General features: G+C 62.4%; 106 protein-coding genes and 1 pseudogene (1 of these 107 cut by a window edge). 68 read left to right on the top strand and 39 right to left on the bottom strand.

Features of this window, described 5'->3' with window-relative positions:
• The 10 genes from GO615_RS05810 to GO615_RS05765 form a co-directional block, all read left to right on the top strand.
• Positions 1-283, top strand: partial view of a hypothetical protein gene (locus GO615_RS05810; protein ID WP_169126095.1) — the final stretch only. Its footprint begins 473 nt before the window's first position; only the last 283 of its 756 coding nucleotides appear in the window; its start codon lies beyond the left edge, outside the window; it ends in the stop codon at positions 281-283.
• 185 nt (positions 284-468) lie between these two features.
• Entirely contained in the window at positions 469-2,187 is a 1,719-nt protein-coding gene (locus tag GO615_RS05805; RefSeq protein WP_169126094.1) for a PRTRC system ParB family protein, read from the top strand.
• Between the two features lie 192 nt (positions 2,188-2,379).
• On the top strand, positions 2,380-2,604 hold the full coding sequence (locus tag GO615_RS05800) for a hypothetical protein (RefSeq protein WP_169126093.1): 225 nt from the start codon (positions 2,380-2,382) through the stop codon (positions 2,602-2,604).
• Between the two features lie 394 nt (positions 2,605-2,998).
• A complete protein-coding gene (locus GO615_RS05795; protein ID WP_169126092.1) occupies positions 2,999-3,484 on the top strand; it encodes a PRTRC system protein E in 486 nt (161 codons plus the stop codon).
• A 15-nt stretch (positions 3,485-3,499) separates the two neighbouring features.
• Positions 3,500-3,703, top strand: coding sequence for a PRTRC system protein C (locus GO615_RS05790; RefSeq protein WP_169126091.1), 204 nt, complete (start codon positions 3,500-3,502; stop codon positions 3,701-3,703).
• A 110-nt stretch (positions 3,704-3,813) separates the two neighbouring features.
• Positions 3,814-5,037, top strand: coding sequence for a PRTRC system protein F (locus tag GO615_RS05785; RefSeq protein ID WP_169126090.1), 1,224 nt, complete (start codon positions 3,814-3,816; stop codon positions 5,035-5,037).
• On the top strand, positions 4,970-5,695 hold the full coding sequence (locus GO615_RS05780) for a PRTRC system protein B (protein WP_169126089.1): 726 nt from the start codon (positions 4,970-4,972) through the stop codon (positions 5,693-5,695). Before GO615_RS05785 ends, GO615_RS05780 begins: the two co-directional genes overlap by 68 nt.
• Positions 5,688-6,371 (top strand): PRTRC system protein A, encoded by a 684-nt coding sequence (locus GO615_RS05775; RefSeq protein ID WP_169126088.1) that lies wholly within the window; start codon positions 5,688-5,690, stop codon positions 6,369-6,371. The genes GO615_RS05780 and GO615_RS05775 overlap by 8 nt, the downstream gene beginning before the upstream one ends.
• Positions 6,341-7,123, top strand: a complete 783-nt coding sequence (locus tag GO615_RS05770) for a PRTRC system ThiF family protein (protein ID WP_169126087.1) — start codon at positions 6,341-6,343, stop codon at positions 7,121-7,123. Before GO615_RS05775 ends, GO615_RS05770 begins: the two co-directional genes overlap by 31 nt.
• 106 nt (positions 7,124-7,229) lie before the next feature.
• Positions 7,230-7,445: an SPFH domain-containing protein gene (locus GO615_RS05765; RefSeq protein ID WP_169126086.1), complete on the top strand. Its 216-nt coding sequence runs from the start codon at positions 7,230-7,232 to the stop codon at positions 7,443-7,445.
• A 32-nt stretch (positions 7,446-7,477) separates the two neighbouring features.
• Here the strand turns inward: GO615_RS05765 and GO615_RS05760 are convergent.
• Positions 7,478-7,831 (bottom strand): annotated as a pseudogene (locus GO615_RS05760) (Tn3 family transposase); the annotation flags it as partial.
• Between the two features lie 25 nt (positions 7,832-7,856).
• On the opposite strand from GO615_RS05760, the gene GO615_RS05755 reads away from it, so the two are divergent.
• Entirely contained in the window at positions 7,857-8,174 is a 318-nt protein-coding gene (locus GO615_RS05755; protein WP_169126085.1) for a site-specific recombinase resolvase, read from the top strand.
• 100 nt (positions 8,175-8,274) lie between these two features.
• Here GO615_RS05755 and GO615_RS05750 read toward each other — a convergent pair whose 3' ends face one another.
• The 4 genes from GO615_RS05750 to GO615_RS05735 form a co-directional block, all read right to left on the bottom strand.
• The gene (locus GO615_RS05750) at positions 8,275-9,708 is read right to left on the bottom strand and encodes a hypothetical protein (RefSeq protein WP_169126084.1); all 1,434 of its coding nucleotides are present in this window, start codon (positions 9,706-9,708) and stop codon (positions 8,275-8,277) included.
• Between the two features lie 1,211 nt (positions 9,709-10,919).
• Positions 10,920-11,549, bottom strand: coding sequence for a hypothetical protein (locus tag GO615_RS05745; protein WP_169126083.1), 630 nt, complete (start codon positions 11,547-11,549; stop codon positions 10,920-10,922).
• Positions 11,550-11,605: 56 nt separating this feature from the next.
• On the bottom strand, positions 11,606-13,693 hold the full coding sequence (locus tag GO615_RS05740) for an ATP-dependent helicase (RefSeq protein ID WP_169126082.1): 2,088 nt from the start codon (positions 13,691-13,693) through the stop codon (positions 11,606-11,608).
• The gene (locus GO615_RS05735) at positions 13,690-14,622 is read right to left on the bottom strand and encodes a PD-(D/E)XK nuclease-like domain-containing protein (protein WP_169126081.1); all 933 of its coding nucleotides are present in this window, start codon (positions 14,620-14,622) and stop codon (positions 13,690-13,692) included. Before GO615_RS05735 ends, GO615_RS05740 begins: the two co-directional genes overlap by 4 nt.
• A gap of 187 nt (positions 14,623-14,809) precedes the next feature.
• Between GO615_RS05735 and GO615_RS05730 the strand changes: the two genes are divergently transcribed.
• The 4 genes from GO615_RS05730 to GO615_RS05715 all read left to right on the top strand — a co-directional run bounded on the left by GO615_RS05730 (position 14,810) and on the right by GO615_RS05715 (position 17,982).
• Positions 14,810-15,118, top strand: a complete 309-nt coding sequence (locus GO615_RS05730) for a hypothetical protein (RefSeq protein WP_169126080.1) — start codon at positions 14,810-14,812, stop codon at positions 15,116-15,118.
• A gap of 77 nt (positions 15,119-15,195) precedes the next feature.
• Complete coding sequence (locus GO615_RS05725) at positions 15,196-16,254, top strand: hypothetical protein (protein ID WP_169126079.1); 1,059 nt, start codon at positions 15,196-15,198, stop codon at positions 16,252-16,254.
• A 91-nt stretch (positions 16,255-16,345) separates the two neighbouring features.
• Positions 16,346-17,488, top strand: a complete 1,143-nt coding sequence (gene pilV / locus GO615_RS05720; RefSeq protein ID WP_169126130.1) for a shufflon system plasmid conjugative transfer pilus tip adhesin PilV — start codon at positions 16,346-16,348, stop codon at positions 17,486-17,488.
• 23 nt (positions 17,489-17,511) lie between these two features.
• Positions 17,512-17,982 carry a hypothetical protein gene (locus GO615_RS05715; protein ID WP_169126078.1) on the top strand — a complete coding sequence of 157 codons (471 nt, stop codon included), beginning with the start codon at positions 17,512-17,514 and terminating at the stop codon, positions 17,980-17,982.
• Positions 17,983-18,171: 189 nt separating this feature from the next.
• Here GO615_RS05715 and GO615_RS05710 read toward each other — a convergent pair whose 3' ends face one another.
• The 5 genes from GO615_RS05710 to GO615_RS05690 form a co-directional block, all read right to left on the bottom strand.
• Positions 18,172-20,313: a S8 family serine peptidase gene (locus tag GO615_RS05710; RefSeq protein ID WP_246262171.1), complete on the bottom strand. Its 2,142-nt coding sequence runs from the start codon at positions 20,311-20,313 to the stop codon at positions 18,172-18,174.
• Between the two features lie 76 nt (positions 20,314-20,389).
• Positions 20,390-22,471: an ATP-dependent DNA helicase DinG gene (gene dinG, locus GO615_RS05705; RefSeq protein WP_169126076.1), complete on the bottom strand. Its 2,082-nt coding sequence runs from the start codon at positions 22,469-22,471 to the stop codon at positions 20,390-20,392.
• Positions 22,471-22,713, bottom strand: coding sequence for a hypothetical protein (locus tag GO615_RS05700; RefSeq protein ID WP_169126075.1), 243 nt, complete (start codon positions 22,711-22,713; stop codon positions 22,471-22,473). The genes dinG and GO615_RS05700 overlap by 1 nt, the downstream gene beginning before the upstream one ends.
• 49 nt (positions 22,714-22,762) lie before the next feature.
• Entirely contained in the window at positions 22,763-24,556 is a 1,794-nt protein-coding gene (locus GO615_RS05695) for a UvrD-helicase domain-containing protein (protein ID WP_169126074.1), read from the bottom strand.
• 2 nt (positions 24,557-24,558) lie between these two features.
• Positions 24,559-25,308: a hypothetical protein gene (locus tag GO615_RS05690; protein ID WP_169126073.1), complete on the bottom strand. Its 750-nt coding sequence runs from the start codon at positions 25,306-25,308 to the stop codon at positions 24,559-24,561.
• An 883-nt stretch (positions 25,309-26,191) separates the two neighbouring features.
• Between GO615_RS05690 and GO615_RS05685 the strand changes: the two genes are divergently transcribed.
• From GO615_RS05685 to GO615_RS05620, 14 genes are all read left to right on the top strand, one after another.
• Complete coding sequence (locus GO615_RS05685; protein ID WP_169126072.1) at positions 26,192-26,332, top strand: hypothetical protein; 141 nt, start codon at positions 26,192-26,194, stop codon at positions 26,330-26,332.
• 568 nt (positions 26,333-26,900) lie between these two features.
• The gene (locus tag GO615_RS05680; RefSeq protein ID WP_169126071.1) at positions 26,901-27,170 is read left to right on the top strand and encodes a hypothetical protein; all 270 of its coding nucleotides are present in this window, start codon (positions 26,901-26,903) and stop codon (positions 27,168-27,170) included.
• A complete protein-coding gene (locus GO615_RS05675) occupies positions 27,170-27,700 on the top strand; it encodes a hypothetical protein (RefSeq protein WP_169126070.1) in 531 nt (176 codons plus the stop codon). Before GO615_RS05680 ends, GO615_RS05675 begins: the two co-directional genes overlap by 1 nt.
• 60 nt (positions 27,701-27,760) lie before the next feature.
• Entirely contained in the window at positions 27,761-28,690 is a 930-nt protein-coding gene (locus tag GO615_RS05670; RefSeq protein WP_169126069.1) for an AAA family ATPase, read from the top strand.
• A 13-nt stretch (positions 28,691-28,703) separates the two neighbouring features.
• Positions 28,704-29,393: a hypothetical protein gene (locus tag GO615_RS05665; RefSeq protein ID WP_169126068.1), complete on the top strand. Its 690-nt coding sequence runs from the start codon at positions 28,704-28,706 to the stop codon at positions 29,391-29,393.
• 43 nt (positions 29,394-29,436) lie between these two features.
• A complete protein-coding gene (locus GO615_RS05660) occupies positions 29,437-30,351 on the top strand; it encodes a hypothetical protein (protein WP_169126067.1) in 915 nt (304 codons plus the stop codon).
• Between the two features lie 18 nt (positions 30,352-30,369).
• Positions 30,370-30,924, top strand: a complete 555-nt coding sequence (gene ssb / locus GO615_RS05655) for a single-stranded DNA-binding protein (RefSeq protein WP_169126066.1) — start codon at positions 30,370-30,372, stop codon at positions 30,922-30,924.
• A 77-nt stretch (positions 30,925-31,001) separates the two neighbouring features.
• Complete coding sequence (locus GO615_RS05650; protein WP_169126065.1) at positions 31,002-31,220, top strand: hypothetical protein; 219 nt, start codon at positions 31,002-31,004, stop codon at positions 31,218-31,220.
• Between the two features lie 14 nt (positions 31,221-31,234).
• Complete coding sequence (locus tag GO615_RS05645) at positions 31,235-31,546, top strand: KTSC domain-containing protein (RefSeq protein ID WP_169126064.1); 312 nt, start codon at positions 31,235-31,237, stop codon at positions 31,544-31,546.
• A 319-nt stretch (positions 31,547-31,865) separates the two neighbouring features.
• Complete coding sequence (locus GO615_RS05640; protein ID WP_169126063.1) at positions 31,866-32,042, top strand: hypothetical protein; 177 nt, start codon at positions 31,866-31,868, stop codon at positions 32,040-32,042.
• A gap of 351 nt (positions 32,043-32,393) precedes the next feature.
• On the top strand, positions 32,394-35,261 hold the full coding sequence (locus GO615_RS05635; RefSeq protein ID WP_169126062.1) for an adenosylcobalamin-dependent ribonucleoside-diphosphate reductase: 2,868 nt from the start codon (positions 32,394-32,396) through the stop codon (positions 35,259-35,261).
• Positions 35,262-35,588: 327 nt separating this feature from the next.
• A complete protein-coding gene (locus tag GO615_RS05630; RefSeq protein WP_169126061.1) occupies positions 35,589-36,734 on the top strand; it encodes a DUF3150 domain-containing protein in 1,146 nt (381 codons plus the stop codon).
• A gap of 15 nt (positions 36,735-36,749) precedes the next feature.
• On the top strand, positions 36,750-38,537 hold the full coding sequence (locus GO615_RS05625; RefSeq protein ID WP_169126060.1) for a vWA domain-containing protein: 1,788 nt from the start codon (positions 36,750-36,752) through the stop codon (positions 38,535-38,537).
• Between the two features lie 318 nt (positions 38,538-38,855).
• Positions 38,856-40,037, top strand: coding sequence for a DUF7146 domain-containing protein (locus GO615_RS05620; RefSeq protein WP_169126059.1), 1,182 nt, complete (start codon positions 38,856-38,858; stop codon positions 40,035-40,037).
• Positions 40,038-40,164: 127 nt separating this feature from the next.
• Here the strand turns inward: GO615_RS05620 and GO615_RS05615 are convergent, their stop codons facing one another.
• A complete protein-coding gene (locus tag GO615_RS05615) occupies positions 40,165-40,914 on the bottom strand; it encodes a hypothetical protein (protein WP_169126058.1) in 750 nt (249 codons plus the stop codon).
• 56 nt (positions 40,915-40,970) lie between these two features.
• The gene (locus GO615_RS05610; protein WP_169126057.1) at positions 40,971-41,693 is read right to left on the bottom strand and encodes a LexA family transcriptional regulator; all 723 of its coding nucleotides are present in this window, start codon (positions 41,691-41,693) and stop codon (positions 40,971-40,973) included.
• Positions 41,694-41,918: 225 nt separating this feature from the next.
• Between GO615_RS05610 and GO615_RS05605 the strand changes: the two genes are divergently transcribed.
• The 32 genes from GO615_RS05605 (at position 41,919) to GO615_RS05450 (ending at position 73,544) form a co-directional block, all read left to right on the top strand.
• Entirely contained in the window at positions 41,919-42,215 is a 297-nt protein-coding gene (locus GO615_RS05605; RefSeq protein ID WP_169126056.1) for a flagellar transcriptional regulator FlhD, read from the top strand.
• Positions 42,215-42,862 carry a FlhC family transcriptional regulator gene (locus GO615_RS05600; protein WP_169126055.1) on the top strand — a complete coding sequence of 216 codons (648 nt, stop codon included), beginning with the start codon at positions 42,215-42,217 and terminating at the stop codon, positions 42,860-42,862. Before GO615_RS05605 ends, GO615_RS05600 begins: the two co-directional genes overlap by 1 nt.
• Positions 42,863-42,960: 98 nt before the next feature.
• The gene (mobH, locus tag GO615_RS05595) at positions 42,961-44,733 is read left to right on the top strand and encodes a MobH family relaxase (protein WP_169126054.1); all 1,773 of its coding nucleotides are present in this window, start codon (positions 42,961-42,963) and stop codon (positions 44,731-44,733) included.
• Entirely contained in the window at positions 44,730-46,607 is a 1,878-nt protein-coding gene (traD, locus tag GO615_RS05590) for a conjugative transfer system coupling protein TraD (RefSeq protein ID WP_169126053.1), read from the top strand. Before mobH ends, traD begins: the two co-directional genes overlap by 4 nt.
• Positions 46,607-47,179, top strand: coding sequence for a hypothetical protein (locus GO615_RS05585; RefSeq protein ID WP_169126052.1), 573 nt, complete (start codon positions 46,607-46,609; stop codon positions 47,177-47,179). Before traD ends, GO615_RS05585 begins: the two co-directional genes overlap by 1 nt.
• Positions 47,169-47,807 (top strand): IncC plasmid conjugative DNA transfer DtrJ family protein, encoded by a 639-nt coding sequence (locus tag GO615_RS05580; protein WP_169126051.1) that lies wholly within the window; start codon positions 47,169-47,171, stop codon positions 47,805-47,807. The genes GO615_RS05585 and GO615_RS05580 overlap by 11 nt, the downstream gene beginning before the upstream one ends.
• Positions 47,808-47,869: 62 nt before the next feature.
• Complete coding sequence (locus GO615_RS05575; protein ID WP_169126050.1) at positions 47,870-48,829, top strand: TadA family conjugal transfer-associated ATPase; 960 nt, start codon at positions 47,870-47,872, stop codon at positions 48,827-48,829.
• A 16-nt stretch (positions 48,830-48,845) separates the two neighbouring features.
• Positions 48,846-49,238: a TrbC/VirB2 family protein gene (locus tag GO615_RS05570; protein ID WP_169126049.1), complete on the top strand. Its 393-nt coding sequence runs from the start codon at positions 48,846-48,848 to the stop codon at positions 49,236-49,238.
• A 12-nt stretch (positions 49,239-49,250) separates the two neighbouring features.
• Entirely contained in the window at positions 49,251-49,562 is a 312-nt protein-coding gene (locus tag GO615_RS05565) for a VirB3 family type IV secretion system protein (RefSeq protein WP_169126048.1), read from the top strand.
• A 22-nt stretch (positions 49,563-49,584) separates the two neighbouring features.
• On the top strand, positions 49,585-52,080 hold the full coding sequence (locus GO615_RS05560; RefSeq protein ID WP_169126047.1) for a VirB4 family type IV secretion/conjugal transfer ATPase: 2,496 nt from the start codon (positions 49,585-49,587) through the stop codon (positions 52,078-52,080).
• Positions 52,073-52,825, top strand: coding sequence for a hypothetical protein (locus GO615_RS05555; protein ID WP_169126046.1), 753 nt, complete (start codon positions 52,073-52,075; stop codon positions 52,823-52,825). The genes GO615_RS05560 and GO615_RS05555 overlap by 8 nt, the downstream gene beginning before the upstream one ends.
• A 72-nt stretch (positions 52,826-52,897) precedes the next feature.
• Complete coding sequence (locus GO615_RS05550) at positions 52,898-54,328, top strand: type IV secretion system protein (protein WP_169126045.1); 1,431 nt, start codon at positions 52,898-52,900, stop codon at positions 54,326-54,328.
• Positions 54,328-54,579, top strand: a complete 252-nt coding sequence (locus tag GO615_RS05545; RefSeq protein ID WP_169126044.1) for a hypothetical protein — start codon at positions 54,328-54,330, stop codon at positions 54,577-54,579. The genes GO615_RS05550 and GO615_RS05545 overlap by 1 nt, the downstream gene beginning before the upstream one ends.
• Positions 54,580-54,708: 129 nt before the next feature.
• The gene (locus GO615_RS05540; protein WP_169126043.1) at positions 54,709-55,089 is read left to right on the top strand and encodes a hypothetical protein; all 381 of its coding nucleotides are present in this window, start codon (positions 54,709-54,711) and stop codon (positions 55,087-55,089) included.
• Positions 55,079-57,061, top strand: a complete 1,983-nt coding sequence (locus tag GO615_RS05535) for an AAA family ATPase (protein ID WP_169126042.1) — start codon at positions 55,079-55,081, stop codon at positions 57,059-57,061. Before GO615_RS05540 ends, GO615_RS05535 begins: the two co-directional genes overlap by 11 nt.
• 155 nt (positions 57,062-57,216) lie before the next feature.
• Positions 57,217-57,918 (top strand): VirB8 family type IV secretion system protein, encoded by a 702-nt coding sequence (locus GO615_RS05530; RefSeq protein WP_169126041.1) that lies wholly within the window; start codon positions 57,217-57,219, stop codon positions 57,916-57,918.
• Positions 57,915-58,733: a TrbG/VirB9 family P-type conjugative transfer protein gene (locus GO615_RS05525; RefSeq protein ID WP_169126040.1), complete on the top strand. Its 819-nt coding sequence runs from the start codon at positions 57,915-57,917 to the stop codon at positions 58,731-58,733. The genes GO615_RS05530 and GO615_RS05525 overlap by 4 nt, the downstream gene beginning before the upstream one ends.
• Complete coding sequence (locus tag GO615_RS05520) at positions 58,723-60,048, top strand: TraB/TrbI/VirB10 family type IV secretion system protein (RefSeq protein ID WP_169126039.1); 1,326 nt, start codon at positions 58,723-58,725, stop codon at positions 60,046-60,048. Before GO615_RS05525 ends, GO615_RS05520 begins: the two co-directional genes overlap by 11 nt.
• Before the next feature lie 42 nt (positions 60,049-60,090).
• Positions 60,091-61,209 carry a TrbG/VirB9 family P-type conjugative transfer protein gene (locus GO615_RS05515; protein ID WP_169126038.1) on the top strand — a complete coding sequence of 373 codons (1,119 nt, stop codon included), beginning with the start codon at positions 60,091-60,093 and terminating at the stop codon, positions 61,207-61,209.
• A 10-nt stretch (positions 61,210-61,219) separates the two neighbouring features.
• The gene (locus GO615_RS05510; protein ID WP_169126037.1) at positions 61,220-61,918 is read left to right on the top strand and encodes a toxin co-regulated pilus biosynthesis Q family protein; all 699 of its coding nucleotides are present in this window, start codon (positions 61,220-61,222) and stop codon (positions 61,916-61,918) included.
• 6 nt (positions 61,919-61,924) lie between these two features.
• Positions 61,925-63,544, top strand: a complete 1,620-nt coding sequence (gene pilN, locus GO615_RS05505; protein WP_169126036.1) for a PilN family type IVB pilus formation outer membrane protein — start codon at positions 61,925-61,927, stop codon at positions 63,542-63,544.
• 3 nt (positions 63,545-63,547) lie between these two features.
• Positions 63,548-64,867, top strand: a complete 1,320-nt coding sequence (gene pilO2 / locus GO615_RS05500) for a type 4b pilus protein PilO2 (protein ID WP_169126035.1) — start codon at positions 63,548-63,550, stop codon at positions 64,865-64,867.
• Between the two features lie 79 nt (positions 64,868-64,946).
• Positions 64,947-65,300 (top strand): type IV pilus biogenesis protein PilP, encoded by a 354-nt coding sequence (pilP, locus tag GO615_RS29175; RefSeq protein ID WP_169126034.1) that lies wholly within the window; start codon positions 64,947-64,949, stop codon positions 65,298-65,300.
• Positions 65,301-65,312: 12 nt separating this feature from the next.
• Entirely contained in the window at positions 65,313-67,226 is a 1,914-nt protein-coding gene (locus GO615_RS05490) for a GspE/PulE family protein (RefSeq protein WP_169126033.1), read from the top strand.
• Between the two features lie 5 nt (positions 67,227-67,231).
• Positions 67,232-68,308: a type II secretion system F family protein gene (locus GO615_RS05485; protein WP_169126032.1), complete on the top strand. Its 1,077-nt coding sequence runs from the start codon at positions 67,232-67,234 to the stop codon at positions 68,306-68,308.
• A 77-nt stretch (positions 68,309-68,385) separates the two neighbouring features.
• Positions 68,386-68,925, top strand: coding sequence for a type 4 pilus major pilin (locus GO615_RS05480; protein WP_169126031.1), 540 nt, complete (start codon positions 68,386-68,388; stop codon positions 68,923-68,925).
• An 80-nt stretch (positions 68,926-69,005) separates the two neighbouring features.
• A complete protein-coding gene (locus tag GO615_RS05475) occupies positions 69,006-69,977 on the top strand; it encodes an ATPase, T2SS/T4P/T4SS family (protein ID WP_169126030.1) in 972 nt (323 codons plus the stop codon).
• Between the two features lie 4 nt (positions 69,978-69,981).
• The gene (pilM, locus tag GO615_RS05470) at positions 69,982-70,461 is read left to right on the top strand and encodes a type IV pilus biogenesis protein PilM (protein ID WP_169126029.1); all 480 of its coding nucleotides are present in this window, start codon (positions 69,982-69,984) and stop codon (positions 70,459-70,461) included.
• 2 nt (positions 70,462-70,463) lie between these two features.
• Complete coding sequence (locus GO615_RS05465) at positions 70,464-70,985, top strand: DUF1643 domain-containing protein (protein WP_169126028.1); 522 nt, start codon at positions 70,464-70,466, stop codon at positions 70,983-70,985.
• A gap of 73 nt (positions 70,986-71,058) precedes the next feature.
• Positions 71,059-72,030 (top strand): recombination directionality factor, encoded by a 972-nt coding sequence (locus GO615_RS05460; RefSeq protein WP_169126027.1) that lies wholly within the window; start codon positions 71,059-71,061, stop codon positions 72,028-72,030.
• Positions 72,031-72,086: 56 nt separating this feature from the next.
• Entirely contained in the window at positions 72,087-73,241 is a 1,155-nt protein-coding gene (locus GO615_RS05455) for a type IV pilus twitching motility protein PilT (protein ID WP_169126026.1), read from the top strand.
• Between the two features lie 96 nt (positions 73,242-73,337).
• Complete coding sequence (locus tag GO615_RS05450) at positions 73,338-73,544, top strand: hypothetical protein (RefSeq protein WP_169126025.1); 207 nt, start codon at positions 73,338-73,340, stop codon at positions 73,542-73,544.
• On the opposite strand, the gene GO615_RS05445 is transcribed toward GO615_RS05450, so the two are convergent.
• From GO615_RS05445 to GO615_RS05435, 3 genes are all read right to left on the bottom strand, one after another.
• Complete coding sequence (locus GO615_RS05445) at positions 73,535-74,440, bottom strand: DNA-binding protein (RefSeq protein ID WP_169126024.1); 906 nt, start codon at positions 74,438-74,440, stop codon at positions 73,535-73,537. The genes GO615_RS05450 and GO615_RS05445 overlap by 10 nt on opposite strands.
• A gap of 16 nt (positions 74,441-74,456) precedes the next feature.
• Positions 74,457-74,867 (bottom strand): endonuclease domain-containing protein, encoded by a 411-nt coding sequence (locus tag GO615_RS05440; protein WP_169126023.1) that lies wholly within the window; start codon positions 74,865-74,867, stop codon positions 74,457-74,459.
• Between the two features lie 469 nt (positions 74,868-75,336).
• Entirely contained in the window at positions 75,337-76,446 is a 1,110-nt protein-coding gene (locus tag GO615_RS05435; RefSeq protein ID WP_169126022.1) for a DNA-binding protein, read from the bottom strand.
• Between the two features lie 189 nt (positions 76,447-76,635).
• Here GO615_RS05435 and GO615_RS05430 point away from each other — a divergent pair, with 189 nt between their 5' ends.
• On the top strand, positions 76,636-77,814 hold the full coding sequence (locus GO615_RS05430) for a tyrosine-type recombinase/integrase (RefSeq protein ID WP_169126021.1): 1,179 nt from the start codon (positions 76,636-76,638) through the stop codon (positions 77,812-77,814).
• Between the two features lie 280 nt (positions 77,815-78,094).
• Here GO615_RS05430 and GO615_RS05425 read toward each other — a convergent pair whose 3' ends face one another.
• The 5 genes from GO615_RS05425 to GO615_RS05405 form a co-directional block, all read right to left on the bottom strand.
• On the bottom strand, positions 78,095-78,805 hold the full coding sequence (locus GO615_RS05425) for a DUF6602 domain-containing protein (RefSeq protein ID WP_228218310.1): 711 nt from the start codon (positions 78,803-78,805) through the stop codon (positions 78,095-78,097).
• A 141-nt stretch (positions 78,806-78,946) separates the two neighbouring features.
• The gene (locus GO615_RS05420) at positions 78,947-79,852 is read right to left on the bottom strand and encodes a CBASS oligonucleotide cyclase (protein ID WP_169126019.1); all 906 of its coding nucleotides are present in this window, start codon (positions 79,850-79,852) and stop codon (positions 78,947-78,949) included.
• The gene (locus tag GO615_RS05415; RefSeq protein ID WP_169126018.1) at positions 79,852-80,352 is read right to left on the bottom strand and encodes an HORMA domain containing protein; all 501 of its coding nucleotides are present in this window, start codon (positions 80,350-80,352) and stop codon (positions 79,852-79,854) included. The genes GO615_RS05420 and GO615_RS05415 overlap by 1 nt, the downstream gene beginning before the upstream one ends.
• Entirely contained in the window at positions 80,349-80,825 is a 477-nt protein-coding gene (locus tag GO615_RS05410; RefSeq protein ID WP_169126017.1) for a CBASS system Cap8 protein, read from the bottom strand. Before GO615_RS05410 ends, GO615_RS05415 begins: the two co-directional genes overlap by 4 nt.
• On the bottom strand, positions 80,822-81,757 hold the full coding sequence (locus GO615_RS05405; RefSeq protein WP_169126016.1) for an AAA family ATPase: 936 nt from the start codon (positions 81,755-81,757) through the stop codon (positions 80,822-80,824). The genes GO615_RS05410 and GO615_RS05405 overlap by 4 nt, the downstream gene beginning before the upstream one ends.
• Before the next feature lie 197 nt (positions 81,758-81,954).
• Between GO615_RS05405 and GO615_RS05400 the strand changes: the two genes are divergently transcribed.
• The gene (locus GO615_RS05400) at positions 81,955-82,884 is read left to right on the top strand and encodes a WYL domain-containing protein (protein ID WP_246262164.1); all 930 of its coding nucleotides are present in this window, start codon (positions 81,955-81,957) and stop codon (positions 82,882-82,884) included.
• 365 nt (positions 82,885-83,249) lie between these two features.
• Here the strand turns inward: GO615_RS05400 and proA are convergent, their stop codons facing one another.
• The gene (gene proA, locus GO615_RS05395) at positions 83,250-89,882 is read right to left on the bottom strand and encodes an anti-phage protein ProA (protein WP_169126014.1); all 6,633 of its coding nucleotides are present in this window, start codon (positions 89,880-89,882) and stop codon (positions 83,250-83,252) included.
• 478 nt (positions 89,883-90,360) lie between these two features.
• Here proA and GO615_RS05390 point away from each other — a divergent pair, with 478 nt between their 5' ends.
• Both GO615_RS05390 and GO615_RS05385 read left to right on the top strand, forming a co-directional pair.
• Positions 90,361-91,482: a helix-turn-helix domain-containing protein gene (locus tag GO615_RS05390; RefSeq protein ID WP_169126013.1), complete on the top strand. Its 1,122-nt coding sequence runs from the start codon at positions 90,361-90,363 to the stop codon at positions 91,480-91,482.
• 13 nt (positions 91,483-91,495) lie between these two features.
• Positions 91,496-92,017: a hypothetical protein gene (locus GO615_RS05385; protein ID WP_169126012.1), complete on the top strand. Its 522-nt coding sequence runs from the start codon at positions 91,496-91,498 to the stop codon at positions 92,015-92,017.
• Between the two features lie 122 nt (positions 92,018-92,139).
• Here GO615_RS05385 and ribA read toward each other — a convergent pair whose 3' ends face one another.
• The 11 genes from ribA to GO615_RS05330 all read right to left on the bottom strand — a co-directional run bounded on the left by ribA (position 92,140) and on the right by GO615_RS05330 (position 104,388).
• Positions 92,140-92,844, bottom strand: coding sequence for a GTP cyclohydrolase II (gene ribA / locus GO615_RS05380; protein WP_169126011.1), 705 nt, complete (start codon positions 92,842-92,844; stop codon positions 92,140-92,142).
• Positions 92,845-92,855: 11 nt separating this feature from the next.
• The gene (gene nadC, locus GO615_RS05375) at positions 92,856-93,701 is read right to left on the bottom strand and encodes a carboxylating nicotinate-nucleotide diphosphorylase (RefSeq protein ID WP_169126010.1); all 846 of its coding nucleotides are present in this window, start codon (positions 93,699-93,701) and stop codon (positions 92,856-92,858) included.
• Positions 93,702-93,726: 25 nt separating this feature from the next.
• Positions 93,727-94,356 carry a YbhB/YbcL family Raf kinase inhibitor-like protein gene (locus GO615_RS05370; RefSeq protein WP_169126009.1) on the bottom strand — a complete coding sequence of 210 codons (630 nt, stop codon included), beginning with the start codon at positions 94,354-94,356 and terminating at the stop codon, positions 93,727-93,729.
• A gap of 81 nt (positions 94,357-94,437) precedes the next feature.
• Positions 94,438-94,980: a putative antibiotic biosynthesis monooxygenase gene (locus GO615_RS05365; protein ID WP_169126129.1), complete on the bottom strand. Its 543-nt coding sequence runs from the start codon at positions 94,978-94,980 to the stop codon at positions 94,438-94,440.
• A gap of 70 nt (positions 94,981-95,050) precedes the next feature.
• Positions 95,051-96,973, bottom strand: coding sequence for a TRAP transporter permease (locus GO615_RS05360; RefSeq protein ID WP_169126128.1), 1,923 nt, complete (start codon positions 96,971-96,973; stop codon positions 95,051-95,053).
• 238 nt (positions 96,974-97,211) lie between these two features.
• Positions 97,212-98,192 (bottom strand): TAXI family TRAP transporter solute-binding subunit, encoded by a 981-nt coding sequence (locus GO615_RS05355; RefSeq protein ID WP_169126008.1) that lies wholly within the window; start codon positions 98,190-98,192, stop codon positions 97,212-97,214.
• Positions 98,193-98,490: 298 nt separating this feature from the next.
• Positions 98,491-99,711, bottom strand: a complete 1,221-nt coding sequence (locus GO615_RS05350; protein ID WP_169126127.1) for a CaiB/BaiF CoA transferase family protein — start codon at positions 99,709-99,711, stop codon at positions 98,491-98,493.
• Positions 99,708-100,901, bottom strand: coding sequence for a CaiB/BaiF CoA transferase family protein (locus tag GO615_RS05345; RefSeq protein WP_169126007.1), 1,194 nt, complete (start codon positions 100,899-100,901; stop codon positions 99,708-99,710). Before GO615_RS05345 ends, GO615_RS05350 begins: the two co-directional genes overlap by 4 nt.
• A gap of 30 nt (positions 100,902-100,931) precedes the next feature.
• On the bottom strand, positions 100,932-102,515 hold the full coding sequence (locus tag GO615_RS05340; protein WP_169126006.1) for a UbiD family decarboxylase: 1,584 nt from the start codon (positions 102,513-102,515) through the stop codon (positions 100,932-100,934).
• Positions 102,516-102,571: 56 nt separating this feature from the next.
• Positions 102,572-103,207 (bottom strand): UbiX family flavin prenyltransferase, encoded by a 636-nt coding sequence (locus GO615_RS05335; RefSeq protein ID WP_281358694.1) that lies wholly within the window; start codon positions 103,205-103,207, stop codon positions 102,572-102,574.
• A gap of 392 nt (positions 103,208-103,599) precedes the next feature.
• Positions 103,600-104,388 (bottom strand): IclR family transcriptional regulator domain-containing protein, encoded by a 789-nt coding sequence (locus GO615_RS05330; protein WP_169126005.1) that lies wholly within the window; start codon positions 104,386-104,388, stop codon positions 103,600-103,602.
• Positions 104,389-104,616: 228 nt separating this feature from the next.
• Between GO615_RS05330 and idi the strand changes: the two genes are divergently transcribed.
• Genes idi through GO615_RS05315 form a run of 3 tightly spaced genes read left to right on the top strand, consistent with a single transcriptional unit; the run spans position 104,617 to position 106,730 of the window.
• On the top strand, positions 104,617-105,129 hold the full coding sequence (gene idi / locus GO615_RS05325) for an isopentenyl-diphosphate Delta-isomerase (RefSeq protein WP_169126004.1): 513 nt from the start codon (positions 104,617-104,619) through the stop codon (positions 105,127-105,129).
• A 26-nt stretch (positions 105,130-105,155) separates the two neighbouring features.
• Positions 105,156-106,241 (top strand): chorismate synthase, encoded by a 1,086-nt coding sequence (gene aroC / locus GO615_RS05320; protein WP_169126003.1) that lies wholly within the window; start codon positions 105,156-105,158, stop codon positions 106,239-106,241.
• 6 nt (positions 106,242-106,247) lie between these two features.
• A complete protein-coding gene (locus tag GO615_RS05315; protein WP_169126002.1) occupies positions 106,248-106,730 on the top strand; it encodes a pyridoxamine 5'-phosphate oxidase family protein in 483 nt (160 codons plus the stop codon).
• 515 nt (positions 106,731-107,245) lie between these two features.
• Here GO615_RS05315 and GO615_RS05310 read toward each other — a convergent pair.
• The 7 genes from GO615_RS05310 to GO615_RS05280 form a co-directional block, all read right to left on the bottom strand.
• Entirely contained in the window at positions 107,246-108,889 is a 1,644-nt protein-coding gene (locus GO615_RS05310) for an electron transfer flavoprotein-ubiquinone oxidoreductase (RefSeq protein WP_169126001.1), read from the bottom strand.
• A 21-nt stretch (positions 108,890-108,910) separates the two neighbouring features.
• Positions 108,911-110,269 carry a DHA2 family efflux MFS transporter permease subunit gene (locus tag GO615_RS05305; protein WP_169126000.1) on the bottom strand — a complete coding sequence of 453 codons (1,359 nt, stop codon included), beginning with the start codon at positions 110,267-110,269 and terminating at the stop codon, positions 108,911-108,913.
• 103 nt (positions 110,270-110,372) lie between these two features.
• The gene (locus GO615_RS05300) at positions 110,373-111,329 is read right to left on the bottom strand and encodes an electron transfer flavoprotein subunit alpha/FixB family protein (RefSeq protein WP_169125999.1); all 957 of its coding nucleotides are present in this window, start codon (positions 111,327-111,329) and stop codon (positions 110,373-110,375) included.
• Positions 111,330-111,331: 2 nt separating this feature from the next.
• The gene (locus GO615_RS05295; protein WP_169125998.1) at positions 111,332-112,093 is read right to left on the bottom strand and encodes an electron transfer flavoprotein subunit beta/FixA family protein; all 762 of its coding nucleotides are present in this window, start codon (positions 112,091-112,093) and stop codon (positions 111,332-111,334) included.
• Complete coding sequence (locus GO615_RS05290; RefSeq protein WP_211166968.1) at positions 112,090-112,590, bottom strand: PaaI family thioesterase; 501 nt, start codon at positions 112,588-112,590, stop codon at positions 112,090-112,092. The genes GO615_RS05295 and GO615_RS05290 overlap by 4 nt, the downstream gene beginning before the upstream one ends.
• Complete coding sequence (locus tag GO615_RS05285; RefSeq protein WP_169125997.1) at positions 112,556-113,257, bottom strand: ABC transporter ATP-binding protein; 702 nt, start codon at positions 113,255-113,257, stop codon at positions 112,556-112,558. The genes GO615_RS05290 and GO615_RS05285 overlap by 35 nt, the downstream gene beginning before the upstream one ends.
• Positions 113,250-113,641, bottom strand: a 392-nt coding sequence (locus GO615_RS05280) for an ABC transporter ATP-binding protein C-terminal domain-containing protein (protein ID WP_479686204.1), incomplete at its 5' end; no start/stop codon positions are given. The genes GO615_RS05280 and GO615_RS05285, both read right to left, overlap by 8 nt.

Genomic DNA, 113,641 nt, shown 5'->3' with positions numbered 1-113,641 from the left:
CCGTGGATCGGCGGCGTGGAAAGCACTCTACTTCTGCACGATGTCGGCGGTGTTCGCGCATCAGAAGCGATGCTGCGAGCACTTCACGTTCTTTGCGCACCCCTTCTTGTCGCAAGAGGACAATGCGCCCGATGACCCTGCGAAGCTCGCACAGGGCGCCCGAGACTTGCGGCGCTTCTATGCGGTGCACCTTGACGCCAAGGTGATTCGCACGGCTGCCGGGCCGACGGGCTACATGCGCGCACCAGTGCCGGATGCGATCTGGACAGCCTTTGCTCCTTGAGCGTCGGCGCGAGCCCTTGCGAAACACGTCGGGCACGCATATGATTCGTACATCTTCTGGCTCGCTTTTGAGCCGTCGACGGTAGCTGGTACCACCGTACAAGCCAGCCTTACACCAACCCGCGGGGTCATTCAGACCCCAGCCGGGGATTCTGGTGGCTCCGCATTTCATTTCCAGGAGCCACCATGCAAACCCAAACCACTCAGCAGTTCCCGACCCACGCTCGTCTGGGCGACCTTGTTCTTGGCCCGAACCCGCGCCGCGGCAAGAACCCGGCGAACGAGGACATGCGTGCCTCGATCCGTGTGAAAGGCGTCATCCAGCCCGTGCTGGTGCGTCCCCTCGGAGATGGGCGTCTCGAGCTCCGTGCCGGTTTTACCCGTTACGGATTAGCGAAGGACGAACTCGGCGAGGACTACCTTCTGCCGATCCACGTGCGCGAGATGGGAGACGAGGAGGCCGAAGAATTCAGCCTCATCGAGAACGTCCAGCGCGGGGGGATGAACCCGGCCGAAGAAGCTGAATCGGCAGCCCGCATCCTTGCGCGCGTCAGTGGCGACCGCGATGAGGCGGCCCGCCGCCTTGGCTGGAATCGGCCGACCCTGGAGAAGCGCCTCGGTCTGATGAACGCCGTCGATGCAGTGCGCGATGCCCTCGTGGACGAGAAGGTCAATCTCGGTCACGCGGAACTCCTCGCCGGACTCCCGAAGGACAAGCAGCCGGCGGTGCTGCAGATGCTTCTGGGCGCACCGAAGATGCCGACCGTTGCGGAGTTGAAGGACAAGATCGCGGCATTGGCACAGAAACTGGGCGATGCGATCTTCGACAAAGGCGACTGCGCCGGTTGTGCGAACAACTCAGGCAATCAGCAGGCGCTTTTCGGTGAGGCCATCGCGGACGGTCACTGCACCAACCGCGAGTGCTACACGGCCAGGACCGAAGCGGCCCTCGAAGGGATCAAGGAATCGCTCAAGGACGAATACCCGGAGATCCGGATCGTGCGTCCCGGCGAGAACTTCACCGTGATCAAGCTCGTTGCCGATGGTGACACGGGCGTGGGCGAGGAACAGGCCAAGCTCTGCAAGGCCTGCGGCAAGTTCGGCGCAGCCATCTCGGCGGTGCCCGGAAAGACCGGCAACGTTTATCGCGGACTCTGTTTCGACAAGGACTGCAATGGCGAGAAAGTGAAGGCCCGCCAGAAGCTCGCAGCCGATGCGGCCAAGGCGGCGCAGCAGGCGGAAGCGGAAGCCAAGTCGAAGGGTGCAAGCCCTGAGAAGGCGGCTGATGCGGGCAAGGCGGCTGCAAAGAAGGTCGCAGCCGAAAAGGCCCCCGCGGCGCAAGCGCAGGACTCCAGCCGGGTGAAGGAATACCGGACGAAGGTCTGGCGTCTCGCGTTGTGGCAGCAGTTGGTGCGCAATCCGCAACTGAACGACGAAGTTCTTCTCGCACTGGCGCTTTCGGGCAACGGTCGCAACATCAGCGGGAAGAAAGTCCAGTTGGTGTATGAGAAGCTCGCCGGCGAGAAGCGTTCGCCACTCGACATCGCGGAAGCGATGGACTTCACGGCAGCTCTCGAAGCGGATGGCCGCAAGCATCTGCGTACCGCGATCGCCGCGTCCGTGGCCGAAGGTGTCGAGGAGCATGCGTTGATCAAGCTCGTGAAGCGCTGCAATACCAGCCTCGCCGAGAGTTGGAAGCTCAACGACGAATACCTCAACTTGCTCACCAAGAGCGAGATCGAGGTCGTCACCGAGCAGATCGGCCTGAAGGCGCATCTCGAGGAGAAGGCCTACGCCAAGCTCTTCACCGGTAAGAAGGACGAGATCGTGAAGAAGGTACTCGCGGTCGAGAACTTCGACTACGCCGGCAAGATCCCGGTCAATCTGACCTGGGACAAGCAGTGATCGGGCAACCGCTCACTGCAACCGCAACGGACATGAACGGCAGCGATGCCGCTTCATGTCCTGCGCGGACACAGATCATGCCGTGAGGCATGTAACGCGCGGCGCCCGAAGGGGTGCTGCACAACTCAACCCTGCGAGGGCTCGTTCCCTCGCAAGGGGGATGGGTCTTCGCAATTTTCAAGGAGACCCAAAATGAGAATCCGATTCAACAAACGTGTCCGGGACTCCTTGGCAGAAGTGATGAAGTCGGTCGCCACCTACGGTAGCGTCGGCTTTACGTTACTGTTGGGCGAGGAGATGCTCAAGGCTGAAAGGGCTTGGGCATTCGTGGTCATCACTGTGTGGTATCTCTTCATGCAGGCGCTGGCGCACGTCATCCTCGCCTGTGAGGATGAGGACGACTCGAAAGGGGCGTGATGTCTCGTTCGTGTCATGTGTGCTAGTGGTCTGCGTGACCAGAAGGCCAAACAGAAGGAGAGCTGCACAATGTCGCTCTTGCAGGCAATTTTCACTTCAATGGGGCTGATTCTCGGGGCATCTGCATTGTGCACCGTGATTAGCGTCCGTTCTGCCAAAGAGGACCGTCGCGTGAAGGCGGTCGGACACTAACCAGAAGCAAGGAAGTCGCTTCCTGATACACCCCTCGGGTGTATTGGAAAGCGGGTTTCCAACGGCGCATTGATGCGTCGGAATCGGTAGCTGGATCCACCGGGCGCAAGCCAAAGCCAGCCTTTCAAAAAACCACCCCGCGGGGCTATCACGGCCCCGCTCCTGGGGTCGTGGTGTCTCCGCATTGTTCAGGAGATCCACCATGTTTTTCACCAGCATCCACAAGCTCCTCGAGAGTGCCGAAGCAGTCACCGTCATCATGGTTCCGGCTGACGAGGGTCGCGTTGCGATCACCGTTGCTCCCAAGATGAAGGAAAAGTCGGACCCGACGCTGGCCCGTCCCATCTCGCTCATCGGCACGCCCGAAGAATTGGATGCGGAGTTCGGACAGTTGATCGGACAGTTCCAGTCCGTGCGCAAGACGCTCGCCGAGCAGTTGGCGGCAGCGACGGCCGAAATGCAGGTAGCGGCGAAAGCCAAGGCCAGCACGAAGCCCGCAAGCACGGCAAAACCCGTTGCCCCGGCCACGCCGGCGGCCGTGTCGATCGCCGATCTGGAACCCGACGATGAATCGGGCGAAGGGGGCGACGACAACACGGGAACGGAGAGCGCAGCCGGTGGCACCACGCCCGCAGCTGCAGCGCCCGCGGCTCCCGCCGGCGGCCTTGATCTTGCCTCTCTGCTCTAAGGGGAGGTGACGATCATGGCCGTCCAGCAAGCCGTCCGCGTGTTCCGTTTCAACGGCATCGAGTTGCCCGACCCGGGCGCTCACATGAGCCCCGATCAGGTCCGCGATCTCTACAGCGCGAACTTCCCGGAACTGGCCACTGCGGCTGTCGAAGGCCCCACGGCCACCGGCGATCGCATGGCCTACGAGTTCCGTCGCGCCGTGGGCACGAAGGGGTAATCCATCATGCGTTCGCTCAGAGAACGGCTCGAAGCCGTTGCACGAGGCGAACAAGACGAAACGGGAGGGTTGAAGAACCCTCCCGTTGTCTTGTCCAAGGAGATGCATTTATGCGCAGCGACCTTGCAGAAGCTGGTCACCGCCTCCCGGCAGTCGTCACCGGCGAATCGACTCACCCCTCCCGCTCGGGCATTGCCGTTGATTGTCTGAGCATTCCGCGCGCAAGCGCGGTCAAGGCGGCGGTGGAAACCCTCGATGAAGCGGATCCCAAGTATGCGGGGCTCGCGCTGCATCTGTTCGACCTCGGGCTGCTGTCCGAGTTGGACAGGGAGGTCGCATCGATCCCGCAATTACTGGGGAGGGGCCTGACCCGTTGGATGACGCACTGCGTCGGGGAAACCTCGCAGGTGAACCGGATCAACGGGCGCATCGGGCTCACGCTCGATGGGGCGATGAATCACGACTACGGCAATACCACTGTGCCGGATGACGAGGACCCCACGTATCTCGTCCTATGGCACGAAGAGAACGATCGCATCCTGTGCGTGGGCGACGTCATGATGCAGCTCGAATCCATCCTGCCCGGTCTGGGGGAGACGATTTACGCTGCCATCGAAACGGCGTCCTACAAGACGGTTGGTGCTTTCACGCCCAACCGGGCGTTTTATGAAGCGCAGTGCCTGTACTGGCAAGGTGTGGAGACGGACGACGATCTGCGTGAGGAGTTCGAGCTCAATTATGGGGAAAGCTGGCGTGAGGAGATGGCCGATGAGGACATCTTCTGGCCCAGCGACTTTCGTAAGAGTTTCCCCGTCGCATGGGTGCTCAACCCATCGTCCCGCGTCTCTGAGCGCAAGCTAAAGAAGCTCGCCCGCCGGAATCCGCTGGCGTGGGTGCGCCGTCTGTGCACGCTGACGCTGACTATGCACCAACTGGTGCGCGACGGGGCATTGCTCGAGGGCACTCAGGAGTTTCTAGATGCCGAGTCCGTGTACTCCTCCGCGATCCTGCGGTGGAACACGGACGATTGTGTCGAACGCGTCGCAGACGATTTCATCCAGCGCGCCAACGATAGTTCCGACTGCTACACGGACATCGTGTCGGTGATGGAAGTCCCCATCGAAAAAGAAGCATTCCTGCGCTGGCAGCAACAGGTCAGCAAGGGGCTTCGCCTTTACCAACTGCTCGACGCGGCGCTTGCCGTCGTCGCCGAGCAAAACCAGGAGATCGAAAATCATGATCGAAATACAAGCGCAATCCGATGCGATGACGCTCGCGCCGTCGAGCGCGATCGTGCTGTATGCGCAGAAGAAGGCGAGCTCGTATGCGCCTAGCACCGCATGCTACGCGACCGTGCATGACGTGACGGTGCGTGAAGGGGTGCCGCAGTTGGGCGCCGGGATGGCGGTGTCGCGCGATGGATTGATGGCGCTCTTCCGGGGGCTCGATCCGCAGCGCACCGAAGTCGCCAGCCTCACCCCGACGCGCGTGCTGACTCAAGGTTCGCGCTGGATGGTGTGGTACTGCGCGCCGTCCAAGCGCCGCGTCTGGTTTCGGACCAGCGACGGCATTGGCGAGCAGAACGCGGAGGTGCCATTACCGGGCCTCGTGTTCGCCGTCGGTCCGTTGGGCTGGCATGTGTTCGCGCTGAAGTCGGGGCGCCGCCCTGGCGCATCGACCCGGCTCTTCCAGGTGCCGTTCTACAACGTCTGGCAGGGCGGAAAAATCTGCACGGGCAGCACGCGCACGCCGCAAGGCGACGCGCGGCGCGATCCGGCAGCATGGGAGCGCGCGTTCTTCGAGTCCGAGTTCACGCACTCGAACATCCACAACGCGCCGCTCGTCTCCTACAAAGGCGGCGCTGTCGCGTTCTGGAAGGCGTTGCTGCGGGGGAAGAAGTTCGAGACGTTCCCCAAGGACGTGCTCATCGATGGCGGCATGACGCTGGGCCAGTTCATCTCGGAACTCAACCGGGGCCTGCAAGATGAATGAGCGCGATCAACTCGTTCAGGCCCTCACCCCCACGGTGATGGTGCCGCGCTTCGAGGCCTTCGAGCCGCTCGACCGTCCCGGCCACCGCTTTCTGGTGGTGGCCGACGGGCTGTGGCTCGAGGTGCGCCGTTCGTGGCTGTACGCACGACAGCGCATCGCGCGCCAAGAAGCGGTCGCAATGCCCTATGGGGTGTTGGCGCCCGCGATCACCTTCCTGTGCCCACCGATTCCTGCCGCCATCGTGCAGAAATTCTCGGCGCTCGCGCGTCGGGAGTGCCCACGCGAAGCGGCGGGCTGGGTGGTGTGGAACGAGAACACGGGAGTATTCGTGTTCCGCGAAGTCGAGGCGATCACCGCCTCGGCGGGCCACATCCGCTATCACCGGCCGATGCTGGAAGCCGGCGAGCATCTCGTCATGGACTGGCATTCGCATGGTTCGGGACGGGCATTCTTTTCCGGTACGGACAACCGGGATGATCGCGGGGAAGTGAAGGTGAGCGGCGTCCTCGGATGCTGCGACCAGGAGCGGGTGGATATGGTCATCAGGCTATGTCTGCTCGGGACATTCATCAGACTGAACGCCCGCGTGTCGGGCGATCGCATCGTGTTCGACGAGGCCGTCGAGGACGCAAAAGGAGCGAATCCATGGAACACTTCATTCATCCCGGCCTGCTGAACAGACAGGTCAAAGTGGTGGTGGTCGGAGCCGGCGGCACGGGTTCTCAGGTCATCACCGGACTGGCGCAGCTGGATCGCGCCATGCGCTCGCTCGGGCATCCGGGTGGGCTGCACGTCACGGTGGTCGACGACGACACGGTGTCGGAGGCCAATGTCGGGCGGCAGATGTTCTGGCCGAGCGATGTGGGCTTGCCCAAGGCGGAGATTCTCGTGCATCGCATCAACCTCGCCATGGGGCTCAATTGGCGTGCTTCCGTCAGCAAGGTCGGCAGCCTCGACCTCAGCGGAGCGGACATCGTGGTTGGGTGTGTCGACAACCGCGCAGCGCGCAAGACGATCTATGAGACGACGCGAGCGGGGGCGTACTGGCTCGACATCGGCAACCGTGCCGAAGACGGTCAGTGCATCCTGGGGGAGATCCCGCAGAGGCATTCGCCTATCGAGCGGGATGACCGGCTGCCGACGGTGGCCGAGTTCTACCCGGAAGTCATCGACCCCGCGTTGGACGGAAAGGACGACACGCCGTCCTGCTCGCTCGCCGAAGCCCTCGAAAAACAGGGCTTGTTCGTCAATCGCGGCGTGTCACTCTATGCATTGAACCTACTGTGGCGGCTGTTTCGTCACGGCAGGCTCGATCACCATGGAGTGTTCATGAACCTCGCCACCGGTCGCACGGCACCCTTGGCGGTCGATCTGGCGACGTGGGAGCGCATGGGTGTGCTTCGCACACCGCAAAAGGAGGCCGCGTAGTTAGCGGTCCAAGGGAAATCGCCACAGGCGGTTTCCCGATGCGCCGAGAACATTTTCGGTGTATCGGGAAACCGCTTTTCTTTTGTACTCAGGGAGTCAAGCGGCCATGACCGAAGTCATCGAGATCAAGGACAAGGTAGAGGTCAAATCCGTTGATGATGTCTTAGTCATCATGCCGATCCCCCTCATAATTCGCGTCATCGAGGAGCGGGTCGAGGATGCGTATAACAAACTCGTTACTCCCACTGGACAGGTCAAGACTTGGGCACTGAATGCGCTGCGCAGTTCGGCGGAAGGGTTCAAGCTCGAGGAGCTTTACTAGGGGTCAGCTCACGAAACGGAAAAAATCGTACGCTAAGCCTCGCCAGGCATTCGTAGCGGCCGGAACTTGCCTTGCTCGACCTGCTTGTTCTGCCGCCAGATGTAGTCTCCGGTCAGATTGATGTGCTCCCAGCCCAGCGGCGAGAGGTGCGGTAACAGCTTCTCGTCGATATCTTTGCCCGAGTCGCGCAGCGCCTGGACTGCCCGTTCCAGGTAGACCGTGTTCCACAGGATGATGGCAGCCAGCACCAAGTTGAGGCTGCTGGCGCGGTAGCGCTGGTTCTCAAAGCTGCGGTCGCGGATTTCGCCGAGGCGGTTCAGGAACACCGCGCGGGCCAGTGCGTTCTTGGCCTCGCCCTTGTTCAGGCCAATCTGAACGCGGCGACGGGGTCCCGCTGGCGTCAATGAACCGGTGAAGGTCAGCGACCCGAAGCCGGCGACCTCACCGAACCACGATCCCACCCTGCTGCGCGCGCTCGGGCGCGGCCTCTACTGGCAGCACCTGCTGGACGCAGGCATCGTCGCTGACACGGCAGAGATCGCGGCGCGGGAGGGACTCCATCGGGTGACGGTCAATGACACGCTGTGTTTCGCCCAGCTCGCACCTAGCATTCTGGCGGCGGCACTCGATGGGTGCCTGCGGCGAACATTCTCTCTGGAAAAGTTGCAGCGATATAGTATCCCCATGGATTGGGACGCGCAGCATCGACTGATGATGCAGCCTTCCTGAAAACCTGCGCCAACGGGAGCAATCGGAACGTGACGTCCTGCCACTGAGCACTCCCTTCGGAGTGCGATTGCAGCATCTCCGGAGCAAGTAGTGGCGCGCCCTATCTCAACCAACGTCTGGCTCCAGCTAAGAGCCCGATGGAGGCGACTAGCAAGGCTATTACCGGCGGTTCATCAACGGAATTAAGCGGCGTATTAGTGATGAAAGCCACATCCTCGTACCCCGGTTGAACGATGACATCGACAAATCGCAATGGAGAATTAATGGATCCGATTATGTCGAAGAATGCCAACTCGCCCTCGAAGACCGCACTGCCCTTGCCAATCTCGTTGAGAAATATCCGATCCGCACTGATACGAGGGTCCTCACTGAATGGAGTTGTCTCATAGCTGAGATTTAACGTCGATTCCGTAGTCGCAATCCACTCACCGACGCCAGGGATAACAATGTCTCGCGTAAGCGTGACTTCGAGCGCATAGCGATCGGTTCCGACAAAACCACTACCGTTGAAGAACCCGAGCGACCCAATTGTAAATGTGCTGGGTGGAACTGCACCGCTTCCCGCGAAGCTTGTCCCTGAGAAATTGATGCTATAGCCTGCTGTGTTGATTGTAGTCCCGCCGCCGGAAAATGAGCCTGTCGTGGTGAAGGTGGTTTGCGCCAATGGTGTTGTTAGAGCTGTGACGTAAGTATTCTTGACATCTGTAGTCTGACTGATGTCCTGAGCAACAGTGCTCGCAAATGCTTTTGTGGCTGACGCCAAAGCGGATGCTTGGCTGGCCATTTGATTAAATTCCTCTGAGGCCAGCACCAGCGCCCCGGCCGCTTGCGTTGCTGCAATGATAAGGAAATTTGTTGCTGGATCGATCGAAGGTGAAAGGTCGGCGACTAAGTTAAACAGTGCCTCGGCCCGCGCCTCTGCAACGCTGCTGGCATCAGTCATCCTATTTGCGAACGCTTCCAGAAGAGCCGCATTCGAATCCGCCAATGATTTGATGGACGTGAGTTCAGCGAGCGTAGTATTTAACTCCATGGCGGCTTGTTCTGCAGCAGTTCGAATGCTCGGATCCACTGCGACGCCGACGTAGATAGCAATCGGCGGGACGACAGGATTGACATCGTACGCGCCGACTGCCTGATTGAACGCGGACTGGTAGCTGTCTAATGCAGTTTGTTGCGCCGAGAGATCGAATGCACTGATCGCTTGTGCAATTTCTTGGACAGTGTCCGCTTCGCTAACCGTATATATTGTTTTGACATTTTGTATGAAATTGTAAGCTTCTATCGCAATTGCAGTAGTTTGCGCGACGACTTGTTGCCTAGAGGTGAGACTGCTACTTGTCGATAGAGTTTTGAGACCTTCTGCAACGTAGGCTTGCTGCAAGGATGTGAGTTGTCCCAAGGTACTAGTGGTATTGAACGTCCCAATTTCAAATAGCGGTGCTGGGTCAAACAGTAACTCTGCTCTCGCCGTAGGCGCGAAAGTAGCTGCCCCACCGAGGACTATGGCGACTACAAATGCACGCATGATCATTGCCCCTCTATCAAAGCAAAGCACAGAGTACGGAGACCGTGATTCTCGAGTCCTCGAATGCTTTGGAACTACGATTCGAATAGTTGCTGCCTCGCCTCGGGGGCCGCTACGCGTTCCCCCCGTGTCGTACACTGGGCCTGAGCATTAACTGCGCCACCTGTTGTTTTTGCTTCTAATTCATTTGCGTAGAGCCCGCGGCAACGTCACCCGACTCCACGCACTGGCTACCTTGTAAGAATTTCCGACGCGTCCATGCTGGTCATGGCGAACGCCTTGCCATCTTCGGCCCCAACTTGTGGATGCAGCCATTGATGGGGTGCTGCCCGGACGGCTCTCCTGGCCTCGCTACAAGACAGGCAACCCGGTCTCCTGGTAGCCAAAGCGAGAGCGCACCCAGTCCGGGTAAATCAGCCGCAGCAGCCTTGTCGCTTTCCATGCTCCTGGACGGGGGCGCATGCACGGCTTTCGAACTGATGATGCGACGCGGTGACAACCCTTATCAGCCCGAGGCTCAGGGCCTCGATTGCGTCAGGATCGCAATCGGCTTCGGCAGCCGCAAAGTCGTCGAATACATGCGAAAGAACGGAATCTCGTAGTGCAGCACTCAGTGGTTGCTCGATCCATTGCGAGGGGGCAACGTGCAAGCACCGACGACCGCCCCGCGCTTGCCACCCGACCTACCGCTCAAACCTGCGGGGGCAACCCGTTGAAAAATATAGGGCGGCTACGAAAGTCGCCTTTCGCAGAAACAGAGAACGGAGAGCAGAGAGGCAGGAAAACGCCCTAAACGAGGGTGCCGCGGCGGTAGCCGCCTATCGCACGACTTCGGCAACCCGCGCTAACACTCGCGTTTCCAGCAGACGTGAAAAAGGCCCGAGCAACGTCTGGCCTTTGGAAAGTGGTGGTGCGGAGGAGGGGCGAAGTCCCGACCTTTACGCCAGATGTGCCGCTCTGCCCCCCCCTTTCTGACGTCTGCCGCCACCCGGTGAGGGCGAATGGCTTTTCAACGACTGAAAGCTGTCCTTCGCGTCACGAGCAATCAGATGGCGGCTCGCGGTCGCTATGCAGAGATTTACATAGCGCCCCTCCTGCATGTCATGCCTCGCAGGCGCAGCCTTGCACTGCTGCTAGGTGAAAGCCGTCGCGCGCCTTAGCGTACGATTTCTTCCGTTTCGTGAGCTGACCCCTACTAGGATTCGCGCGTCCGGTGATCAGCCGCCCCCCTCGCGTGCGCATTCAACGCGGTAGACCTCATTCCACTTCTTGTTTTGCATCATGTCGCTGTTAACGAACGCCAGACGTATATGATCAACGTCGAGCGCCGAACCTACCGACTGCGCCCGTTCGATCGTCGCCTCGGCCCGTTCATCCAGAACGCCATAGCCAACGGCAATGGCAAAACGACTTGTCCCGAGTGCCAGCGCGGCATCGCAGAGCGTCTGGCCCGTTAGACCCGTGTCATAGATCGGCCGGCCGTAACGACCGATGTCGCGGCTGTTGAACACGACCAAACTGTGTGAACCCGGTAGCGCGTCGAACACGACGGCCGGCGCCACCGTCCCGGCAGAGAACGGAACCCACCGATTTTCGGAGAAGGTCATCATCCTTCCTCTGTCAGTCGTAGCGCCCACGAAGATGGCGCCGGGCTGCCCTACATCCGCGGCGCGGATCCGAGCATGCGCCGTGGCAACCTCCCATTGGATTACTGTTTCGCCTACGTAGTAATCGCCTTTTTCGATCGTCAGGCTGTGCGCGTGGGCGGCGGGGATCGAAAGCGCCGCAAGGAGCGTGGCAAGAAAGGATCGCATGTCGCGGACTCTATGCATGATGAGAGTCTCCATCTTCGCCGAGTTCGTCCTGACAAGCACGTCGCCAAAAGACCGATTTGTCGACGTTTCTACGCAGGAACTGACAGCCCGGCGAAATAGCGTTGAAGCACGGGCGACAACATGGAGGTAGCTTCCAGCACGGCGGGGGCGAATTCACGAGAGGAGCTCAATGCGCTGCCGATTCGTTCCGCCCGCATGAGGTTGGCTTCGTATAGGAAGCGTGACGCCCGCATGGCCCCGCCGGCTGGATGCCCGTCCTGTTCATTGCGCGTCCAGGCTACGAAGTCACGGTCGAATGGACAGGCCAACACGAGTTGCTCGCGCGCCCGAGTCGCCCCAACATAAAAGAGGCGCCGCTCATCCTCAATGTCCGCATCGGACGCAGGGAACACCCCCTCGGCAAGCTCGGGCAAGATGACGCACGGCCATTCCAGCCCCTTGCTGCGGTGGATGCTGGTGATCAGCACGCCCGCATCCACATCGGCCGCTTCGCGCGGGTGGTTGATCTCGCAGAACGTCTCGTGCAGGGAGCGGGCGCTGTGGCCGTGGGCGTAGCGAACGACCGATCGCACCATGCGCAGTCGTGCCTCGCGGTAATCGTGGCTCGCGCCCGACTTGGCAATCCAGCCGAGCAGGCCTGTCATGCGGATCGCGTCGCGCAGGAGCGCCTCGGCATCGGCGTCAGGAGGGGAGTCATAGGCGCACTCGAGCATAGCGAGCATCTGAGCGCGCACCCCGGTCAGGGCGTAGCCCTTGGTGGAGCAGGAGTCGACCAGGTAGCGGCGCACGAGCGCCGGCGTCACGGCCGGATGCTGCGCAAGCTGCTCGGTGAGTGCGGACAACTCTTCCCGGCGCAGGTAGAGTGATGGCACCGAAAAGGCCGAACGCAACAGGGCCGCGCGCTGTGCGCCTGTCCAGTGCGTCGGAAAGCGGCCCTTGGCGGCGGCGAGGATCAGCGGTAGATGCAGGCTTTGCACCTCGGGCCACTCGACAAAATGTGGGGCACCGACGATCTGGAACGGGATCCCCTTTTCGCGCAGGGCAATCTCGATCGGCACAGCACTGGCGAACTGGCGCACCAGTACGGTGACCTCCTCGTGGCGCCGCCCCTCGGCAACCCAACGCTGCACCTCCTCTGCGACAATCGTGCCACTCGTGCCACCTTCCGGGTGCATGCGCACCGCGATTTGCGTATTCGGGCACGATGGGGCCGAGATGCACAGTTTGTCGGTGCGAGCGTGGTTGTGCGCGATCACCGAGTTGGCGAGCATCGACAGGGCGTGTCCGTAACGGAAAGTGCGCGTGAGCGCATACCGGCGCGTGTCCGGAAATTCGCGCTCAAAAAGGCTCACCATGTAGTCCGGCCGCGCGCCGCGCCAGGTGTAAATGGTCTGGTCCTCGTCGCCCACCGCCATTACCTGTGCGCGCTCGCCGGCGAGCAGACGCACCAGCGCCATGCCCGCGTCGTTGATGTCCTGGAATTCATCGATCACGATGTGATCGAAGCGATGGGCTAGCGCGCGCCGGATGCGGGAATCGACGCGCGCGGCGCGAACCGGATCGCTCACGAGATCGCCGAATAGACGCACCCGTCGCTGGGCCCGGAAGTGCTCAAACACCGGATAGGCCGACAAATGCAGGGCCGACACGGATCCCTTGAGATTGGCCGGAAGCTGCTCGCCGTCGTAGAGCGCGCCCTTGAGTACATCCATCGCGCCGAGAAGTTCGTCGACGGCCTCGCTAGTGATGTCGATGCGTTGGCTGGCCTCGCGGCGTAGATTGACGAACTCAAGCACTTCGCGCCCGAGCGGTGCCGCCTGGGCCTCATCGAGCAGATACGCCGAAGCGAGCAGGCCTGCACGTTCAAGCTGCCGGCACAGCGACTGACCGTACGCGTGGAAGGTCATGACCTGTGGGTTGGGCAGATGAGGCATGCGCTGCGCGAGCCGGGCAGTGAATTCCTCGGCCGCGGCGACGTTGAACATCAACACCAACACCCGATCGAAGGCGCAGCCGTTCTCGACCAGGTAGGCGACGCGCTCGACAAGCGTCTGGCTCTTGCCCGAGCCGGCGACGGCGCCGACGAGGGCGTGCCCGCCGGGGTGATGAATTACGGCCGACTGTTCGGAGGAAGGGGAGAAGGGAAAGCGGCTCATGCTAGATCGTCATCGAGATCGGGTTCGAGAGTGGCCCAGCGCGGCAACTCGACCACCGAACAGGCGTTCTGATAGCCGTGCCAATCGCCGGTCTCCTGCAGCCGCTTGAACGCTGCCGCACCGCGGCGCAGCTTGCGCTCCCCATTGGCCAGAATCGACTGGCCGGCGGTCTGCAGCCACACGCCATGCGGCGGCTTGTCTTCGACGAAGCCGAATACGAACGGCAGGCGGCGACCGAAGTAGGCAGCGACTCCCCGCACATACAAGGCCGCTTGCAGGTCGTACTCCATCTGCACAATCTGACGAATCGCTTTGTGCGGGCGGGCGTCATCGATGCCCTTGAGATCGAAAATCACGTTCGGATGCAGCGCATCGGCACGGATGCGCAGATTGACCCCGAGTTCCTCGTCGTACCAGAAGATCGACTTCTCGGTTTCCGACGCGCGCAGCATCGCCCAAAGCGGGATCTCGTCGTAGGCCTTCACCGCATCACGCATCCCATTGGCGGTGTCCATCTCCGACTTGTTGAGGATCGTAAAGCCGGCGTGCTGCGCCTGAAACTCATCCCATACCTTGCCTTGGCGACGCCCCGGAAAGGCGATGAACTCCTTGGCGAACCGATCGGGTTCGAGGACGGCCGCATGGTAGGCCGAGTACGGGTTGAGCGAGTCGCCATCGTCCTTGGTGAGATAGGCGAGGTAATGCGCCGGCGAACGCAAGAGCTTGAGCATCCCTGAGTGAGACAGGTAGTTTCGGCAGGCGTGGTAATCCTCGTTGCTGATCTCGACCGCATAACAACCGGGGGTTGCTCCCGGCGTGACCGCGATCGCGCCCTTGGGCGGCTCGAAGACGGGGGCCGGCAGGATCGTCTGCTGCGTCTCGCCGACTTGGATGTCGGCATCATTGAAGAGATCGCGAGCGGCATTCATGGTCGGGTTCCTTGTTGGTGGCTTGTATCCAAGTTACCGGGAGAGCCCTCTCATTCAAGCCCCCAAACGCTGCAGGGCGGGTAATTGGTGCGTGAACCTGTCATTTGCGTGCGCAAATTGCCTTGAAGTCAGGAGTACATTCAATTCATCTCTTGAATCGGCTCTCGAAGCCCGTAGATTGGGTTCCATGCAAACCAACATCCCGATTGCCGCGGCGGCGGCCAACGACATCGCATGGCACTGCGTGCTGCCGCGTAGCGACGTCCCGGACCTTTTTCACGCAATCTTTCGAGCCGCAAACCTGCCGGGCCACGATGAACTGGATGCGGGCGTATGGCGCCAGTACGACGAGCTCGACCATCTCATCCATGAAGTGCGGGGTTTGAGCGGGGTAGTGTCGGCCCACGCCCATCCGCTCACGCGAGCCCTCATGGAGCAAGCCTTTGATCTCTTCCCCGAGGCATTCGGTCTGCGCGCGGCACTCAATGCCGCGTAGAAAAAAGCACCCATCATCAGAGAAATCACTTATCCACAGATTCTGTGTATAGCGCTGTGGATAACACGGAGCCCGACATGAGCAACACGGAAAAAATGAACGATCAAAACTGGAGCAGGGCGCCGATCGAAGCCATCGCCGCGCTGCGCTGCGCCAGCGCGGTAGACACCCTTTGCTGGGTGCGAGATCGTCTGAACGCCGGCGAGGACGGGGAGCTCGTAAGACTGATCTACCAGCGCGAGCAGGACCTGGCCGGCCGTATCGAAGCTGCCGTGCGGAACTCGATCGAGCATCAGGTCTATCGCATGGGGCGCTCGAACTACCACTCGCACCTGTTCTCGCTCCCGGTCTTGATCGAATGCGATGCCGAGGTGCCCCACGACGCGCTCGATCTGACGGCCGTGCTGCCGCTGCTCATGCGTGCGCTGCGCGATAACGGACTCGCTGGGCGCAACGGAATGCTGCTCAACCACATCGTTGAGCATTCCCGGCTCGCGCACCTTGGGCCAAGCGATCTGTATGGGCTTGGGCGAGAGATGTTCATGTGCTCGATGGCCGCCTCGAGCGGCCAGGCTCGCGGACAGGGTGGGCGCCTGCGGGCGCTGAGCCAGGCATCCGAACCGCAATCCCACGAACGCCCGGGGGGCGGCACGATGATCAGCGGTCATTTGGTCGGATGCGTCTACAGCACGCGGGCGGCAGACACGCATCTTGAGTCCATGCGTTGTGATTCACTGTTGCCGCGGCTGCGCGCAATTCTTGAATTCGCGTTGTCAGGCCCGATGCCGGTGCGCGTCCGACTCGGCGCACCGCAGCCCATGTGCGCCGCCCTCGCATCCGCGCGCCAGATGCATCTGCAGACCCTCGTCGACGACATGCTTGCCTCCGAACGGGCGTCGGATGACCACTTGAGCGCGCACATTGCGATCGACATCGAGGCGGCGCACGTTGGCGAGCGATTCCTGCAGTTCGAGTTGCGCCGGGGCGACTTGCCAATGGTCGCTCTTGGTGCGTCCCTGTCGATGCATGAGGGGCCGGCCCTCGACGACATCATTCGGACGCTCAAGAACCAAGTGACCGAATATGGGCTTGCAGAACTCGAAGTCGAGTACGCACAGAACAGAACACTGCACTAAATGGTGGGGAAACCGGCCTTTTAACGAGGCCACTTTTCCGTTGGGGCGTTCTATCCTGATTCTTGGGTTGAAACGACGACGGAATAGCGGTATGCGTACACGCAAGCAGCAACGAGGCATCACGCTTCTTGAGATCCTGGCCAGTCTGGGTGTCATGAGTCTGCTGGCTGCGGGCCTCACGACGATCACGCTGTCGTCCGTGGAGGACAGCAAGAGCCAACAAGCGGCGCTCTATCAGTCGCAACTGACGCGGGCGATCAAGAACTGGCTCGGAAATCCGGTCAATCGCAATGCGGTGGCCGCGACCGCCACGACGACCACGCCCGTAAAGGTGACCACCGCGCAGCTCGCGCAGTGGCTGCCCCCCGGGTTTGGTGCGGCGAACTCGTATCGGCAGACGCCATGCGTGATGGTCTACTTCAACTCGGGCGCTGACCGGATCGATGCGGCCATCACCACCGAGGGGGGCGACGCGATCGACGACGCCCAGCTCGGCTATGTCGTCACGCATGCCGGCGAGGGCGCGGGCGCCGTGTATGCCCTCGCGCCAACCATCGCGCGCGGACCCTACAACAGTTGGGCGACGGCGCTGGCGAACTACACCACCGCGGTGGCCACCCGCCGCTGTTCGGGTACGCCCGCCACGGCAGGACGGCTGATCTCACTCCTCTCGATGGATCGCAACGGCACCAATGTCTTGGGTGGGGCAGGTGAGTGGCTCGCGCGCAACGCGATCGCCGGCCGCCCCGACTTGAACCGCATGAACACGTCGGTCGACATGAACGGCAACGACGTGGCGAATGCCCGCGACCTCAATGCGACGCGTTGGGTTGCATCCGCCGGTGGAGTCCTGGCCAACAACGACGTCATGACGGTCAACGGCAACCTGTATGCGCCGAACGGCAATATGGCGGCGCGAGACGGCTTCCTGACGGGACTGACGCTGCCGACCGGGCGCGTGGCCCGCCTTTCGCAAGGCGTGTATCACTCGGATGTGGTGCCCAATGGTACGCCGGTGAACAAACAGTCATGCCCGTCCGGCTCCCCCCAGCTTCACGCGTCTGCCGTGTCGATGAGTACGAACCCTCCGATGCCGTTCTTCGCCACGTCCATCGTCGATGTGTCTGGGGTCGGCTGGCAATGGCGGCCGATGCTGTTTCTCTACACGCAGTCGGGTTGGATCGCTGGCGATCCGAATTACACGAGCCTGAATATCTCGATCAAGTGCTCATAACCTGGGAATAGGGTGAAAAGAACATGAAGAAGAACCTGTTGTACTTGGTGCTTGTGGCCGCATCGGGTTTCGCGAACGCCGGCACCACTGCGGAAACACTTTCGGCGCAGTACACGACGGCCGTGAGCGGTGTCTCGGGACAAATTTCGGCCGCGAAAACCGCGGCGGGAACCTGCGATCTCACCGGCTGCGGTTATGTTCGGGGGTTGCCGTATATGCCCACTCCGCCGAGCACCGACGGAGCGAAACTCGCACACATGCTCGGTTTGGCCGATCACTGGCCGAGTTATGTCGCGTGTGCCGACTACGCCGGAGATGAGCGCCTGCTCGTCTTGTTCGCGCAGTACGACACCGGAAATGTCAAGTATGTGAATGCAGGTGATACGTATATCATCTTCAGACCCGATGGAGCATATAAGTCTGGAGCCTATGTCAGAAGCTGCTCGGGGAAGAGCATCTTCACGTTATTGGGTGAGGGCAAAGCCTTCTACTGAGCACGCCGCGCCCCTGAACAAAATCCACAAGGCCGCGCAGTCCGTTCGGTGGGCTGCGCGGCCTTTCTTCGTGGGGTCGCAGTGGGTAGCCGGTGACGCTACACGTAGTGCGACCAGCACGCTGCGACGCCTGAAAGAGTGATGGGGCGGCGCCCCTTGCGGAACGCACGCCCCATCGTGTGAAACAGCTCAGAATCGGGTGCGGTACCCGAGCGCGACCATGTTCTCGGCGTCGGCCTGGGCATTGTGGCCGGGATCGACCGTACGGCTGAGATTGATCTGCACGACAGCGGTCTTGCCAACGTGGGTTGCCAGCGCGAACTCGATGCTGCGCTCGCGCCCGCTGGGGGCAAGCTCCGAACTAAACGCCGTACGCAGCACCTTGCCGTCGATCGTGCGGCCAGTCGGTACGCTCAGGTGCGCGACGCCTGAATCGACACGCAGCGGCGAGCTCCCAACCAATGCGGCATGCAGGCCCTCCGTTTCGTAAGTCGCTCCGATCGCGAACTGGCTAGCCCGGATGTTCGTCACGCTGTCGATCAGCCCGGCACCGCCGACATTGGACATCGCACCGCTTTCATACCGGGCGAACATCGTCGCGCCGGGGAGCGGCAGGATGTCGAGGCCAATCGTCTGGCTCACGAACGGCGTGCCGTCGCGGAACTGCAGTGCGCCAGTCGCTTTCGTGCCGAGCATCGCCTCGCGCTCGATAAGGCTTGCGATGCCCGCCGAAAGTCGCATCCAGTCCGCAGGCACATAGCGCAGGGTGACTTCGGTCCGCGTCGCCGACTGATCGCCGCCGTCCAGACCTGACACGGTATTGTTTGCGCGCCACACATCGAAACCGAAGGTCAGGTGCTCGATGCCCGATGCGACTTCGCCTGAAACGCCGGACACTGCGAGGTAGTCGCTCGCGATGGCGCCATTGCCGTTGTAGGAGAGCAGATGCAGCGAAGTGAGCCCGTCGGGCATGGCTGCCGGATTGCTCTCGCCGAAGCCGAAGCGATAGCCCGTGACCTTAGTGTCGCCAGTCTGGAAACTCATCGCCGCCGCGGCCGAGCCGTCGGCATTCATGCGCACGAAGCTCTCCTGCGAGTTACCGAACTCGTCGCTGACGCGCTGATACTCGGTGTGCCCCCGGAGCATGCTGGACCCGAGTCCGCCGAAGCGGGCAAGCGCCGTTTGCGCGGGCGCCATGCGCAGCGTGACCAGGTAGTCGCGGCCGTAGGCGTCGAACGACGCCACGGGAAGACGACTCAGGCCGTCAAAGGCGTCGCCGAAGGCCATCGATGCGGCGAGGCCCGTGCGGGCAACAGGCACGGAGGGGCCGGCCACCTCGTCGGATAGCGCCATCGACAGGGTGCCGACGGGGTTGAGCGCCGCCACTGGATCGAGGATGCCACGGCCCATGTAGAACGCACCGCAGTTCATGGTGCCGCTGCCTCCGCACGTGTTCTGCGAGTACAACGGGTCGGAGCGGCGGGCCGTGTCGAGGATGATCGAGGCGGTCTGGGGTGCGGTCAGGTGCGGCCATTTCGAGATGATGCTCGCTGCAACACCCGAGGCAACGGCCGCAGCCGGCGAAGTGCCGTCGACCTGGCGATAGGTGCTGTCGCCCGTGCCGTGGGCTGCGCCGATCGTCGTGCCGGGCGCGAGCACGAAACGCTCTTGCAGAAGGGTATTGCCGCCGGGGTAGTCGCTGTCTGTGTCGCGCGCCGTTTCGGCTTCATTCAGCCGGCCGACGACCAGCATGCGATTGCGGATGTCGGCAAGGTCCGTGCGGCTCTCGAAGAAGAATGCGCTCGGGACACGGACGTCGGTGATGTTGAGGCCGCCGTTGCCCGCAGCATTCACCCACAGCGAATCGTAGGTGACGATCGACTGATAGGGGGCAATCGCGTCCGGATGCGATACCTGCCAGCCGGAGTTGCTCGAATTGATGACGCGCGCCCCATTTTGCGCCGCGTAGGACACCCCGTTAGCCAGGGTCAGGACGCTTCCGCCGGCCACGTCCATTCCCTTGACGATCATCAGCTTGGCATTGCCGCTATAGCCCTGGGTCTTGCCGGCGACGATCGAGGCCATCGCGGTGCCGTGGAACTGGCTATCGGCATCATTGACGTTGGAGCTGCCGTCGATAGCGTTGTAGGTGGAACTCACCACGCCGCCCGAAAATTCGTTATGGGTGAGTCGCGCCCCCGAGTCGACCACGGCGACGGTAACACTCGCCCCCCCGCTGATCGTAATGCGATCCGGATTGGTCGATTGCGATGGCGGCGGGGGGCTCGGATCAAGGATGCGACGGATCGCAGGCGAACTACCTCCGCCCATGCAACCCGCCAACAGCGCGGAGAGAATTGCCACATAGACGGGGGTGAGACGAAAGTGATGCATTATGAATCTCCTTCTAAGCAACTCTCCGGAACTCCGGCAATCCGGCAATCAGCTGGCGCCCATAGCCCTTTGAGACAATCCGACTATCGAGGATCGTGATTCGACCGCGATCCTCTTCCTTACGAATCAATCTTCCCACCCACTGGACCAGAATCAAGCTGGCATTTGGGAGGAATATCTGCGAAAACGGATTCCCGCCACGGCTCTCGATCCATTCCGAAATCGCTTCCTCGAGGGGCGAGTCGGGAGGGGCAAAGGGCAGCTTGGCGATGATGACGTGCTCGCACAGGCGACCGGGCAGATCGAGGCCCTCGCCAAGTCCGGACAATCCAAAGAGAATGCTGCGCGACCCGGAAGATACCCGATCAATATGCTCGGCGAGAAGCGCGGGGCGCGATTTCGTGCCTTGCATCAGCACATCGACCTGAATTGGCCGGGGCAGCGCCTTGTAGACGTCCTCCATCTGGCGGCGCGAGGCGAAGAGCATCAGAGCCCCGGCATCGACCCGCTCAAGAATCGACGGCAGCACCTGAATGATCTCTTGTGTGTGAGCGGCCGCATTCTTCGGATCGGCCTTCATGCGCGGGATATGCAGCTCGCCCTGCTCGGGGTAGTTGAAGGGCGAGGTCACCGCGACGGCCATCACTTCGGGAAGCGTCGACAAGCCCGTATCGCGTAGAAACGAGTTGAAGTTGCCCAAGGTGCGAATCGTCGCCGAGGCGAGCACCACCGACGCGGCCTGTGTCCAGACGTGACGATACAGGGTGCGCGCCGCCGAGATCGGCGACAGATTCACCACGTAGTCGCGGCCCTCGTCCCGACGCTCGACCCAGCGTGCGGTGGGCTCGCCGTCCCCGTCCTCCGCGCAGAAATCGGTCCAGAACTCGGCGAGCGCGTCGATCCGGCCAACAAGGGGGCTCAGGTCGCGCAACACCACTTCGCCGCTGGTCGCGGAGATACGCCCCTTTTCAAGCGCTTCGGCGAACGCCTCGGTGATCATCGTCGCGGATTCATGAAACTCGTCGGCGTGGGTGCAGATGCGGCGCGCAAGCTCCGCGCTGCCGGGGTCGAGTTGCCCGAACGGATAGCGCAGCACGCCCTTTTCCGAGAAGGCCTCGCTTCGCTTGAGCGCGGTGGCGAAGTCCTGCATGGCATTCACGAGGGCTTTGGCGCAATCGCTCAACGCATTGACGGTAATGGGGTCCGGCAGCATCGCCGACACGCGCCCAAGCAGGCTCGGCGCACGCTCGATCCACTTTGTCGCCGAAACCAGGTGCGCGTTCTGCGCGAAGCGCGAGATCGCCACTTTGGGGAGATGGTGCGCCTCATCAAAGACTATGATCGCGTCCTTGAGCTCGGGCAGCATGTGGCTGTTCGAGGCAAGGCAACTCAGTACATAGTCATGGTTGGCCACGATCACGTCGGCCTTGAGCATTGCCGCCCGCGAGATCTGGAACGGGCATTCGTGGTAGGCAGGGCAGCGGCGTCCCGTGCAGCCGGGCGAGTCGGTGCTGATGCGTGCCCATAGGTCGTCGGGCACCGCATCGCTCAGCGCATCCCGATCGCCGCTCCAAGCCTTGTCCACGAGCTTGGCGCGCATGTCGCGCAGCATCGTGATCTCGCGCTCTTCGGGTCGGCGGTCCCATACCGCATCACCGAACAGCCCTTCCTGCTCGGCATCCCCGGCCAAGGCGTGAAGCCGCGACGTGCAAACGTAGCGGCGCCGGCCCTTGCTGAGATGGGTGGTGACCGGGCGGCCCAGCAAGGCCACCATAGCCGGTACGTCGCGAGTCGCCAACTGCTCCTGCAGCGCCACCGTGCCGGTGCTGACGATCACCTTCTTGTCGAGCTGCTTGGCCAGCGCCAGCGCCGGAACGAGGTAGCCCACGGTTTTGCCGACGCCGGTGCGACCCTCGACCACGACGATGTTCTGGCCGGCAACTTGCTCGTCTTCCTTGAGCCGCGCCCGGCCGAGCGCATTGGAGATCGCCGCGATCATTTCACGCTGCCCGACGCGCGGCTTGAAGCCGGGCAATTCGGTACTCACGCGCGAGTAGAAGGCGCGTACGGCCGATTTCATGTCCTCGGTGAGCATCAGGGGTTCCCGTCGACTGGCTGCCACGCATAGCGGCGCGGATCGTGATTGTCGGGAACAACCTTCTCGGCCACCGCGAACTCGTAGCGCAGCGCGGGAGCATCGGCGGGCACGGCAAAGAAGTGCCGCTCGGGCTGGTAGTCGAAGCTCTCGCCCACATCGCACAACACGACGACGGGCTGATCGCCGAGGACGGTTTGCGCGCAGACGTGCACGCCGGGGAAGTCGAGTCGTTGTTCCATGAGAACCAATTTCCCATGGATGCCTCGCAGTTCAACCCCCCAAATGACTTCACGCCGCCACCCCGAGATCGGTATTGATGCCGGTCTCGACAACGAAGGGCGAGATGGTTTCGGTGATGATGGACGAGATCATCAGCCAGTTCTTGGCGCGCGTCATGGCGACGTACATCAGGCGGCGTTCCTCCTCGAAATCCGACGCCTTGGGGCTCGGGATCGTGGAGGCTTCGGCGGCAATGATCCACACCTTGTCGAACTCGAGACCCTTGGAACCGTGCATGGTGTGCAACTGCACGCCCTTGGGCTTGCCCTTGGCGTCATTGGAGGCACTCGTGAGCGCATTGACGCGCATCGAGAGGTTGCCCCGCAGCCGGCATAGTGTCTCGCCCGCCGACCGCACGTCGTCGGCCTGCTCCTCCGAGTCCTCAAAGGACGCGAACCAGTCGGCCACCGCGCGGATCACCATGTTGTACCGGCCCGCCTCGACATTGCGCCGCCATGCCGGCACGCGCGAGGCGAAATCAGCGATGATCTTCGCCTCCTCAGGCATGAATTTGTCGTAGTCGATCGTGACGGTGCCGTGACGGAACGCGCCGAAGTCCTGCACCTGGTCATGCAAATGCTTGAGCGCAAGCCGTGCCGCCGCGCCCTTCACGGACATCGAGAGGGCGTGCTCGATCGCCCCGTCAAACCCGGACGTGGAGCTGCTGTCGAGCGAGGCAAGCAGGGCGAGAAGGACATTCTGCGGGGCGCGGGACCAGAAGGATTCCTTCGGCGGTCGGTAGCACTGGATGCCCCATCGTTGCAGGTACTTTTCCACGCGGTCGAGATGTCGCCGGTTGCGACACAGCACCGCCCAGGAGCCGTCGCGGACGGTTTTCGTAAATAGCGGATGCGCGCCCTCGGGCAGTGCCTTGGCATCTTCCTCGATGTGGGCGACGCAGGCCTCGGCCTCGAATTCGCGATTGGCGTGGCGCGACACCCGCACAGCGCCGCCTGGGCCGCGCGCAGCAACGAGCGACTTGTCGATGCGGGCGGAGTTGTTCTGGATCACGAGGTCGGCAGCGCCAAGCACCTCGGCGTGGCAGCGGTAGTTGAGGCCAAGGGTGATGTGTTCGCCCTTGGTGGCGTCCAGAAATTGCTGCATGCCGCCATACCCCAACGCGCCACGCCAGCCGTAGATACTTTGGTCGTCGTCGCCCACGACCGTCACATTGGTGCCCGCCTTGGCGTGCTCGAGCGCCCACTGCAGTTGAATCTCGTCGGTATCCTGAAACTCGTCGATGAGCAGGAACTTGGCGGGGTAGGGCTTGATCTCCCCTGTCCGCATCAGACGCACCGAATCGCGGATCACGTCGTACAGGTCGCACACGCGGTGCTTGGCAAGAAGCTCGGCATAGGCGCGGTACAGATCGCTTTCCTGTGCCGCGTTGGTGCCAAGCGACCCCTTCGCTTTCTCGATGATGCCGGTGGCTTCGTCCCAAGCCATGCCGGGGGCAGCAAGGGCCATCGCGCGCTTGACGAACATGATCTGCTCGCCGGGGCCTGCGACTTTGCCCAAGCGGTTGTGATTGCGTAGCTGCCGGATGCACAGGGAATGGAAGGTGCCGATGCGGCATGCGGCGTTAAACAGGGTTTCGCCGATTTCCTCAGTGACGCGATGCGTCAGTTCGCCTGCGGATTCGCGGGTGAAGGTCACCGCCACGATCCGGCTACGTTGGTGGCGCTTGAGGAGGGCGCCGATCTTGGTGGTGATGACGCGGGTTTTGCCCGAGCCGGGACATGCGACGACCAGGCAATGGCCATCGCACTCCACGACTCGGCGTTGCTCCGCGTTGAGCTGCACGGTCAGGCGGCGACCGCTTCGCCTTCCCGCTCGGTGGCCTCTTCCTCGGCTGCGACATCCTCGACGCCCTCGGAGCGGATGCCCTCGGAAGCCGCCGTTTGCGCTTCGGCCTGGGACAGCTCGGCTGCGGTGGGGCCGGTGGCCTTATCGCCGCCGGCGGCGTCGGCCGCGGCTGCGGCGCGTTGCGCCTCGCGAACCTTGGTCTGCATGTAGATGCGCATCTTGCGAACCATCGACACGATCTGGCCAAGCTGGTGCTTCATTTCCATCTCGGCGGTGGACTTGGCCTTGTCGGTGATCTCGCCTTCAAGCCACAGGGTATTGACCATGACGAGATACTCGTCAGCCATCTCCAGAACCTTCAGGAATTTGTTCTGCGCCGGGACGATCACGAAGGCGGTGATGTCGCGTTTGTCGGCCAGCGGGTACGAGGCAAGGTCGGTGATCCCCGCTTCCGCAGCAACTGCCTTCATGGCATTGACCTTCTTGCCGCACTCTTCGCCGATCTTGGTGATGCGGTCGTAGATGCTGCGTTCGGCCTCGGAAACGCCTTCGCCTTTGACCAGAATGCGGCCGAAGATCGAGATGAAGTAGACGTTGCGACCAAGCTGGTCGTACTGGCGCGCGAAGTAGTGACGCACCGTCGGCGTCATGAACTTCGGGTTCTTCGTGAGCATTGCGCCCGCGAAGTTGCGCCGCCAGTCCTTCTTGGCTGCGGCCAGCAGATCGTCGGTTTGCGTGGCGTCAGTCATGGTGTCGCTCTCCTTGCACAGAATTTGGAGGCTTCAGCATGGAACAGGTCGCAAAAAAAAGTGCGCAAGCAAAAGGCCGATAAACCGTCGTTTAACCGCAGCGGCAGGGAATAGCGTGGCGAATCAAAATGTCGTATGCGAGGTGTTGACAGTGACAAATCGACAGGCATACCATGCATTCAACCTCGGCATGACGGGGTTCCAGTAGCTGGAACTGGCACCATTTCGAGCCTTTCAAGATGTGGCTGTGACGGCAGCCCACCCCCGAAAAAAGCTGTTCCGTAAAAGCGCGCTGCTCCCCATCGTGAGCGAGTGGCGCGAATCCCGAAAAGGCCGCGCATCATCAGGCGGCTTCTCCATCCGGTTCCACCTAGACCTGATCGATAAGTCGCTTTCTTGCGTCGTGCGATTGTCGCCGACCAAACGCTCCCTTGCGGAGCCTTGCTGCCAGCTATGGCAGCCTTTCACCAAGAGTGCATTGCGCACTCGCCATCGCAGCCCTCGCGCTGCTGTCCCAAGCACAACTCCGTTGTGCGACCTCCTCGAGCATTGCGCTCGAATATTCGACTGAGCATGTCATTAGACCGCCTGCACCCAGACGCATCTGCGTCGTGGATTCGCTCTCCTTGGTGAGATGCGTTTGGTGCGCCGCGCGGCAGCGTGCTTCGTGATCCCTGCGTTCGCTCATCGCGACGCTTCCCGTACGGAAGCGAAAGGGGAAAAAGTGATGCTTCACAACCGTCTTGATCCTGCTCGGCAGGCTTCACCAGGTTTGGAAGCATCCAGCCCCCTGCGCTCGGCGCAGGGGCCGTTTTATCAACCCGCGGGGTTTCACAACCCCGCAGGGGCTTGTGGGACTCCGCAGCATCTCAAGGAGTCCATCATGAAAACCGCGCTTGTCGTTGCAGCCCTCGTCGCCGTGGTGCAAATGGGTCTTGGCGCTCTCGCAGCATCCGAAACCCAGGAGCAGGTGAGCCGTATCACTACGAGCCGCCTCGCCGCAATCGACGCGGCCACCGAGTAAGCAAAACCGTCCCCCCCGCCTTGTGCGGGGGGCCGAATCCGGCACCTTGATCTGATCAGGGTGTCCATCGCGCAATCTCGCGCATGAGATGCTCAGCGAGCATCGACCAAGACCGTCCGCGCCAGAAGCGGGACGGCATTCCCCTCTCAGCAGGGGTTCGCTTGGGCAGGTTGTAAGACCCCGTGTCGTAACACGACACCGAGGGCAGCATGCCTCGTGATCCCTGCGTCCGCTTCGGCGGCTCTTCCAGGATGGAAGTGAAGGGGGCAAGACGGGTGTAGCGGAACCAATCCCGACGCTGCTGGGCAGCGTTCAATCGGTTCGGCAAAGCCGGCCCCCCCAGCGCTAGGCGCGGGGGGGCAATTTTTTATGTGCAACCGGAAAGCGCATTTCCCCTGTCCTGCGCGGACACGGAAAGTGCGTTTCTTCGTGCAATGCGAGCTGGCGCAGCACGATGGCACTTCGCCTCAATCCAGCCTTTCACAAAGCCCGGCCAGCAATGGTCAGGCGTCAATGTTCATCAACCCACGGGGGTCCGCTCCCGTTGGGGGCGTCCTCCCGAAATTCCATGAAGGAGGACGTCATGGGCATTCTCTATGACATCGGTCAATGGCGCGAAGCCAAGCCGATCGAACGGGATGCGACCATTCGCGGCCCGAACAAGCATCAAACCATCATCTGGTCCTTGCACGACAAGCCGGGCGAGGTGGGGGTCATCACCAAGATCGAAGGCGGGCGCTTCCTCGAGTTCCGTGTCGAGAAGGGCAAATCCTTCGGGACGGTCCAAGGTCAGGTGAAGCGGCGTTACACCCTTGAGCGCCGCAAGGGGGGGCAGTGATGGCCTTCCTTGTCGAAAACCTGCCCGAACGGGTGCGCCACGCGACGCTGGAATTAGGTCTCGTGACGAGCGACAAGGATCGGGTGCCTCGGCGCCTGGCCGAGTTGCTCACGCTCCCCCTGTTCGACATGGACGGTTCGCCCAATCACGAGACGGCCATCCTCACCGATGCGGCGCCTCCCGTGATCGAAGCGGTCGACTTCGCTCAACTCGAACACGCCGAAGCCCCTGAGAAGCCCGAATGGACGATGGAGGGCATCCTCCAACTTCATTCGGTGCTGCTTGAAGAGTCGCTGCGCGCCCTCGCGGCCCGTGGCAACGGCGAGCAGAAGCGTGAAATTCTGGAGTGGATCTTCGATCCCGATCTGGTCGGGACGGTGGTCCGCAACGGACATGAGGTGCCGGTCTACACCTGGCAGGTGCCTTGGACCTTCACCTTCTGCTGCAAGCTCGAAGGTATGGATCCCGCGAACATCCGGGATCACGTTCTGCGCCGCATGCCTGCGGCCGCACGGAAATTCTTTCATTAATCCCACGGGGGTCTCGCGCCCCGGTGGGGTGCGGACTCCCTCAATTCACTGGAGCAAACCATGAATCACGAGGACGTTCGCAATCTGTGCGCGCAGCAAGGCATCGTTGCATTACCGGAAGGGGCTGCCCCTTACGTGCCCCAGGAAAATCCCGGTTATGTGTTCCGCAAGGAGCTCGTGAGCGAGATGATCGTCTTCTGGCTCTCGGGCGAGAAGGCGATGAAACTCACCGGCCCGGCGGGCTGCGGCAAGACGTCGCTGGTCGAGCAGTTCCACGCGGCGCTGCGCTACCCGCTGCTGATGCCGAACACCAACTCGCGTACCGAAGCCGATGACCTCATCGGTAAGGTGACGGCGGGTGCGGCTGGTTGGGGCTACGTCCCGGGGCCGCTGCACATCGCGGCGGAGAACGCGTGCTCGATCTTCATCGACGAGTACAACGTGATGTCGGCCGGGGCCATTACGTCGCTCAACCGGGCGGCCGAAGGCAACTCGATCGATATTCCCGAGACGGGGGAGCGCATCATCTTCCAACCGGGGTTCAGGCTGTTCGCAGCCGCCAACCCCAACGACAAGGCGCTGGGCTTTTTCGGGCGCAACCCGGAGGATGCTTCCAACCGGGAGCGCTTCTGGACCGTGGAGTTCGGGTATCCGGACGCCTCCGATGAGCAGCCGCTCATCGAGAAGGAGTTGCAGGCGGTCTTCGACGACGACACGGCAGCAACATTCGCCGCGTCGATGCTCGAGGTGGCCGGTCGGGTTCGTCGGCAGTACATGGGCGAAAACGATGGCGCCGACGCACTGGAAGTCACCATGAGCACGCGCACCTTGGTGCGTTGGGCGAAGGCGACCGCAACATTCGCCAGTGTGATCGGGCAGGGGGCCGGAAAGAATCCCTTCCGCATGGGGCTAGAGCGCGCGCTCACCAACGCATCGCCGCGTGAGTCGCGTGAGGCTATCCACGAGATCCTCGCCGATGTCATGAAGTGAGCGGAGGTGAGTCATGGCGACCTTCCGCATGCGGGTCTTCCGTTACACCGACGGGAGCTCGGACAAGGTGTGGGCGATCTGCCGGGACAACTCGCGGGTGCTGGTCTTCTACGGCAAGTATTCGCAGAGAGTCCTCAACGGTGGCCCCATCAAGGCCAAGGCGCGGGATCTCGATGAAGAGGTGTCGCGCCGGATCTCGGAGCAGTTGGTGCAAGGCTATGACGAGGAGGGCGAGTACGACGTCGAGGACAAGAAGATTGTCTGGACGCCGCACTCCTCCGCTCAACCAGCCAACCCCAACCGCTTCGCGCCGACGGCCTACGTTTCGGTGCAGGTGGAGCAAATCGCAGTCGTACGCGATGCGCTTCAGGGCGTGTTCGAGATTCAGGCGCAGGAGGACAGGCTGATCATCGGCCTGCCCAACGGCACTTCCCTCGAATGCCTCTCCAACGTGACGAGCGGGACTCTCGCCGCCTACGTCGACAACGGCGCCTTCGGGCGTCTGGCGGTTCTGGCGGCGGGGGAAGCCCTCCGAAACCCTGTGTTCGATCAGGACGACAAGCAGCGCAGTCGCATGTGGCTGCATGAAAACCCGGAGCAGTTTGCCGACATCCCGAACCTGCGTGAGCTGGCAGCCGATCTTCGGCTGATGGCCCCGCCGGTGAAGGTGAAGGCGGACGCGGTACGCGCCGCGCTCTGGTAATTCCAACACACGATGGGCGGCGTCGCCGCCCGAAGGACGTCTCATGAGTTACGGAAATCAAGGCATTTCCGGCATCGACACCGTAGGCATGGCTCTCGGTGCGACCGTTGGGGCGGTGCTTGTGGGCACGGTGGTCCTGCTCGCATTCACCGCAAAGTGGGCTGTTCATCCGGTTATCCGGTGGGCAAGCAACAAGTGGGGTGAGCAACAAGTCCGCTCGCCGCTGACGGCCCAGCAACTGGCTCCTCGGTCCGCCGCAGAGCCAGTCACAATGCCCGAGCAAGGCCTGGGGCCCGCCAACCGCATCCAGACGATGGATCTGCGAAATGGTGGCGCCATCCTCCATATCCGCTACTTCGGCGACGAGGTACGCGCGCATGTGGTGATGCGGGAGTCGGCGCTGGTTGCACAGCACGGCAAACGCATCGACCTGCCCCCTGCCACGTTGGCTGGGTCGAGCATCAAGGCAGTCGAGGCGCAGTTCGCGGCACTCGCGCAGCAACTCGTGGAATCGGCTGCAGATGCGCAGCAAATACCACAGGAAGGGGCTATTTCAAGCACTGGAATCGGCAACGAGTCCGTGCAAGATAGTCCTGCAACACCGGCCGAGCAGAGTAGCGCCGAACCGGAGCTTCCGAAAGTGGCTCCGCGCAAGGCTTCGCCGATGCGAGTGCCGAAAGGTGGGTTGGTGAGCTATCGCGGCGTGCTTCGGCGCGCGGGGATGGAGCGCCGAACGGGAGTACCAAATCCGTACGACTGCTACTGCGTGACGATCGCCGACGAGGCGCTCGGACACGATCAACAGTTGTGGGGCACCGACCTGGAGCGAGCAGTCGAAGAATCCGGGGCGGAAATCGGGGATGCCGTGCGTGTCGCGCTGGTTGGCGAAACACCCGTGCATCACAGGGGACGGACTACTCACAAGAAAATCTGGTCCGTTCAGAAATTAGCTGCGTAAGCAGAAGGAGCTACAACAATGGCATCGCTCAACAAGGTCATCCTGATCGGCAATTGCGGCAAAGATCCCGAGGTGCGCTACGCACCGAGCGGCGACGCAATCGCTACCATCACGCTGGCTACCACGGAAACGTGGAAAGACAAGCAAAGCGGCGAAAAGCGCGAACAGACCGAATGGCACCGCGTTGTGTTCTTCGGGCGGCTCGCGGAAATCGTCGGGCAGTACGTCAAGAAGGGTTCGCAACTGTACGTCGAAGGACGTCTGCAGACCCGCAAGTGGCAGGACAAGGACGGGCAGGACCGCTACACGACCGAGATCCGCGCCGACGAGATGAAAATGCTCGGCGTCCGGAATGCAGGTCAGGATGGCGATCAGTCGCCTCAGCAGCGGCCGCAGCAGTCGGCACCGCATCAACGCCAGCAGCCGGCACCGCAGCAACGCCAGCAGCCGGCACCTGCCGGTGGCGGGGGTGGTGGTTTCGGCGATTTCGACGATGACGACATCCCGTTCACGACCATGCAACTTGAATATGACCCACTGTTCAAAAAGCACCGCAAGGCGCTGCCCAACTAAGTCGTAATTGACCAGCCCGCAGGGTTCCATGCCCTGCGGGGGCATGGGCTCCTGCATCACCCGGAGGAACATGCAAAATGGCAACGACGATTGAAAGCGCGGAAGAACTAGCGAGCGCCATCAAGGCGGCGCAGGTCGATACCGGCGCGTTCTACCACCCCTTCACCTCGCTCCGCGCGGAGCAGGTGGAAGTGGGCTGGGATGGTGCGAACTTCGTGCTGCGCACCGAGGAAGGGCCGCGGGCGTATGGCGAGGAAGTGATCGCCGGCATCCTGCCGCTCATCACGGTTCACTGAGCGAGGGTGCGATCATGGTCACGATGAAGGATGTGACATCCTCGAACGTCGCACAGATCGGCTACGACTCCACGGCAATGCAGTTGTTCGTGCGATTTCGTAGCGGCGCGCTGTACCGTTACGACGGTGTGGTGTTGTCGGCCTGGGTCGCCTTCAAGTCAGCCTCAAGCATCGGGCAGCACTTGAACAAGACGATCAAGCCGAACTATCCGGCTACGCTAATCGAAGACGGCATTCCGGACTCACCGGTGGCCGCTGCGATGCGGACGGTCAGCAACGTGCTCGCGTTCGTGCGCGACGCGTGCCGACGCCCGGCGCTCTTTTGATCCACGAAAGCCCTGTCCGTGTGCGGACAGGGCGCTTTCCCAAGCCACAAAGTGGTTTCGGAAAGCGGGAAATCTGCTATAAACTCAGCATAGTTTCGTGCCGCAGCATTGCGCTCGGCATCCGGTGCGCAAGCACCCGTGCGCCGCAAGGTGCGTGTAGGGTACGTCAAACCCGGCCACAAAAAGGCAGCCCTGCTGCCGCTTGAGCGACCGCTGTCGCAAGAGCAAACCGCCTCCCTGGCGGCGGACACCCCTCCAATGGTGCTTCATTGAGGCCTCATTGGCGGGGTGTCCCCGGTTCCATCCAAGGAGAGCGAAAATGTTTGCAAATCTCAATCAGGTCACCGCTATCTACGATCGTCTCGTTTCCGCCTACGGGCTGAATGAGGGAGCGGCTATTCACAAGGCACTGGTGTCGGGCGAAATCACGCCCGAAATCCGTCGCAAAGTGCGTGCCGTGGCCACCACGATCAATACGTCGGTGACGCTTCACTGACAAATGCCCCGCGCTCGGCCGAAAGGCGGTCGCGGGGCGCTTCGCTCGTGTCAGGGCTCTTGTTCTTGTCTGCTCAGGACAACGACAAGAACCTTGTTTTGCGTCGCACGCTTGGGAAGCATGCGCAAACCGTAGCTGGGATACACGGATCGCTTCGGCGATGAATCCAGCCTTTCAACAACCCGTCGCGGGAGCATCAGCCCGCTTCGGGGTCTGAACTGCTCCTGGTCGGGTATTCATTTTTTTCACTCAGCCCTTCTCGGGGCCCACCCAAGCGCGTGCGGCCTCCTATGGGGGGATTTCGCTCCGCTTCGGTGGGCCCCGCGTCGGGCAATACCAGGAGAGCGAATCATGGGCAACATCCATCAACTACCGGCGATTTTCGAGTCGCAGCCGATCAGCATCGAAGTGTTGATCGAAAAGTACGCCAAGGGCAACGAACGCACGACCGACGATGTTCGTCGCCGTGTTGCCGTCGCCCTTGCCGCCAACGAGCCCAGCCCGCAGCATTGGGCGGAGGTTTTCATGGAGGCGATGCAAAACGGGTTCATCCCCGCTGGACGCATCAACTCCGCGGCGGGCACCGGCCTTGCGGCAACGCTCATCAACTGCTTCGTGCAGCCGGTGGGCGATTCGGTGTCCGGTGACGATGAGGACGCCCCCGGCATCTACACCGCGCTTGCACAGGCGGCCGAGACGATGCGCCGGGGCGGGGGAGTCGGGTATGACTTCTCCAGGATCCGCCCGGCGGGTGCGCTCGTCAAAGGGACAGCGAGTCGTGCAAGCGGCCCCCTGTCGTACATGCGCGTGTTCGACCGTTCGTGCGAAACCGTGGAGTCGGCCGGCGCGCGCCGTGGCGCCCAGATGGGCATGCTGCGTTGCGACCACCCCGACATCGAAGCCTTCATCCATGCCAAGGACGGGGGCGACCTCGCCAACTTCAATCTTTCCGTGTCCGTGACGGACGCCTTTATGCAGGCAGTCGAAGCGGGCGGGACGTGGGAATTGGTGCACGCTGCTGAACCTGCCGCGGATCTGCGTGCGGCCGGTGCGTATCAGCGTGAGGATGGGAAGTGGGTCTATCGCACGGTCGAGGCGCGCACGCTCTTCGATCTCATCATGCGTTCGACCTACGACCACGCGGAGCCGGGCATCATCTTCATGGACCGGGCCAATCAGTTGAACAACCTCGGGTACGTGGAAATCTTCGAGGCCACCAATCCGTGTGCCGAGCAGTTCCTCCCTCCATACGGCTGCTGCGACTTGGGGGCAATCAACCTCACGCCGTTCGTGGACCGTCCGTTCGCGAGGGACGCGCGTTTCAACTTCGCGCGTTTCCGCGCGGTCATCCCGCCGGCGGTGCGCATGCTGGACAATGTGCTGGATTTGACGCAATGGCCTTTGCCGGAGCAGAAAGGGGAAGCACAGACAAAGCGCCGCATCGGTCTTGGCTTCACGGGACTTGGTAGCGCGCTGATGATGTTGGGCATCGGTTACGAAACGGTCGAGGCTCGCCAACTGGCGGCCAAGATCGCGGAAGTGATGCGCGACACCGCCTACGAGGCTTCGGTCGAGCTCGCCATCGAGCGGGGGGCGTTCCCTCTGTTCGATGCCGCGGAGTATTTGGCCGCCCCGCACTTCGCGTCGACCCTGCCCAAGCAGTTGCAGGCGCGGATTCGCAAGCACGGCATTCGCAACTCGCATCTGCTGTCGATCGCGCCCACGGGTACGATCTCGCTCGCCTTCGCCGACAATGCCTCCAACGGCATCGAGCCGCCCTTCGCCTGGTCGTACCAGCGGAGAAAGCGGATGGCGGACGGCTCGCACCAGGTGTACGACGTCGAGGATCATGCCTACCGGCTCTACCGTCATCTCGGCGGAAACCCGGAAGACCTCAAGGCGCGCTTCAAGACGGCGCTCGAGATCAGCGCGCAGGATCATCTGCGCATGGTCGAGGCGGTTGCCCCGTACATCGACGCCGCCGTTTCCAAGACGGTCAACGTCGCAGAAGATTATCCGTTCGCAGACTTCGCGTCGCTCTACATGGACGCGTGGAAAGCTGGTCTGAAAGGGCTGGCCACCTATCGCCCGAACTCGGTCACGGGTGCGGTGCTTACGGTGTCCGCAACGGACAAGAAGAATGAGCCGACGCTCCCGAACGATCTGGTCGCTGACCCTGATCGCCGGGTGACGCTCGACAAAGCCCCTGTTCCGGCGCTCGCAAGTCTGCGCTGGCCCGGTCGCCCCGACATGCCGGATGGCAATCTGGCATGGACCTACCTACTGAAGCACCCGCACGGTTCGTTTGCGGTTTTCGTGGGTGAGGCGGAGGAGGGCGGCAAGGCAATGCCCTTTGAAGTTTGGGTGAACGGGAGCGAGCAGCCGCGTGGCCTCGGTGCGGTCGCCAAGACGCTCTCGATGGATATGCGCTCGGCCGACCGCGGGTGGTTGCGCATGAAGCTCGATTCGCTCGCGAAAGCGAACGATGACATGGGTTTCGAGCTGCCATTGCCGCCGGATGGAACGCCTCGTAGGGTGCCCTCTGTGGTGGCAGCATTCGCCACGGTGGTGCGCTACCGCCTCGACAAGCTCGGCGTGTTCGAGCAAGACGGTGTGTCGCCCATGGTCGATGCACTCATCAGCCGCAAGGAGCCTAAATCAGGACCCGAAGGAACGATGAGTTGGACCGTGGACGTCTGCAATCCTGCTACGGGCGATGATTTCGTCCTCGGCGTTAAAGAACTGCAGATGCCCAATGGGTCGCGTCGGCCGTATTCGATGTGGCTCAGTGGCAACTATCCGCGCGTCCTCGATGGGCTGTCCAAGCTACTGTCGCTCGATATGCGCGTTGTGGACCTTGCCTGGATCGGCGAGAAGTTACGTAAGCTGCTGGACCACCCGGAACCGATGGGCGACTTCATGGCATTCGTCCCGGGCCAGGGCAAGCAAAAGGTGTATCCGTCGACCGTCGCCTACATCGCGCATCTCGTGCTGCATCGGTACGTGCAGTTGGGGCTACTCGATGAGGATGCGCGGCCGCTCGCCGACATGGGAGCGTTTGCGCGGGTCGAAACCCCGGCCTACCGTGCCGTACAGGAGTCCACCGCAGGCATCATCGCGGGCAAGCGTTGCGGGGCATGCGGGGCCGATGCCGTCATTCGTGACGGCGGGGGATGCACGCGATGCACGGCGTGTGGCGAAATCGGCAGCTGCGGTTAAGCCGCCGACGCCAAAAGCTGCGAAGTTGCAGCGACCGCTCTGGTACGGCCCCTTCGCGGGGTTGTACCGGGGCACCTTTTCTCTTCGAGAGATGATGGCGATGACCCTCGACGGGGCTATCGCCATCCTTTTTCGGCGCGCGGCCTGTTGCATGACAGGCAAGTTCGTGGGAGGATTTCGGTAACTTCACGTCCCTTGCGGACGCCAAGCCCGCGGAACTCGTTTCCGCCTTTCACAAAGGGTGCGCCCGCACCCGCCAATCTGTGTTCCCACCTGGGGTATCTCGCCCCGGATGGGCGTGATGCCCCCTTTTCATTTGGAGGCATCATGAGCAACACGACCACTCCCGAAGTCACACTCGGCAACGTCATCGTCTTCTCGCTCGACGCCATCTCCCTGTGGAGCGGCCGCCGGCGACTGAAGCGCGAGGACATCCGTGCGACCGACTCGGAAATACCGCCGAAGGATGTCGCCTCCCTCGGGTCGAAGAAGGTCATCGATCCGGAGGAAATCAGCGACTTCGAGGCACTCAAAAAGGAAGCGCACCGCGAGTGCGCGAAGATCGGTGTGCGATTCCTGGGCGGTTATGCCGTCCCGGAAGGCGAAGCCAGCGGCCTGGCCACGGCACTCGATGACATCGCTGCGCGCTTCACGAAGCGCAAGGCGGACTTCCTGTCGGACTACGACAAGATGGTCAACGACTGGATTGCCGCGCATCCGGGCTGGAGCAGCATGCTCCAGGAGGCCGCGCTCAATCGTCAGGATGTCGATGGCCGCCTGCAGTTCGGCTACTCGGCGTTCCGCGTCAGTACGGCAGCCTCCGACGACAACGCCAACGACCCGCTCGCCAAGGGGTTGAACAGCGAGATCGGCGGGCTGGCAAGCCAGTTGTATGCGGAAATCTCCCAAGCCGCCGGTGTGGTGATGGAAAAGAGTCTTCTCGGACGCGATCGCGTCACGCAGAAGATCCTCAGCCCCGTCCGCACCATCCGCAAGAAGCTCTTCGGCCTGTCGTTCCTCGACAAGCGGGTCACTCCGCTCATCGACACGATCGACCACATCCTCGAGAGGCTGCCCCCCGCGGGGCATATCGAAGGGATGGAGCTCACCGCGCTGCACGGACTCATCTTCATCCTGTCCGACGTGACGCGCATGCAGGAACATGGAGACCTCATCCTGAACGGCAAAACCGTACAGGAAGCCACTGAGGAATCCATCCCCGCCCTCGCCGAACCGGAAGAGGTGGAGGAAGAAGTCGCAGCAGAACCCGCACAGCCCGACACCGCGACCTCCACGGCGCAGGACGATCTGTTCGGCACAGCAGTGACGCAACCCACGGTCCAGACCGACACCTCGCCTATGGCAACTGCCCCGGTTCCGGGCGTCGTGCCTGGCATGGGTGCTGGAATGGCTCACGCCCACTATGCGGTGCGCAAGTTCATGGCACCGCCCCCGGTGCAGCGCCGCGTCTAATTCAGGAGAAAGACCATGAAGGACGCCCTCGCAACGGGGGCGCTCCCGATCTACGCCAAGATGCTCGCAGACGCTTGCGACGTCGAGGTGGTGATCGGGACGCAAACCCGCGCCTACACGAATGGCCGAGTGATCTATCTGCCCCCGCTGCCGGGCGATAACAAGCTCGCCAAGAAGCTCGCCTACGGCATGATCATGCACGAGGCAGGGCATATCGAAGAGACGCAGTTCAGCGCGTTTCAGCAAAACAAGGCTCTGCAAGCAATGGCAGGACGCCTCGAAGACGTGCGGATGGAAGCGAAGCAAATCCGCAAGTTCCCGGGTGGTCGCCGCCGCCTCGCGGAGATGGTCGAGGGTCTGGTGGAGTCGGGGTATTTCAGCCCGGTCCCGCCCGACTGCACGGCCAATCGGGCAATGTCCGCGTACATCCTTTGCCGCTTACGCGCCGATCTCCTCGGTCAGAAAGCGTGCGAGGAGATCGCTCAGATCGCGGAGGCGCGTTGCAAGGAGTTGCTGCCGGAATCGGTACTGACTCGACTGCGTGTGCTGATGTATCGCGTCACCGCCTGCAAAGACACCAACGACACGGTGGTGCTTGCCGGCGAAATCATCAAGATGATGGAGGAAGAAGCAAAAGATCCTCCGCCACCCAGCAACGATCCTGACGCCGGGGATGACTCGACCGATGGCGACGACGACCAGAACGCCGGGGATGACTCGACCGATGGCGGCGACGACCAGAACGCCGGGGATGACTCGACCGATGGCGGCGACGACCAGAACGCCGGGGATGACTCGACCGATGGCGACGACGACCAGAACGCCGGGGATGACTCGACCGATGGCGACGACGACCAGAACGCCGGGGGTGACTCGACCGACGGTGCGTCAGGGAATGGGCATGGTGATTCGGACAAGTTCGATAACCTGCGCAAGATCTTGTCCGGTGAAGACGGTGACGGCATTTCCGACATCGGCGATCTGGTCAAGGATGCCCTCAACGCACAGTCCGATGCGTGCGGCACCACGTCCGTTTCGATGCCGGAACATGCCAAACCGGTCGGCATACCGAGCCAGGCCTCGACGGCTTTGGTCACGGTGCGCGATCACACGCGGGCATTGAAGCGCAAGCTCTACAACCTGCTGGAAGCGGAAGCGGAAAGCACGGTGCAGTATGGGCGGAAAGGGCGACTCTCCTCACGGCGCATCTCACGTGTGGCGGTTGGGGATTCGCGGGTGTTCGAGCGCATCGAAGTCGGGATCACTCTCGATACGGCAGTCATGGTGCTGCTCGACCGCTCGATCTCGATGTCCTCGGGCATCGACAAGGCATCCAAGGTCACCCTGGCCTTGGCGAGCGCGCTCGATGGCCTGCATGGCGTCGAGTCGGCCGCGGCGGCGTTCCCGCACTACGTGCATGGCTCCAGCGACGTCCTGCAGTTGAAGGACTTCGATGAACCCATGCGCGAGGTGGCGGGGCGCTTCCTCAACGTGGGTGTGTGCGGTTGCACGCCGATGGCCGAGGCGCTGATGTGGTGCGGCTACCAGCTCTTGAGTCGCAAGGAGGAGCGCAAGATCCTGTTCGTGGTCACCGACGGTGATCCGGATGTGCTCGAACGTGCCGACTACGTGCTCAAGGCGCTCAGGGACGCAAATGTGGAAACGCTGGCGTTGGGCATTGGTGCCAATACCGCGAAGCTGCCTCAGCTGTTCCCGACGCATCGCATCATCGGCTCCGTCGACGAGATGACTCGCGCGGTTTTCGACATGATGAGCAAGCAGCTTCTGCGCGAAGCGGCATAGCCAAGAGTCGGAGGGAGAACATCCCCTCCGGCGCCTTGTTCGCCGCCTGGAAACAGGCGGCTTTTCCTCGGGGGCGGCAGAGGCCTCCGGCGAAAAGCCGTTCGGCGAACCTCCTTTCTGCCGCAGTCCTTGCGACTGCACCAGACCGCTGACCTTGGTCAGCCTTTCACCAACACCGGCGCATCCCGCGTCTGTGGCTCTCACCGTCCTGAACGGACAAAGCACGTAACCCACTCCGCGGCGGCAGCCCACCCAAGCCCTCCGCATGTCGGAGGTCTTCGGTGGGCTCCGTCGTGGAGTACAACCGAGGAGGAAATTATGAAATTCGGGCCAAGTGCCCGCGAGCTGGCCAACGGCCACTGGCGGGAAATACTCGTCGCTGCTGGAATCGACGAAGACGTACTGGACGGCGAACACCATCCTTGCCCACTCTGCGGCGGAACCGATCGGTTCCGCTTCGATGACAAGGATGGTCGCGGAACGTACTTCTGCAACGGCTGCGGCGCCGGCGACGGCTTCCAGTTGTTGATGAAGTACCAATGCACGAGCAGCTTCGTCGAGGCGGCGCGATTTGTTGAGGGCTATTTCAAGGGGCAATCCACCCCAATTGCTGCACCGGCCAAACCGGTACAGCAAAGCAGCGCTCAAGACGATCGCAAACGCATCGCACGCAAACTGCAGAAGGCGTGGGCCGAGTCTCTGCCCCTAACCGCCGGCGATCCGGTGTATCGCTACCTGACCGAAACCCGCAAATTACCCATCGAGGGCCTGACGAATTGCCTCCGGCTACATCCTGGCATGGGCTACTTCGAGAAGGTGAAAGTGGGAGACGGTAAGGTTGGATACAAGAAGCGTGGGACTCACCCGGTAATGCTCGCCAAGGCCACGGCCCCAACCGCGCAGCCGGTCGGCCTGCATCGCTCATATCTCACGCAAGATGGGAAGAAAGCGCCTTACGCGAAGACCAAGAAGTCGATGAAGGGACTTGGCCTGCACGGCGCCGCTATTCGCTTGTACCCGGTCACGGGCGCTGTGATGGGGGTGGCCGAAGGGATCGAGACCAGCATCGCGGGTCGTGCGCTGACGGGCGTGCCTACGTGGGCAACGATCTCATCCACCATCATGGAGGGATTCGAGCCGCCGGCCGAAGTGAAGTTGTTGGTCATCTTCGTCGACAACGACCATCCGGACGAAAAGGGACGACGCGCGGGGTTTTACGCTGCGCAAGTCCTGAAAGAGCGACTGGAAGCCCGTGGCATCCAGGTCATCCTCGTGGTACCGACCACGGTCGGAACCGACATGGACGATGTATGGCAGGTCCGCACGGCTGCCCTCACGGATCAGTCGCCCCGAGTCAATCTGTATGCAGGTACGGCCTGCATGCGAGCGGCTCAAACAATCGCCGCACGGATTGAACGACAGGGGGTTCGCTCCACCGTTCGCTCCTATGCGCCGACGGACGGCGAAACGCTGCCACACCCGCAACGTCACGCCGCCTGACCGATTGCCGCGACCTTCCCGAGTTTGGGGAGGCGCGGCATTTTTTTTCGGTAACTATCGCCAAACGCAGAAGAAGAAGCCAGTTCCGGGAAATGACGATGTGGATTGCACAATCCACGCGAGTCAGTCAGGCAGCGGTCGACATCATCGGCCCAAGGTCCTGGGGTCGCTGCTTGCGATGGTAGGCGGTTGTGATCGTGGGGAGCGGGGATCGATCATTCGGTTGCGCGATCACGAAATTCCACCCGGTCGCAGGCGCGTAAAGGATGACCGCATTGGTGCCGTGCCGCTCGCGAGCTGCTTCATCGAGCTTCGGGTCGCGCAGCACCCGCTGCAGGGCCGGCCCGAGCATATAGCGAATCTGCCGCCAACCCTCGTGGGCCTCGAGGTGGTTGGCCCGAGCGCAGAACTGATCAAGTGCGTGCGCCATCAGGCGCGTCGGCCCGAACCCTGGCACGTGGTAGATGAGATCGAGGCGGTCGGCAAGCGTGAACTCCGTGACGTGCTCAAGTCGTCGCGGTTTCTCCCAGGCCGCGGATCGGTTCTCGATGCGAATGTGCGCATCGGCGAACTGAACGGACAAGGCACTCGCCCACGGTGTCAGTTCGGGAAGACCGCTGCGGCGGTGCATGAGTTTGCGGACCTGCCCACGCGAGACCGTGAGATGCAAATTGTTCCCGGCTCGGTCGTCCCCAAAGATAGCGCGTTCGATCAACAGATGGTGGAGCGCCCCCAACTCGGCCGCTACGTCACGATGCTCAATCGCATAGGGCACATCGATGCGCAACACACCTTGTCGCTGCACGCCATTGGCAAACGACACTTCAAAGCGCTCGGGCTGCTCGGTTGCCCTGGTAAATACGGTCAGTTCGTTCATCGACTATCTCCTGATGAGACGTAGTGTGTCGTATCAGGAGTCAAACGCAAGTGGGCTCAACGGTTCACGAGAAGTCTGGCCACCACCAGACCATGCAGGGCCATGCCGACATTCAAATCAAGAGCGCCGTGGTATGGGGGCAGTTGATCGGCGGTCACCTCGTGCGCTGGATAGCGGACATCGCCCGTCATGAGGCGCAATCTGTCCGAATGCGGCACTCGTGCGATACGCCGCACCACGAACGTGCCGCGTAACGACAAGACATATTCGCCATCGAGCGACACACTCGCCATGGGTACGTACGCCACCATGTCACCGTGCCGCACGTATGGCTCCATCTCGTTGGATTCGATCCGCAGCAAATAGAGCGTCGATTCCGCGGGGTAGTTGGGAGGGAGCGGCGGCACGACGGTTGTGCGTGACAAGCGCTCGTGATTTCGCACCGCCTCGAGAAGCGCAGCACAAACGAGGGAACTGTCGGCGCCGGGAATTTGCGCCATCGCTGGACAGGTTGACAGCGCTCCTCTGGGCATGCGTTTGCCGTCGTCGAGAAGCGTATCGACCGACACTCCGAAATAGTCTGCGATGTCGCCAAAACGCCACGGGTCCGGCGCGGTAGCTCCGATGAGCCACTTGCCCGCGGAGCTTGTGGAAACGCCAAACTCGCGTGAAACGAACCGGGTACGCCCGAGACCCGAAGCGGGTGCGCCTTTCTGATCCAACAACTGATTGAAATTGGTGGCAAACCGCTGCCGAAACAGTTCGGCTTGTCGACTCATGATGCTATCACCTTCGATGTAGAGATGCTGCGTGGCAACATGATCAATTCATAAAACGGCACTTTTACTATGCTACACCGCGAAATCTTGAGGTGTCGCTAAGTGGCGCATTCGTTGACAAAAATCAGTTGCAAAAAAATGTATTCGTTGAATAATTGCGCACATCGTGACAAAGTTTCTCTCAGTGTGAGAAATACCAACCGACCCGTCTGACGCAGGCCTGCCATGACCGTTACCACGAAGAACATCCATGATCTCAATCACCAGTACCTCCTGGCGATGAAGGAGCACGCCTTGCGTGACATTGCGGATGCAAGCCAACGCTTCGGGGTTACGGTCGAATTTGCCCAGACCGTCACGGACATGACACAGCAGGAGTTGAAGACAGCCGCGCAGACCGGAAACCTGATCTTCCGTTCCTGCCTCACGCCCAACGATCTGGGCAACCTGATTCGCGCCGACGACACACTGCGCAATGTTCTGGGTGTACTGGCAGCCTCGCGGGCGGTGGAGGCGGCATAATGGGACGCACTGATCAGAGGACCGAACCGGTCAAACGCAATCAGGCCATCATGTACGCTGCCAAACTCGCCGAACTGGGCGCGCGCCCACCGACGATCGCGGGGCTGCTGCCTTACCTGCCGGAGACCATGATCAAGGACATCTTCGCGGAAGTCAGGGGGGAGCGGTCGCGGAGAGGACCGACGCCTTACAAGACGAGCGCCCACTTTTCCTCCCCGCGGAATCGGATTCAGGCAACGCTAGCTCTAGTGTTATTTGTCGAGTACCGCAATACGGGTATTCACGATATCGATGCGATCATAGCGACCTTTGAGCGTTACTGCCAATTGTTCGGTGCCCAAACAGAGCAGAAGGGGCTTTCCTTCGATCGCTTGGTCAAACTGATCAGCAACTACTTGCACGGCGGGGGCATCACCCTCGAAAAATGCCCCGGATGCGGGATGCTGCACATCCACGACGTGCATGAATTGCTGACGGCACGCGACTGCCCCTTGCGCAAGTTGGTGCCCGAATTCAACACCCCGTACCTATACAAGCGCGCCGCGCGCACGCCGCAATCCGATAAGGCGCCCGCACCGCAACCGCACACTGCGCCGCTGTGGGCAGAACGCTCAGACTCCCCGCGAGCCCCACAGCGGCTCAACTGAGAAAAAAGGCGGCCGCGGGCCGCTTTTTGCATTAAACGCGGGGAAATCGCGCTTTTGGCGAAGTGCTCCGATTGTTGGGACGCGCCACAATCGGGACCATGCTGAACAAACTTCTGTCCACCATCGGTCTTGCTGCCAAACCGCAGCAGGCATCTTCGCCCGCCGCGCCGGAGCGACCCTCGGTGCGCGTTGGGGCGCCCATCTACCCGCCGGTCGACCGCGGCGTCGCGTTCCTCGATGCGGAGGAGTTGATTGCCTCGCAGTCAGAATTGATCAGCCGGTTGCGTTTGGCAGCAGGATGCGACGACACGACCTTTGAGCGCCTCTACGGCAGCGTGATTCGCAACGTGGCCGATGCCATCAACCTGCTGCCTGCCACTGAATCCGGCACGCACAATGGGGCAGGGGGGCTTTTCCGCCTGTCTCTCGAGATCGCATTCTTTGCCTTCCAGGCCTCCGAAGCGACGATCTTTGCCGCGCGCGCCGGCGTCGAACAACGCCGCGAACTCGAGCCCCGGTGGCGCTACGCCACCTTTCTGGCGGGATTGTGCAGCGAGCTCTATCGCCCGATCACGCAGATGCTGGTCAGTACGCCGGACGGAAAATTGTGGCCCGCCTATCAAGTTGGCCTCGGCGACTGGCTGCGCGAACAGGGCACCGACCACTTTCTAGTCCGCTGGCTCACGGCCGCCCCCGGCACACAGCGTCCCGGCCAAGGGGCAACGTCTTACCTGGCGCACCGCATCATCCCGGCTACGAGCCTGCAGTATCTGCACGAAGGGTCCATCGAGATCGCACCGACGCTATTTGACTGCATTGCAGGCGTACGGGCAGGACAGTTCGAAGTGAGCCCACTGCAGAAGATTGTCTCGTCCGTGCGCGACAAGGTAATTGCCCGGGACGAGGCCCTCAAGCCACAGCGCTACGGCAAGCTGCGCGTAGGCACGCACCTCGAACCGCATCTGCTTGATGCCATGCGCCGGCTGGCGACAAACGGGACGTGGGTCATCAACGCGAAGAAAGCACGCCTGTGGTATTCGCAAGAAGGCCTGTTCCTCGTCTGGAAAACGGCGGCGAAAGAGATCATCGAGTTGCTGCAGAAGGACGGCACAACAGGCGTGCCGCAGGACCCGCAGACTCTGGTCGAACTGCTGACCAATGCGCAGGTCTTCGAGGTCGATGGCGCCGGCAGCCCCTATGTGATGATCCGGCCGCCGGAATCGGCAAACGATCTCATCGCGGTGAAATTCGCCAATCCGCTGGCCCTGCTCGGGGCACTCGCAGACGAACCCGAGCCAGTGGCGTCCGTGCTTGGCAATGCCGCTCCGGTCTCGGCCCCCGCTACCACGGCGGCCGCGCCTTCCGTGCCGGCCACAACAGACGCACCCGCTACGACTTCACCGCCCCCCGTGCCTCCAGCTGCCTCTGCACCCGCCGCAGCACAAGCAGCCACGAGCGACGCGCCACCGACGCCAGCACAGGCAGCCGTCAAACCGCCGGCGCCCACCGCAGCGCCGAATCGCAACGACGAGCGCGATGTCGGCGCGAACGTGCCCGATGCGCTAGGCAAGGCCGTCACGCCCTTGTGCCGGGACGTAATCGGGGCGCTCATCGACGACATGCGCTCGCAAGGCCAAAAGGTGCAGGCTGGCAAACACCCCCTTGGTTTCGCGATCGGCATCGAGCAGGTGGCCGGGTATGGCGTCGATGCAACCCGGTTCGTTGAGGAAGTCAGCCGTCTTGGCTGGCTCGTGCCGCACCCCGATAAACCATCTCGTAAGTTCCACGAAGCGCAGCTGGGCAACAAGCTCGTGCGCGCCATCGTGATCAAACTTCCAATCGCGACCGACCTCGGTCTCACCACGCCATGACGCTCGCTCTACAACGCCTAGACAATCCGTTGCGCCCCGCGTACGAGGGGATCGCAGCGGTCTGCTGGACAATCGCCGCAGGCTTGATGTTCGGCATCGTCATGCTGACCTCACTGCCGCGCTCGGCGCTTGCAATCATGGGGCTTATTTCAATCGTCATGGCCACATGGCGATGGCGGCAGGCGTTAAAGCGTTGGGATTACAAGATCGACCTGATCGGCAAGCCATTTGCGTACCTGCGCGCGATGATGCTGGTGCGGCTGATGAAGGCTCGCCCGGATGAACTGTGGCTTGGCTTTGGCTTCAACTGGTCGCGCGTCCACGCGCAACGTGCGGTCGAGATGCGCAAGCACGCAGAGGAGGATGTCTTGCCGCCGATGTGGTTCCGCAAACTGCGCGGCGCAGCCAAGCTCCTGCAGCCTGTGGGCAAGGCGTGGATTCACGCGATCGGCGGCAAGGAGGAGCAGGTGTATGTGCCGCTGACCTCCATCCAAGGGAACACCTTGATCCTGGGTACCACGGGTAGCGGAAAGACCCGCCTGTTCGAGGTTCTCGTCACCCAGGCCATCCTGCGCAACGAGGTCGTGATCGTGATCGACCCGAAAGGCGACAAGGAACTGCGCGACATCATGCAGCGTGCCTGCCAGCTTGCGAACCGACCCAATGCGTTCATCGAGTTTCGGCCCGCCTTCCCGGCAACGTCGATTCGTATCGACCCGCTCGCCAACTGGAGCAACGTCACTGAAGTTGCATCGCGGATCGCTACCCTCATGCCCTCGGAAGGCGGCGGCGACAGCTTCGTGCAGATGGCGTGGAAGGCCGTGCATGTCGTGTCAGAAGGCTTGGTGTATATCGATCAGCGGCCAACCCTCATGAAACTGCGACGCTACATCGAAGGCGGCGCCGAGAAGCTCATGGAGGAGATGCTCCGCACCTTCTTCACCCGCAATGTGGCGCGATGGGAAACGCTCGTCTCGCCCATCATTCAACGTGCCCGTGAGGGCAAGCTGCCAACCAAGATGCAGGGCAGCGCCGAGCTGCTCGCCTACATCCATTTCTACAAGAACGAGATTGCCGAATCACAACGGGAAGCGGCCATTGACGGCCTGCTGGCGATGGTCGAACACAACCGGGATCACCTCGGCAAAATTCTCGCATCGCTGATCCCTTTGCTCGTGCAGCTCACCGCAGGGGAGATCGGCAAGATCCTGTCGCCCGACCCCACCGATCTCAACGACACGCGTCCGATCTTCAACTCGTCGAAGGTGATCGAGGGCAACCATGTCCTGTACCTCGGCCTAGATAGCCTGAGTAACCAAACAGTGGGCTCGGCCATCGGCTCGATCCTCCTGTCCGATCTGGCAGCCGTGGCCGGCGCCAGGTACAACTACGAATCAGCGCCGCGCACGATCCAGTTGCTCGTCGACGAAGCCAACGAGTCGGCCAATGCGAGCCTGCTATCCCTGCTCAACAAGGCCAGAGGAGCGGGCTTCGTCCTCACGGTGGCAACTCAAACTCTGCCCGATTTTATCGCGCGGCTTGGCAACGAAGCGAAAGCGCGCCAAGTCTTGGGCAACTGCAACAACCTCATCGCGCTCCGAACGATCGACCGGCAGACGCAGGATTTCGTCTGCGAGACATTCGGCACGACGCGCATCCAGACCGTCTCACGCAGTCTCGGACTCGGGTCCGAAACGGAATCGACCGGCATCGACTATCGCACCACGGCAACGCAATCGCTCGGCGAGGAAGAGGTCGATATGTTCGCGCCGGAACTTCTCGGGATGCTGCAGAACCTGCATTACGTCGCCAAATTGGCGGGAGGGCGAATCGTCAAGGGGCGTCTGCCAAAGCTCACCTACGGGGGTGCCTGATGCTTCCAGGGGAGCAGTACGAGATTTCATCACGCCAACTGATTTCGGCGGCGCACTCGCTGCAGCATGCGGTCGCGCAAACCAATCGCACGAAGCTGCTGAAGGCCATCACGCAACAGGCGAACCCCTATCTTGACGCGTTGAATCTGCGCCTGGCAGCGCTCGTCACGCACGAGTACCCGGACGCGCTCGGCGGCTCGCTTCTCGCCAATGCGATTGCCGACGCAGCCGACGCGTATGCGCGCAAGGCTGAGAACGGCGGTCGACTTGAGGATAGCGAGTATGCCTACGTCGCGGCGCTCCTGCATCGGAGCAGTGCGATTGCTGACTTCTCGGTCCACGGTATCAAGCGCAGCGGCTCCGAGTTATGGCGCCCCTTCCCGACCACGCTTTTCGAGTGGCTCGAATCGCGTCAGTTCTCCACGCTCATCTTTACCCGCAAGATCACCTCGCAAGCGGCCAGACATGCAGCCCTCGTGTTCCTGAGTGGGCACTTGCTGACTTTCGACCGCGCGGCCCTCGTCGCGGACCTTCTGCCTCACAACCCGGATTGCGCCTGCCATGTGGATTAAGCACGCCTTCTTCTGGTTCGTCGCCGCCTTCGTGGTGTTCCTCGTTGTGCCGATGTTTTCGAATCCCCAATCGCAATGGGAGAACGCCAAGACCGAGTTGCGTATGATCACCTCGGCCTTTGGCCAGCACGATGCCCGCGATGTGGCCGCCGACGCCAAAGCCGCGTACGTGGCGATGTTCGTCGATACCGGATTCATCGACACGACACGGCGGGCCTATGTCACCGAGAAGGACCGCCGCGAATCGACGATGCCGTTGGCAGGCGGCGTAGGGGCGACCGTGGCGCTCACGAACAACTATATCGAGACGCTCGGTGCCATGGTCTATGTTGTGGTGTTGCGCCTGCGCATGCTGATGGGCTGGATTCCGTTCGTGCTGCCATTCCTGGTTGGTCTTGTCGGGGAAGGGTACGCGCGGCGCAAGATCAAGTTCAGCGAGTTCGGCGAGTATGGCGCGACGGTCTTTGCCGGCGCGGTCCATCTGGGCGTGGTCCTGCTCATGCTGCCCGTTTTCTACACCCTCGCACCCTTCCCGGTGACACCGCTGTTCATCCCCGGTTGGATCTTGTTCGCCAGCTTCCCGATCGTGATCGCAATTGCCAATGCCAACCAGATTCTGCCGCGGTAAATGAGGGGATATCGGCCTTTTAACGACGAGAAATCCGATCGCATGCGTTGGAGAATCAGCGCATGGATCATCTTGCCGCCGCTGCTGCCCTACGCGCACTAACACACGCCCTTTCGCCGGTCCGTGCGTACCTCGACGACCCGCTCACGCAGGAAATCGAGATCAACGGACCCAATGATGTATGGGTGGAGCGTGCGGGGGTTCAGTCGAAAGTCGATGTGCGCATCAGCACGACCGAGCTTGAGACAGCAATAGGCGTGCTGGCCCGCCTGTCGAACAAGGACGCGAAGGCTGGCACCGCTGACGGGATCATCGACGCACGAATGGAGGGCTTTCGGGTGGCGGCAGCGCTGCCGCCCACGTCCGTGCATGGTCCGTCGATGTGCATCCGAAAGCACAACCCGGTGCACCTGTCGCTTGCCGATTACGTGAAGGCGGGCGCACTCAACGAAGAGTGGGCCGAACGCCTGCGCGACATGATCCGGTCGCACAAGAACGTGCTCGTGGCGGGCGGCACCAGCAGCGGCAAGACCACGTTCGTCAATGCGCTCTTGGCCGAGATCCCTCAAGAGGAGCGCATCCTCACTATCGAGGACACCCCGGAACTGAAAGTGCTGTCGCCGAATTGGGTATCGCTCGAATCGAACACCCAGGCCGGCATCTCGACCCGCGACCTCGTGCGTCTCGCGCTGCGCTACCGCCCAGATCGCGTGATCGTGGGGGAAGTGCGCGGCGGCGAGGCATTCGACCTGCTCGACGCGGCCAACACCGGTCACGACGGGGTGATCGCCACGCTGCACGCCAGTTCCAGTTTCGATGCGCTGTCGCGCTTCGAAACCCTGATTCTGCGCGCCGGCATCGACTGGCCGCACCGCGCGATCTGCGCGCAAATCGCCCGAACCATTGATTACGTGGTGTTCATGGCCCGACGCAACGGCGTGCGGAGGCTTCAGGAGGTGCTGGAAGTACAGGATTTCGAGAACGAGCGCTATGTGACCAACATGCTTTTTGATGCCAACTGAAAGGAGCGAATCCACCATGAAAGATCAACTCGTCAATCTCCAAGCCAAGGCGCATGCACGCGCGCTCATGGCGGCTCGCCTGCCCGCTACCCGCACAGCCATGCAGCTGTGCCTGATGGTGTGCGTAGGGCTCATGCTCTCGGCCGTCGCCATGGATGCGATGGCTGCAGGCGCCATGCCATGGGAAGGCCCATTGTGTGCGGTAGCAAACTCGATGAAGTCGACGGTCGCGCGCGCAGCGGCGGTCATCGCCATCGTGATCTGCGGCCTGGCGATGGCCTTCGGCGAAATGAACGGCATCTTCAAGACCCTCATGGGACTGATCGCCGGCGCCTCGATGGCCTTGCTCGCAACCCAATGGCTGAGCTTCCTGGGCGGCGGCTCGTCGGTCTGCGCGACGGTCGCCTAAGGGGTTTGCCACATGGATCGCCGTGTCACCCCCATCCACCAGTCACTCCTCGAGGTCAAGACGGTCGCAGGAGTGGAGTCACGCATGGCGATCCTCAATGGCACCTTCGCGGCCGCATTCACGCTCGGTCTTAACAACCCGTGGATGCTGCCGGTGGCCGTCGTGACGCACATTTTCTTGCGATGGCTCACCCGCAAGGATCCACACATCATCAAGATCTATTCGCAGTACCGCATCTTGGGCTCGGTCTACGACCCGTGGCCGAAGCGCAAACAGAGAACGAACATGCGCCCGAAAGGTTTCGGGCAGGGCTTACTGTATTGAGACCGAGCAGGATTGCATATCAATGTTGAACCTTCGCAAACTCGTCAAGAGCTACGATGACTCAGCCCGAGCGTATGCCGAGCTCGTGCCATGGATGGCGCTCGTCGAGCCCAGCATCGTGTTGAACAAGGACGGAAGCCTGCTCGCGTGCTTCGAGTTTGATGGCGTCGATGTCGAAGGCTGCGAAGGTTACGAGGTCGATGCCGTGAGCGCCGCAGCCGAACACGCCATGCGGATCACCTGTGATGAGCGCATTTCATTGTGGTGGACACTCGACCGCCGCCGCACCCAGCTCTACCCCGATGCGCAGTTTGAGAACCACACGTCGGCACTGGTCAACGACTGGTGGAAGGAACAATTCCTGACCGCCGGACAGTTCCGTAATCGGCACTTCCTTTCCGTGCTCTACACCCCACCGGGCGGCATTGAGGGCATTTTCGAGAAGCTCGCTCATTACACCAAGGTCGAAGGTCTGAATTTCGGCGCCGCGGTCAGCGAAACGATCAAGAGTTCGCTCTTCGGACGTGCCGCGTTTCGGTATGAACACCGGCAGTTGGTCACCTACATCAACGAGTTTCAGGGACGCCTGCAGTCGTTCAGTCGCACACTGAGCGAGTCCGGTTTCCGGCTGCTCGAAGAAGAGGACCTGCTGGGCTTCCTGCATCGCCGCGCGAGCCCCGCTTCCACCGCAGAGCGCATTCGTCTACCCGACACTCCGGCATATCTCGACTCCTACCTGACGGCCAATTTGCTTGTCGAGCGCGGCGACACGATCGCGTTCCGCGGCACCACGGACAGGCACGCAGCAGCCGTATCGATCAAGGGGTGGCCCAAGCGGGGCACAATGCCGGGCGTGATCGACGGTTTGCTTGCCATGCCATTCGAGCTGACCGTATCCCAAGTGATGCGAATCTCGAGCCTGGAAAAGACGCGTAAGTACATCCAGGACGTAGAGCGGCACAACCGGAATATGAGCAAGCCGCTGAAGGCGGTCATCACCGAGGCATTCACGCACCAAGAAAGCCAACAGATGGACATTGGCCGCGTGGCGATGGCCGAAGATGCCTCGGCAGCACTCACGAGCCTTTCCACTGATTCGCGCATCTTCGGGCACTACAACTTCACCGTGTTTGCGTTCGGAGACAGCGAGCGGGATGCCGACGCGATGGCGCGCGAGATTCAAGGTTATCTCGACCGCATCGAGTTCGTATCCGTACGCGAAACCATGCACCTGATGAGTTGCTACGCGGGCTCGATGCCAGGACAAGCAGGGGCGTTGGTGCGGTGGCATTTCGTATCCACCGGCAACCTCGCGGACCTCGCGCCGGTGCGGGGCTTGGGCGTGGGCGACCCGTACAACCGCCACTTCACCGACCAATACTCGACACCTGATCGACCGCTGCCGTCCCTGACGGCACTGCCCACAGAATTCGCCACCCCGTACTACTTCAACTTCCATCAGTCGGATCTCGCGCACACCCTCGTCGTGGGCCCGAGCCGCAAGGGCAAATCGACCTTCGTAAACTTCCTGATCTCCCAGCACCAGAAGTACGCGCCATGCCACACCTTCATCTTCGATAAGGACTACTCGTGCCGAATCCCCACGATTCTGCAGGGCGGGACGCACGTCGACTTGGCCGGCGAACATGGCGGCAAGGTCGCGCTGAATCCGCTCAAGGTGGTGGGCGACGCTAACAATTGGGCATGGCTGACCAAGTGGTTAGAACTTCTGATTACGTCACGGGGTTACGCAATCACCGCCGAGGACGATATCTCCATCGGCGCTGCGATCAAGAATCTGGCGGGCCTGCCCGAATCTCAGTGGCAACTGCTCACCTTGTGCACGCTGCTGCCATCGCACCTTCACGAACAACTGCGTCGGTGGGTTGGAGAAGGGCCGCTCGCACGCTTCTTCGACAACGAGGAGGATACGTTCAGTCTCGGCGCATTCACCTGCATGGAGATGGGCCGTCTGTTCGATGAACCCATCGTGGCGCGCGCCTTCATCGAATACGCCTTCTTCCGTATTGCCAGAGCGCTCGATGGGCGCCCCGCGCTGATTTATGTCGAAGAGGCGTGGTTCATGCTCGAGGATGATCGGTTCGCCTCGGGGCTGAACAACTGGCTGCGGACCCTCGCCAAGAAAAACGCCTGGGTCGTCATGGCGACGCAATCCCTCGACGAACTGGCCCGTAGCGATGTGTTCGTGCCGATTCTCGAGAACATGCCCAACCGCATCTATCTACCCAATCCCGAGATCGTGGCCAACCGCGAGCTGTACTCGGACAAGTTCGGGCTCAACGAAGAGCAGATGCGTCGTATCCAGTACGCGCGCCCCAAACTGCACTACTACATCACGACACCGCTGCTCTCACGCATGGTCGAGGTCAGCCTCCCACCGCACATCCTCGCCGTGGTGCGATCGGACGCGAAGGCGCAGAAGGTCTTCAATCGGCACCAAGCATCGAATGATCCGGACTGGATGGTCAACTATCTCGAGGAAATGGCAAATGGTTAAGCGCACTCTCCTTGCCACAGTATTTGTGGCCAGCGCCCTGCTGCACTCGCCGGCGCACGCGGGGGCCGCGGCAGGCGGCGCAACCGAAGTGACGCAGATACTCAACAACATCCAACTGTTGATGCAGAGCGTCACGCAGGAAATGCAGTACGCGACCGATGTGGAACACCTCGTCGTCAACACGTTGCAGCAAGTTCCCGGCTCGGATACCTCGCTGCTCGCGGACGTCGCCAAGGCATCCAATCTCCTCTCCAGTGCTCAAGGCGCAACGCGCTCTTTGGAGTCACTCAAGACGGACCTGGGTTCGCTCGAAACCCATGCCCAACGCCGCTACGACCGATTCATCGCCTCGGGGCTCACGTGGAGTGACTACGTGGCCCGTGAGAAAGAAATTGCGGCACAGGATCGCCGCCGCGCCAAAGCGGTGACCCAAGCGGAGGAGGCTGCCATGCAACGCGTCAAAGAGACGTGGGGCAGCTATCAGCGCTATCAACGCGAGATCACGACCTCACAAGGCGAGCATCAGTCGATGCGCATTCTCAACGGTCAGATGAACGCGCTCATCGGCACCATGAACACCGTGCTCGATCTCTCGACCGTACGCTCCAACGTCGAAACGGAAAAGAATTTCAAGCAATCGCTCCGTGAGGCGGAGGAGATGGAGCAAAAGGCGAAGTTGCGTGATGACCGCGTGCGGCACCATGACTACGCCATCGAGCAGTTGAAGCGTCTCAAGAGCATGTAAGGGGAACCCTACTTCATCATGGCTGCGCCTCCTCCCCCCCCCGCTTACGACCCGGCCGTCCTGGTCGGCTCGATGATTTCGGCGGTCACCGACTCGCTTACGAGCCTTTCCTTTGCCGCGGAAGGGCAATTCCTGCTCGGGGCCCTGACGCTGATCGCATTGGTCTTGCTCGGCATCAAGCACATGCTGGCGCAGGAGACCTTTGCCGATACGGTAGGCGGCTTCGTCTCGCTCGCGTTGATCTGGGGCCTCGCGAGCTGGATCATCGGCACGGGTTACGGGAAGGCCGATTTCATCACGGGGCTCAACTCGGGTTTCGATATGATTGCCGCGAAGATTCTGCACGGCATGACCTTTACCGAGTCGCTCGGCGGCATGCTCCACTCGGCCGTCAGCTTGTTCGAGGGCGACCTCACCGCGACCGATGCGTCTGCCTGGGACACCATTGCAGCCCTTCCCGCGACCCTCGCGACCTTGCTTTTCAAGATCTTCTCGGCGCTCTTCATCATCGTGGCGGCGCTGCTGTACGCCGGGCAGTACCTGGTCACGCAGTTCATGATCTACATCGGCGGCATCATGGCGCCGATCATGGTGCCATGGATCGTCTTCCGCCCGACGCAGTTCCTGTTTGAAGGGTGGCTGAAGTTCATGATCGTGGCCGGCATGCAAAAAGTGGTCGGCGCACTGCTGCTCATGGCGAGTGCCGGGATCATCACGAAGGCCAACGCGCTCGCCGAGAGCGCGGGCCGCGAAGCCGCGCCCAGCTTCTACATCTACGCCGTGGTGATGCTGGTGTTGGGCATCATGGCGTACCTGATGGCTCAAGCGACCGGGATCGCACATGCCTTGATGTCGGGCGGCGTGAACATTGGAAAATTCACCCCTCCCTCCAAGATGACTGCGGGCGGTGCCGCAAACGCAGGCTCCAGCTCGATGCAGAAGACCGGCGGTGCCGCCATGACTGGCGGGGCGGCCGTTGCAGGTGGCCTCGCGGGCGCGGCCAGCGCGGGGCGGACCGCTGCCTCCGCCGGCTCAGGCCCCCTCCAGACGGCCAGGTCCACGATGAGCGGGTTTGGTGCCGGCGCCAAGGCAGCCTTGAGTTCAGGCGGCGTCAGCACAGGTTCTGCCGTCAGCGCAGCGGCCGCAGGCAGAACACCGGCGGGTGGGCGCGGCGCGACGCGCAATCCGATCAAAGCCCTCCGAGCAGGAAGCGCAGCTGGGGAGGCCGCAGCGGGGAAGGGGGGTGGCGGATCAGGCCCCTCCGGATCGGCAACCTCGTTGCCGGCTAACCAACAGCGGGCAGCCAACGCGGCGAAGGCGGCACTCAGCACGGGCCGCACGTCCATGTCGACGGCGTCCGGGCAATGGCGAGCAGCCGGCGGCAACGGCGGGGTAAGCTATCGCGCGTCGGGTTCGGGCGCGAAGCCCACCGGCGTTTCCCCCGGTTATAGGAGCGCGTACAAGGCGGCGCTTCGCGGCCAAGGCCCGAAGGGGAGTGCGTGATGAGTCGCTGGCGTGCAATGACCGACGCGGAACTGCTCGAGCTGCAATCGGCGGGTAACGAACGGCGAGCCCTTCCAGGCGCGGACCGACCGGGTTATCCCACCCCGGGTGCGGCACAGGTTTCCGTTGCCGGGGCGCTGTATTGGGCGATCCGCATCTTCTGGCAGGACCGACCGCTGATCCTCGCGGGCGGAATCGTCTTGCTGCTCTGGCAGATCGGGCGCCTGTTGCTCCTTGCCGCCAAAGGCTGACGCAGACAACACGCACACGACCGTCGTCATCGAATGCCGCCTCTTGAACGGGCGGCATTTTCGTTTGGAGGGTTGCAACCAAGGCGCTTTCCCGTACCCTGAAAGCGTAAGACAACAGGAATCGCAGTCATGATGCATAGACCTATCGCCGAGCGCGCCTTGATCGGAGTATTTGCCGTTGCGGCCATGTGCTCGATCTACCTCGCCGCGTACTGGACGGCTCCCCATGTGGTGTGGAGCAGCGAACACAACGGCGAACTGGAAGTAAAGGACATCTGCGCCAAGGCACCGGGATGCAAGGCGGCGCGCATGGACATCGGCTTTTCCGGCGAAGCGCGGCGGCCGGTCTATGTCGCGCATTTGAAGCTGCGTCAAGGCACGAAACCGATTGCCGTCACGAGCGCCGTCCGTGAGGCAATGCTGGCCGCGATCACGCAACAGTCGATCCCATTCCGGTGGCTGCTCGATGCGCGCAGCGTCGCCGTGGAGGTGACATACCATGATGACTAAGCAATACGTTCTCGACCGCGTTGAGGCTATGTTGCGCGGGATCACCTACTGGATGTTCATCGTGTCGCTCATCCTGATGGGGGTGCAGGGCATCGGCTACTTTTTCGGCGGCACGGGCAGCTTCTACGCTCTGGCCGGCATCGGGATCGCCATCAGCGCGGCCGCCATGATGCTCTTCGCAGCCTTCTGCCTGCTGCGCTATCGCACCCTCTTTGCGCTACCTGGGCTCTCGCTGGTCGCCATTCTCGCGTTCGCGCCGATCATCACCACTGGGGGGCAATGGCAGTGGTTCATCCCGAACCTGATCTTCGGCGTACTGCTGACCATCGTCGCCATCGGCCAGCGGTGGCTCGCCCCGGAAGTCGAACAGGTACGCCAGCGCGTACCCACCGTTGGCGGTTCGGAGCAGGCGACGGAGGAACGTCGGCCAACGTACAAGTTTCCGGCAGTACGTCCGAAAGTCACGTTCTACAACGTGACCGGCATGGCCGAGGTCAAGGAGCGCCTGTTCGAGGCGGGGCAGGAGATCGTCCAGGCGCAAAGGCTTCTCGGACAAGAGAACTTCACCCCCCGGAACGGCATCCTCCTGTTCGGTGAGCCGGGCAACGGCAAGACCTTGTTCGCCGAAGCCTTGGCGGGCGAACTCGGGTTGCCGCTGATCTCCGTGACGTTCGGTGATGTGGCCAGTTCCTGGGTCAACCAGACCACCGAACAGGTCATGCGGGCGTTCAAGGATGCGCGCGCACAATCGCCGTGCGTGCTGTTCCTCGACGAGATCGACTCGCTCATCAAGGACCGCAATGCGGCCATGTCGGGCGGTACCGAGGAGTCGGCCAAGACAACGAACGCCATCCTCACGGAGCTCGTGAAGGCCCGCGAGTCGATGATTGTGGTCATCGCCGCCACCAATTTCCTGGCGAAGCTCGATCAGGCCGCGATCCGGGAAGGGCGCTTCGACTTCAAGGTGGAGATCACCCCGCCCGACGAGCCGGCGCGTGCGGCCATCATCGGCAACACCCTGGCCAAGCACCGCGAACTCACGCTCGATGCAGACGCCCTCAGTATGGCGGCTCGCCGCTGGTCAGGTTTCAGCGTGGCAAGACTGCGCACCGTGGCCGACGAGGCCGCTCGCGCTGCCGTCAAAGCGCAGCGAAGCACCATCGAGTATGTGCATCTACAAGAGGCTTTGCGCACCATTCAAGGCCGCAAGGGCGTACTGCCAGAAAACACCCCCACGGTCGATGAATTGATCATGATGCCCAGCCAGAAGCAGCGGCTTCTCGGTATCGCGGCGCGTATGCGCGACATCGAGCACATCGAGGAGTTGGGAGGCACCGTGCCCGCCGGCGTGCTGTTCTGGGGGCCGCCCGGAACCGGCAAGACTCTCACCGCTCGTGCGCTCGCCAAAAGTTCAGGATGGGCGTTCGTGTCCGCATCCGGCAATGAGTTGCTCGGAAACCCCGACCGCATCGAAGAGTTGGCACGGGAAGCCCGCGACATCCGGCCGTGTATCGTGTTTCTGGACGAGGCCGACGATGTACTCGCCGATCGCCGTTACGCACCGCACAGCGCGAGCGTGACGAACCGCCTGCTCACTGCGATCGACGGGGCAGGGGGCAAGACGCATGACGTGGTGTGGATCGCCGCGACGAATCATCCGGAGAACATGGATGCCGCCGCCCTGCGTGGGGGTCGCTTCACCGAGAAGGTGGAGTTCACGCTACCTGACCGGACTGTTATCGCAGACTTCGTGTGCAATTGGATGAGCAAGTCGAGGGCGCGATTCGAGGCCAATGTGACGCCCTCTGCTGCAGCCGAACTGCTCGAAGGGCTGTCCATCGCGAACATTGCGGCCGTACTGCAGCAAGCCGCAGACCTGATGGTAGAACGCCGCGTCGTGAACGGACACGAAGGCCATGCGACGCTGGACGACCTCCTGCGTGCGCGCACCAGCGTGGTAGGAACGCTCTAGCCGCCACCCTGATCGGCATCTCAAGGCTCGGCGTCTGCCGGGCCTTTTTTTTGCCGGGGTTGTGCGCAAACACGCGTTTATCGGCCTTTTATCGAACCGACTTCGCACATGGGGTGTGGCTAAATCGTCGGCAACCTAGTCCACGTGCCCACGTCATGTTCAAACGTTCAACATCGCCAAAACCCAAGACCATCCAGGATATCGGGAACGTTCCGCCCACTGCCTACGACCGCGCCAAGGCCGAGTGGGCTGAAACCGTTGGGGGCGCGTCCGTCAATCAAGGACGCCTGTTCGTTCTCGCCGCTTGCAGCATCGTCGCAATGGTGGCGATGGCCTTCGCGTTGGCCGGACTCTCGCCGCTCAAGAGCGTCGTGCCGTATTCGATTCACGTCGACAAGGTCACTGGCGAGACACGTGCGGTCGGCATCACTGCGACAACGTTCTCGCCCGACGAGAAGCAGAAGCGGTTCTTCCTCGCCAAATGGGTCAAGCAGATGCTCACCTGGGATGCATTCACAACCGAACGGGATTTGAGCGAAGCGTACGGGATGGTGCGCGGCAAGGCCATCGAGGAGTTCCGCGACTATCTGGCCAAGACGCAACCGATCGCAAAGCTGCGGAAAGACACCACCCTCACCAGGACTGTGCAACCGAGCACGATCCAGTTCTTGGCGGAGAACATCGCCATGGTTCGGGTTGTGACGCAGACCCGCTCAGCCACGGACACGGTGCCAACTCAGCGCTACGCCGTGCTTGTGCATTTCGCGATCGAACCGCCGCAGAGCGAAGCGGAAATTCTCCGCAATCCGATTGGCATGTTCGTCACCCATTTCAATATCTCCGAGGAAGCGATATGAGTCGCGTAGCGAAATCCCTTGCGGTTGCCAGCGCACTGCTGGCAATTCTGCCCGTCAGCACGGTACAGGCGGAAGTGCGCCCGGTTGCCATGCCCGGCGACACGAAGTTGGTGAATTTCGTCTACGACGCCAAGAATACCTACACGCTCCTTACTCGCCCGATGTCGATCACGGACATCCAGTTGCATCAGGACGAACAAGTGGTGGCCATGGCGATCGGCGACACCGCGCAGTGGATCGTCAGCGAAGCACCGGGACACGTTTTCATCAAGCCAATGTTCCCCGGCTTGGTGACGAATGGGACGCTGGTCACGAACAAGCGAACGTATCAATTGACGCTGCGTTCGAGCCCGGAAGACGGCAAGTTCTACGCTCAGGTGTCATGGGAACACCCGGATCTGGTCGTGCTGCAAGCCAAGCAGCAGCAGGCGAGGATGAATGCGGTCGAGACGGCCCGCAGCAACGAGGAGCGGCGCCTTGCCGCCACCGTGGTGACGCCGGGGGTGTCGGTCGAAAAACTCAATTTCGATTACGACATCGAGGGCGACGCCGATTTCAAACCCAAGCAAGTGTTCGATGACGGGAAGTTCACTTGGATTCGGCTCCCCGATAGTCAAGAGATGCCCGCCTTGTTCCTGATCGGGAAGGACGGGCAGCACGAACTGCTGAACTTCACGATGCGCGATCAGTACATGGTCGTTCATCGCCTCACCAGCAAACTCCTGCTGAAACTCGGCGAAGAAGAGATCACCGTCGAGAACCGTCGCATGCGCAAGAGCTTCTTCTCGTTCGGAGGCGCCTGGAATGGCAACTAACCGGCCTCCATCCGTCGAGGAGAGCCTGGCCGATCCGGTGCAGCCCAAGATCGGGTCGCGGCTGGCAAAAAATCTCCACATCATCATTCCAGGCGTCCTCGTGGCGCTGCTCGCGCTCGTTCTGTTCACCGATGCGGCCGAGCAGGATGCCGCATCCGGACCCAAATCGCTCGCTGACCAGGCTGCCGCGGAGATCAACGAAACCTCGCGCCTTGATGCCGCAGGCGAACAGGCCGCGATCGAGGCCGAACTGAACCGTCAGCGCACGGCCCCCATCCCGCTGCCGGATAACGGTTTGCCCCCCGTTCCCGCAGTGCCGGCCTCGCTCGGCTCCGCGCCCGCACTGCCGCAGGCGCCATCCGCAACGCCGCGCATTGATGAAGACGCGCGTGCGGCGGAGCTTGCGCGCCAGAAGCGGGAAGAAGAGATCCGGAGCGCCGGTCTGCTGGCTCTCGGCGGGGGAGGTGGTACCGCGGCCAGAGCCGGGGCGTCGGGCACGGGCGAAGCGACCAACCCCGCGGACGTCATTCGGCAGCGCCTTGAGGCGCAAAGCGGGAAAGCCAAGCAGATGCAGGAAGAACTGCTGGGCTCCTTGCGCAAGGTCTCGACCAGCCAAGGCGCGAGCGCGGCACGGCCACGGTCCGCGGGCGGAGGGGGCGACGATAACGCTTCCTGGCTCGAGGACCTGAGTAACGGGGCCGGTCAACGCGACGTGATCACGCTCGATCCTCCGGGGCCGAAACCCGTCGTTCATCAAGGGGCCGTCATCCCCGCCGTACTGATCACCGAGCTCAACAGTGATCTACCGGGGCAGCTCACGGCGATGGTGACGATGGACATCTACGACACGGTACGCGGCGACGAGATGCTCATCCCCAAGGGCTCGAAGTTGGTCGGCAGCTACAACAATTCGCTCACGGCAGGGCAGGAGCGGGTCATGGCGGCCTTTACCCGCATCATTCGCCCGGATGGTTCATCGATCGACCTGCGTGCGATGCAAGCGGCGGATCAAATGGGGCAATCCGGGTTGGCCGATGAAGTGGATAACCACTTCGTCAAGATGTTCTCGACCTCCTTCCTGATTGCAGGTCTCGCATATCTGTTCGAGACGAACAACCAACCCGACACGGTGGTGGTGACCGGCCAAAGCACCAATGGTCAGGGCCTCGGCTCCGAGGCCGGGAAGATCCTCGTCGACGTGTCGCGGCAAGTGCTGGATCGCTACAAGGTCATTCCTCCGACCATCCACATCCGCAAGGGCCACAAGTTCAATGTGGTGGTCAATCGGGACATGGCAATCCCCGCTTACAACTGACAAACAGCGCAAAACCGGCCTTTTAAGAGCAAGAAATTAGCGGTGCGCTTCGTCAAAATTGATTGCATGGAATTGACCTCGTTTATGCGAACCGAACTTAAAACCCTCGCTTTCTGCCTCGCTCTGACGGCCGCTGTGCCGCAGGTAGCAACGGCTGCGACCGAGAACGGCAGCAACGCTCCTTTCGATTTCTCATACCGAGTCGCGGGCGCAAGCGCACTGCGGCCGACCATCGTTTTCAACGACAACCGCGACACCTACATCGAGCTCGACGCCGACGTAACCATCAGCGTGCCAGGCGGTGCGTACTCGTTCCGCCAAGGTCCGTACTACGTCGTGCGCGGTATTCCCGCGGAGATCGTGCTACGGGGCAAGCGCGAGCAAGTCGCAATCACCTACGAGCCACATGTGCCGACCGTGCCAGTTCAGGTAGCTCCCGCGATCTCAGCCAGCGCCGCCCAGCCGCTGGCAATTGGCTCTTCGACAACGCCGGCGATTGAGAAGGCAGCTGAAACCGCCACCCCACGCGCTCAGAAGCAGTCGCCCGTGACCGAGGCGGCACCGGTCGAGACGCCGGCGCCGGCGTGCGCACCCAAAGCGATTCAAAGCGAATCGAGCGTGCTGGTGGCCTTTGCCGCGGGGAACGCCCGCTTGTCCTCCGAAACGGAAGCAACGTTGCTCCGCGAGGCCCGCGCCCGCAACGGGCTGCTCAAGGAAGTCCATGTGCGCATGCCGGAAACCATTGGCACCTCCGCGCTCGGACGCAAGCGGCAGGATTACTTGGCCGATCTTCTCGTTTCCACCGGCATCCCGCGGTCGTTCGTGAGCAATCAGTACGGAGCCGCCTATGGCGGCGATTCCGAGATCGTCTTCGTGAATGGCACGGACAAACCCTGCGCCAAGCGGCCTCCGGTAGTTCGGATGCAGGACGGTTTGCTCACGGTCATTTCGCACGACGCCGACATCGCAACGCTGCTCAATGAGATCGGCGAAAAAATGGGGATCGCAGTGCGCGTTGAAGGTGAGGCGAAGGAAATCAGTGTTGGCGTCGCTGTCGCCGCCGAACGCCCATCCAACGCTCTGGCCCGAGTGGGCGCCGCCATCGGCGACAAAGCGACCATCGTGCTGCGCGACAACGAACTTGTATTGCGATTCAACTGAGGCCCCCGCTATGAAAAAAGTCGTTCTCGCACTGATTGCCGCTGGCTTGGCGCAAGGCGCTACCGCCGGCTTTGTCGATCAGTCTTCGAGCAATCCTTTCGCTGATAACCCTCAAATGCGCGTCATCGGCGCTGAGCGTTTCGAGAATCTTCCGGGGTTTGCCCGCGACGTCCCGCTGCACGAAGCGCTCAGTCAAATCGTGCCGCGCAACTACACGGTGCGCTCGCGCGGCCTCGAGTCCATCCAGGCCTCCATCGTGAGTTGGCAGGGGGGCAGGGCATGGAATCGAGTGTTGAAGGACGTGCTCGATCAGGTGCCCGAACTGCAGGTGGAAATCGACACGGCCAGCAAGATCGTGACGTTCAGCCCGCGCACGGCCGGCACGACCATGGCCGCTACCTCCACGCAGCCTAACGGTGACGCCGCTACTGCAATGCCAGTCACCGCACCCGATCCGCAGTGGCAGGTCACACACGCCGACAACACCGTGCGCAGGGTGCTGGAACGCTGGTCTGCACAAGCCGGCTGGCAGTTGGTTTGGGAGCTACCGGTCGATTACCCGATTGAGGCCGAAGCGTCCATCACGAGCCAATTTGAGGTGGCCGTCGAGACGCTGACGAAATCCCTGCAAAGCGCTGACGTTCCCCCGAAGGCAATCATTTACCGCGGCAATCGCGTTCTGCGTGTCGTCGCGCGTGGCACGGAGTAATCGCACATGATGAAAAGGACAACTCTCGCACTGGCCCTTGCCTCCACTCTGAGCGGTTGCGCTGGTCTGGCCACGCAAGTGGAAGACTCATCGAGTCAAATCGAACAGCAGAATACCCGTCTGAGCAAGGATGTCGGGCGCGTCACGAATGTGGCACGTCCTGCAGAGCCGGTCGTCATCGAGAACGGGTTCTACGTCGGCGGGCGCCAGAGCGTGAAGGTCGTCGAAGAACCCCGTCTGCCGGCTGCCTTCGGGATGGAAACCTGGTTCGACGCCGAGGTGGCTGATCTGCGCGAGTTCGCCGAGCAGATCACCCGCCGCACGAACATCCCAACCTCGGTCATGCCCGACGCCTTCGAGGCATGGGTTGATCAGGAGACCAAGAAGAACTCGATCAATCCGACGCAAGCCACAGGCGCCATGCCTGGGCTGCCGCCGGTTCCCGGCAGCTTTGGTGCGCTGACTGGCTCCGCAAGCGAGAAATCGGTGCGCCCCATCAAGTTCACGTACACCAAAGGGTCGCTCAAGGGCCTGCTCGACATGGCCGCGTCGCGGTACGGGGTCGCATGGCGCTACAGCAAGGGCGAAATTCAGTTCTTTGCGTACGACACCAAGACCTTCAACATCCGGGCGGTGCCGGGCAATTCCGCGATCGCTGCGACCGTGAGCTCGTCTGGGCAGGGCAGCAACGGCAATAGCAGTCCGGCCGGCTCGAACAAGCAAAGCACCAGCGTCACGTCAGATCTGAGTGTCTGGACGGCAATCAATGAAGCTGTCACGGCCATGCTGTCGAGCAAGGGCAAAGCGGTCGTTTCTCCCGCTACGGGGTCGCTAACCGTCACCGATACGCCCGAGGTGCTCAAGCGCGTCGAAAGCTTCGTGGAATCGCAGAACGCGATGCTCTCGAAGCAAGTCCTCATCACCGTTCAGGTCCTCCAGGTACAGCGCAACAAAAGCGATGACTACTCGATTCAGTGGGACATCGTATATCAGGACCTTTTCCGCAAATACGGCCTGAAAAACGCTGTCACACCGGCGCAGGGCGCCTCCTCGCTCTCGCTCGGCATTATCTCCGCCAATAGCAATTGGAACGGCACGACCGCGGTTATCAATGCACTGTCCGAACAGGGCACGGTGAATCTCGAAACCACCGCCTCGGTCGTGGCGCTGAACAATCAGCCGGCCCCGATTCAAACCGGCAAGTCGGTCACGTATGTGGCGAGCTCCTCCACCACCGTGACACCCGACGTTGGCGCGACCACCGAAATCACCCCGGGGTCGGTCAATACCGGCTTCTCGATGCACGTTCTGCCTTCGATTCAGGCCGACGGCACGCTGTTCCTGCAGTTCAGCGCTGAGCTGTCGAGTCTGCGCGAACTGCGACAGATCACCAGCGGCAATACGCTCATCGAGGCCCCGGACATCGACGCCAAGTCCTTCCTGCAGCGTGTGAAGATGAAATCGGGTGAAACGCTCGTGCTCTCTGGCTTCGAGCAGACCGATGGAAACGTCGAGTACAACGGCGTCGGCCATGCGAAGAACCCGCTCCTCGGCGGCGGCATGAAGGCCGCGCGCAACAAGGATTCGATGGTCATCCTGGTCACCCCGATCGTGGTGGGGAGCTAAGGCATGTACGCGACCCCGATCACCACCGTCCAGATCGGCAAGCACGCGTGGGTGAGCGGACTCACGTGGGTCCCGCTCACGAAGCAGCGCGATCTCGTCGGCGATGCCAAGGTGCAGATGGCGAAGTTCGGCGGCACCGCTTTCGTGGTGCGCCACAGCGCCGGGGTGGCTCAGGTCGGCATCGCAGGTACGGACGGCGACATTCCTCGGGGTGCCCTGACGTTGGCCGGCGCGGTGGCGGACACCGTAGCGATGCGGGATTTCCCGCTGAACGGTCGTCGTCAGCGGCTGCAGGACTGGATTGGCCTGTTTGAAGTCGCCCAGAACCAATGGTTTCTGATCGCTGTGCGCGACGGCGCGATCGTGCCCAATTGCGACCGCATCGGGACCTACCACGAAGCCTACGATCTGCTCGAGCAGACCTACAGCGTCGGCGGATGGACCGCCGTCCTTGGGTCGCCCAGCATTGAGGAGGATGCGCAAGCCAGCTACCACAACTTCATTCCGGTGGCAGTCGAGGAAGTGCTCGGCATGCGCAACAACCACTTGCCGAAGGCTGGGCGTTACACCCTGCGCGCGCCGTCCAACCCCAAGGCAAAACTGCTTGCAGTGGCGATTGCTGGCTTGGCGCTGGTCGCTGCGGGAACCGGATATTTCCTCTACCAGCAGTATCTGGATCAGAAAGCCGCGGAAGAGTTGGCCGCGCTGCAGGCCGAAATGGCGAACACGTCGCAAGTGGCCGGCGCTAAGGTTCAGATCGCAATCCCGCACGGATGGGTGAACGTACCGACGCCAAGCAGCCTCATCGCAGCATGCATGGCCGATCTTGAGATTCCGGCAGCTCCCGGGTCATGGGATCTGGCGAGCTATGTCTGCGAGCCGACCGGCTCGACGGTGCGCTTGTCGCGTCACGACCACACGAACGTCGGCTACCTCAAGGCGCTATTGCCCGAGGCCGTCGTGGCAGCCGATCAAAACTCGGCGACGTGGACGCGCACATTCCAGACGCTCGACTCGCAGGACGAGTCGTTGAGTCTCTGGGCCGAGATGGAAACGCCCATTTTCACCCGCATACAGACCGCGAACATCTCGATCTCCGTGGGCGCTCCGACCCCGCCACCGCCGCCACCGATCCCGCAGGATCAGGCCGACAAGGTTGAGATTCTGCCGGCCGATTGGGTGGAGCGTACCGTGCAAGTGGGACCCACGCCGCTGATGCCGGAAACCATCCGCGAAATGTTCGACTTCCCGGGCGTGCGCCTGACCAAGATCACCGCCCGCGAGGGGCAATGGACTTACGAGGGAACCATCTATGCGAAATAAATGCATTGTTCTGGCTGCTGCGCTGTGCGCGGCAGTTTCCGCACACGCCGGCAACTACACCGCGCGCGAACTGCTCGAGGTGCAATCGGAAACGGCTTACCTGAAAGCGAAAACTGATCTCGCCAAGGCACGCAATGATCTGGCTTCCGCACAGGGGAGCAGCCCGAACGAAAAGGGCGCCCCGCAGATTGTCGGAATCATGCGCTTCGGCGGTGACATCAGCGCGCGGTTGCGCCTGGCCGATGGCGCACCCATCGAAGTGAAGCAGGGCGACCGACTGCCCGATGGCAGCGTAGTGAGCGAGATCCGCGCCAATGGCGTACGCATCAAGAAACAGGGTGACACGAAGGAGTTGGCATTCGTGTCGGGCGAACAGGCCGCCGCTCCCTCGACCGGCCAGATGCCGCAAATCCCCGCTTACGGCCTCAAATAAGGAGTTGAAACCATGAGTGGGTTCTTCGACGCTCTACGCAGACAAATTGCGCCATCGACCGGGGTAGGCGAAACGTCGGCACCGGCCAAGCGTGCGATCGGGTCGCGCGTGACGCCCCCTACTCATGGTCGTACCGCGAGTGGGCAGGTTAACGAGATCGTATTGGCGAACGGCCCGGTAACCGCGCGCGTTGGCAGTCATGGCGCGCGGCTCGATAGCGATGCCCCATCGCGAGTCGACACCCACGGCGTGAACAAGGTGCTGAGCATGGAGTCTGCGCCCGATGACCACTCGAGCGCTTCGACCGCGACCTCAACAGGCAGCACGGGATCACCGTTGGCTATCCGGCAGCACAATCCCCTACGAGACTCCGACGTGGATCTCGAGGTGAATGTCGATCTTTCCCGTGTCGAGATCCTGTCGCTTTCCGGGGTCTTCGAGGCGAACTCCGAACAACGCAAGCTCGTCTGCCTACTCTCGGACGGCCGATTGCTCGTGGCAGCCGGGAAGGAACGCTACTCGGCACATGTGCTCAGTTACATCGCTTTGCTTGAGCGCCATGGACAGCGCTACAACCCTGTGCAAACGCGCCCGGCAAATATCGCCTCACTCTACGAACAAGTCGGCGGCAACAGTTCCCACGCCAACAAGTCGACGTTGAACACGAAGGCGAAAGCTACGGCGCATCAGATCATCGCGGATGCATCGGCTGCCCGCGCGTCCGATATTCATCTTGAGAAGTTGCACGATCACGCAACGCTCAAGTTCCGCGTCGACGGCGAACTCGAGAGCGTGACCGAGTATCAGCCGGACGTCGGGATGGCGCTCATTCGCACCTTCTATCAGGTACTGGCTGACATCGGCGCTGACACCTTCAAGGAAAACATGCGCCTCGACGCCCGAATCGGCCGCGGGCAGCATCTTCCCCCAGGTCTGGATGGCATCCGAATCGCCACCACGCCGACCGCTGCTGGTAGCAAGATGGTCATGCGCTTGCTTTACTCGATGGTCGACGATTCCTTCGACCTCGGCGAATTGGGCATGGCGCGTGCCCACACCGAGAGCTTCGACGCCCTCAAGGATCTGCCCATTGGTCTGAACATCATTTCAGGGCCGACCGGATCGGGAAAGTCGACCACGCTGCAACGGACCTTGCGCGGTTTCATTGATCAGACGCAGGGCACCAAGCACGTCATTACCGTCGAGGACCCGCCCGAATATCCGATTCCTGGAGCGGTGCAGACCCCGGTGGCGAACGCCCACACCCAAGCGCAACGGGCAGAGGTATTTACGGCTGCCATCGGCTCGGCCATGCGCCTCGATCCGGATGTCATCATGATCGGGGAAGTCCGCGATCTGCCATCCGCCGATTTGGCTCTACGCGCTGCAACCACCGGTCATCAAGTCTGGACGACCCTACATGCGAACAATGCGCTCAACATCATTGATCGCTTGATCAATATGGGCATGGACAAGGACATGCTGCTCGATCACACCGTCCTGACCGGACTCGTGTCGCAGCGCCTGATCCGCAAGCTGTGTCCGAAGTGCAAAGCGCCGTTGCACGACAAGGTGGGTCAATACGACCCGCGCCAGGTGGCGCAACTGAAGCATACCTTCGGCTCCTCGTTCGGCGATCTGTTCGTGACAGGCTCCGGGTGCGAATGCTGCCGCGGCGGCACCGCCGGCCGTACCGTAGTCGCCGAGGTCATCCGCCCGACCGCAGAACTGTGCGCCCTCCTGCAAGCAGGCAAGCGCGTCGAGGCGCGTGGGCACTGGCTCAAAGAGATGGGCGGCGAGTCCTTCATGCAACACGCCATCCACAAGATCCGTGAGGGGATTGTCGATCCGTTCGCCGCTTGGAAGATGCTCGGTCCAATCGTGGCCGACTCGGACGCTTACGCCCCGCTGACCACAAAGGCTTGATTCACATGAACCTCAACGTCACGTTCGCAAAGTTGCAGTTCGGCGCAGCAAACCGACTGCGGGCGTACGGAAAGATCGCGACCATGCTCGATAATGGCGTGGGCATCGACCAGATCCTCAAGGAACTCTACGACATCGAGTCGGACGAGGGGCGCAAGAAAGGGGAGGCGATGGCGATCGTCTACCAGGAGTGGCGCAACGTCATCCACAGCGGTGGTCGCTTTGCTGACGCCATCGATGGTTGGGTCCCGGTGACCGAACGCATGATTTTGCTTGCGGGCGAAAGTTCGGGTGAGTTGCCCAAGGCCCTGCGCTCAGTCATTCGGGTGGTGAAAGCCTCCAACGAGATTCGGAGTGCCGTAATCGGCGGCTTGCTCTATCCGGCAATTCTGCTCGCTGCCACCTTGGCATACCTCTTCTTGTTTGGAACGCGTGTGATCCCCGAGTTCACGCGCATCCTTGACGTGAACAAATGGGGAAAGCTGGCCTACTCGCTCTATCAACTGAGCGAGTTCGTGATCGCCTATGGCGCATGGCTCATCGTCGGAATCGTGGCGATGATCGCCATCGTGATCGCCTCGCTCCCGCGGTGGCGCGGCAGCGTGCGCGTGACCTTTGACAAGCTGCCGCCATACTCGCTGTACCGGCTCGTCGTGGGGTCCGGATTCATGCTTGCGCTGGCATCGATGCTCAGCTCGTCAGGACGCATTCAGGACGCACTCAAGACCATGCTGGCGAACTCCTCGCCCTACCTTGCGGAGCGCATCGACGCCTTTTTGTTCGGGTTGAACTCCGGACTGGATGCGGGTGAAGCCATGCGCACGTCGGGATACGACTTCCCATCGCGTGAGCTAGTCAGCGACCTCGGTATCTATGCGCGCCACAGCGGCGATTTCTCCGAAGCGATCAACAAGGTCGCCAACGAATGGATGGAGACAGGCCTCGATGCCGTTCGCGCTCAAATGAAAGTCCTCTCTGGATTAGCGCTCGGCATCATTGCCGGGACATTGATGTGGATCGTCGGCGGATTCTTTGCGATCCAGCAGGAAATCGCCGCCATGAGCCGTTCCATGGGGGGCTAAGCCATGAACCTCACCTAGCCCCTTCGATTGCCCCGTTTTTTTAGATTCAAACCTCGTCATCCATCAGGAGCTACACGATGAAAAAACCCGTCACCCTCGCCAAGAACTATCGTTTCCACAAACAGGCCGGCGCGTCGCTGCTCGAAATCATTTCCTACCTCGGCATTGCCGCGGTGGTGATTCTCGGTGCTGTGATGCTGCTCAACTCGGCCTTCGGCGGCGCGAACGCGAACCGTGCGCTCAACGAAGTCACTTCGATCCAGATGAACGTGAAGAAGCTCTTCATGGGACAGCAGGCAGGCTTCGGCACGGGCAGCCTCAACACCACCATCGCGACCGCCCAGAAGTTCCCGACAACCCTGCGCGTCGCCGGCGCCAACGTATTCAACGCCTGGAACAGCGCAGTTGTGGTGACCGGCGCAAACAACCAGTTCACGATCTCGTACGCCGGCGTGCCGCAGGACGTGTGCATCGACCTGATTTCCGGTAGCGCTGGTTTCGAGAGCGTCGCGGTCAACGGTGCTGCGGCAATGCCGACGCCGATCACCCCGGCACAGGCAGCGGGCGCGACCGGGTGCAACGCTGCGACCAACACCATCGTGTGGCGCAGCAACTAATCGCAGGAAGACACCGCCGAGTGGCCGCAACCGCCGCTCGGCGGCATCCATCGACAACATCCACGCTTACCGATTTTCGAATGGCTCCGCTTGAAACGCTACCCGCTCATAAAGTCCGCGACATGCTCTTTGCGGATCTCTACCTGGGCCATCCGAAAATGGGCAATCGCTTTTCGGAGGTGCCCAAGGCGCCGACCAACCCGGTAAAGGCTGGGCCTGAACTCCAAGACGATCTTGAGATGCTGCGCAAGGCATGCGCCTATGCGGAGGCCCAAGCCAAGGGATTGCCGGATTTCCGAATTGAGTACGACGGCTACGCCTACCGGGTCGCCGTGCTGCAATCAGTATCCGGAACGGTCTACGTGTTGCGGCGCATGCCGCCGCAGATACCGTCCCTGCGCGAGTTGGGCTTACCTCAGTTGTACTCTCAGAAATTGATGCAAGAAGGGCTCACGGGCTTGGTCATCATTTCCGGTGCGATGAAATCCGGCAAGACGACGGCCGCCGGTGCGCTTGTGGCCGAGCGACTCGTCGCTTATGGCGGCGTCGCCGTCACGGCGGAGGATCCAGTGGAAATGCCGCTGGAGGGAACACATGGTCCCGGCATCTGTTTCCAAACGCAGGCCGCGTCCAACGAAGGCGGATATGCCGCAGCAACGAGGAACATCCTTCGGTCGGGCGCGAACCTCATATTTCTCGGAGAAATGCGCGACGGGGAAGCCGCCCTGGAAGTGCTCAGAGCCGGCGTGAACGGGCACCTGATCGTATCGACGCTCCACGCGGAAGACATACAAACCGCGCTGCGTCGTCTTGAGGTCATGGCCAGCGAAGGCATGGAAGCCGCGAGTGCTCAGGCGCTCATGTCCGACGGGCTGGCCATGGTGCTGCATTTGCGGCTGACGGGAAACAATCCCCGCCGTCTGGAAGCGGAAATGCTCACGGTACGCACCAATTCCAGTGCGCGGGCCATCATCCGCAGCGGACACTACGAGCGCCTCGGCTCCGAAATCAGTCTCCAGAAAACCCAGATGCTGACTGGACGGATGGGGTGACATCATGTGGATCATGTTCGTTCTCGCTGTCCTGACCTCCATTACCGGCGCACAGTACGTGCTGCACCAGACATCGATGGCCGAAGTCGCCTCCTCACAGGGCGCACCGACTGCGCTCGCGGACAACTTCTTTGTCTACAGCAACGCGGTGGGCCGCTTCGTCGCCGCGCAACCGCTCGGTTACACCGCGCCGTGGGCCGCCAACTCTGTGCCTGACGCCTTCCTGAGTTTCCCTCCTTGGTATGTGCGCGATGCGCGCTGGCGCAACAAGGTCATCGGCGGAACGGTGACGATCTACGCCGCCGCGCCGATCGCCGGCGTCGAGTTCGGCGACCTGCTGGCCCAGCGTACGGACTTCGCATTCGGTGCCGGCACGACTGCCGCGACACGCGAGATTGTGTCTGCAGTGCATGGCCCAACCGGGATCTTCGCCCCGGTTGGCGTACCCGCCGCGGTGCCGGTATTCCAGGTGCGCCTCAACTGACCATGCAGCAGACCACGATTCTCTTCCCCCAACTGTCCGGCGCGACGTATTCGCCGTGCGGACGGTATCGCTACTCGCTGTGGCGTCAGTGGGACGCGCCGAAGCCCGTCGTCACCTTCGTGATGCTCAACCCGTCGACCGCCACAGAACTCGAAAACGACCCGACCGTGGAGCGATGCCAGCGACGCGCAATGCATCTAGGGTACGGCGGGTTGCGCGTGGCCAATATCTTCGCGCTCCGCTCGACCGATCCGCAGATGCTCTACATGACGGACGATCCGATCGGCCCCGACAATGACGCAGCAATTCTCGCGTCCGTGCAGGACGCAGGACGTGTGATTGTTGCGTGGGGATTTCACGGGCAGCACCGTGGGCGTGGGGAGGCCGTCCTGGCGATGCTGCGTGAGCAGAACGTCGCGGTGTACTGCCTTGGAACCACCAAGGACGCAGGCGCTCCGCGCCATCCACTGTACGTCCCCTATGCGACACAGCCTGTCCTTTTCGGGGGGTCGAATGGGGCTTGAATCGGGCATCTTGAGGGGTAGTCTGATCTACATGGCAGCGGCAATGAGAGCCGCGATGGCAATGGAGATCGACATGAGCAAGATCAAGAATTTCGCATACACCATCCCCACCGTCGGGCGTATCACCATCGGAGAAAAGGTCGAGAAGGGCGGTAAGAAATTGCCCTCGAAACTCAACCACTTCCAGATCACCGCGCAACATCAGCGGGATGGCCGTTTTGTGCCGCATCCGGTGCAGGAGTGTGTGGCAGCGGATACCGGCCAGGCCGCCGACAAGATCCAATGGATTCCGATCAAGCTGATGTTCAACGATCCTGACCTGTCGGTGCGGGAACGCTACGAGGCCTTCGGGGCAGACGGCCGCATGCTGTGCGCCGGCGACGGCGAGACGGCCCGGCGCAAATCGGGTGCGACGGTCGAAGCCACGACATGCCCCGGCGCTGACCATTGCGAATACGGCAAGATGGCACGCTGCAAGTTGATGACGCGCCTGAACGTCCAGATTGACGTGAAGGACAGCGGTACGTTCAAGGCCGACCCGCTGTCGACCTACATTCTGCGCAGCGGCGGCTTCAACACCGCGCGGACGATCCGCGCCAAGCTCACGGGCCTCGCCGCCATGCTCGGCGGCAAGCTCCTCGGGGTGCCACTGCAACTGCGGTTGCGCCAGAAATCGAGCAGCGGATCACGGCAGTCGATCTTCTACTACGTCGACATCGTGCCGACCGTCGATCTGCTCACTTGCGCCCAGCTTGCCAAGAAGCACGCCGACGACATGGCCAATGCCGGCCTCAACCAAGCGGCATTCGAGGACGCAGTGCGAGCCGGCCTCGCCAATGGCCCGTTCGAGGATTGCAGCGAGGACTTTCTTGAGGCCGCCGAATACCTCGAGCTTGACGGCGAAGATGAAGACGACGAACAGGCCGGGCAGGGCGGCAAGAACGCACCGGAAGAGTTTGCCACGGGAGAACTCAACGCAAACCCCCTGGCATGGATGAGCGCGGTGCGCGAGGAACTTGGAACACTTGAACAACTGGCGCACTAGCGCCGAGTACCACGGCGTGGGGGCGCGGCCCCTTCGCCTTCACACGAGGACTCAATATGGGGCATGAAGAGGCAATTCAACTCGGCGGCGCGTTCGATCATGACGACGACCATGCGCGCGCTCACGAGGTCTTGATGGACTTGATTGCCAGTCCGATCAACTTCAGCGACATACACATTGAGCTAGAACGCCCTCTCATGCTGAGGATGCCAATGGGCTGGCAAGAGGTGACGGACTACCCGCCGTTTACCGCAGGCGACATCTCGGCATTTCTCACCTCCATCGACCCGGACTGGCAGGCGAACATCAGCTATGCGGCGATCTCGCGCGCCATCGACTTGATGAGCTGCCGCCTGCGCGTCAATGCCTACACCATTGGCTCGGGACTCAGCATCGCCATCAACGTGCGGCGCCAGCCCCTCAACCCGCTGTCGCTGGAAGAGACGGGCCTCCCGATGTATCTGCGCACGCTACTCGACCAGCCCAAGGGATTGATCCTGTTCACCGGCCCCACGGGTGTCGGCAAGACCACCTCGATGGCCGCGATGCTCGACTACATCAACAAGACGCGCCACGCGCACATCGTCACCATCGAAGATCCGATTGAGTATGTGCATTCGCGCAGGAAGTCGATCTTCAGCCAGAAAGAGGTCAAGGTCGACACCCCGAGTTTTGCGCAGGGCCTGCGGGATGCCCTCCGACAGAAACCCGACGTGATCATGGTGGGGGAGATCCGTGACCGGGATACCGCCGACACCGTTTTTCTGGCCGCCGAGTCGGGCCACCTTGTGCTGGCTTCGCTCCACACCAATTCGGCGAAGGGCAGCCTGAACAAGATGCTCTCGTGGTTCCCAGACGAAACACCGCATCGCGCCCGATCGCTCGCCGACACACTGCACTGTGTCGTGAGTCAAACCCTGGTTCCAAACGGCGACGGGTCAGATCGCGTCCTGGCGACCGAGGTCTTGATGAACCAAACCGACGAGGTTCGGGAAATGATCGAACAGCCCGACAAATACGGCGCTCTTGTGGATTGGATGCGGTCCGGACGGGACAAGATGTCGCACACCCTGAACCAGTCCCTGTGCCGACTCGTCAAGGAGCAGTCGATCACGCCACGCGATGCGCTTCGACACACGAACGACCGCCTCGAGCTACACGGATTGCTGAACCCGAACGGCGCAGGAGCGCCGACCCCCCGTTATTCCTGATCGCTTGACATCCCGCTGCGGCCGCCGCCTCAATCAAGGGGTTGCGGCCGCGCGCTTTTGCGAGATACTGAAAACGTAGACAGGAGGTAACAACAAATGGACTTCGATCCGCTGACCTGGATAGTGATGCCGATCTTCCTTGCGGGACTGGCGAAACTTTTCTTCGGAAGTTCCACCAACGAGGAGCCGCAAGACGAACGCTGGGGGCCGGGCTACTACAATAGTCGGGACGAAGCGGAGCGTCATGGCGCTGGCGTGTCGACGAATTATTATGGTGAAGACGGCCCAGGCCACTACGACTGACCTCGAATCCTACGCAGGAAGCGGGGGGTGTCGTGGTCGCGGGCCGAGCGGTCCCGCGTGAGGCGACGCTCCAGATTCACCACCTCGGTGCGCAGGCGATCACATTCGCCGTTGGCGCGCTGCAACTGACCTTCCAACTCGTTGATCCTCACCGCGGCGCTCGCCCGCTGCTGCTCCGCCCGTTCGGCACTGGCTTGGGCCTTGCGTTGAGCTTCAACGGCCGCTGCCTTCTCTCCCTGCACGGCGAGGTATTGCGCATCCATGCGCTCTCGCTCGAGATCAAGACGCTCGATCGTTCGTGACTTCTCATCCAGCGCAGTCTGATGCGCTGCCTGCTGCCTTTCGAGGGCCCGTGCGTGCTCAGCGTCACGATTGGAGAGAGCCGTCTGATGCTCGTCCTCGCGCGTGCGCAGCAGCCGCTTGAATTCCGCAATCTCGGTTTTCGCCCCAGCCAGCTGATCGCGGATCTCGGCGAGATCGAGTTGCAACCGAGCACGTTCATCATCACGAACGCGCAGCACCTCCTCGAGCTGTGCAACACGCTCACGCAAGGCGTCGGCCAGGTCATTCGCCTCGTCGCGCTCCCGCGCAAGTCGCAGACGCTCAACGTCGAACTGTGCGGCCGCAAGATCGCGGCAACGCGCAAAGACGTCTGAGAAAAGCTCCGCAACATCGCTAGGCATACCAAGCGCGTCGCGTTTGCCGAGGTAGGTTGAGAACACTTCCTCGTACCACGCCTTGATGAAGGTATGAACGTCGCCATCGGAGCCTTTCACACCCTCCGCCCGAACCTCGCTCAGAGAAGGTTTCTTACCCCGGCTACATACCCGGTTGCAGGCGGCAAATACCTCGTTCCGACGACTGGATCGACGGTCCAGGGGCGGGGATTCTTGCATTTCGGTCACGTTGCACCTATTGAGGAAGAAGAAGTGCAGCCTCGATTAGTTCAAGGCATCGTTCAGGGGTCTGACGTATATCGGCGGCGGTGAATCGGAGGATCCGCCATCCGGCCACGGTGAGCAGGTTCTGGCGCTCGCGATCGCGCTTGAAGTCGCCCAGATGCTTGCCATGGTATGCGAATCCATCCACCTCGACGGCCAAGCGGGCGGCGGCAAAGCCAATGTCGATGCGGAACTTGCGGCCTTCGACGGCGCCGGGCAATTCTCGCTCGGCCTGCGGCCAGCGCGCGCGTACCGCATCCCACAGCAGGTCATGCGGGGTTGGACCGGTCGACGTGCGACGCGCACGCGGACGGGCCGGCGCTGCAGGTTTGAGCGGCATTTCTGACGCGACGCGCCACGCACCGCGGCCGAGATCATCCATGGATTTGAAGCGTAACGACATAGTTTTTGCAGTTTAACGTATAACGCGGCGTGATTTCACGCCGTTTTTTACTTTCATTCACGATAAGCCACATTATCGTGAATGCAACAGGATTTCGGCGGGGCGGGTACGCGTTCAGCGACGGGTTACAGAAAGATGGCACCATTTTTAACAGAAAAATGGCGACAGCCAGACGAAGCAAAGCCGCTGAACAGTACAGCGATGCTTCTAGTCGTGAGCAGCATCAATCCAGCCCTGTTTGTATTCTAGACTCGCTGACGCGATTGAGAGTGCCGACTTGTAGCGTCGATTCGATGGCCTTCGACGTCGCGGCCGATCTGGTTTCCATCATCGGCGTGTTCTACGGCGGCCAAGATCACGAAACGATCCTGCACGAGGATCCCAACGACAAAAGCACGGGCGACGAGTGAAAGGGTTGATCCGCGACGAATCGCTTAGCGATCCTCATCTATCGAGCTTTCGGGGGCGGTGTTGTGGTTACTGCACCCGCGACTGCATCCGACGAAAAAGATTTCTGTCTTCGCGGCTTCGGCTTAGGCCTGCTGGGGGATGCATCGCTCGGTTCTCGGGCGGGTCGCATTTGCTGCGCCATCGTCTTGATCTTCTCGTCACGGAGCTCCAGCTCGCGCTGCAGGAGCGCAGCCTCGGTTGTCCGTTGTGAAAGCTGCTCGCGCATCACGTTCATCTGTGCGAGGTGCTGTTCCGCACCCTCCCTCATCTTGATGAGGCTGCCTTCTGCCGCTCCCAGGCGTTGGCGAACGTCTCCCAGCTCCTGTTCAAGAGCTCTCAGTTCGTCACGCTGCCGTTGAGCAAGATCGGCATTCGACTGCCGGATTTGCGCCAGTTCCTTCTGCGCCTTCGCAGTGGTCGTGCGTTCGCGGTCGATCTCCAGCAACGCACGCTTCTCGGCTGCTTCATGGCGATCTTCCGCGCGCCGCATAGCATCGCGCTGCTTTTCGAGCTCGGACGCGAAGTCCTTGCGTGCTGCCGATAGTTCCGCTTCGAGCGCCTGATGCTGTCGCCTCGCTGCTGACAGTTGTCCGGCAAGTGCTTCCTTTTCCGCCCGCTCCGCCGCCAAAACGCGTTCCAGCGAAAGGATGCGCTCCGAGGAGTCATCGAGTACCTCATGCAGACGTTCGACTTGCTGCTTGGCAACCTGCCATTCGCGTTCAGCGCTCAGCGTTGCGGCGTCGGCAGCCGTGACGCGAGCGTCGGCCTCCTCTCGAAATGCATTCAGATTCTCGTGTGCTGCCGCTTGGGCCTCACCCCATAGCCGCCCAACAAGTTCCCCGGCCGCCGCTTTTAGTGTGTCAGGAAGGTCAGGGTGTTCGATGCGGACCCGGCTCTTCTCTCGCAACTCCTCCCAGAAACGCGCCAAGGCTTCCGCCGGCGCAGACATGCTCCCTTTTCTGACGAAGTGATAGAGCTTGTTGGCGGTCGGCGTGATGCCGTAGCGGAAGAACAATAGCGCGCAAGCCTCTCGATACAGCTCTTGAGTGTTCGCCGTCGTGTCGCGCAGCGCGTCGATGGCCTCACGGATTTCGCTTTCAATGTTCATGGCTGCGACTGAGCTTCACAGGACAAACGGCGATGTTTGACGGGAATTTTATAAATACTACAACGTAACACGTATTACTTCCTACGCCCTGCGCCTAAGATTTGACATTATGACTCTAATGTCGAAAAATTGCGGCACGTTCGTGGTTAGGAAATAGTGAGTCCTGGAATCACTCCGAGGACGTGAAAAATGGCTGATTCCCTCTTAGTTCCCGGCCCGTTCGAGGGCCTTCAGCTTCCGTCGGATCTGGATGGCAGTCACGGCCACAACCGTGCCGTCGGCAAAGTTGCCCAGATTGCGGCCGCCAACGACCTGCAAGCCATTCAGGCGTGGCTCGCGCGCTTTGCCGACACCCGGACCACCTTCGACAACTACCGCAAGGAAGCCGAGCGGCTGTACCTTTGGGCGGTGTTCCAGCTCGGACGGCCGATCTCGTCGCTCACGCACGAGGACTTCCTCGTGTACCAGCGCTTTCTCGCCGACCCGCAGCCGCGCGACAAATGGGTTGCCGGTGGGGGGCGCAAGCATCCGCGCGGCGATCCGCGCTGGCGTCCGTTCTATGGACCACTGTCACCGGCGAGTCAGCGCCAGGCGATGGTCATCCTCAACGTGATGTTCGCGTGGCTGGTCCAGGCGGGCTACCTGGCCGGCAATCCGCTCTCGCTCTCGCGGCACCGCACGCGGCGCCCAAAACCTCGCATTACGCGCTACCTTGACGCCGATCTCTGGCAGGAGGTCAAAGCCTACATCGAGGGGCTGCCGTGCGAGACCGATCGCCTGCGTGCGCACTATTTTCGAATCCGGTGGCTCTTCACCCTCCTCTACCTGGGCGGACTGCGGATTTCCGAAGTCGGCTGCAACACGATGGGCGCGTTCTTCTGCCGGCGTGATCGAGACGGGGAAGAGCGTTGGTGGCTGGAAGTGCTCGGCAAAGGCGAGAAGGAGCGGTTAGTGCCGGCAACAAATGAGATGATCGTTGAACTGGCCCGCTACCGGCGAGAGTGTGGTCTTCCGCCCTACCCTACGGCCGCCGAAGACACACCGCTGGTGCTTCCCATTGGCAAATCACGGGGGCCGCTCACCCGAGCTGGGCTACATGCGATCGTGAAAAAAGTCTTCGACGGTGCGGCGGCGCGGCTGCGATTACGGGGCGATGCCTATGCCGCTCGAGCCGACCAGCTCGAGCGGGCCTCAGCGCATTGGTTGCGGCACACTGCCGGTTCGCACATGGCCGACCGGCAGATTGATCTACGCTCGATTCGTGACAACCTAGGCCACGAATCCCTGAAGACGACCAGTCAGTATTTGCACTCGGATGACGATGCCCGACACAAGGAGACGGAGCAAAAACATCGGATTGGTTGGTAGGCCTTGACCGACGCTGAAACCCTCCGTCCAACCAGACGACCACTTAGCGACAAGTCCTCGGCTGGAACAAACATCAATTCCGAGAAACACACGCGCTACTGCTGCCGCTAAGCTGGCTTCAGACCTGGACGGCGGCTCTGGCGCGGACCGAACGGCAGCGCACAACCCGTCCCTCACTTCGCTAAAGCGGTTGGCCTCCACGGACCATTTTTAACTTGGGTATGGGGCAGGCAACCAATATCAATATCCTGGGTAAGAACCTCGGTGATCTCGCGGTTCCCTATGCGCGAATAATTCTGCTGTAGGCCGCCCAGTCGATGGCTGGCACTGTTCCCAATGACTGAAGGCGCGACAACAGGCGGAACAGAAAGAAGATCAGCGCACCTTGCTCTGTCGCGACCAGCAATTCGCCGTCATGAAAATCGAAACTGCCATGCTCCAGTGCACAGCCGCAGTCGAGCTTAGAGATATCCTCTGTGCCTAGGTTGCGGCGAAGCGATTCCCCAAGCCCATCCGCCCAACCGGCACGGGGCGCTAGAAGCCCCGCAAGTATCCGAAATGGTTCCTTGGGCTTGTAGACACCACCGGCATGCGCGATGGATACGGACGTGCGATGCATGCGACGTACCGATGCGGCCTTCTCCTGAGCGTACTCAATGTAGGCCTTGTCGATAGTCGGCTTGCACTCAAACATCGCGTAGACGGCTTCGGCCGGAATGTAACGGTGATTCTTTTGGTCAAGCAAAGTCGGTGTGAAGTGCCGGTCGAATACAACCACGTCAATCTGATCGCTTCGGCCGCCTACGCTGTCGATGACGATGCCGCTAGCAACGTCGTACCGATTGGGTAGGTAGGACCGGAAGATGTCCAGCCAATGCTCTTCGTTGACCGAGCCCATCGTACCGGCATGACTAATGGACTGAGACGCCAGCTCCATCTGACTTCTCAGATTGGTCTGAACCTTGGCAAAGGCGTCACGCAGCCATGACACATCGTTGTCGGGTGCCAGGAGAGCAGTCGAGGGCCTGGAAGTTGGCATAGGCAAGGAATTCAGAGTGAATGTTGGGGCGGCTGCAAGCCGATGGCGCACCCAAGTGCAGAGAACACCTGGGTCTCGTTACGATGTCGTTCATCAGGATAGCGGGAACTTGGGGCCAAACAACTGACGCCAAGCCTTTAGCGCTTCACCGTTCTGGCCCTTGCGCGCCAGGTTGATGGCGTTCGATGCCTCACGGCTTGCCGCCTGGAGCAGCTCCTTGGCTCGGGCTTTGCGTTGTTCATCCATGCCGTTGCTCACGGGAGAGCCTAGACCTGCAGGATCGGGCCACTCATCCTCAATGCGGTCCGCCAATGAGGAAAAGAAAGCCTGAATCTCGTAGTCGAACCGCCCTTGCCAGCCTCCATGTAGGCACTGCAGCGCCATCACCTCAATAAGAAATGATGGCTTCACCGGCTTATCCTTTCCGTGCTTTGCATTGTTGTTCCAGTACTTCACCATTCGCACGAGGCCCTTCCACTCATTGGAGTAGGCCTGATGCGCATCCTTCGCCTCCTGAGCATGAATTTCCGGGTTGGTCTTCATCCATTTGCCGGTGTCGCCATTGGGGATCTCGTAGTTTTCGCCGTCAGCAAAGGCCGGAACCACATCAATACTGAGTACGCGGTAGTCGGTATTGTCGTCGGCATCGACGACCACGCCAAAGTCAACATTGACCGACCTGCCCTGCTTGCGCACTGCGTCCTTTCCGTACTTATCGACCAGCGCATTATGAAAGTCATCAAGTACCACGCTAGGCGCCTTCTCTCGGTATGTCTTCCGCTCCGATTCGGCCAGAACAAAGAATATATCGATGTCCTTCAGTGGCTTCGTCTTGGTGTGCCGAGCATAGGACCCTGTCAGGAAGTCGCGGCTGATGGAAAACCGCGATCTGATGTGTTCGCGCACCTCGGTGTGGCGGTTGCTAGCGTTTTTTTGCTCGCGGTCGTTGAGTTCAAGGCGGCTCTTGAACTTCCTGAAGGCTTCATCCAAGTTCAGCATTAGCGGGTTCTCCAATATGCGGCGCTGCCACCCAGCCCGCTGTGTTCAATCGTCGAGCCAAGGCTCTGCCGGATCATGCCATCGGTCGCACGAAACGAGCCTGCCCCCCAACCGGCAACGGCAGGCCAACCGGGCTTGTTCTTGAGCAAGATGTCGTAGCTCGCGCTGGCCGGAGCGACACCGGCCTTCTTGATGTGGTACCTGAGTTGGTCGGTGTCCGTATAGAACGCACCATCGCTGCTGGACCACTGGTAGACGATGTCGATATCCCAACGCAAAGCCAGCGCGTTGGTCACCGGGTTGTAGACCTCGAGTACGACCTTCTCTAGGTGCTCGCTCGCCAGCCAGGTTCGGATTGCATTGTGCGTGCTCTCCCACACGTTGGTGAGCTTGGTCGGGTCCATGCCGCTCAAACGGATGATGTCCTTCAAGCTCTTGAGCACGTTGTCCGCCACGTACGTCACGGAGTGGGTGTAGGAGTATGCCGATACGGTAGTCATGACTTCCAAAACCCTTCCACATCCAACGTCATCGAATTACTGGCTGCGGCCCGCTCTTCCTTCTCGACGGCAATTCCGGAATTCTTGTCGCGGGCGACGACGCGTGTGCTGTGCTGCGTAAGCGCTGATTGCACCCAAGCCAGATCTTCTTCTGCAACAGGCAGCGATACCTGCCAGTCACCCTTGAGGGCATCAAAGCCGAGCTTTGTCTCGTTGCTGTTAGAGTCGTCCAGCGCGTCGTCATCGTAGCTGCAATAGATACGTGTGCGCGGTCCATCGCAGGTGGCAACGATGGGACTCTCACGCGGACCTTGGTCCGCAATAACACTGCAAGCTACCCCAGCTACTGCTTGGAGTTCCTTGCGCTTTGCGTCGTCCCCGCCGGCAGTTAGCAACTCGACAATCGCGGCCCAAGTAGCCGACGCATCGCGGTGAGGAATGCTGCGGAAGTCTCGCCGAACCACAGTCGTCATTGATGTTCCCCTTTAGCGGCAGCCCTGCTGCTCTGTGCCTTTCGTGCGGCGGCCTCCAGGTCGGCTAGGGTCAGTTTGTTTGGGTCTAACGCGGTTTCCTTGCGCAGCGCCATCGCGTTGACGACGAGCTTGCGCAGCGTCCTGCCGTCGAGACCAGCGGCCGTCTCAGCCACGCGGTCCAACTCTCGACTATCGGCCAGTCTAGCGATGGACGGGAACATCTCGCCGACACTGCTCAGGCATTGGTGCAGAATTTGGCGGGCCGCCTGTGCACCCGGCAGCGGCACCTCGATGACTAGGTCACATCGCGATGTGAAAGCTTGGTCGATGGCCAGCGGGAAGTTGCTCGTCGCCAAGAACAACAATTGCGGATGGGAAGCAGCCAAGGCGTCAAGCTGGACCAAGACGGCGTCGGTCGCACGATGGATGTCGACGGGGTTGGCCTCCAAGCTCATTCGCGTGCGGTCGGCTGCCAGCGTCTCGACCTCGTCCAGCAGCACAATAGTCGGCCCGTTAACCGCCTGTTCGGCAATCGACTGAGAAAACAACTCCCCAACAGCCCGCTGCGTCTTCCCCATAGCCGAGCTTGTCAACGCATGGGGGTCTACTTCTACCAAACGGAACTTTGCCCCCTTCATCAAGGCTGCGACCATGCTGGCCAAGCCCTTGGCCAGCGAAGTTTTGCCCGTACCTGGAGGACCAACGAGCAGAATGACGCCATGCATCGGCAATACGCTGGGCGTTACCTTCGGCCGGAGCGTGTAGTTCAAGACGGCCTGAGCAAGCAGCGTGTCCTTGATGCCATCCCCGACAACGATGCTATCCCATAGCGCAGCCAGTTCGGCATCAGGCAAGGCTCGGACCGAACTGATTCCGCGGGGCAGATCTTGAAACTGGACGTCGTGCAGGGGGACTGGGTTCGTAGGCTTCATGGCGAAAATTCCTAGTGTGAGGTGCATGGTGTCAGCCCACCGCAATGCGAGGCGCAGATTCCGGCGGATGTTCTTAGCAATGATGACGGGTCACACCCACGATTGCCATGATATGTGATCATTCTGATCACGTCAACAGTGTAAGATGAGTTTCAGTCCTGCTCGAGTCGGGCTATCATTACAAAATGATGGAAAGCATGACTGAACGTCGCCAACGCGACCTAGAGCACCTCCCACTAGTTCAGCGCGAGCGTCTCTCTCACATCGACTTCAAGCTGTACTTCTTGGGTGAGCTGCGTCGCGCAGACGTAGTTGAGCGCTTCGAGACAGGGCCAGCCGGCGCTACCCGGGACATCGCGCAATACAGGGAGATTGCGCCCGAGAACTTGGAGTTGGACCCAACTACAAAGGTATATCGACCCACACCGGCCTTCACTCCGCTTTTCGAGCACTCACCGCAGCGGGTGTTAACCGCTTTGTCACAGGGGTTCGGTGAGGGAATTGGGAACCAACTGCAGCCGATGGTCCGGTGCGAGTTCCCGAATGCGCTGAGCCTGCCGAAGATGTCGGTACTCGCGCCAATTACGCGAGCAATCAACAGAGGCAAAGCGATCAGCCTTGGCTATACGTCGATAGAGAGCGGCAAAACCCAACGGGAAATTGTCCCTCTGGCGCTAGTTGATATCGGCATTCGCTGGCATGTGCGCGCCTTCGACCGCCGCAGTCAGCAATTCCGCGACTTCGTTTTCACGCGGATGGCGAACCCGACCGTACTGGAGGACAGTCCGATCGCGAAGGAGGAAACCGTCGAGCACGACGTCCAGTGGAGTCGCATCATCGAGCTTGAACTGATACCCCACCCCGAACATCCGCGACCGGAAGTCGTTCGAATGGATTACGACATGCCGGACGGGGTGTTGAAGGTGAAGGTACGAGCGGCGAATGCAGGCTATATGCTTCGACGTTGGACGGTAGATTGCTCACCCGATCATAGTCTTAGAGGTCTTGAGTACGCGCTCTGGCTGCCAGACCCGTTGGCGCTTTATGGTGCAAGCAACGCCTCCTTGGCTCCGGGCTACAAGGATCCAAGGCCTGACGGGCCCAACAGAACCATCAAGGCCTTGTAACCCTGCAAACGCTCTAACTGAGCGGCGTTTGTGCAGCCGGTGGTAACACGGTTAGCGGTGTGGGCCACTCAAGTGCCACCACGATCGGCAATGTCGGGAGAGTGTTCAATACCGGTCGTTTCGCTGAACTGATGGCACCGTCAGCATGGCCGAGCCCCGGTCGACAGCGAGTGTCCCGAGTTCGCGCAGATTGCAGTCGTTCGGTCCGCAGGAGCGGAACGTCGTTTCGACCGACGAGCCTCCGCACCTACTCGCGCCGCGCACCCCATGCGTCCGACTGAGGCCTGTCCTTCCCCGACTCCGCTCATGCCAACACCGGCCCGAATTACAATTCGAACTTGACCTTACCGAAGGTGGCGGCGCTCCTACATCGTTCGTCGAGCGACCGCACATTGCATCGCCTTCTCCAAGCGGGCGCGACTTGGCGCCCTGAGCGCGTGCAAGCCTGCCCGGCGGGCCATCGCGACGATGCAGTCATCCTCCGGTGTGCCGTCGGCCAAGACATCGCGCGCCAGCGCGACAAGCTCCTCCAAGCAGATTTCGTCGACCGCCCTTGCAGCATCGGCCGATCCCCGGAACACGACGGGTGTTATGGGATCGACGCCATTTGGCCAGTAGAACGTCCCGACGTCTTCCTTGGTGGTCGAGTACGCCTGCGCGGCCAGCGCCTCGATCCGCTCCCTGATGCGCGAACCGGTCCGCAACCAACCGTGGGCGCGGGCGATGCGGCGGGCGAGCACGGAGTCCAACACGGGTCCCTCGACATTCACGACGTGGGCAATCTGCGCGCTCAGCGTAGCGTCATAGGCCGCCTCGAAAAACGCGTCCGGATTGACGGCCGGAACCACCGACGCCGGGTCTGCTTCGACGAAGACGGCGGTCGCCGCAGGTGGCGATGCCGCGGCGTTCCTCGTATATGTCGTGGGGGCGATCTCCGCATCGCGATGACCATTCCAGTTGTCAGCATCCGATGTGGCGCCGTCGGCTGGTGTCCCCGCCGAGTCGGCCTCCTCGGGAGAGGCCGGCGTCGCCTCCGCCTCCGCCTGCTCCTTGACCCGGGCGATCACGGCTTCGGCCACGAGCCGTGATGCCTCTTCTGCCCTCTCCGCCTCCGCGGCGCGCTTGGCGCTGCTCGCCTCGAGGAGTGCGCGCAGGCGGGCATCGAGCGTGTTCAGGGTGCCCTCGGCATCGATCCACCAGTCGGTGGACCAGACCCGCAGGATTTCCCAGCCCAAGCCGCGCAGGACCTGCTCGCGGAGCTTGTCCCGATCGCGGGCCGTGGCTGACCGGTGGTAGGTGGCGCCGTCGCATTCAATCCCGGCGAGATAGGAGCCCGCTGCTTCGGGATGTACCACCGCGAGATCGACGCGGAAGGCGGAAACCCCGACTTGTGTGTGCAGTTGCCAGCCCTTGTGGGCGAGCGCGGCGGCCACTCCCGCCTCGAACGGGCTCTCGAAGCCGCCCAGGCTGCCGCTGGAGGCTTCCGCTAGAGCGCGCGGACCTCGCTCGGCAAACTCCAGGAAGTGCTTGAGATCACGCACGCCCGCAGCCTGGGTGCGAGCAAGATCCATCTGCTCGGCCTTGAGACTGGAGAAGACCCGCAGCTCGTGACGGGCGCGGGTAATGGCCACGTTCAGGCGCCGCTCACCGCCGTCGCGATTCATTGGGCCGAAGTTCATCGAGACTGCACCGGCATGGTCGGGGCCGTAGGTGATCGAGAAGTACATGATGTCGCGCTCGTCCCCCTGGACGCTTTCCAGATTCTTCACGAACACGGGTTCCAGCGCCGTCTCGGCGAAATGGGGTTCGATGGAAGGATCCTTGCGGCGCTCCTCGTCGAGCAGGTCCTCGATCAACGCCTGCTGCTCGGAATTGAAGGTGACCACCCCGATAGTGAGGCCCGACGCGCTGAATCCCGGCGATTTCAGCCGCGCGACCAGGTCGGCGACCAGCGCCTTGGCCTCCGGCTTGTTGATGCGGGCGCCGCCTTTCTCGTACACGCCGCTGACGTGGTGAAAGCTCACCGCTCGGTCCTCGGTGACCGGCGACGGGAAGGTGACGAGCGAACCGCCGTAGTACCGATGGTTGGAGAAGGCGATCAGGCTCTCATTGCGGCTACGGTAGTGCCACGCGAGATTCATGGTCGGCAGGTTGGCCCCCAGGCACTCGTCGAGGATGCTCTCCAGGTCCCCTTCCACATCCTCGTCGTCCAGATCCGACTCGGCACGGTCGAAGAAACTGGTCGGCGGCAGCTGCTTCGGGTCACCGACCATGACGACCTGCTTGCCGCGGGCGATCGCACCCACCGCATCCCATACCGGGATCTGCGATGCCTCGTCGAAGACCACGACATCGAAGGCGCAGGCATCGGTGGCGAGGTACTGCGCGATCGACAGTGGGCTCATGAGCAGGCACGGCGTGAGCTTGGGCAGCGCGGCCGGAATTCGCGACAGCAGCTCGCGAAGCGGCATGTGCCGTTTCTTCTTGCTCATCTCGTGGCGCAGGATGCCCCACTCCGAGTTGCGAGTGACGCTCTCCTGGGTGGGGAGCTCCGCGCACAGCGCGGCGCGGATGCTGGCCCGCGTCAGCGCGGTGAAGCGGTCGTCGAGCGCCCGGAAGTCGTCGATGCGCTTCTCGTGCTCGGCCGAAACAAAACTGCGGATCACGGGCTCTTCGTCGACCACCGCGTTCAGCCACCAGCGGCTGTAGTTGGTTTCGAAGGCGCGACGCACGCTCCCTTCGGCAACGGAGCCCTGCTCGATGCCCGCCACGAGCGACGTCAGGCTCTGCGCCACGGCCTGGTCGCGCGTCTTGCGCCACGCGCACCAGGCGTGAAGACGGTGCTCAGCGTGGATGATGGCCGCGCAGCGCGCCATGAGCTCGTCGAGTGCTCGCTCGCCGAATTCGTTCTTGGTGCTGTCGGAGAAGTACCCGGCGCCTGCGAGGTGGTCGATAGCCGGTTGTAAGCAGCCCCATGCCTCGAGATAGGTATTGCCGGATTCGGCGATCGCGCCGCCGGCAGCCAGCAGGGCATTGCCCTCCCCGATGAGGCGCTCGAGCGGCGCCTTGACCGCGCTGATCTGCTCCGGTGTGCTCGCTAGGCTCGCCACCGCGGCCGAAATCGCGCTCTGGAACTTCAGGGCCTGTTCGACCTCGTCGATGCGGGTCTTGAGGCCGTTCCACAGCCCAGCCGTGAGCTCTCGCAGGTCATCGTAGTCGGCAAGCTGACGTTCGAGCTCGGCGCGCTCATGCAATTGCCGAAGATCGTTCGCCAAAACGGCGCCGCACGCGCCCTGGGCCACCGCCTCGTGATCGCCGGACAACCGCCCCGATTCCCGCACGTCCGGCACGGCGGCAAGGAAACGGAGTGCGGCAGCGAGATGATCGGTGTGGGTTTGCAGGCCACCCCATAGGCCGCTGGTGGCGGCGCCGAGGTGATCCAGCGCTTTCAGCTCGCCATCGAGCGCCCGCAGCTCCCGCAGCTGGGCGAGCGCCGTGGCCATGCGCTCGCCACAGCGCCCTTCGGCGATGGGGTCGAAGCCACTATCGTCCCACGGCTCCTCGTTCCGTGCGGCATGCAGCGCGCCTTGAAAGCTCAGCGCGCACTGGGCGAGCTCCGCACGTGTCCGCAGGCCGGCCCAGACGCCGTCCGTCGCAGCACCGATTTCGAGGGCGGCGACCTCGGCACGCAGCGAGCGGATCCGGACGAGCGCGCGCAAATCCTTCGCCACATCGGGCTCTCCCTCACCGGCGACGGCGCCATCCAGCAGCTTGCGGATGCGGCGCTTCCCAAGCCACGACAGGGGCCAGATCGCCTTCTCCGCCTTGGCCCATTCGCGCTGGAGCTGGCTCACGTTGAGTAACTCGACCCCTTCGCCGTACTGCACCGAGAGTTGCTTCGTCGCCTGGAGCATCTCGTCCAGAAGCCCGATGCCTTTCCGCAGCTCATCGGCCACGTCACTTGCCCACGGCTGGGGGATCTGGGCCAGTGTCTTCCGGCGTTGTTGCAGGAGCTGCAAACCCTGCAGGCATGCGGCAACCACCCCCTCCGGCCATTGCGGTGAGAGCGCGTCATTTGCAGCCCGGTGCCGGGCCAGGAGCGCGGTACCGGCCTGCAGCCGTTCGCCGATCGAGCGCGCATCGGCCCGTAACACGAAGCGCCAGTCGCGCCCCGCGGCATTCGGCAGGGTACGAGCGAGTACGGCCACGGCCCCACGGGTCCTGCGGTCCAGCGTGATTGGCGAAAGTCCGATCGCCTGCAGGAATCGCTCAGCGGCCTGCTCGACCGCCGCGGCCACGGAAACGACAGCGCGCGCCGCATCGAGCACGGCTTGCTGCCAATTGGGTGACCAGTCGCCATGCGCGATGGGCGCCAGCGGATTGTTGAGGAGACGGTCATACCCGACCGCCCGGGCGTTTACTTCCAGACGGTCGGCGATGTCGCGCAGCGTTTCCAGGGCGGCAACGTCATGCAAGCCCGGCGTGTTCCAGGACATGGCCAGGGCGGGCAGATTCGCCCCATCGACGATGCGACCAATCGCTTCGAAGATCGTCATGCCGTTTCGGTGCCGGTAATGCAATCGCTCGACATAGGCGTTGAGTTCGCTGCGCAGCCTGTTCAGCCGCGCCGCCTCCGTGCGCCATACTTCGGGATCGACTTCGCCGCGGGCCTCCCAGGCACGCTGGAGCTGGGCCAGTACATCGAGCTTGCGGGCCTTGCTGGAGTGCAACTCGAGGCAGAACTCCCCCAGGCCGACCTCCCGCAGACGGCGGTACACCACGTCGAGGGCGGCGATCTTCTCGGAGACGAAGAGTACGCGCTTGCCCTCGGCCAGGCACTGCGCGATGAGGTTGGAGATCGTCTGGCTCTTGCCGGTCCCCGGCGGGCCGATCAGGACGAAGTCCTTGCCGCGGGCAGCGGCCATGACTGCCGAAAGCTGCGAGGAGTCGGCCGGGAGGGGGCAGAAGGTCTGCTCCGGCGCGAAATCGTGATCCAGGCGCTTGGGATTCGGGAAGGCCACGCCCGAGGGATAGGGCTCGCGGGGCGTGTCGATAAGGTGACGCACCACCGGATTCTCGCGTAGTTGATCGGTGCGCTCGGTCAGATCCTTCCACATCAGGTACTTGGCGAAGGAGAACATCGCCAGCGCGACGTCTTCCGTCACCTCCCAACCCTTGATGTCCTTGATCGCCTGCGAGACCGTCCGCCAGATGGCGGCGACGTCGAGACCGGCCTCGTCCTTGGGGAGCTCGCCCTCAGCAACGCCGAGATTGAGTTTGAAGTCTTGGCGTAGCATTTCGATGAGCGTCGGATTGAACCGTGGCTCGTCGTCATGGAGGGTCAAGGTGAAGCCCGAACGGACGCTCTTGCGGTTCAGCGTGACCGGCACGAGGATCAACGGCGCGCGGTAGCGCTGGCCGGCTTTGTCGTCGCGCGTCCAGGACAGGAAGCCCAAGGCGAGGAACAGCGTGTTGGCGCCGCCTTCCTGCATGGTGTTACGGGCTGACCGGTACAACTCGACCAAGCGCGCGTCCAGCTCATCCTGCGCGAGACCGACGAACACCTCACATCGCTTCAGGGCGTCGAGGGCGTGCGCCCGGCGCAGGTCCTCGCGCTCGCGCGCCTCATAGATCGCCTGACTGCGCGGGTCCGAACCGTCCATGAGGTCGGGCCGCGCCAGGAGCTTGACGGACTGTCCCCCGGCCAGGAGGTCCTCGAACGAGGACGGATCGGGCGCGTCGAGTCGCAGCGATTTCTTTCCGGCCCTGAAGTTCAGCAGGTTGTTACGCAGCGACAAGTCGAGGAGCTTCCGCTGCCAGCGTGCGAGTCGATCCTTGGGATCGAGCGTGGCCGGATCTGCCTCGACGGTGATGTCTTCGTCGGGCAGATCCGGAGCATCTTCGACCGGAAGCTCGACCACAGGGGGCGGCTCGGCCGGGGCAACGGCGACAGGCTCCTCGTGGCTTGCCAGTGGTTTGATCCGCTGCAGGCGGGCACGACGGATATCCACCGCAAGCTCGAAGCCTTCTTCCTTCTCCTCGGAAATCTGCTGTTCGCCGAGCCGGGCGGCTTCGGAAAACAACGGTGCGGGGCGTTGGGTAACGACCGTCGTTTCAAACAGCACGAGCTCTTTAAGCTTGACGCGCTTGCGCAGTGCGGTGACATCGTCGACTACCGTGGTTGAGAACTCTTCGGCTTTGAGCCAGACCCCGGTGAAGGCATGCCCCTTGGTGAAGATCAGTAGCGGATTCAGGCCCGCCTGTTCGAGGGCCGAGCAGAAGAGCAAAGCGAGATCGAGGCAGGTCGCCAACCCGGACTCGGCGATCTGCGCCGGACCGCGCACCTTCTGCCCGGCGTGTTCGAAGCTCGCCGGCGGCAATGCATAGTCGAGGCCCATCGCCGCAACTGCGCTCCAGATGCCGGACACGAGCTCCCACGCCCGTTTCGGGCCACCGTTGTAGCCGTCCAGTGCCGGATTTCGACCGTTTTTACGGAGAATCTCAGCCGCCTGCTTCAGCAGGCGCTCGACGGCCGGCTCGTTTGGCTGGACGAACGCCGCCACAAGGTCCGGTAGATGGGACAGCCCGCCCCACTGATTGCGCGGCAGAAGTTCGACGATGCAGTCGCGGCGAGCCAGTTCGTCCGGGATATCGCCAGCGCGTCGCAGTCCAAACGATAGCGTGGCCTTCTCGGCTTCGGTCAGGCGCGACAGCAGCCCGCCATCGAGTTCCACGTCCAGGTCGGTGACGTGATACCGACTACCCGCGGCGACGGCGTCGATCCGCCAGAGCTTCGGTTTAAGAAAGGCCGGGGCCGATTCGAGGCGAAGCTCGAGACCGGTGATGGTCTCGGCAGCGTCATTCGCGACGCTGAGCTCTCGCAGCAGCGGGACTGCGTTCTGGAAGTCCGCAAGATTCAGCTTCGCGACCAACGTTGCATCGATGTGATGCGCGTGGTCTACAGAGGCAGTATTGCCTTGTGCCTGCCGCTCTTCCATTTTTTCCCTCCGCCGAGTTGAGCCGCTGGCGCGGCACTCTTCATTTGCTGGCTGCCTTCCGTGCCCCCTGGGCCAGGGTCCGACCTTGCACGTCCAGATGGCAAGACAGGTGCTTTTATCATACTGATATGCGAAGGGCGAGTTGCGTCCGTCACGGCAAGCACGACATTGGCGTGCAACAGGGCGATGGGCTGTTCAGCAGCGTTGGTCGGTGATGACCGGGGCCGCTCATCGCTGACCTCCTGCTGCTTCGATAGGGCCGCGGCGTGGGCAACGGGCGCTGCCGGCTTATCTCCTTGCACGTCCAGCACTGTGACCGTGGGCGCGAAGATTTCATTCGAGATCGTGCCAGCCTTGTGATTGAGCAGGTGCGCTTTGGATCACGACGCTTGCACATGTTAGTTCGCGTCAAATTCTTGCGAAACATAGTTCGCAAGAATAGAATATTCAACCGACCCCAGTCAGAGGAGTCCCCGCCATGCTTGAACAACTTTCCAATCGCCTCATCGGGTATCGCGTCAAAGCTGCACGCGAGGCCGCCGACTGGAATCAGGAACGACTGGCGGAGGTGCTCGGGCTCAAGGATCGGCAAAGCATCTCCGACATCGAAAACGGCAAGCGTCGCCTCCACCCCGATGAGCTGGTCACGCTGTCGGATGTCCTGGAGCGCGACGTGGAGTATTTCCTGGATCCCTTCGCCGTGGTCGGTGAAGCCGAGTTTTCCTGGCGGGCGTCACCCGCGCTTCCCAAAGACCCTCTGGACGATTTCGAACTGCACGCCGGTCAGTGGATCGGTCTGCTGCGTTGGTTGCGCGAAGGGGAACAGGGTCGGGTCAATCCGCTCAAGCACAGCCTGCGACTGACGACGCAGTCTACGTTTGAAGAGGCAATCGCCCGCGCGGAAGACTTGGTTCAGGCCCTGAATTTGGGCAAGGTGCCGGCCGAACGTCTGATCGAGAGCATCGAAGACAAGCTGGATATCCCGATCCTGTTCGTCGACACAGTCACGACCCCCGAGGGAGATTCGATCTCGGGTGCGACGTGCCATCTGCAGGACCTTGGGGTCATCCTGATCAACCGAAACGAAAGTGAAGCCCGCCGCTTTTATGACCTGGCTCACGAACTCTTTCACGCGCTGACGTGGGACGCAATGCAACCGGAACACCGCGAATCGAACTCGTATGAAGAGCGTGGCCGTACCCGGCGTATTGAACAACTGGCCAATAACTTTGCCGCTGCGTTGCTCATGCCAACTGCCTCGCTTGAGCATCTCATCGATAAGCGCCACATCAACGATACCGACCATCTGGCTGATATCGCTGCAGAACTGCGTGTTTCGCCAATGGCGCTTGCGTGGCGTCTGTACAACATGAAGTGGATTGGCGAGGAGACTCGCGATGCGCTGAAACAGGAGCGGCAGCGCCCAACGACATCGGGCACCCCCAAGCGACTGTCCGTCAGTTTCGTCACCATGCTGCATGCAGCCATCGACAAGGGGCGCCTGTCGGTCCGCAAGGCTGCTAAGGCGCTAGGCATGACCCTGCCACAGTTGGCCGACCTTTTTGCTGAGCACTCACTGGCAAGCCCCTTCGAACAGTAAGAGGTTGTCGCAGATGAGCAAACGCCGCGTCTTCGTCGACACCAATGTCATCCTGGAGGCGTTTCGCACGGGCTGCTGGACGGCAATCTGCCAGCACTATGCCATCGAAACCGTCGAAAAATGCATCGAAGAAACCCAGACCGGCGACCCCACTGAACCCGGTCGAATCGTCGTTAATCACGATGAGCTCATCAACGGGCTTGCTGCCCGGCACGCGGTCGGCAAACGCGACCTTGCGGTCTTCGCTTTGCAGCATCCTGAATGTCAGGCACTCGACGATGGCGAACTTCACCTGCTCGCCTGGTTGAATGCACAAGGGTTACTGCCTCATGTCCTCGTGCTGGTGTCGACGGCTGACAAGGCCGCCATCGTGGCGACAGGACGGCTGGGCGGTCTCGACTCCCTGGTCTCGCTGGAGCTCCTTGCACAAACCTCGGGGGTCGCCCGGGGGCAAGTCAGCAGCCTGAAGGAGCACTATCGGAACGGTTGGCTTGACGAAATCAAGGTCAAGGTCCGATTTGGGATGATTCCCTAAGTCCTATTTTTTACACGTATGCCGGCAATACCCGAGCGTCCGACGCCGCCTGCGAACCCCAGCAATGCACGAATTGCCGCGCCCCGCGAACCGGTTTTCTGCCGCGGTTGCATGGCCACGACCTATTGCTCCGCGCCGATACTCTCGCCCACGAGATCGAAGACATGTCCCATGCGGCACGCCTTCGTGTCGAGGTAGGCCGCGTTGTACGCGTTTCGTCCGCTCGGCAATACCACCCGCTCGACGACTTGGAATCCCATTGCGGTCAAGGCATCGGTCTTCGCCGGATTGTTCGTCATCAGGCGAAGTCGCCGCACGCCGATATGTGTAAGCATCGGCCCGCAGACCGCATATTCCCGGGCATCGGCAGAAAAGCCCAAGCGTAAATTGGCATCCACGGTATCGGCGCCGCAATCCTGCAGACCATACGCCCTGATTTTATTGTGGAGCCCGATACCCCGCCCCTCCTGGCGCAGGTAGAGCAGCGCGCCCCGGCCTTCGCTGCCGATCCGTTTCAGTGCGCTGCGCAATTGATGGCCACAGTCGCAGCGCAGGCTGAACAAAGCATCGCCGGTTAGGCATTCCGAATGGATACGCGTGAGGACCGCCCCTGCGCCGGCGACCTCGCCCAGTGTCAGAACGAGGTGCTCCTTGTGCACCGAATCGACGAAACTGTGTGCGACGAACGTGCCCCAACGCGTGGGCAGTCGGCTCGAGGCGATGAAACGCACGCGACGCTGGGCCGTGCCGCTGACGTCGCACCCCCGGTCCGCACCGCCCGGTGCCGCCCTTTGTTCCGGTTCCTCGATAGCAAGCTTCTGGAACATCGTCCTCTCCCCTACCAAGCGGTTCGCATCGATAAGTCGATCGCCTTGACGTCCTTCGTGATGCTTCCGATGGAGATGCGATCCACGCCGCTTTCCGCCACCTCGCGCAAGTTGTCGAGCGTGATTCCGCCTGACGCTTCGAGCTCGGCCCGCCCCGCCGTGATGGCGACCGCGTGGCGCATTTGCTCGACACTGAAGTTGTCGAGCAGGATCAGCTTCGCGCCGGCGGCGAGCGCCGCCTCAAGCTCCGCGCGGTCCTCCACTTCGATCTGCAACGGGATTTCCGCCGGTGCAATTTCCGCCGCGGCGCTCAATGCCTGGGGAATTCCTCCCGCCACCGCGATATGGTTCTCCTTGATCAATACCCCCGCGTAAAGTCCCATGCGGTGGTTGTGTCCGCCGCCGACCCGTACCGCGTACTTCTGGGCCAGGCGCAGCCCCGGCAGCGTCTTGCGCGTGTCGTAGATGCGCGCCCTCGTTCCGGCGACCATCGCCACATATCGCCGCGTCGCGGTCGCGGTGGCGGAAAGGGTCTGCAGGAAATTGAGCGCGGTGCGCTCGGCGGTCAGCAGCGCTCGCGCGTTGCCGCGGATCTCGCACACGACGTCCCCCGGCGCGACCTCCTCCCCCTCCTTCGCGCGCCACCGAATCTGGACGGCCGCGTCGAGTTCGCGGAAACACTGCTCGAACCAAGCCCCCCCGCACACCACCGCTGCTTCGCGGCTGATCACGATCGCCTGGGCCTGGCGCTCCGCCGGCACCAGCATCGCCGTATAGTCGGCGCCGCCGATGTCCTCCTCGAGCGCGGCGCGGACGCAAGCTGAAGTAAGCAATTCGAAGTCTCCATCGTTGGTCATGAATATCGGTTCCAGCCACGCCCCGTCAGATGGCAACCTCGGGATTCAGCGTGTAGCGGCCGGTCAGGGTCGCGGTGCCCAACAGATGCGGACGAACGGCCGCGATGACGTCGCGTGCGCCGAAGATTCCCGCCACCGGGCAGGTCGGCGTGTCCAGCGCGTACAACGTGAACACGTAGCGATGCGGAATTTCGTCGTTCCACGGCGGACATGGCCCGTCGTAGCCGAAATACTGTCCGGCCATGCGCTCGTCGCCGGCGAACCACTGCGTGTAGTCATTGAGCCCCTGACGGGTACCATGCGGCGCCTGCGGCCCGGATTTGCCGCCGGGGACGACCGCGTCCGAGAATTCCCCCTTCCCAATGCCCTGCAGATCGGGAGGCACATCGACCAGAGCCCAGTGATACAGGTCGATCCGCGGCGTCCCAGCCGAAACGATGCGCCCTTCCTGGTTGAAGTCGTCAAGCACGGAGGGGACATCCGGGTCGTGACAGATGACCACGAGCGATCGCGTTCCCGCGGGGAGATCGCTCCATGCCAAGTCGGGGTTGAGATTCCGTGACAGGACGATGCGCGACTCCGGGTGATGCACCGCGAATGCGCATTCGTCCGGGATTCTTCCATCGACCTGAAAACAACTACTTGTCAAGCGCATGACATCTGCCTCCCCTCGTGAATAAGAACCGGGTCGATGACCCGACGACCATCGAGATAACGCACGCGCACCAACCCCTGATCACCCACCCGTACTCCCCCGATAGAGCCACGGGCGTAGCACTTTCGTAATCGCGGGCATAACGACATAGGTCAGCACGAGCACCGCGATCGGCACGAGCACCATCGTAGCAACATAGACCGGTAGCCGATCGAGCACGGGCCGTAACACCATCAACATCGGCGTGATCGTCAGATACACGCCGATACTGCTGGCTATCATCATCTTGTGACGCGGCGGAGCCATTGGCTGGGACGGAACCGCGGTCCCCGGCGGCTCGAACCATGTCTCCAGGCCAATGGCGCGTTCGATCAGCACTGGTTCACTCTCCACCGATTCCAGCCGCTTCAGCACCTTCTGGCGCTGCGGCGATTCCTCCCAGTGACGCAGATTCCGGGAGCTGTCGAAGCGCACGAGAATTCGATACGCACGTTCGCCCTCGCGGCCGGGTTTGAGGATCAGCGTTCCGAGGTTGCCCGGGAAGGCGCGCGCGGCGCGGAGGGCCCCCTCCATCAGCGACTCCCACTCCCTCTCCCGCCCTACTCGCGGGACTCGTGTGATCATTAGCGTCACCGGATCGTTGAACACGCTTACCTCGGTAGACTTTCGGGCCTCCTCAAGCGACGGCCACCGGTCACTTCGACGGCGCGTCGCAGCCACTCTTGCCCCGCAAGTTGCCGCGCAGCACGATCCACGCGCCGATCCCCGCCGCGACGGCCGAAGCCAATTGAACCTGATGCGAAGGGACCATCAGGCCGACGCCGGCGACGAAGAAGCACAGCCGATGCGTGCCGCGCAGCCGCCCCTTCCAGTAGCCCTCGGCCGCGAGGCACAGGCAGGCGACGGCCATCGTCACCGCCGCGCCGGCGAGCACCAGCTCCAACGGCGTGCCGGACAGAAGAACACCGGTTTGGTAGACGAAGGCGAAGGGAACGACGAACGCGGTCATCGACATTCGCACCGCCGCGAGGCCGACCGCGAGGGGATTCGCGTGGGCGATCGGCGCGGCCGCAAACGCCGCGACGGCGATCGGCGGCGTCATCGCCGACAGGCTCGCGTAATAGACAAGGAACAGGTGCGCGGCGAGCACGGACACGCCGAGCTTCGTCAGCGCCGGCGCGACCAGCACCGCCGCGAGAATATAGACGCTCGGGGTGGGCATGCCCATGCCCAGGCATAGCGTGACGACGGCCGCGACCGCCAACGTCAGAAGCAGGTTGGACCCGGCGATCAGGAAGATCAAATCGGCGACCTTTGCGCCCAGGCCGGTCATCGACAAGCCGCCGACGACCAGTCCGGCCGCGGCGCAGGCAGCCACGACCGGCACGACCCGCAGGGTCGACTCCGCCAGGATCTCGTAGAAGGCCGTGAAACCGAGACGCGTGTCGCGCCTGGACATCGCCACCGCGATCACGGCGAGCGTGCCGAACGCGGCGACGAAATTGGGCGAGTATCCGACAAGCAGCGCGACCACCAGAGCGATCAACGGAACGGCGAACATTCCGCCGCGCCGCATCGTCTCGCCGAACGCGGGCACCGTTTCGAGTCCGGTAATTCCCGCCTTGAGCGAATACAGATGCACCTGCAGGTATACGCAGAAGTAGTAGAGAAAGGCCGGCACAATCGCCGCGACGGCGATCTCCGTGTAACGGATGCCGGTGAACTCGGCCATGATGAAGGCCGCCGAACCCATCACCGGGGGCAGGATGGATCCGCCCGTCGAGGCCGCAACCTCGATCCCGCCGGCCATCGCGCCGGAGTAACCGAGCCGCTTCATCATCGGGATCGTAATCGATCCGGTCGTGACCACGTCGGCCGTCGGGCTTCCGGAGATCGTGCCGTAGAGGCCTGACGACACGACCGCGACCTTCGCTGGGCCGCCGGGGCTCTTCCCGCTCAATGCGGAGGCCGCGTCGAAGAAGAAGTCCCCGCCGCCGGTGCGCGAAAGAAACGTTCCGAACAGGCCGAACAAGAAGACGTAGGTCAGTGCGACCCGGATCGGGGCTCCGAAGATCCCGTCGGTCGTGAACGCGAGCACGTCGAGAAAGTGGAGATAGTCGATCTCACCGTGGCCGAATGCGCCCTGCAGCTGATGGCCCCAAAGATTGTAGGCGAGGAACGCCAGCACGATCGACGTGAGGCCGGGCCCGACCGTGCGCCGCGTTGCCTCGAGGGTGACGAGCAGCAATCCGCTGCCACAGACGACGTCCCACGGAGTGAGTTCATCGAGCAGCGTGATGCGGGTGACGATCCGCTCATTGTGGAACCAGAAGTACGCCGAAATGGCAAGGCTGGCGGCGGCAAGAAGCAGATCCGAGGCCGGCACGCGGTCGCGGCTCGACGCAGCCGTCGCGCCGGTGGTCAGGAAAACCAGCGCGAGCATCAGCCCGAGAAATACGATCGTCATCGAATAGATCGGCACCATCTGGATCGTCGTCACCCACACGATCCCGAGCGCGATCAGCGCCGCCAGGGGTTTGAGCAAGTGCCCGGCCCAACTGGCCGGATCGCGGCGGGCGCCGGTCGTCAGGAATCGGCTTAGAAACGAAAGGCTCATAGTGGACACGTTCAGTTCTCCGCATGGCATTCACGTCCTGAAGACCCGCGACGAAGATCGATCGACCGGGGCGCGTCGAAGCGAACGAAACGCGTATACCGATGGGGTCGGGGCTACAGGCAGACGTGAATCGCCCGGCCCCGCAGGGCCGATGACAGTCCGTGACCCTTGCCCGGTTATGTCGGCAAGGACCGGGTGGGCGGCGCGCATCGACCGCCCCGGTGCTGACTCGTCCTACCTATTTCAGCAGGCCCGCTTCCCGGTAATAGGCTTCCGCCCCCGGGTGATACGGGATGACCTTCTGGCTCGCGAGGAACTCGGGCGTGATCACCTTCAGGCTGCTGTGCGCCCCCTGGAGGCGCTCGATGTGTTTGTGCAGCGCGCCGGCGAGATCATGCGCGACCTTGTCGTCCATCCTGCTATTGACCGCCAACACGGCGCCGAGTGCGACGGTCGGGACATCGACGGTCTGCCAGGGATAGCTTCCAGCCTTGATGACGAAGGGCGCAACGTGCAGCTCTTGGGACAGATTGTTGATCACGCGCTCGGAAACCGGCAGCAGAACGAGCTCGACGGCGTCGCCGGCCTGGACGATGAAACTGGTCCGGACGAACACGCCATTCGCGAACATGTCGATCCTCTTGTCCTTCATCAGATCGCCCTGCTCATCGGATGCTGCGTAAATGATGTCGCCACCCCAATTCCTGATGTCGTCCACCGTCACACCGATCGCCTTGAACATCGCTACCGCGACATGCTCAGTGATGTTGCCCCGCTTGTTGAAGGCCACCCGCAGCGGCGGTTTCTTTACCGCGATATCGTCGAAGCTGTGGATGCCATATTTTTCCGCAAACGCCTTCGTGATGACCATCTGCATCGGCGCCCAGTTGTATAGCAGTGCAATCGCCCGCAGGCTGGTAATCGGCTTGGGGAAGGGCTTCGCACCGAGATTGGCAATGTGCAATTCGACGTCGTGCGCGATTCCCAATTCGACTTTGCCCTGATCGATCAGCGCGATATTCGCGAGCCCCCCGCCGGAGGTCTGGTAGGTGATGGTCGAGCCCGGAAAGCTGTCCTTGACCGCGCCGTCGATACCCATGCCGATCATGGTCCACAGTCCGCTCGGACTCGCGCCGGATAGGGTCATCTTGTACGATTCGGCCGATACGCCCAGGCTCGCAAGCGCGAACGCCAGGCCGCAAATGATGATGCGCAACATGTCTGTCTCCTCCTTGTAGTCGCTTCTGAATCACTAGCAGCGTCGGAGCGGGGTCCCGATCAAGGACTTATCTTTGTTGTGGTTTCATCGCGTTTCCTTGCCCGGATTATCAGGACTGCGTTTGTCGCGATCAACGCAGCCGGGCTCGCCCGACCGAAATAAGGTTCCACGAATTGGACTCGTGTCCTCGTCCGGCCAACCCGGTTTTTCCGCGACCCCGCCGGGCCGGGGGCGGGCGCCCTTGCCCGTGCTCACGGACCTCGCGGGCAAGGGCGTCGCCGCCGCGAGCCGGCGCGCCTCATTGAAAGGCGCCCTTGCCCTGATAGGCCGCATATTCCTCGCCGGACAGGCCGAGGAGCTCCTGGAACACGTAGGCATTGTGCTGGCCGATGCCGGGGGCGGCCGCGGTCACCTCGCCGGGAGTGGCGGACAGATCGAACGCCGAAAAATAGCAGGCGACATCGCCGATCCCGTCATGCCGCCGACGACGCCAGATGCGTCGATACGCGAGTTGCGGGTCGCGGAACAAATCGGCGATCGTGTTGACGGGATAGGCGTGAACCCGTGCGGACTGGAGCCGCCCGGCGGTCTCCTCGGCGCCCCGCCACCGCAGGCCTGCGGCAATGAGCTCGTCGAGATCGCGGAGGTTTGCCTGGCGCGAGTCGAGCGTCGCGAAGCGCCTGTCGGCGCGCAGTTCCGGGAACCCCAGCGTCTCGACAAGGCGCCCGAATTCATCGTCCGACCAGCACGACAGCGCGAGCCAGGCGCCGTCGCGGCAGCGGTACGCGTTGTGCGGTGCGGCGCGGGGATCGCGGTTGTCGGCCCGTTCGGCGACGCGCCCGCTGACGTGGTAATCAAGCAGTGCGCCGGCGACGAACATCAGGCCGCTTTCATATTGCGCCAGGTCGATCCACGCCCCCTGCCCGGTTCGCCGCTGACCGTCGAGCGCGGCCAGCACCGCCGTCGCCCCCAGGGTCGAGGCGATGAAGTCGATGTAAGGGCCGTAGAGAAGCATCGGCGGGCCGTCCGGCGTACCGGTGAGGCCGCAGAACCCGGCAAGCGCCGACAACTGCGAGCCGAAGCCCGGCGTGTGCGCGCGCGGACCGGTCTGGCCCATGTTGCAGCTCGAGATCATGACGATGCCCGGGTTCAATCGTCGCGCCGTCTCGTAGCCCAGTCCGAGCCGGTCCATCACCTCCGGACGCATGTTCTCGACGACGATGTCGGCCCAGCCGACGAGTCGTTTGGCGAGGTCGATGCCGGCCGGCGTCTTCAGATCGAGCGTCACCGCGTGCTTCGAGTCATTGAGGATCGCGAAGCAGCCGCTCCGATCCGGTCCTGGCTTGCCGTCCTTGAAGGGCGGATATTCGGTGCGGAACCCGTCCGGACGTTGATGCGACTCGACGTGCACTACGGTCGCACCGAACGTCGCGAGCATCTTGCCGATATGGGGTCCGGCCGCATACGCACCGAACTCGGCCACCTTGACCCCGTCGAGGGCTTGAGAAATCGCGCTCATACGAATTGCCCCTCCGTCGCCGCCGTGGCGGCCTTCGCCCCTTCCGCGGCCACGCCGCATTCAGCGAGCAAGCTTGCGACATCGATCTCCGTGCCGGGCCGATGGCGCAGCGGCTGACGCACCCGATCGACGATCGCGAAACTGCCGCAATGTCGCTGGGGGGCGCCGTCGGGCCCCGGCAGGTCCTGCCAGAACGCTCGGGCGCCGAGTTGCGGGTCGGTCGCGATGTCCTGCACGGTGGAAACGGGGTAGCCGAGCATTTCCCGTCGACTCGCCTGCTCGAGAAAGTCCCGCTTCGCGAGGCGAAGAAAGAACTCGGCGATCGGGCGCTCCATGTCATCGACGTCTTGCTGACTCGCGAGCTTTGGATCGAAGCGCATCCAGTCGATCTGCGCCAGCACCCCGAGCTCCACGCCGCACTCGCGCATCCACTCGACGAGTCGGGCGTTGGTGCGCCGTCCGGCCGGCCCGCCGTACAGGACGAAGTTCACATAGCCGTCCGCGCAGGGCCAGAAGGCGCGAAAGCGCGCCCCCTTCACCGAACGGCCGCTGACAAACGCGCCGGCACGGGTCGGATTCGTCCCTTCCATGTCCCAGAACGCCGGGGCGTGCGACAGCGCGAGGATCACGGCGGCCTGGGCCGAGACGTCGACGCGCTGGCCCTGACCGGTCGCGGTGCGGTGGATCAGCGCGGTGAGGGCGCCGACCGCCGCCTGCGCGCCCGCCCAGCTGTAGGACTGCGGCACCGTGACGCGCAGCGGTGTCTCGCCCGGCTCGCCGGCGAGCGACATCGCGCCGCCTGCCGCCATCAATTCGAGGTCCGAGGCGAGCCATTCGGCGCGTGGGCCGTCCGTGCCGAACGGCGTCACCGACACCTGGATCAGGCGCGGATTGCGCTGGCGTAACCGGGCGGGGTCAAGCCACGCGGCCGCCGGTTCGCCCGGCAGAACCGACTCGATGAGAATGTCCACATGGTCGATGAGCCGGTCGAACTGCGATCGACCTTCGGACGTTTCCAGATCGAGCCGGAGCAGACGCTTGTTGACGTTGTAGGCCTGCCAGTCGGGGGCGTCGATGGCGACGCCGGGCCCCTCCACCTTGATGACATCGGCCCCGAGATCGGCCAGCAACCGCCCGGCCAACCAGCCGACGCGGTTGCTGAGATCCAGGACGCGGTATGCGCTTAACATGGGTGCGCTCCTTTTCGTCCTGGGGGCTGCTTAACGCCCGGTGCGAGCCAACGACAGGACCCAGCCGGCCATGCGCGACTTCATCTTCTCGATGTCCTTGGCACCAAAGAAGTTCTCCGGCTTGACCAGATCGACGCCATACACCGGACGGTGGAAGTCATTCTCGTAGCCGTACGGCACCGTCGCGTCGATCCCCATCCCGCCCTCGAACTGCGTGTTCGACGCCGTCCACTGCTTGTCGCCCGACGTCATCCGTTCGGCCGGCATGAAAGTCTGGCCCCGCCCGCCGGGCAGCGGGTTGAGAATGTCCGTCTGCGGATTCACGCGCGTCGTCAGACACCACATGATGTCGTCCATCGAGTAGATATCGACGTCCTCGCTGACGGCGATCGCCAGGCGCATGCCCTGCGAGCAGGCGAGGATCGCGGCGAGGAAGTTGCGCTGCCAGCCTTCCTCGATCTGGTTGCGCTTTTTCACCTGGATGATGCAGCCGCCCCAGTCGGTCATGCAGTAAGGGATATGCACGTTCTGCACGATTCCGGGTTGCAGGCGCTCGCACAGCGCAAAGATCGCCGACTCGCGCACCGACGTATCGATGTTCGCATCGTCCGAGGTATGCACGCCGAGCGGGAAGATGATCGGCTTGCTTTCGCGCTTGCGCATCGTGATCGCGGTCACGTGGAAGGTCGGCGCCTTGTAGGCCTTGCCCATGTAGCCGGCCCATTCGGGGTGGAAATGGAAGCGCCCCTGGATGTCCGCCGCCTCGGACTCGGCGGTCTCGTAGCGTTTGTCGCGCGGATGCAGGTAGCCTTCCAGCACGTATTCGGCATCGGCGAGGGTATAGGCGTCGATCGTGCGGCACTTGACGAGGCGCACCGGCGATCCCTGGATCGCGCCGGCGATGCCGATCTCGTCGCAGCCCTTGGGCAGGATCGCGTAGTCGAAACCCGCGCCGGCGACGTAGGTGCAGGACGGCGGCACGCCGAAGCACATCGTCAGCGGAATCGGTTCGTCGTCCTTGTAGTGTTCGGTCATCACCTGCCACATGTGCGATCCCGGCGAGATCTGGAACGTGCCGACATTGCCCCAGCGGAAGTTCATGCGGTTGTAGCCGATGTGGCTGCCGCCGTCGAAGTACGGCCCGACGACGCAGGAGATGCCCGAGCCGATCGTCAATTCGGTTTCGAGCGGGGTATGGCGGATCGCGGTGAGCCACTTGTTGACGTCGAGGTCCTCGGTGATGACCTCTTCCTGCACCGGCGCCTCGTCCTGGCCGATGATGATCGGCTTCAACGGATGGTCGATCGCGTGCGCGACCTTCTTGACGCGCTCGAGCGAATCCTTCCAGCCGAACAGTTCCTCGACGACGCGGATGTCGCCGAACAGGTTCGTGATCGCGCGCGCATGCGGCATGCCTTTGACGTTGTTGAACAGCATCGGCAGGCTGCCGTCGAAGATCTTCTGCAGGCCGGTAATCTCGAGATCGGGATTCACCTCCTTGTCGGTTTCGACCAGATAGCCCTTGCTGCGGAACCATTCGACTGCCTGGCGCAGGTCCTTTTCGCCAACCCTGCTCATTGCTTCGCTAATCCCCTTCATCACCAGATCGTTCATCGCACTGTCTCCTTGAATTGAGCTTGAAATTGCGGATTGAGCTATTGAGGGTTGAGCTATTGCCGTTGCGGCCGGAGATTCGCGATTTTCTTGCCGCGCATCTCCCCCTCCCACCGCCGCGCAAACTCGGCCGGAATGCCGAATTGATCGAGAATCCGGGCGACGACGTGATCGACCATGTCGTCGAGCGTTTCCGGATGGTTATAGAAAGCCGGCATCGGAGGCATGATCGTCACCCCCATGCGCGAGAGCTTCAGCATGTTTTCCAGATGGATGTCGCTCAGGGGCATTTCCCGGGCAACCAGGACGAGGCGGCGCCGCTCCTTCAGGATTACGTCGGCGGCGCGATGCACCAGATGGTCGCCGGTGCCGTGCGCGATCGCCGCGAGGCTGCGCATCGAGCATGGCGCGATGACCATGCCCTCGGTCATGAACGAGCCCGACGAGATCGACGCGCCCATATTGCCCTCGACGTGATCGACGGCGGCGAGCGCGCGCACCTGCTTGGCCGTATACGGCGTCTCGTGCTCGATCGTTTGGATCGCCCACTTGCTCAACACCAGATGGGTTTCGACGTCGGTGTCCTTCAGCGCCTCGAGCAAGCGGACGCCGAAGATCACACCCGTGGCGCCCGTTATACCAACTATCAGTCTTTTCATACGTCCCCCACTCCAGGAATGATTGCGGTCCATCGGTCGCCTGTTACAGTCCACAGTATGGACTGCGGCGCCCGTCCACCTCTGCTGTTAGCGCTTGCAAACTTGGACTTGGATGCAACTCTAGTGATGTGCGCCCGCACAAACAATCCACCTCGTGGACTTTAAATTCCACATTTTGGACTCTTCTTGCAGCGCGCGCGATGGCCGATGGAGCTCGGACAGGGAATGGAAAATGCGGCGCCCGACGCGTTACGGGCGCCCGCGGAGCTAGAACGGGAACTGCCGGCGACGGCGGCGCGTCACCGGACGTTGTGCAAAAAGGAGCCGCACACGATCGCCGCGGCGTCACGGGACACCGCGGGCCTGCCGAGGTCAAACGGATGGCGGCGGGCCGGCGCCGCGCGCGACCGGGGAAACTCAGGCCCTCACGGACGAGCGGTGTCGCTGACCGCGCCTTCCAGAATCGTGACTTCGGCGCGGATGAGAGCTACCAGCTCCTGCTGACGCTCCTCAGTCATCCGGCTCGAGATCGCTCCGATACTGATCGCGAGAAACGGCTCGCCCGAACGCGAACGGATCGGCAAGCCGACCGAGGTTGCGCCGGGCGTGACATGAGCATCATTGAGGGCGTACCCGAGCTCCCGGCACCGCTTCAGCAGACGCATCAACACCGGGACCGTGAGCCCGTTGTACGCCCCCAGCCTCAATGCGTTCGCCGAAACAATCTCATCGACAGCCGGGGCCGGCAGCGACATCAGCAGCGCCAGGCCGCCCGCCCCAACGCCGAGCGGCCGCCGCGTACCGACGTCCAAGGTGAGCGTCTTGATCGGAAACGAGCCCTCGGCGCGGTCGATGCACACCGTATCAAACCCGCTGCGTATCGTCAGAAAGACCGTATCACCGGTCTTCTCTGCCAGCCGCACCAGTGCCGGCCGGCAAAGGTCTCTCGTATTGAAGCTCGTCGAGGCGGCAAGGCCGAGTTCGAAAACCAGACGCCCCAGAAAATAGCGCCGGCTCTCGGCGTCCTGACTGACGAGCCCTTCGGCGATCAGGCATTTCAGAATGCGATGCGCCGTCGGCCGTTCCAGCCTCGAATGGGCCGCGATATCCACCAGACGCAGCCCCGTCCCGTTACGCGAAGCAATGATCCGAAGTACGTGTGCGGCACGCTGAATACTTTGAGTCCCCGCGCCCGGCCCGTTCTTGTCACTCACAGCCCACCCCCATCCTTCGTCCATATGGTGGAATTCTATTCCGTGCCTGCACCTTGTCAATGCGCGCCGCTAGACATAAATTTTGCTCAACCGCGGGCGATGCGCCGAATGTTAGTTCATAGGTTGGACTCTCATGCAGCGCGCGGCGATATGCCGCGGACCGGATTCGCGCCGTCGGAGCCCACCTCCGCGGGCGAAAGGCGCCAACCTCTTGCGAGTGGAAATTCCATGGAAGACCAGGTCATTCTCGTCGACCGGCACGACTGTGAAGTCGGTTTTACGGGCAAGATGGCGGCGCATCGCCGTGGCGAACTGCACCGCGCAATCTCGATATTCGTCTTCGATTCCGACGGCCAGGTCATGCTGCAGCGGCGTGCACTTGCCAAGTATCACTCGGGCGGACTGTGGAGCAATACCTGCTGCAGCCATCCCCGCCCTGGGGAGGCGAATGCGGTCGCGGCACGGCGTCGGCTGGAGGAGGAAATGGGGATCGATTGCGAACTGCAGGAGGCTTTCGGCTTCGTGTACTGCGCGGACCTCGGCAATGGCTTGATCGAGCACGAATTCGATCATGTGTTCTTCGGCCAGTATGACGGAGGGCCGATATTGAATCCGCACGAAGCCGACGACTGGAAGTGGACTCCTCTGGCGGAATTGACGACCGACGTGCGTAAGCGGCCCGAGGCCTACAGCTATTGGCTCGCCGCCTGCCTGGATCGCGTCGTCAGTTGTCGAGCTTGATATCGAAGCACTGCCAGAGAAGCTTGATGTCAGGAAACTCGATCGGAAGGCTGTTCGTGGTGACGACTTTCGGTGAAAGCCACGGCATGGCCATTGGTTGCATCGTCGATGGCTGCCCGCCGGGCCTCGAGTTGAACGAAACCGACATACAGCCGGACCTCGACCGCCGCCGACCCGGACAGTCGCGCTTCACCACCGCACGGTCCGAGGACGACAAGGTCGAGATACTCTCGGGCGTATTCGAAGGCCGCACCACTGGAACCCCGATCGCTCTCCTGATCCGCAACACCGATCAGCGCTCCACGGATTACTCGCGCATCAAGAACTTGTTTCGCCCTGGGCACGCCGACTTCACGTATCAGCGCAAATACGGGATTCGCGACTATCGGGGAGGTGGGCGTTCGTCGTCGCGCGAGACCGCTGCACGCGTGGCCGCCGGTGCGATCGCCAAGAAATTCCTGAAGCAACGTTTTGCGGTGCAAATCGGGGGATACGTCGCGAAGTTGGGTTCGATTTCCGCCGACCACATCGATTGGGACGAGATCGGTCGAAACCCCTTCTTCTTTCCCGACGCGAACAAGATCCCACAACTCGAGCGTTATCTCGATTCCCTGCGCAAGGCGGGCGACTCCATCGGCGCGCGGGTAAACGTCGTTGCCCGCGGCGTGCCCGTGGGGCTCGGCGAACCGGTGTTCGACCGCTTGGACGCCGACATCGCACATGCTCTGATGAGTATCAATGCGGTCAAAGGCGTCGAGATCGGGAACGGCTTTGCCTGCGTCGAACAAACAGGCAGCGAATACCGGGACGAAATCGAGCCGATGGGCTTCCGAAGCAACCGGGCCGGCGGAACCCTCGGCGGGATCTCCTCCGGTCAGGACGTTCTCGCGAGCATCGCCCTCAAGCCTACGTCAAGCATCCGTGTTCCTGGCAATACCGTCGACGTCGATGGCGAGCCGGCCACGATCGAAACGCATGGACGGCACGACCCCTGCGTCGGAATTCGGGCGGTGCCGATCGCCGAGGCCATGCTGGCTCTCGTGATCGCCGACCATGCGCTGCGCGATCGCGGCCAGAACGCGGATGTCGCGCGACCACCTGAGATAAAGTGATTCGTCATGCGCGACGATCCGCACGAGGGTCTCCTGAACTATCTGCGATGTCATCACGTCATGACGCTCGCGACGCAAGGCCCAGAAGGCCCTTGGGCCGCAGCGGTTTTCTACGTCAACGATGGTCCGGACGTCTATTCCCTGTCCGCGCCGTCAACGCGACACGCCCGCAATCTCGCGGCCGACCCACGTGTTGCGGCCACGGTGCAGGATGACTACTCGGACTGGCGACAAGTCAGGGGGATACAACTGGAAGGTGACGTGACGCGACTGGACGTTCCAGCTAGCGCACAGGCTGCTACCCGTTTCGCCCGAAAGTTCCCCTTTACCGACGCTCGACTGGCTGACCAGGTAATTGCAATGGCGTTGAACAAAATCGCGTGGTATCGACTGCGAGCGAGCGTTCTGTATTTCATCGATAACTCCCGCGGATTCGGCTCGCGCGAACGCTTTGAGTCGGGGCATCTCTGGAAAAACTTGCAGAAATGAACGTGCGATCCGGAGCGCACCTGCTGAGCATCTGAAGTCGATTCGGCTCCGAGAGCGTCCCCGGCGTGACGTCGATCGGCGCCGATCACGCCAACCATCCTCAGATCCACGGGCCAATACCATCATCGATACGTAGTTGCGGATGCTCGTGGAGAGCGGCGCTGGTCGTGCGGCGACCATAGGCGGCCATCACTTCGCATCAGCGGCTGACGGCTGCCCGATGAAATCGCGCAGCCACTGGGTGGCAGGGTCGCGGCGGTAATGATCCTGCCAGTACAGGCACCCACAACCATGCTTTGTTTATTCACATTACCCCCGTCTCCATGGCCGGTGGACACATGAACACTCTGATCCAGCCAGCTTCGCCGATCTGGCGCGCGCGGCGTGGTATGGGCTCAGATTGCCGCGGCGTCCCAGCAGCCCAAAGTGTCGATCGCTGGCGCGCGACGAATCGTTGGTTGGAACCCAACGACCTTTGATGCGCTCGATTGGCACCTTTCCGTAAAAATTGCCCGTCACATCCCCTGGTAGATCGGTCCTTCGCCTCCCTGCGGCACGACCCAGTTGATGTTCTGCGTCGGATCCTTGATGTCGCAGGTCTTGCAGTGCACGCAGTTCTGCGCGTTGATCTGCAGCCTCGCGTTCTGGCCCGATTCGTCGCGCACGATCTCGTACACGCCGGCCGGGCAGTAGCGCTGCTCGGGGGCGTCGTACTTCGCGAGGTTCACCGCGATCGGCACCGAAGCGTCCTTCAACTGCAGGTGGCAGGGCTGGTCTTCCTCGTGGTTGGTGTTCGACAGGAACACCGAGGAGAGGCGGTCGAAGGTCAGCACGCCGTCGGGCTTCGGGTAGTCGATCTTCGGGCACTCGGCGGCGGGCTTGAGTTTGTCATGGTCCGAGCTGTTGTGCAGCGTCCACGGCGCCTTGCCTTTGAGCACCTTCTGGTCGAAGCCGAAGAGCAGCGAACCCATCCACAGGCCCTTCTTCATGTAGGGCTTGAAGTTGCGCGTCTTGTGCAGTTCCTCGTACAGCCAGCTCGACTTGAAGGCCTCGGGGAAGGCGGCGAGTTTGTCGCGTTGGCGTTCGGCCGTCACGGCCTCGAAGGCGGCTTCGGCGGCGAGCGCGCCGCTCTTGATCGCGGCGTGGCTGCCCTTGATGCGGGCGGCGTTGAGGAAGCCTGCGTCGTCACCGATCAGCGCGCCGCCCGGGAACACCAGCTTCGGCTGGCTCTGCAGTCCGCCTGCGGCGATCGCGCGTGCGCCGTAGGCCAGGCGCTTGCCGCCCTCGAGGTACTTGCGGATCTCGGGGTGGGTCTTGTAGCGCTGGAACTCCTCGAACGGGGAGAGGTGCGGGTTGGTGTAGTTGAGGCCGACGACGTAGCCGATCGCGACGAGGTTGTCCTCGAGGTGATAGACGAAGCCGCCGCCGTAGGTGTCCGAGGGCAGCGGCCAGCCCGTGGTATGCACGACCACGCCCGGCTCATGGCGCTCGGCCGGCACTTCCCACAGCTCCTTCAGGCCGATGCCGTAGGTCTGCGGATCGACGCCGTCGCGCAGATTGAATTTCGCTTCGAGCTGCTTGCCCAGGTGGCCGCGACAGCCTTCGGCGAAGAGCGTGTACTTGGCGTGCAGCTCCATCCCCGGCTGGTAGGCGGGGCCCTGTTCGCCTTCGCGCGTGACGCCCATGTCGCCGGTGGCGACGCCCTTCACGGCGCCCGTCTCGTCATACAGGATCTCGGCGCCGGCGAAGCCCGGATAGACCTCGACGCCCAGCGCTTCGGCCTGTTCGCCGAGCCACTTGGCGACGTTGCCCAGGCGCACGATGTAGTTGCCGTGGTTGAGGAAACAGTCCGGCAGCAGGCCGTTGGGCACCTTGCGCCCGCCGGTTTCGTTGAGGAAGATCACGCGGTCTTCGGTGACTGCGGTGGTGACCGGCGCGCCCTGTTCCTTCCAGTCGGGGATCAGCTCGTTGAGCGCACGCGGGTCCATGACCGCGCCGGAGAGAATGTGCGCGCCGATCTCGGCGGCCTTCTCGATCAGGCACACCGACAGTTCCGTGCCCTTCTCGTTCGCGAGCTGCTTCAGCCGAATCGCCGCCGCCAGCCCCGCGGGGCCGCCGCCGACGATCAGGACGTCGAATTCCATCGATTCGCGTTGCATGGTCGTTTTTCCTTGGTCGATTCAATAGGTCGGCGCGGTCACGCGCCGGATGCGCCAGCCTGGCAAGAGCACGGACAGGAACACGAGGCCCACCGCAAAGAAGCTGTCATGGAAGGCCCGCGTCGCCGCCTCGAGCGCGGCGGCCGTCTCCTGCTGATGCACGGCGAGGCGCCACTGCAGCAACAGCGACAGCAGGCTGGTGCCAAAGGCCCCGCCGAGCTGGCGCACGAAATTCAGCGCGCCCGCGCCCTGCGCGATCTGCGCGAGCGGCAAGCCCTGCACTGCGCCCGCGTTGAGGGCCGGGATCATCATCGCGAGGCCCAGCCGACCCACCGCGATCCACGCGGCGAGCGCCCAGAAGCCGGTGTGCGCGGTCGAGCCGGCGAACAGCAGGAAAGACAGCGCGAAGCACACGAGCCCGGCGCAGACGATGTAATGCGGCGAATGGCGGTCGGTGAGCCGGCCGGCAGGCGGAATGGACAGCGCCAGCAGAAGTCCTCCCGGCAATAGCAGGATGCCCGCCTCCATCACGGAGAAACCCGAAACCGTCTGCACGAACAGCGGCACGAGGAAGGTCGAGCCGTACAGGCCCATGCCGTACGCGAAGCCGACCGCCGCGGCTGCGGCGAAGACCGGGTCGCGAAACACGCGGGGATCGAACATCGGGTGGCTGCGGCGCAACTCCCACGCAAGGAAGGCTGCGGCGCAAACCAGCGTCCCAGCGACAACGAAGGCGAGGCCCGCCAGCGAAAGCTCGTGCCGCTGTGCGTGCGCGAGTCCGCCGAGGACGAACAGCAGAAAGGCGCACAGCAGCATGAAGCCCAGGCCGTCGAAGGCCGGCCGCGGTGCGTCGCCCCGCTCGAAGCACGCGAGCCGGGTCGGCGCGAGCGCGAGTGCGGCGAGGCATAGGGGCAAGGTCACGAAAAACACCGCGCGCCAGCCGAAGAGCTGCCCGAGCACGCCGCCGAGCGCGGGTCCGATCGCCGGCGACAGCACGACGCCGAGCCCGTAGGCCGCCATCGCGCTGCCGCGCTCTTCGGGCGGATAGACCTCGAACAGGGCGATCATCGCGAGCGGCTGGATCACCCCGGCGATCGCCCCCTGCGCGATACGCGACAGGATCAGCGCGTCGATCGACGTCGCGAGCCCGCCCGCGAGTGAGACCGCGATGAAGACCGCCAGGGCCACGGTGTAGGTGCGGCGCAGCCCGTAGGCGCGCACCCACCAGGCGGTCGTCAGCATCGTCGCGGCCATCGCCGCGAGGAAGCCGGTCGCGAGCCACTGCACGCGCCCCTGGTCGACGGCAAAGTCGCGCATGATGTCGGGGAGGACGACGTTGATGATGGTCGTCGCGAGCACGACCGACGTCGTCCCCAGCATGATCGTCAGCGCGACAGCCCACCGCGCGACCTCGTTCGTCGCTCGAGCGCCGGAAGATCCCCCCGACAACGTGGACTCCGCAGCCTGAACCGGCGTCGCCGGCTCAGGCGAGCGTCCGCACGAGCTGCGGCACGACCTCGAAGAGATCGCCGACCAAGCCGTAGTCGGCCACCTGGAAGATCGGCGCCTCCGGATCCTTGTTGATCGCGACGATCACCTTGGAATCCTTCATGCCGGCGAGGTGCTGGATCGCGCCCGAGATGCCGACCGCGATGTAGAGCTGCGGCGCGACGATCTTGCCGGTCTGGCCGACCTGATAGTCGTTCGGCACGTAGCCCGCGTCGACGGCAGCACGGCTCGCGCCCAGCGCGGCACCCAGCGCGTCGGCGAGCGGCTCGAGTAGCGAGTGGTAGTTCTCGCCGCTGCCGAGGCCGCGGCCACCGGACACGATGATCTTCGCCGCGCCGAGTTCGGGACGCGCGCTCTTCGTCAGTTCCCGCCCCGTCAGCGCGGTGAGACCCAGGTCCGGACCGGCCGTCACGGCTTCGACTGCGGCGGAGCCACCCTCATTTGCCAACACCGCGGCAGCTTCGAAGGCGGTCGTACGCACGGTCATCACCTTCACGGCGTCGGACGACTTCACGGTCGCCATCGCGTTGCCGGCGTAGATCGGGCGCACGAAGGTGTCGGCCGATTCGACGGCGACGATGTCGGAGATCTGCGCCACGTCGAGCAGCGCGGCGACGCGCGGGGCGACGTTCTTGCCGTTGGCGGTGCTGGGGGCGAGGATGTGGGTGTAGCCGGCCGCCTCATTTGCCACTATCCCGACGACCAGCGCGGCGACGTTCTCGGCCGTCTGCGAGTCGTAGTGGGCGGCATCGGCGACGCGGACCTTCGCCACGCCGGCGACCTTCGCCGCCTGCTCGGCAGCCCCGCCGCAGTTGGCGCCGGCGACCAGCACGTGAACCGCGCCACCGAGCTTCGCAGCGGCCGAGATCGTGTTGAGGGTCGTGGCCTTCAGGCTCGCGTTGTCGTGTTCTGCAATAACCAGGATCGCCATGTTCAGATCACCTTCGCTTCGTTCTTGAGCTTGTCGACGAGTTGTGCGACGTCCGCGACGCGCACGCCGGCGCTGCGCTTGGGCGGCTCGGCGACTTTCAGCGTCGCCAGGCGCGGCGCGACATCGACGCCGAGGTCGGCCGGCTTCACCGTCTCCAGCGGCTTCTTCTTCGCCTTCATGATGTTCGGCAGCGTCGCGTAGCGCGGCTCATTGAGGCGCAGGTCGGTGGTCACCACCGCCGGCAGCTTGATCTCGAGGGTCTCGAGGCCGCCGTCGATCTCGCGCGTGACGGTCGCCCTCATTTGCCCACCCGCGTCGCCGAGTGCCATCTTCGACGCGAAGGTGGCCTGTGGCCAGCCCATCAGCGCCGCCAGCATCTGGCCGGTCTGGTTCGAGTCGTCGTCGATCGCCTGCTTGCCGCAGATCACGACCGTCGGCTGCTCCTTGTCGCACAGCGCCTTCAGCAGCTTCGCCACGGCGAGCGGCTGCAGCTCGACATCGGTCTCGACCAGGATGCCGCGGTCGGCACCGATTGCCATCGCGGCACGGATCGTCTCCTGGAAGGCCGCGACACCGCAGCTCACGGCCACGACCTCGGTGGCGATGCCGGCTTCCTTCAGCCGCACAGCTTCCTCGACGGCGATCTCGTCGAAGGGGTTCATGGACATCTTCACGTTCGCGATATCCACGCCGGTGCCATCGGCCTTCACTCGCACCTTGACGTTGTAATCGACCACGCGTTTGACGGGGACCAGAATCTTCATGTCTTCATCCTGTTGATGTGTTCGTCGGGCGATCCGTGCGGGTTTTCACTGCCACGGCGGTAGCGGTTCACTGCCTCGCCGTGGGCGACCTGGCGACTGTCGCCATCGGTCACCTCCGTGCTCGCGAAAAAGATGCTCCTGCCGCCGGAGCGCACGCGCCCGTGCGCCCGCAGCGTACCGGTCGACACCTGGCCCGTGAAGCTGGTGTTCAGCGACAGCGTCACCGCCTTGCGCACCGTACTCGGATCGCTGGAATGCAGTCCGGCCAGCGCGCAGGCGACATCGATCAGGGTCGCGATCACCCCGCCATGAACCGTTCCTGCGCGGTTCAGGTGCTGGGGGGCGATATCGAGCTCGACCTCTACGTAGTCCGGCTCCCAGCGCACGACGCGGCAACCGAGCTGGCGGGCGAAGCCCGAGCCGATCGCGTGATCGTACGGACCGGCCGCCACGACCGCGTTCTCAGTGTGCGAAATAGAGGTCATGCAGCTTTTCAAGGCTGACTTCGGACGCCGGCTGCGACAGCACGACCTTGCCGCTTTGCATCAGGTACACGTGGTCCGCGACGCCGACCGCCTGGTGGGTGTTCTGCTCGACGAGCACGATCGTGCGGCCTTCTGCCTTGAGCCGAGCGAGGATCTCGAAGAGCTCGTTGACCACCACCGGCGCGAGGCCCAGCGAGGGTTCGTCGATGATCAGCAGCTTGGGGTCGGACATCAGGCCGCGCGCCATCGCCAGCATCTGCGCCTCGCCGCCGGAGAGCGTGCCGGCCGGCTGGGTGCGCCGTTCGCGCAGGCGCGGGAACATCGCGTAGGCCTTCTCGCAGCGTTCCTGCGCCTGCACCCGATGCTGCTTCGCGAACGCGCCGAGCATCAGGTTTTCCTCGATGGTCATGTCCTTGAAGATCATGCGCCCCTCGGGGATCATCGCGACGCCGGAGTCCTGCATGTTCCACGTCGCGGTGCCGTTGAGCGGCTTGCCGTTGAGCCGGATGCTGCCCTGGGTCACCGGCACGAGCCCCATCAGCGCGCGCAGCAGCGTGGTCTTGCCGGCGCCGTTGGGGCCGATGATGGTGGTCAGCTCGCCCGGCGCGACGGTCAGCGAGACGTCCCACAGCACGTTGATGGCGCCATAGCCGGCACGGATGTTCTCGATCTCAAGCATGGGCGGCTCCCGTGTAGCTCTTCATCACTTCCGGATCGCGGAAGACCTCATCGGGCGTGCCGTCGGCGATCAGCTCGCCGAAGTTGAGCACCGCCACGCGATGGCACAGCTTGCTGATGGTCTCGATGTCGTGCTCGATGATCAGGATGCCGACCGCGAACTTCTCGTGCAGCTCCTTGAGCATGCCCATGAAGCGCCGCTTGCCGTTGGTTTCCAGACCCGCCAGCACCTCGTCGAGCATCAGCAGCTTGGGGTTGGTCGACAGTGCCTTCGCGACCTCGAGCGCCTTCAGTTCGGTCAGCGCCAGTTCGGTCGCGGCGTTGCGGTGCGCCTTGTCCTTGAGGTTGGTGAATTCCAGCACTTCGGTGATCTTGCGCTCGTCGA

It is taken from the genome of Aromatoleum evansii (assembly GCF_012910805.1).
Lineage (GTDB): Bacteria > Pseudomonadota > Gammaproteobacteria > Burkholderiales > Rhodocyclaceae > Aromatoleum > Aromatoleum evansii.
This window is presented reverse-complemented; position numbering and strand designations above follow the sequence as displayed.

Excerpts from the sequence above, each read along its gene's own strand:
- GO615_RS05685 (WP_169126072.1), top strand. The coding sequence starts at position 26,192 with ATGAAAACCGCGCTTGTCGTTGCAGCCCTCGTCGCCGTGGTGCAAATG.
- GO615_RS05780 (WP_169126089.1), top strand. The coding sequence starts at position 4,970 with ATGACGCTCGCGCCGTCGAGCGCGATCGTGCTGTATGCGCAGAAGAAG.
- GO615_RS05480 (WP_169126031.1), top strand. The coding sequence starts at position 68,386 with ATGAAAAAACCCGTCACCCTCGCCAAGAACTATCGTTTCCACAAACAG.
- GO615_RS05525 (WP_169126040.1), top strand. The coding sequence starts at position 57,915 with ATGAGTCGCGTAGCGAAATCCCTTGCGGTTGCCAGCGCACTGCTGGCA.
- GO615_RS05795 (WP_169126092.1), top strand. The coding sequence starts at position 2,999 with ATGTTTTTCACCAGCATCCACAAGCTCCTCGAGAGTGCCGAAGCAGTC.
- GO615_RS05360 (WP_169126128.1), bottom strand. The coding sequence starts at position 96,973 with ATGAGCCTTTCGTTTCTAAGCCGATTCCTGACGACCGGCGCCCGCCGC.
- GO615_RS05550 (WP_169126045.1), top strand. The coding sequence starts at position 52,898 with ATGATTTCGGCGGTCACCGACTCGCTTACGAGCCTTTCCTTTGCCGCG.
- mobH (WP_169126054.1), top strand. The coding sequence starts at position 42,961 with ATGCTGAACAAACTTCTGTCCACCATCGGTCTTGCTGCCAAACCGCAG.
- GO615_RS05545 (WP_169126044.1), top strand. The coding sequence starts at position 54,328 with ATGAGTCGCTGGCGTGCAATGACCGACGCGGAACTGCTCGAGCTGCAA.
- GO615_RS05465 (WP_169126028.1), top strand. The coding sequence starts at position 70,464 with ATGCAGCAGACCACGATTCTCTTCCCCCAACTGTCCGGCGCGACGTAT.
- GO615_RS05565 (WP_169126048.1), top strand. The coding sequence starts at position 49,251 with ATGGATCGCCGTGTCACCCCCATCCACCAGTCACTCCTCGAGGTCAAG.
- GO615_RS05800 (WP_169126093.1), top strand. The coding sequence starts at position 2,380 with ATGAGAATCCGATTCAACAAACGTGTCCGGGACTCCTTGGCAGAAGTG.
- GO615_RS05410 (WP_169126017.1), bottom strand. The coding sequence starts at position 80,825 with ATGACGACTGTGGTTCGGCGAGACTTCCGCAGCATTCCTCACCGCGAT.
- GO615_RS05600 (WP_169126055.1), top strand. The coding sequence starts at position 42,215 with ATGGGACGCACTGATCAGAGGACCGAACCGGTCAAACGCAATCAGGCC.
- GO615_RS05415 (WP_169126018.1), bottom strand. The coding sequence starts at position 80,352 with ATGACTACCGTATCGGCATACTCCTACACCCACTCCGTGACGTACGTG.
- GO615_RS05295 (WP_169125998.1), bottom strand. The coding sequence starts at position 112,093 with ATGAAGATTCTGGTCCCCGTCAAACGCGTGGTCGATTACAACGTCAAG.
- GO615_RS05640 (WP_169126063.1), top strand. The coding sequence starts at position 31,866 with ATGTTTGCAAATCTCAATCAGGTCACCGCTATCTACGATCGTCTCGTT.
- GO615_RS05625 (WP_169126060.1), top strand. The coding sequence starts at position 36,750 with ATGAAGGACGCCCTCGCAACGGGGGCGCTCCCGATCTACGCCAAGATG.
- GO615_RS05670 (WP_169126069.1), top strand. The coding sequence starts at position 27,761 with ATGAATCACGAGGACGTTCGCAATCTGTGCGCGCAGCAAGGCATCGTT.
- pilO2 (WP_169126035.1), top strand. The coding sequence starts at position 63,548 with ATGTACGCGACCCCGATCACCACCGTCCAGATCGGCAAGCACGCGTGG.
- GO615_RS05585 (WP_169126052.1), top strand. The coding sequence starts at position 46,607 with ATGCTTCCAGGGGAGCAGTACGAGATTTCATCACGCCAACTGATTTCG.
- GO615_RS05305 (WP_169126000.1), bottom strand. The coding sequence starts at position 110,269 with ATGCTGGGGACGACGTCGGTCGTGCTCGCGACGACCATCATCAACGTC.
- ribA (WP_169126011.1), bottom strand. The coding sequence starts at position 92,844 with ATGTTCCAGAAGCTTGCTATCGAGGAACCGGAACAAAGGGCGGCACCG.
- GO615_RS05450 (WP_169126025.1), top strand. The coding sequence starts at position 73,338 with ATGGACTTCGATCCGCTGACCTGGATAGTGATGCCGATCTTCCTTGCG.
- GO615_RS05570 (WP_169126049.1), top strand. The coding sequence starts at position 48,846 with ATGAAAGATCAACTCGTCAATCTCCAAGCCAAGGCGCATGCACGCGCG.
- GO615_RS05630 (WP_169126061.1), top strand. The coding sequence starts at position 35,589 with ATGAGCAACACGACCACTCCCGAAGTCACACTCGGCAACGTCATCGTC.
- pilV (WP_169126130.1), top strand. The coding sequence starts at position 16,346 with ATGCGTACACGCAAGCAGCAACGAGGCATCACGCTTCTTGAGATCCTG.
- GO615_RS05430 (WP_169126021.1), top strand. The coding sequence starts at position 76,636 with ATGGCTGATTCCCTCTTAGTTCCCGGCCCGTTCGAGGGCCTTCAGCTT.
- GO615_RS05385 (WP_169126012.1), top strand. The coding sequence starts at position 91,496 with ATGAGCAAACGCCGCGTCTTCGTCGACACCAATGTCATCCTGGAGGCG.
- GO615_RS05775 (WP_169126088.1), top strand. The coding sequence starts at position 5,688 with ATGAATGAGCGCGATCAACTCGTTCAGGCCCTCACCCCCACGGTGATG.
- GO615_RS05790 (WP_169126091.1), top strand. The coding sequence starts at position 3,500 with ATGGCCGTCCAGCAAGCCGTCCGCGTGTTCCGTTTCAACGGCATCGAG.
- GO615_RS05455 (WP_169126026.1), top strand. The coding sequence starts at position 72,087 with ATGGGGCATGAAGAGGCAATTCAACTCGGCGGCGCGTTCGATCATGAC.
- GO615_RS05440 (WP_169126023.1), bottom strand. The coding sequence starts at position 74,867 with ATGGATGATCTCGGCCGCGGTGCGTGGCGCGTCGCGTCAGAAATGCCG.
- GO615_RS05735 (WP_169126081.1), bottom strand. The coding sequence starts at position 14,622 with ATGAATGCCGCTCGCGATCTCTTCAATGATGCCGACATCCAAGTCGGC.
- GO615_RS05680 (WP_169126071.1), top strand. The coding sequence starts at position 26,901 with ATGAAGGAGGACGTCATGGGCATTCTCTATGACATCGGTCAATGGCGC.
- GO615_RS05725 (WP_169126079.1), top strand. The coding sequence starts at position 15,196 with ATGAGCAACACGGAAAAAATGAACGATCAAAACTGGAGCAGGGCGCCG.
- GO615_RS05770 (WP_169126087.1), top strand. The coding sequence starts at position 6,341 with ATGGAACACTTCATTCATCCCGGCCTGCTGAACAGACAGGTCAAAGTG.
- GO615_RS05665 (WP_169126068.1), top strand. The coding sequence starts at position 28,704 with ATGGCGACCTTCCGCATGCGGGTCTTCCGTTACACCGACGGGAGCTCG.
- GO615_RS05610 (WP_169126057.1), bottom strand. The coding sequence starts at position 41,693 with ATGAGTCGACAAGCCGAACTGTTTCGGCAGCGGTTTGCCACCAATTTC.
- GO615_RS05560 (WP_169126047.1), top strand. The coding sequence starts at position 49,585 with ATGTTGAACCTTCGCAAACTCGTCAAGAGCTACGATGACTCAGCCCGA.
- GO615_RS05785 (WP_169126090.1), top strand. The coding sequence starts at position 3,814 with ATGCGCAGCGACCTTGCAGAAGCTGGTCACCGCCTCCCGGCAGTCGTC.
- GO615_RS05580 (WP_169126051.1), top strand. The coding sequence starts at position 47,169 with ATGTGGATTAAGCACGCCTTCTTCTGGTTCGTCGCCGCCTTCGTGGTG.
- GO615_RS05620 (WP_169126059.1), top strand. The coding sequence starts at position 38,856 with ATGAAATTCGGGCCAAGTGCCCGCGAGCTGGCCAACGGCCACTGGCGG.
- GO615_RS05405 (WP_169126016.1), bottom strand. The coding sequence starts at position 81,757 with ATGAAGCCTACGAACCCAGTCCCCCTGCACGACGTCCAGTTTCAAGAT.
- aroC (WP_169126003.1), top strand. The coding sequence starts at position 105,156 with ATGTCAGGAAACTCGATCGGAAGGCTGTTCGTGGTGACGACTTTCGGT.
- GO615_RS05285 (WP_169125997.1), bottom strand. The coding sequence starts at position 113,257 with ATGCTTGAGATCGAGAACATCCGTGCCGGCTATGGCGCCATCAACGTG.
- GO615_RS05445 (WP_169126024.1), bottom strand. The coding sequence starts at position 74,440 with ATGCAAGAATCCCCGCCCCTGGACCGTCGATCCAGTCGTCGGAACGAG.
- GO615_RS05310 (WP_169126001.1), bottom strand. The coding sequence starts at position 108,889 with ATGCAACGCGAATCGATGGAATTCGACGTCCTGATCGTCGGCGGCGGC.
- nadC (WP_169126010.1), bottom strand. The coding sequence starts at position 93,701 with ATGACCAACGATGGAGACTTCGAATTGCTTACTTCAGCTTGCGTCCGC.
- GO615_RS05335 (WP_281358694.1), bottom strand. The coding sequence starts at position 103,207 with ATGGACCGCAATCATTCCTGGAGTGGGGGACGTATGAAAAGACTGATA.
- GO615_RS05510 (WP_169126037.1), top strand. The coding sequence starts at position 61,220 with ATGAAAAAAGTCGTTCTCGCACTGATTGCCGCTGGCTTGGCGCAAGGC.
- GO615_RS05650 (WP_169126065.1), top strand. The coding sequence starts at position 31,002 with ATGGCAACGACGATTGAAAGCGCGGAAGAACTAGCGAGCGCCATCAAG.
- GO615_RS05605 (WP_169126056.1), top strand. The coding sequence starts at position 41,919 with ATGACCGTTACCACGAAGAACATCCATGATCTCAATCACCAGTACCTC.
- GO615_RS05715 (WP_169126078.1), top strand. The coding sequence starts at position 17,512 with ATGAAGAAGAACCTGTTGTACTTGGTGCTTGTGGCCGCATCGGGTTTC.
- traD (WP_169126053.1), top strand. The coding sequence starts at position 44,730 with ATGACGCTCGCTCTACAACGCCTAGACAATCCGTTGCGCCCCGCGTAC.
- GO615_RS05340 (WP_169126006.1), bottom strand. The coding sequence starts at position 102,515 with ATGAACGATCTGGTGATGAAGGGGATTAGCGAAGCAATGAGCAGGGTT.
- idi (WP_169126004.1), top strand. The coding sequence starts at position 104,617 with ATGGAAGACCAGGTCATTCTCGTCGACCGGCACGACTGTGAAGTCGGT.
- GO615_RS05300 (WP_169125999.1), bottom strand. The coding sequence starts at position 111,329 with ATGGCGATCCTGGTTATTGCAGAACACGACAACGCGAGCCTGAAGGCC.
- GO615_RS05730 (WP_169126080.1), top strand. The coding sequence starts at position 14,810 with ATGCAAACCAACATCCCGATTGCCGCGGCGGCGGCCAACGACATCGCA.
- GO615_RS05475 (WP_169126030.1), top strand. The coding sequence starts at position 69,006 with ATGGCTCCGCTTGAAACGCTACCCGCTCATAAAGTCCGCGACATGCTC.
- GO615_RS05750 (WP_169126084.1), bottom strand. The coding sequence starts at position 9,708 with ATGATCATGCGTGCATTTGTAGTCGCCATAGTCCTCGGTGGGGCAGCT.
- GO615_RS05350 (WP_169126127.1), bottom strand. The coding sequence starts at position 99,711 with ATGAGCGCGATTTCTCAAGCCCTCGACGGGGTCAAGGTGGCCGAGTTC.
- GO615_RS05635 (WP_169126062.1), top strand. The coding sequence starts at position 32,394 with ATGGGCAACATCCATCAACTACCGGCGATTTTCGAGTCGCAGCCGATC.
- GO615_RS05390 (WP_169126013.1), top strand. The coding sequence starts at position 90,361 with ATGCTTGAACAACTTTCCAATCGCCTCATCGGGTATCGCGTCAAAGCT.
- GO615_RS05710 (WP_246262171.1), bottom strand. The coding sequence starts at position 20,313 with ATGGGCGGAGGTAGTTCGCCTGCGATCCGTCGCATCCTTGATCCGAGC.
- GO615_RS05315 (WP_169126002.1), top strand. The coding sequence starts at position 106,248 with ATGCGCGACGATCCGCACGAGGGTCTCCTGAACTATCTGCGATGTCAT.
- ssb (WP_169126066.1), top strand. The coding sequence starts at position 30,370 with ATGGCATCGCTCAACAAGGTCATCCTGATCGGCAATTGCGGCAAAGAT.
- GO615_RS05740 (WP_169126082.1), bottom strand. The coding sequence starts at position 13,693 with ATGAGCCGCTTTCCCTTCTCCCCTTCCTCCGAACAGTCGGCCGTAATT.
- GO615_RS05365 (WP_169126129.1), bottom strand. The coding sequence starts at position 94,980 with ATGATCACACGAGTCCCGCGAGTAGGGCGGGAGAGGGAGTGGGAGTCG.
- GO615_RS05700 (WP_169126075.1), bottom strand. The coding sequence starts at position 22,713 with ATGGAACAACGACTCGACTTCCCCGGCGTGCACGTCTGCGCGCAAACC.
- GO615_RS05645 (WP_169126064.1), top strand. The coding sequence starts at position 31,235 with ATGGTCACGATGAAGGATGTGACATCCTCGAACGTCGCACAGATCGGC.
- pilM (WP_169126029.1), top strand. The coding sequence starts at position 69,982 with ATGTGGATCATGTTCGTTCTCGCTGTCCTGACCTCCATTACCGGCGCA.
- GO615_RS05660 (WP_169126067.1), top strand. The coding sequence starts at position 29,437 with ATGAGTTACGGAAATCAAGGCATTTCCGGCATCGACACCGTAGGCATG.
- GO615_RS05615 (WP_169126058.1), bottom strand. The coding sequence starts at position 40,914 with ATGAACGAACTGACCGTATTTACCAGGGCAACCGAGCAGCCCGAGCGC.
- GO615_RS05490 (WP_169126033.1), top strand. The coding sequence starts at position 65,313 with ATGAGTGGGTTCTTCGACGCTCTACGCAGACAAATTGCGCCATCGACC.
- GO615_RS05805 (WP_169126094.1), top strand. The coding sequence starts at position 469 with ATGCAAACCCAAACCACTCAGCAGTTCCCGACCCACGCTCGTCTGGGC.
- GO615_RS05400 (WP_246262164.1), top strand. The coding sequence starts at position 81,955 with ATGACTGAACGTCGCCAACGCGACCTAGAGCACCTCCCACTAGTTCAG.
- GO615_RS05485 (WP_169126032.1), top strand. The coding sequence starts at position 67,232 with ATGAACCTCAACGTCACGTTCGCAAAGTTGCAGTTCGGCGCAGCAAAC.
- GO615_RS05765 (WP_169126086.1), top strand. The coding sequence starts at position 7,230 with ATGACCGAAGTCATCGAGATCAAGGACAAGGTAGAGGTCAAATCCGTT.
- GO615_RS05345 (WP_169126007.1), bottom strand. The coding sequence starts at position 100,901 with ATGTTAAGCGCATACCGCGTCCTGGATCTCAGCAACCGCGTCGGCTGG.
- GO615_RS05530 (WP_169126041.1), top strand. The coding sequence starts at position 57,217 with ATGTTCAAACGTTCAACATCGCCAAAACCCAAGACCATCCAGGATATC.
- GO615_RS05575 (WP_169126050.1), top strand. The coding sequence starts at position 47,870 with ATGGATCATCTTGCCGCCGCTGCTGCCCTACGCGCACTAACACACGCC.
- GO615_RS05540 (WP_169126043.1), top strand. The coding sequence starts at position 54,709 with ATGATGCATAGACCTATCGCCGAGCGCGCCTTGATCGGAGTATTTGCC.
- proA (WP_169126014.1), bottom strand. The coding sequence starts at position 89,882 with ATGGAAGAGCGGCAGGCACAAGGCAATACTGCCTCTGTAGACCACGCG.
- GO615_RS05555 (WP_169126046.1), top strand. The coding sequence starts at position 52,073 with ATGGTTAAGCGCACTCTCCTTGCCACAGTATTTGTGGCCAGCGCCCTG.
- dinG (WP_169126076.1), bottom strand. The coding sequence starts at position 22,471 with ATGCTCACCGAGGACATGAAATCGGCCGTACGCGCCTTCTACTCGCGC.
- GO615_RS05420 (WP_169126019.1), bottom strand. The coding sequence starts at position 79,852 with ATGCTGAACTTGGATGAAGCCTTCAGGAAGTTCAAGAGCCGCCTTGAA.
- GO615_RS05435 (WP_169126022.1), bottom strand. The coding sequence starts at position 76,446 with ATGAACATTGAAAGCGAAATCCGTGAGGCCATCGACGCGCTGCGCGAC.
- GO615_RS05520 (WP_169126039.1), top strand. The coding sequence starts at position 58,723 with ATGGCAACTAACCGGCCTCCATCCGTCGAGGAGAGCCTGGCCGATCCG.
- pilN (WP_169126036.1), top strand. The coding sequence starts at position 61,925 with ATGATGAAAAGGACAACTCTCGCACTGGCCCTTGCCTCCACTCTGAGC.
- GO615_RS05690 (WP_169126073.1), bottom strand. The coding sequence starts at position 25,308 with ATGACTGACGCCACGCAAACCGACGATCTGCTGGCCGCAGCCAAGAAG.
- GO615_RS05370 (WP_169126009.1), bottom strand. The coding sequence starts at position 94,356 with ATGCGCTTGACAAGTAGTTGTTTTCAGGTCGATGGAAGAATCCCGGAC.
- GO615_RS05355 (WP_169126008.1), bottom strand. The coding sequence starts at position 98,192 with ATGTTGCGCATCATCATTTGCGGCCTGGCGTTCGCGCTTGCGAGCCTG.
- GO615_RS05675 (WP_169126070.1), top strand. The coding sequence starts at position 27,170 with ATGGCCTTCCTTGTCGAAAACCTGCCCGAACGGGTGCGCCACGCGACG.
- GO615_RS05535 (WP_169126042.1), top strand. The coding sequence starts at position 55,079 with ATGATGACTAAGCAATACGTTCTCGACCGCGTTGAGGCTATGTTGCGC.
- GO615_RS05460 (WP_169126027.1), top strand. The coding sequence starts at position 71,059 with ATGAGCAAGATCAAGAATTTCGCATACACCATCCCCACCGTCGGGCGT.
- GO615_RS05745 (WP_169126083.1), bottom strand. The coding sequence starts at position 11,549 with ATGGAGACTCTCATCATGCATAGAGTCCGCGACATGCGATCCTTTCTT.